At 55.3% G+C, this 114337-nt stretch carries 111 protein-coding genes, 1 tRNA gene and 1 pseudogene (1 of these 113 cut by a window edge); 59 read left to right on the plus strand and 54 right to left on the minus strand.

Features of this window, described 5'->3' with window-relative positions:
* Window positions 1-438, minus strand: partial view of a quorum sensing response regulator transcription factor QseB gene (gene qseB / locus KO1_RS13675; RefSeq protein ID WP_004105839.1) — the 5' portion only. 222 nt of this gene lie to the left of the window's left edge; only the first 438 of its 660 coding nucleotides appear in the window; its start codon is at window positions 436-438; its stop codon lies off the left edge, out of view.
* A gap of 151 nt (window positions 439-589) precedes the next feature.
* Here qseB and KO1_RS13680 point away from each other — a divergent pair, with 151 nt between their 5' ends.
* The 5 genes from KO1_RS13680 (at window position 590) to KO1_RS13700 (ending at window position 8131) form a co-directional block, all read left to right on the plus strand.
* Window positions 590-997, plus strand: a complete 408-nt coding sequence (locus KO1_RS13680) for a YgiW/YdeI family stress tolerance OB fold protein (protein ID WP_004105835.1) — start codon at window positions 590-592, stop codon at window positions 995-997.
* Window positions 998-1147: 150 nt separating this feature from the next.
* Complete coding sequence (gene parC, locus KO1_RS13685; RefSeq protein WP_004105833.1) at window positions 1148-3406, plus strand: DNA topoisomerase IV subunit A; 2259 nt, start codon at window positions 1148-1150, stop codon at window positions 3404-3406.
* A 184-nt stretch (window positions 3407-3590) separates the two neighbouring features.
* The gene (gene plsC, locus KO1_RS13690; protein ID WP_004115619.1) at window positions 3591-4328 is read left to right on the plus strand and encodes a 1-acylglycerol-3-phosphate O-acyltransferase; all 738 of its coding nucleotides are present in this window, start codon (window positions 3591-3593) and stop codon (window positions 4326-4328) included.
* Between the two features lie 84 nt (window positions 4329-4412).
* Complete coding sequence (gene ftsP / locus KO1_RS13695) at window positions 4413-5825, plus strand: cell division protein FtsP (RefSeq protein ID WP_004105829.1); 1413 nt, start codon at window positions 4413-4415, stop codon at window positions 5823-5825.
* Between the two features lie 122 nt (window positions 5826-5947).
* Window positions 5948-8131, plus strand: a complete 2184-nt coding sequence (locus KO1_RS13700) for a YgiQ family radical SAM protein (RefSeq protein ID WP_024274731.1) — start codon at window positions 5948-5950, stop codon at window positions 8129-8131.
* Window positions 8132-8224: 93 nt separating this feature from the next.
* Here the strand turns inward: KO1_RS13700 and KO1_RS13705 are convergent, their stop codons facing one another.
* The 3 genes from KO1_RS13705 to yqhD all read right to left on the minus strand — a co-directional run bounded on the left by KO1_RS13705 (window position 8225) and on the right by yqhD (window position 10902).
* Window positions 8225-8680 (minus strand): HIT family protein, encoded by a 456-nt coding sequence (locus tag KO1_RS13705; protein ID WP_004105825.1) that lies wholly within the window; start codon window positions 8678-8680, stop codon window positions 8225-8227.
* A 98-nt stretch (window positions 8681-8778) separates the two neighbouring features.
* Window positions 8779-9606 (minus strand): 2,5-didehydrogluconate reductase DkgA, encoded by an 828-nt coding sequence (gene dkgA / locus KO1_RS13710; RefSeq protein ID WP_004105823.1) that lies wholly within the window; start codon window positions 9604-9606, stop codon window positions 8779-8781.
* Between the two features lie 132 nt (window positions 9607-9738).
* On the minus strand, window positions 9739-10902 hold the full coding sequence (gene yqhD / locus KO1_RS13715; protein ID WP_004105822.1) for an alcohol dehydrogenase: 1164 nt from the start codon (window positions 10900-10902) through the stop codon (window positions 9739-9741).
* 196 nt (window positions 10903-11098) lie between these two features.
* On the opposite strand from yqhD, the gene KO1_RS13720 reads away from it, so the two are divergent.
* The gene (locus KO1_RS13720; RefSeq protein WP_004105819.1) at window positions 11099-11998 is read left to right on the plus strand and encodes an AraC family transcriptional regulator; all 900 of its coding nucleotides are present in this window, start codon (window positions 11099-11101) and stop codon (window positions 11996-11998) included.
* Window positions 11999-12041: 43 nt separating this feature from the next.
* On the opposite strand, the gene yghB is transcribed toward KO1_RS13720, so the two are convergent.
* Window positions 12042-12701, minus strand: coding sequence for a DedA family general envelope maintenance protein YghB (gene yghB, locus KO1_RS13725; RefSeq protein ID WP_004105816.1), 660 nt, complete (start codon window positions 12699-12701; stop codon window positions 12042-12044).
* Between the two features lie 132 nt (window positions 12702-12833).
* Window positions 12834-14021, minus strand: a complete 1188-nt coding sequence (metC, locus tag KO1_RS13730; RefSeq protein WP_004105814.1) for a cystathionine beta-lyase — start codon at window positions 14019-14021, stop codon at window positions 12834-12836.
* A 251-nt stretch (window positions 14022-14272) separates the two neighbouring features.
* Between metC and exbB the strand changes: the two genes are divergently transcribed.
* From exbB to KO1_RS13765, 7 genes are all read left to right on the plus strand, one after another.
* Entirely contained in the window at window positions 14273-15004 is a 732-nt protein-coding gene (gene exbB / locus KO1_RS13735; RefSeq protein WP_004105812.1) for a tol-pal system-associated acyl-CoA thioesterase, read from the plus strand.
* Window positions 15005-15010: 6 nt separating this feature from the next.
* On the plus strand, window positions 15011-15436 hold the full coding sequence (exbD, locus tag KO1_RS13740; protein ID WP_004105810.1) for a TonB system transport protein ExbD: 426 nt from the start codon (window positions 15011-15013) through the stop codon (window positions 15434-15436).
* 204 nt (window positions 15437-15640) lie between these two features.
* Window positions 15641-17059, plus strand: a complete 1419-nt coding sequence (locus tag KO1_RS13745) for a glycoside-pentoside-hexuronide (GPH):cation symporter (protein WP_004105808.1) — start codon at window positions 15641-15643, stop codon at window positions 17057-17059.
* Window positions 17060-17072: 13 nt separating this feature from the next.
* On the plus strand, window positions 17073-18599 hold the full coding sequence (locus tag KO1_RS13750) for a glycoside hydrolase family 43 protein (RefSeq protein ID WP_004115611.1): 1527 nt from the start codon (window positions 17073-17075) through the stop codon (window positions 18597-18599).
* A 107-nt stretch (window positions 18600-18706) separates the two neighbouring features.
* On the plus strand, window positions 18707-19201 hold the full coding sequence (locus KO1_RS13755; protein ID WP_004105804.1) for a TIGR00645 family protein: 495 nt from the start codon (window positions 18707-18709) through the stop codon (window positions 19199-19201).
* Between the two features lie 121 nt (window positions 19202-19322).
* Complete coding sequence (gene yghX, locus KO1_RS13760; RefSeq protein WP_032729235.1) at window positions 19323-20210, plus strand: YghX family hydrolase; 888 nt, start codon at window positions 19323-19325, stop codon at window positions 20208-20210.
* A gap of 78 nt (window positions 20211-20288) precedes the next feature.
* Window positions 20289-20576: a DUF2623 family protein gene (locus KO1_RS13765; protein WP_032729236.1), complete on the plus strand. Its 288-nt coding sequence runs from the start codon at window positions 20289-20291 to the stop codon at window positions 20574-20576.
* Between the two features lie 35 nt (window positions 20577-20611).
* On the opposite strand, the gene yghU is transcribed toward KO1_RS13765, so the two are convergent.
* Window positions 20612-21478, minus strand: coding sequence for a glutathione-dependent disulfide-bond oxidoreductase (gene yghU, locus KO1_RS13770; RefSeq protein WP_004105799.1), 867 nt, complete (start codon window positions 21476-21478; stop codon window positions 20612-20614).
* 60 nt (window positions 21479-21538) lie between these two features.
* On the minus strand, window positions 21539-22099 hold the full coding sequence (locus tag KO1_RS13775) for a DsbA family protein (RefSeq protein ID WP_004115608.1): 561 nt from the start codon (window positions 22097-22099) through the stop codon (window positions 21539-21541).
* Here KO1_RS13775 and KO1_RS28925 point away from each other — a divergent pair.
* The 3 genes from KO1_RS28925 (at window position 22099) to KO1_RS13785 (ending at window position 25626) form a co-directional block, all read left to right on the plus strand.
* Entirely contained in the window at window positions 22099-22230 is a 132-nt protein-coding gene (locus tag KO1_RS28925) for a hypothetical protein (RefSeq protein WP_306344562.1), read from the plus strand. The two genes, KO1_RS13775 and KO1_RS28925, sit on opposite strands and share 1 nt — an antisense overlap.
* Before the next feature lie 76 nt (window positions 22231-22306).
* Window positions 22307-24178 carry a bifunctional glutathionylspermidine amidase/synthase gene (gss, locus tag KO1_RS13780; protein ID WP_032729237.1) on the plus strand — a complete coding sequence of 624 codons (1872 nt, stop codon included), beginning with the start codon at window positions 22307-22309 and terminating at the stop codon, window positions 24176-24178.
* Between the two features lie 266 nt (window positions 24179-24444).
* A complete protein-coding gene (locus tag KO1_RS13785; protein ID WP_004105794.1) occupies window positions 24445-25626 on the plus strand; it encodes an aminotransferase-like domain-containing protein in 1182 nt (393 codons plus the stop codon).
* A 329-nt stretch (window positions 25627-25955) separates the two neighbouring features.
* Here KO1_RS13785 and KO1_RS13790 read toward each other — a convergent pair whose 3' ends face one another.
* The 3 genes from KO1_RS13790 to KO1_RS13800 all read right to left on the minus strand — a co-directional run bounded on the left by KO1_RS13790 (window position 25956) and on the right by KO1_RS13800 (window position 27372).
* Window positions 25956-26144, minus strand: a complete 189-nt coding sequence (locus KO1_RS13790) for a hypothetical protein (protein ID WP_004105789.1) — start codon at window positions 26142-26144, stop codon at window positions 25956-25958.
* Between the two features lie 180 nt (window positions 26145-26324).
* Window positions 26325-26663, minus strand: coding sequence for a hypothetical protein (locus KO1_RS13795; RefSeq protein ID WP_004105787.1), 339 nt, complete (start codon window positions 26661-26663; stop codon window positions 26325-26327).
* 106 nt (window positions 26664-26769) lie between these two features.
* A complete protein-coding gene (locus KO1_RS13800) occupies window positions 26770-27372 on the minus strand; it encodes a short chain dehydrogenase (protein WP_024274728.1) in 603 nt (200 codons plus the stop codon).
* 98 nt (window positions 27373-27470) lie between these two features.
* Here KO1_RS13800 and KO1_RS13805 point away from each other — a divergent pair, with 98 nt between their 5' ends.
* On the plus strand, window positions 27471-28370 hold the full coding sequence (locus KO1_RS13805) for a LysR substrate-binding domain-containing protein (RefSeq protein WP_004115604.1): 900 nt from the start codon (window positions 27471-27473) through the stop codon (window positions 28368-28370).
* Between the two features lie 78 nt (window positions 28371-28448).
* Here KO1_RS13805 and KO1_RS13810 read toward each other — a convergent pair whose 3' ends face one another.
* Entirely contained in the window at window positions 28449-29594 is a 1146-nt protein-coding gene (locus tag KO1_RS13810; protein WP_004115602.1) for a trans-sulfuration enzyme family protein, read from the minus strand.
* 10 nt (window positions 29595-29604) lie between these two features.
* A complete protein-coding gene (locus KO1_RS13815) occupies window positions 29605-30975 on the minus strand; it encodes a pyridoxal-phosphate dependent enzyme (RefSeq protein ID WP_032729238.1) in 1371 nt (456 codons plus the stop codon).
* A 33-nt stretch (window positions 30976-31008) separates the two neighbouring features.
* Here KO1_RS13815 and KO1_RS27265 point away from each other — a divergent pair, with 33 nt between their 5' ends.
* Together KO1_RS27265 and KO1_RS13820 are read left to right on the plus strand one after the other, a co-directional pair.
* Entirely contained in the window at window positions 31009-31356 is a 348-nt protein-coding gene (locus KO1_RS27265; RefSeq protein ID WP_224226964.1) for a hypothetical protein, read from the plus strand.
* A 163-nt stretch (window positions 31357-31519) separates the two neighbouring features.
* Window positions 31520-32907, plus strand: a pseudogene (locus KO1_RS13820) (SLC13 family permease).
* A 121-nt stretch (window positions 32908-33028) separates the two neighbouring features.
* Here the strand turns inward: KO1_RS13820 and KO1_RS28570 are convergent.
* The 4 genes from KO1_RS28570 to KO1_RS13840 are packed head-to-tail and all read right to left on the minus strand — an operon-like array spanning window position 33029 to window position 38075.
* Window positions 33029-34201 (minus strand): hypothetical protein, encoded by a 1173-nt coding sequence (locus KO1_RS28570; RefSeq protein WP_174545007.1) that lies wholly within the window; start codon window positions 34199-34201, stop codon window positions 33029-33031.
* A 50-nt stretch (window positions 34202-34251) separates the two neighbouring features.
* Complete coding sequence (locus KO1_RS13830; RefSeq protein ID WP_224226863.1) at window positions 34252-36801, minus strand: fimbria/pilus outer membrane usher protein; 2550 nt, start codon at window positions 36799-36801, stop codon at window positions 34252-34254.
* A gap of 9 nt (window positions 36802-36810) precedes the next feature.
* Entirely contained in the window at window positions 36811-37509 is a 699-nt protein-coding gene (locus KO1_RS13835; RefSeq protein WP_004105771.1) for a fimbrial biogenesis chaperone, read from the minus strand.
* Between the two features lie 47 nt (window positions 37510-37556).
* Window positions 37557-38075 (minus strand): fimbrial protein, encoded by a 519-nt coding sequence (locus KO1_RS13840; protein WP_004105769.1) that lies wholly within the window; start codon window positions 38073-38075, stop codon window positions 37557-37559.
* A gap of 790 nt (window positions 38076-38865) precedes the next feature.
* Between KO1_RS13840 and KO1_RS13845 the strand changes: the two genes are divergently transcribed.
* Window positions 38866-39231 carry a RidA family protein gene (locus KO1_RS13845; protein WP_224226463.1) on the plus strand — a complete coding sequence of 122 codons (366 nt, stop codon included), beginning with the start codon at window positions 38866-38868 and terminating at the stop codon, window positions 39229-39231.
* Between the two features lie 143 nt (window positions 39232-39374).
* On the opposite strand, the gene KO1_RS13850 is transcribed toward KO1_RS13845, so the two are convergent.
* Complete coding sequence (locus KO1_RS13850) at window positions 39375-39779, minus strand: VOC family protein (RefSeq protein ID WP_004105765.1); 405 nt, start codon at window positions 39777-39779, stop codon at window positions 39375-39377.
* Between the two features lie 637 nt (window positions 39780-40416).
* Between KO1_RS13850 and KO1_RS13855 the strand changes: the two genes are divergently transcribed.
* Both KO1_RS13855 and KO1_RS13860 read left to right on the plus strand, forming a co-directional pair.
* Window positions 40417-41241, plus strand: coding sequence for a winged helix-turn-helix domain-containing protein (locus tag KO1_RS13855; RefSeq protein ID WP_004105763.1), 825 nt, complete (start codon window positions 40417-40419; stop codon window positions 41239-41241).
* Window positions 41234-41707 carry a YqeJ family protein gene (locus tag KO1_RS13860; RefSeq protein WP_047720684.1) on the plus strand — a complete coding sequence of 158 codons (474 nt, stop codon included), beginning with the start codon at window positions 41234-41236 and terminating at the stop codon, window positions 41705-41707. Before KO1_RS13855 ends, KO1_RS13860 begins: the two co-directional genes overlap by 8 nt.
* A 39-nt stretch (window positions 41708-41746) precedes the next feature.
* Here KO1_RS13860 and KO1_RS13865 read toward each other — a convergent pair whose 3' ends face one another.
* Window positions 41747-42295 (minus strand): LuxR C-terminal-related transcriptional regulator, encoded by a 549-nt coding sequence (locus KO1_RS13865; RefSeq protein ID WP_004105759.1) that lies wholly within the window; start codon window positions 42293-42295, stop codon window positions 41747-41749.
* A 389-nt stretch (window positions 42296-42684) separates the two neighbouring features.
* Between KO1_RS13865 and KO1_RS13870 the strand changes: the two genes are divergently transcribed.
* Complete coding sequence (locus KO1_RS13870) at window positions 42685-43551, plus strand: nucleoside deaminase (RefSeq protein ID WP_047721128.1); 867 nt, start codon at window positions 42685-42687, stop codon at window positions 43549-43551.
* A 154-nt stretch (window positions 43552-43705) separates the two neighbouring features.
* Entirely contained in the window at window positions 43706-44599 is an 894-nt protein-coding gene (locus KO1_RS13875; protein ID WP_024274718.1) for a PHP domain-containing protein, read from the plus strand.
* 212 nt (window positions 44600-44811) lie between these two features.
* Here the strand turns inward: KO1_RS13875 and KO1_RS13880 are convergent, their stop codons facing one another.
* The 3 genes from KO1_RS13880 to KO1_RS13890 form a co-directional block, all read right to left on the minus strand.
* Window positions 44812-45723, minus strand: a complete 912-nt coding sequence (locus KO1_RS13880; RefSeq protein WP_004115583.1) for an alpha/beta hydrolase — start codon at window positions 45721-45723, stop codon at window positions 44812-44814.
* A 710-nt stretch (window positions 45724-46433) separates the two neighbouring features.
* Window positions 46434-46509: transfer RNA gene (locus tag KO1_RS13885), tRNA-Phe, on the minus strand.
* A gap of 105 nt (window positions 46510-46614) precedes the next feature.
* Window positions 46615-47331: a DUF554 domain-containing protein gene (locus KO1_RS13890; protein WP_064406944.1), complete on the minus strand. Its 717-nt coding sequence runs from the start codon at window positions 47329-47331 to the stop codon at window positions 46615-46617.
* Between the two features lie 437 nt (window positions 47332-47768).
* Here KO1_RS13890 and KO1_RS13895 point away from each other — a divergent pair, with 437 nt between their 5' ends.
* A complete protein-coding gene (locus KO1_RS13895) occupies window positions 47769-49907 on the plus strand; it encodes an ornithine decarboxylase (protein ID WP_032729240.1) in 2139 nt (712 codons plus the stop codon).
* Between the two features lie 67 nt (window positions 49908-49974).
* Here the strand turns inward: KO1_RS13895 and KO1_RS13900 are convergent, their stop codons facing one another.
* The 4 genes from KO1_RS13900 to mutY all read right to left on the minus strand — a co-directional run bounded on the left by KO1_RS13900 (window position 49975) and on the right by mutY (window position 53919).
* Complete coding sequence (locus KO1_RS13900) at window positions 49975-51231, minus strand: nucleoside permease (protein WP_016807921.1); 1257 nt, start codon at window positions 51229-51231, stop codon at window positions 49975-49977.
* A gap of 193 nt (window positions 51232-51424) precedes the next feature.
* Window positions 51425-52510: a membrane-bound lytic murein transglycosylase MltC gene (gene mltC, locus KO1_RS13905; RefSeq protein ID WP_004105745.1), complete on the minus strand. Its 1086-nt coding sequence runs from the start codon at window positions 52508-52510 to the stop codon at window positions 51425-51427.
* A gap of 47 nt (window positions 52511-52557) precedes the next feature.
* A complete protein-coding gene (locus KO1_RS13910; protein ID WP_004105744.1) occupies window positions 52558-52833 on the minus strand; it encodes an oxidative damage protection protein in 276 nt (91 codons plus the stop codon).
* 27 nt (window positions 52834-52860) lie between these two features.
* Window positions 52861-53919, minus strand: coding sequence for an A/G-specific adenine glycosylase (gene mutY, locus KO1_RS13915; RefSeq protein WP_064406945.1), 1059 nt, complete (start codon window positions 53917-53919; stop codon window positions 52861-52863).
* A gap of 136 nt (window positions 53920-54055) precedes the next feature.
* On the opposite strand from mutY, the gene trmB reads away from it, so the two are divergent.
* The 4 genes from trmB (at window position 54056) to KO1_RS13935 (ending at window position 56989) form a co-directional block, all read left to right on the plus strand.
* The gene (gene trmB, locus KO1_RS13920) at window positions 54056-54775 is read left to right on the plus strand and encodes a tRNA (guanosine(46)-N7)-methyltransferase TrmB (RefSeq protein WP_004115399.1); all 720 of its coding nucleotides are present in this window, start codon (window positions 54056-54058) and stop codon (window positions 54773-54775) included.
* A complete protein-coding gene (locus tag KO1_RS13925; RefSeq protein ID WP_004105731.1) occupies window positions 54775-55101 on the plus strand; it encodes a YggL family protein in 327 nt (108 codons plus the stop codon). The genes trmB and KO1_RS13925 overlap by 1 nt, the downstream gene beginning before the upstream one ends.
* Before the next feature lie 50 nt (window positions 55102-55151).
* Window positions 55152-55871, plus strand: a complete 720-nt coding sequence (locus tag KO1_RS13930) for a YggN family protein (protein WP_017145429.1) — start codon at window positions 55152-55154, stop codon at window positions 55869-55871.
* 110 nt (window positions 55872-55981) lie between these two features.
* Window positions 55982-56989 (plus strand): DUF1202 family protein, encoded by a 1008-nt coding sequence (locus KO1_RS13935; RefSeq protein ID WP_064406946.1) that lies wholly within the window; start codon window positions 55982-55984, stop codon window positions 56987-56989.
* Between the two features lie 188 nt (window positions 56990-57177).
* On the opposite strand, the gene KO1_RS13940 is transcribed toward KO1_RS13935, so the two are convergent.
* From KO1_RS13940 to KO1_RS13975, 8 genes are all read right to left on the minus strand, one after another.
* On the minus strand, window positions 57178-58479 hold the full coding sequence (locus tag KO1_RS13940) for a TRAP transporter large permease (RefSeq protein WP_004105725.1): 1302 nt from the start codon (window positions 58477-58479) through the stop codon (window positions 57178-57180).
* The gene (locus KO1_RS13945) at window positions 58479-58982 is read right to left on the minus strand and encodes a TRAP transporter small permease (protein ID WP_064406947.1); all 504 of its coding nucleotides are present in this window, start codon (window positions 58980-58982) and stop codon (window positions 58479-58481) included. The genes KO1_RS13940 and KO1_RS13945 overlap by 1 nt, the downstream gene beginning before the upstream one ends.
* Window positions 58983-59027: 45 nt before the next feature.
* Window positions 59028-60014 (minus strand): TRAP transporter substrate-binding protein, encoded by a 987-nt coding sequence (locus KO1_RS13950; RefSeq protein WP_004115390.1) that lies wholly within the window; start codon window positions 60012-60014, stop codon window positions 59028-59030.
* Window positions 60015-60318: 304 nt separating this feature from the next.
* A complete protein-coding gene (gene hemW, locus KO1_RS13955) occupies window positions 60319-61455 on the minus strand; it encodes a radical SAM family heme chaperone HemW (RefSeq protein ID WP_004105720.1) in 1137 nt (378 codons plus the stop codon).
* Window positions 61448-62041, minus strand: a complete 594-nt coding sequence (locus tag KO1_RS13960; RefSeq protein WP_049095271.1) for an XTP/dITP diphosphatase — start codon at window positions 62039-62041, stop codon at window positions 61448-61450. The genes hemW and KO1_RS13960 overlap by 8 nt, the downstream gene beginning before the upstream one ends.
* 12 nt (window positions 62042-62053) lie before the next feature.
* Entirely contained in the window at window positions 62054-62344 is a 291-nt protein-coding gene (yggU, locus tag KO1_RS13965; RefSeq protein WP_004105716.1) for a DUF167 family protein YggU, read from the minus strand.
* The gene (locus KO1_RS13970) at window positions 62341-62907 is read right to left on the minus strand and encodes a YggT family protein (RefSeq protein ID WP_004105714.1); all 567 of its coding nucleotides are present in this window, start codon (window positions 62905-62907) and stop codon (window positions 62341-62343) included. Before KO1_RS13970 ends, yggU begins: the two co-directional genes overlap by 4 nt.
* Before the next feature lie 17 nt (window positions 62908-62924).
* A complete protein-coding gene (locus KO1_RS13975) occupies window positions 62925-63629 on the minus strand; it encodes a YggS family pyridoxal phosphate-dependent enzyme (RefSeq protein WP_017145431.1) in 705 nt (234 codons plus the stop codon).
* 16 nt (window positions 63630-63645) lie between these two features.
* On the opposite strand from KO1_RS13975, the gene KO1_RS13980 reads away from it, so the two are divergent.
* Window positions 63646-64626, plus strand: a complete 981-nt coding sequence (locus KO1_RS13980; RefSeq protein ID WP_032729242.1) for a type IV pilus twitching motility protein PilT — start codon at window positions 63646-63648, stop codon at window positions 64624-64626.
* Window positions 64627-64974: 348 nt separating this feature from the next.
* The gene (locus tag KO1_RS13985; RefSeq protein ID WP_004105708.1) at window positions 64975-65628 is read left to right on the plus strand and encodes a LuxR C-terminal-related transcriptional regulator; all 654 of its coding nucleotides are present in this window, start codon (window positions 64975-64977) and stop codon (window positions 65626-65628) included.
* A 55-nt stretch (window positions 65629-65683) separates the two neighbouring features.
* Here KO1_RS13985 and ruvX read toward each other — a convergent pair whose 3' ends face one another.
* The 8 genes from ruvX to metK form a co-directional block, all read right to left on the minus strand.
* Window positions 65684-66100 carry a Holliday junction resolvase RuvX gene (gene ruvX / locus KO1_RS13990; RefSeq protein ID WP_004105707.1) on the minus strand — a complete coding sequence of 139 codons (417 nt, stop codon included), beginning with the start codon at window positions 66098-66100 and terminating at the stop codon, window positions 65684-65686.
* The gene (locus KO1_RS13995) at window positions 66100-66663 is read right to left on the minus strand and encodes a YqgE/AlgH family protein (protein ID WP_004105705.1); all 564 of its coding nucleotides are present in this window, start codon (window positions 66661-66663) and stop codon (window positions 66100-66102) included. Before KO1_RS13995 ends, ruvX begins: the two co-directional genes overlap by 1 nt.
* Before the next feature lie 176 nt (window positions 66664-66839).
* Complete coding sequence (gene gshB, locus KO1_RS14000; protein WP_004105704.1) at window positions 66840-67787, minus strand: glutathione synthase; 948 nt, start codon at window positions 67785-67787, stop codon at window positions 66840-66842.
* A 20-nt stretch (window positions 67788-67807) separates the two neighbouring features.
* Entirely contained in the window at window positions 67808-68539 is a 732-nt protein-coding gene (rsmE, locus tag KO1_RS14005; protein WP_004105702.1) for a 16S rRNA (uracil(1498)-N(3))-methyltransferase, read from the minus strand.
* A 91-nt stretch (window positions 68540-68630) separates the two neighbouring features.
* The gene (gene endA, locus KO1_RS14010) at window positions 68631-69338 is read right to left on the minus strand and encodes a deoxyribonuclease I (RefSeq protein WP_004115375.1); all 708 of its coding nucleotides are present in this window, start codon (window positions 69336-69338) and stop codon (window positions 68631-68633) included.
* A gap of 94 nt (window positions 69339-69432) precedes the next feature.
* The gene (locus tag KO1_RS14015; RefSeq protein WP_024274713.1) at window positions 69433-69933 is read right to left on the minus strand and encodes a SprT family zinc-dependent metalloprotease; all 501 of its coding nucleotides are present in this window, start codon (window positions 69931-69933) and stop codon (window positions 69433-69435) included.
* A 77-nt stretch (window positions 69934-70010) separates the two neighbouring features.
* Window positions 70011-71405, minus strand: a complete 1395-nt coding sequence (locus KO1_RS14020) for a sugar porter family MFS transporter (protein ID WP_004105696.1) — start codon at window positions 71403-71405, stop codon at window positions 70011-70013.
* A 383-nt stretch (window positions 71406-71788) separates the two neighbouring features.
* Window positions 71789-72943 carry a methionine adenosyltransferase gene (gene metK, locus KO1_RS14025; RefSeq protein WP_004105695.1) on the minus strand — a complete coding sequence of 385 codons (1155 nt, stop codon included), beginning with the start codon at window positions 72941-72943 and terminating at the stop codon, window positions 71789-71791.
* Between the two features lie 467 nt (window positions 72944-73410).
* On the opposite strand from metK, the gene yqgG reads away from it, so the two are divergent.
* The 4 genes from yqgG (at window position 73411) to speB (ending at window position 76894) form a co-directional block, all read left to right on the plus strand.
* Complete coding sequence (yqgG, locus tag KO1_RS28985) at window positions 73411-73560, plus strand: small protein YqgG (RefSeq protein ID WP_418268721.1); 150 nt, start codon at window positions 73411-73413, stop codon at window positions 73558-73560.
* Between the two features lie 85 nt (window positions 73561-73645).
* Window positions 73646-73777, plus strand: coding sequence for an acid stress response protein YqgB (gene yqgB, locus KO1_RS27290; protein WP_127472328.1), 132 nt, complete (start codon window positions 73646-73648; stop codon window positions 73775-73777).
* A gap of 8 nt (window positions 73778-73785) precedes the next feature.
* Complete coding sequence (gene speA, locus KO1_RS14030; protein ID WP_004105692.1) at window positions 73786-75762, plus strand: biosynthetic arginine decarboxylase; 1977 nt, start codon at window positions 73786-73788, stop codon at window positions 75760-75762.
* 211 nt (window positions 75763-75973) lie between these two features.
* Window positions 75974-76894: an agmatinase gene (gene speB / locus KO1_RS14035; RefSeq protein WP_004105690.1), complete on the plus strand. Its 921-nt coding sequence runs from the start codon at window positions 75974-75976 to the stop codon at window positions 76892-76894.
* 3 nt (window positions 76895-76897) lie between these two features.
* On the opposite strand, the gene KO1_RS14040 is transcribed toward speB, so the two are convergent.
* A complete protein-coding gene (locus tag KO1_RS14040) occupies window positions 76898-78109 on the minus strand; it encodes an MFS transporter (RefSeq protein WP_029496781.1) in 1212 nt (403 codons plus the stop codon).
* Window positions 78110-78534: 425 nt separating this feature from the next.
* Between KO1_RS14040 and KO1_RS14045 the strand changes: the two genes are divergently transcribed.
* The 14 genes from KO1_RS14045 (at window position 78535) to KO1_RS14110 (ending at window position 91242) form a co-directional block, all read left to right on the plus strand.
* A complete protein-coding gene (locus tag KO1_RS14045; RefSeq protein WP_004105687.1) occupies window positions 78535-78858 on the plus strand; it encodes a Rieske (2Fe-2S) protein in 324 nt (107 codons plus the stop codon).
* The gene (locus tag KO1_RS14050) at window positions 78855-79163 is read left to right on the plus strand and encodes a recombinase-like helix-turn-helix domain-containing protein (protein ID WP_017145434.1); all 309 of its coding nucleotides are present in this window, start codon (window positions 78855-78857) and stop codon (window positions 79161-79163) included. Before KO1_RS14045 ends, KO1_RS14050 begins: the two co-directional genes overlap by 4 nt.
* A 10-nt stretch (window positions 79164-79173) precedes the next feature.
* A complete protein-coding gene (locus KO1_RS14055; RefSeq protein ID WP_004115357.1) occupies window positions 79174-80196 on the plus strand; it encodes a Rieske 2Fe-2S domain-containing protein in 1023 nt (340 codons plus the stop codon).
* Complete coding sequence (locus tag KO1_RS14060) at window positions 80196-80945, plus strand: SDR family oxidoreductase (RefSeq protein ID WP_016807911.1); 750 nt, start codon at window positions 80196-80198, stop codon at window positions 80943-80945. Before KO1_RS14055 ends, KO1_RS14060 begins: the two co-directional genes overlap by 1 nt.
* 13 nt (window positions 80946-80958) lie before the next feature.
* Window positions 80959-81747, plus strand: coding sequence for an IclR family transcriptional regulator (locus KO1_RS14065; RefSeq protein WP_004105673.1), 789 nt, complete (start codon window positions 80959-80961; stop codon window positions 81745-81747).
* 88 nt (window positions 81748-81835) lie between these two features.
* Window positions 81836-82762 carry a VOC family protein gene (locus KO1_RS14070; protein ID WP_016807910.1) on the plus strand — a complete coding sequence of 309 codons (927 nt, stop codon included), beginning with the start codon at window positions 81836-81838 and terminating at the stop codon, window positions 82760-82762.
* Window positions 82759-83946, plus strand: a complete 1188-nt coding sequence (locus KO1_RS14075) for an NAD(P)/FAD-dependent oxidoreductase (RefSeq protein WP_016807909.1) — start codon at window positions 82759-82761, stop codon at window positions 83944-83946. The genes KO1_RS14070 and KO1_RS14075 overlap by 4 nt, the downstream gene beginning before the upstream one ends.
* Window positions 83947-83972: 26 nt before the next feature.
* Window positions 83973-85229, plus strand: coding sequence for an MFS transporter (locus KO1_RS14080; RefSeq protein WP_016807908.1), 1257 nt, complete (start codon window positions 83973-83975; stop codon window positions 85227-85229).
* 10 nt (window positions 85230-85239) lie between these two features.
* Window positions 85240-85770, plus strand: coding sequence for a cupin domain-containing protein (locus tag KO1_RS14085; protein WP_024274710.1), 531 nt, complete (start codon window positions 85240-85242; stop codon window positions 85768-85770).
* A gap of 9 nt (window positions 85771-85779) precedes the next feature.
* Window positions 85780-86550 (plus strand): alpha/beta fold hydrolase, encoded by a 771-nt coding sequence (locus KO1_RS14090; protein WP_004105657.1) that lies wholly within the window; start codon window positions 85780-85782, stop codon window positions 86548-86550.
* Window positions 86534-87328, plus strand: a complete 795-nt coding sequence (locus KO1_RS14095) for an SDR family oxidoreductase (RefSeq protein WP_023321627.1) — start codon at window positions 86534-86536, stop codon at window positions 87326-87328. Before KO1_RS14090 ends, KO1_RS14095 begins: the two co-directional genes overlap by 17 nt.
* Window positions 87329-87337: 9 nt before the next feature.
* Window positions 87338-88102 (plus strand): aspartate dehydrogenase, encoded by a 765-nt coding sequence (locus tag KO1_RS14100; RefSeq protein WP_004115341.1) that lies wholly within the window; start codon window positions 87338-87340, stop codon window positions 88100-88102.
* A 15-nt stretch (window positions 88103-88117) separates the two neighbouring features.
* Window positions 88118-89587 carry an aldehyde dehydrogenase gene (locus tag KO1_RS14105; protein ID WP_023321626.1) on the plus strand — a complete coding sequence of 490 codons (1470 nt, stop codon included), beginning with the start codon at window positions 88118-88120 and terminating at the stop codon, window positions 89585-89587.
* Window positions 89588-89601: 14 nt separating this feature from the next.
* Window positions 89602-91242 carry a thiamine pyrophosphate-binding protein gene (locus KO1_RS14110; RefSeq protein WP_017145437.1) on the plus strand — a complete coding sequence of 547 codons (1641 nt, stop codon included), beginning with the start codon at window positions 89602-89604 and terminating at the stop codon, window positions 91240-91242.
* Window positions 91243-91374: 132 nt separating this feature from the next.
* Here KO1_RS14110 and loiP read toward each other — a convergent pair whose 3' ends face one another.
* On the minus strand, window positions 91375-92133 hold the full coding sequence (loiP, locus tag KO1_RS14115; protein WP_017145438.1) for a metalloprotease LoiP: 759 nt from the start codon (window positions 92131-92133) through the stop codon (window positions 91375-91377).
* Window positions 92134-92413: 280 nt separating this feature from the next.
* Here loiP and tkt point away from each other — a divergent pair, with 280 nt between their 5' ends.
* Window positions 92414-94405, plus strand: coding sequence for a transketolase (gene tkt, locus KO1_RS14120; protein WP_023321623.1), 1992 nt, complete (start codon window positions 92414-92416; stop codon window positions 94403-94405).
* Between the two features lie 211 nt (window positions 94406-94616).
* Here tkt and KO1_RS14125 read toward each other — a convergent pair whose 3' ends face one another.
* From KO1_RS14125 to KO1_RS14145, 5 genes are read right to left on the minus strand one after another with little or no spacing between them, the layout of a single operon-like run.
* Window positions 94617-95273, minus strand: a complete 657-nt coding sequence (locus tag KO1_RS14125; RefSeq protein WP_024274709.1) for an ABC transporter ATP-binding protein — start codon at window positions 95271-95273, stop codon at window positions 94617-94619.
* Entirely contained in the window at window positions 95267-95944 is a 678-nt protein-coding gene (locus KO1_RS14130) for an ABC transporter ATP-binding protein (RefSeq protein WP_004115322.1), read from the minus strand. Before KO1_RS14130 ends, KO1_RS14125 begins: the two co-directional genes overlap by 7 nt.
* Window positions 95932-96639 carry an energy-coupling factor transporter transmembrane component T gene (locus KO1_RS14135; protein WP_004115319.1) on the minus strand — a complete coding sequence of 236 codons (708 nt, stop codon included), beginning with the start codon at window positions 96637-96639 and terminating at the stop codon, window positions 95932-95934. Before KO1_RS14135 ends, KO1_RS14130 begins: the two co-directional genes overlap by 13 nt.
* A complete protein-coding gene (locus KO1_RS14140; RefSeq protein WP_004115317.1) occupies window positions 96640-97218 on the minus strand; it encodes an ECF transporter S component in 579 nt (192 codons plus the stop codon). It lies immediately after the preceding gene.
* 22 nt (window positions 97219-97240) lie between these two features.
* Window positions 97241-97666 carry a PPC domain-containing DNA-binding protein gene (locus KO1_RS14145; protein ID WP_004105632.1) on the minus strand — a complete coding sequence of 142 codons (426 nt, stop codon included), beginning with the start codon at window positions 97664-97666 and terminating at the stop codon, window positions 97241-97243.
* A 377-nt stretch (window positions 97667-98043) separates the two neighbouring features.
* Between KO1_RS14145 and epd the strand changes: the two genes are divergently transcribed.
* From epd to srsR, 7 genes are all read left to right on the plus strand, one after another.
* Entirely contained in the window at window positions 98044-99063 is a 1020-nt protein-coding gene (gene epd, locus KO1_RS14150; protein WP_016809857.1) for an erythrose-4-phosphate dehydrogenase, read from the plus strand.
* Between the two features lie 51 nt (window positions 99064-99114).
* Complete coding sequence (pgk, locus tag KO1_RS14155) at window positions 99115-100278, plus strand: phosphoglycerate kinase (protein ID WP_004105627.1); 1164 nt, start codon at window positions 99115-99117, stop codon at window positions 100276-100278.
* A gap of 97 nt (window positions 100279-100375) precedes the next feature.
* Window positions 100376-101455: a class II fructose-bisphosphate aldolase gene (gene fbaA, locus KO1_RS14160; RefSeq protein ID WP_004105626.1), complete on the plus strand. Its 1080-nt coding sequence runs from the start codon at window positions 100376-100378 to the stop codon at window positions 101453-101455.
* Window positions 101456-101644: 189 nt separating this feature from the next.
* Complete coding sequence (locus KO1_RS14165) at window positions 101645-102502, plus strand: small-conductance mechanosensitive channel MscS (RefSeq protein ID WP_004115311.1); 858 nt, start codon at window positions 101645-101647, stop codon at window positions 102500-102502.
* Window positions 102503-102650: 148 nt separating this feature from the next.
* On the plus strand, window positions 102651-103286 hold the full coding sequence (argO, locus tag KO1_RS14170; protein ID WP_024274708.1) for an arginine exporter ArgO: 636 nt from the start codon (window positions 102651-102653) through the stop codon (window positions 103284-103286).
* 90 nt (window positions 103287-103376) lie between these two features.
* Window positions 103377-104132: an oxidative stress defense protein gene (locus tag KO1_RS14175; protein WP_004105619.1), complete on the plus strand. Its 756-nt coding sequence runs from the start codon at window positions 103377-103379 to the stop codon at window positions 104130-104132.
* Between the two features lie 120 nt (window positions 104133-104252).
* A complete protein-coding gene (gene srsR / locus KO1_RS14180; RefSeq protein WP_024274707.1) occupies window positions 104253-105149 on the plus strand; it encodes a LysR family transcriptional regulator SrsR in 897 nt (298 codons plus the stop codon).
* Here the strand turns inward: srsR and scpC are convergent.
* The 5 genes from scpC to argP form a co-directional block, all read right to left on the minus strand.
* Window positions 105146-106612, minus strand: a complete 1467-nt coding sequence (gene scpC / locus KO1_RS14185) for a succinyl-CoA:acetate CoA-transferase ScpC (protein WP_126468290.1) — start codon at window positions 106610-106612, stop codon at window positions 105146-105148. The two genes, srsR and scpC, sit on opposite strands and share 4 nt — an antisense overlap.
* A gap of 23 nt (window positions 106613-106635) precedes the next feature.
* Entirely contained in the window at window positions 106636-107421 is a 786-nt protein-coding gene (gene scpB / locus KO1_RS14190; RefSeq protein WP_004105613.1) for a methylmalonyl-CoA decarboxylase, read from the minus strand.
* A 10-nt stretch (window positions 107422-107431) separates the two neighbouring features.
* Window positions 107432-108427: a methylmalonyl Co-A mutase-associated GTPase MeaB gene (gene meaB / locus KO1_RS14195; RefSeq protein ID WP_024274705.1), complete on the minus strand. Its 996-nt coding sequence runs from the start codon at window positions 108425-108427 to the stop codon at window positions 107432-107434.
* Window positions 108420-110564 (minus strand): methylmalonyl-CoA mutase, encoded by a 2145-nt coding sequence (gene scpA, locus KO1_RS14200; protein WP_023321618.1) that lies wholly within the window; start codon window positions 110562-110564, stop codon window positions 108420-108422. The genes meaB and scpA overlap by 8 nt, the downstream gene beginning before the upstream one ends.
* Window positions 110565-110762: 198 nt before the next feature.
* Complete coding sequence (gene argP / locus KO1_RS14205) at window positions 110763-111656, minus strand: DNA-binding transcriptional regulator ArgP (protein ID WP_004105608.1); 894 nt, start codon at window positions 111654-111656, stop codon at window positions 110763-110765.
* A 169-nt stretch (window positions 111657-111825) separates the two neighbouring features.
* Here argP and rpiA point away from each other — a divergent pair, with 169 nt between their 5' ends.
* Together rpiA and serA are read left to right on the plus strand one after the other, a co-directional pair.
* On the plus strand, window positions 111826-112485 hold the full coding sequence (gene rpiA, locus KO1_RS14210; RefSeq protein ID WP_004105606.1) for a ribose-5-phosphate isomerase RpiA: 660 nt from the start codon (window positions 111826-111828) through the stop codon (window positions 112483-112485).
* Between the two features lie 269 nt (window positions 112486-112754).
* A complete protein-coding gene (serA, locus tag KO1_RS14215; RefSeq protein WP_004105602.1) occupies window positions 112755-113987 on the plus strand; it encodes a phosphoglycerate dehydrogenase in 1233 nt (410 codons plus the stop codon).
* Window positions 113988-114337: the final 350 nt, after the last annotated feature.

The following is a 114337-nucleotide window of genomic DNA, read 5'->3' on the forward strand; positions in this document are numbered from 1 at the left end:
TTCGCCGTTCAGGGTGGCCGTGAGCCGGCCCGGGTCGAGAACCACGCTGCCGTGCCGCAGCTCGCTGCTGCTCTGGCCGTGGGCGCGGCGCATCAGCGCTTCCAGACGGGCGGCGACTTCAATCAGCGCAAAGGGTTTGCATAGATAGTCATCGGCGCCGAGCCGAAGCCCTTCAACCCGCTGGCTGAGCGCGTCGCGGGCGGTAAGGATCAGTACCGGTTCATGGCGGCCTTTGTCGCGCCATTCGCGCAGGATATCCAGCCCATCAATGCCGGGAAGGGTCAGGTCCAGAATAATGGCGTCATAGGGGGCGTTGTACAATGCGGCTTTTCCTTCCTCACCGCGGGTAAACCAGTCGACGCTGAATCCCATTTTTGTCAGCCCTGCCTTGAGGCCGTCACCGATCAGTTTATCGTCTTCCACCAATAAAATACGCATTCTCCTGCTCCTGTATCCCTCGGCTATTCCAGCAGTAAAGCGCGTTGCGGCGCGCCCTGTACAGGAATAAAATTTATTTTTTCCGCTTAAGAAGTTGTTAAGTTTTGCCCGGTGTAATAGTGACGATATAAACACAAAGGGAGAACACATCATGAAGAAAATCGCCGCAATGACCGCCATCATCGCTTTAGTTTCCATGCCGGTACTGGCTGCTGAACAGGGCGGATTTTCCGGCCCTGGCTCCACGCAAACCAGCCAGACAACCTCGCAAAATGGCGGGTTTATTGGCCCGAACGGGAGCGTAACGACGGTTGCGAATGCGAAAAGCCTGCGTGACGATACCTGGGTGACCCTGCGCGGTAAAATCGTGGAGCGTATTTCCGATGATCTGTATAAATTCCAGGACAGCTCCGGCACCGTCAACGTCGATATCGATCACAAGCGCTGGAACGGCGTGACCGTTACACCGCAGGATACGGTAGAGATCCAGGGCGAAGTCGATAAAGACTGGAACTCAGTGGAGATCGATGTAAAGCAGATTCGTAAAATCACCCCCTAATTTGCGAATCGCCTTCAGCCATAACTGAAGGATGCTCACGGAATTCCTCAACCGGCCTAACGCCCTGTGACTCAGGGCGTCAGATAGGGTATTATCGCCGGTAGTTTTGCCGTCCGAACGGCCGGTACGCAGATTGAGGATTCACGATTAATGAGCGATATGGCAGAGCGCCTTGCGCTGCATGAATTTACGGAAAACGCCTACCTTAACTACTCCATGTACGTCATCATGGACAGGGCGCTGCCGTTTATTGGCGATGGCCTGAAGCCGGTCCAGCGTCGCATCGTCTATGCGATGTCTGAACTGGGTCTGAACGCCAGCGCGAAGTTCAAAAAGTCCGCCCGCACCGTCGGTGACGTGCTGGGTAAATACCATCCCCACGGCGACAGCGCGTGCTATGAAGCCATGGTGCTGATGGCTCAGCCCTTCTCCTACCGCTATCCGCTGGTTGACGGTCAGGGAAACTGGGGGGCGCCGGACGATCCTAAATCCTTCGCCGCAATGCGTTATACCGAATCCCGTTTGTCGAAGTATGCTGAACTGCTGCTGAGCGAACTGGGGCAAGGCACCGTTGACTGGGTACCAAACTTCGACGGCACTTTGCAGGAGCCGAAGATGCTGCCTGCGCGCCTGCCCAATATTCTGCTAAACGGTACTACCGGCATTGCCGTTGGGATGGCGACGGACATTCCGCCGCACAACCTGCGTGAAGTGGCCCGGGCGGCCATTACCCTGATTGAAAAGCCGCAAACTTCGCTGGATGACCTGCTGGATATCGTGCAGGGGCCGGATTATCCTACCGAAGCGGAAATCATTACCCCCCGTGCCGAAATCCGCAAAATCTACCAGAATGGCCGCGGTTCGGTGCGGATGCGCGCGGTATGGGCCAAAGAAGACGGCGCGGTGGTGATTAGCGCGCTGCCGCATCAGGTTTCCGGCGCCCGCGTGCTCGAGCAGATCGCCGCCCAGATGCGCAACAAAAAGCTGCCGATGGTGGATGATCTGCGCGACGAGTCGGATCACGAAAACCCGACTCGCCTGGTGATCGTCCCGCGCTCTAACCGCGTCGATATGGAGCAGGTGATGAACCACCTGTTCGCGACGACCGATCTGGAAAAGAGCTATCGTATCAACCTGAATATGATCGGGCTCGATAACCGTCCAGCGGTTAAAAACCTGCTGGAAATCCTCTCGGAATGGCTGACCTTCCGTCGCGATACCGTGCGCCGTCGTCTCAGCTACCGTCTGGAAAAGGTCCTCAAGCGCCTGCATATTCTTGAAGGTTTGCTGGTGGCGTTCCTGAATATCGATGAAGTTATCGAGATCATTCGTCACGAAGATGAGCCGAAACCGGCGCTGATGTCACGCTTCGGCCTCAGCGAGACCCAGGCGGAAGCGATTCTGGAGTTAAAACTGCGCCATCTCGCCAAACTGGAAGAGATGAAGATTCGCGGCGAGCAGAACGAGCTGGAAAAAGAGCGCGACAACCTGCAGGCCATCCTGGCCTCTGAACGCAAGATGAATAACCTGCTGAAGAAAGAACTGCAGGCCGACGCCGACGCCTTTGGCGACGATCGCCGTTCGCCGCTGCGCGAGCGCGAAGAAGCCAAGGCGATGAGCGAGCACGATATGCTGCCGTCTGAGCCGGTGACTATCGTTCTGTCGCAGAGCGGCTGGGTACGCAGCGCCAAAGGTCACGATATTGACGCGCCGGGGCTGAACTATAAAGCGGGCGACAGTTTTAAATCGGCCGTGAAAGGGAAGAGCAATCAGCCGGTGGTCTTTATTGACACTACCGGGCGCAGCTACGCGATTGACCCGATTACCCTGCCGTCCGCGCGCGGTCAGGGCGAGCCGCTCACCGGTAAGCTGACGCTGCCTCCGGGGGCGACGGTTGAACATATGCTGATGGAAGCCGATGATCAAAAACTGCTGCTGGCTTCCGACGCAGGCTACGGATTTATCTGTACTTTCAACGATCTGGTGGCGCGCAACCGCGCCGGTAAGACGCTGATTAGCCTTCCGGATAACGCGCACGTGATGCCGCCGCTGGTAATAGAGGACGAATCTGACATGCTGCTGGCCATTACCGCTGCCGGCCGCATGCTGATGTTCCCGGTCAGTGACTTGCCGCAGCTGTCGAAAGGTAAGGGCAACAAGATTATTAATATTCCGTCGGCGGAAGCGGCTGCGGGCCAGGATGGCCTGGCGCATCTGTTTGTCCTGCCGCCGCAAAGTACGCTGACGATTCATGTCGGTAAGCGGAAAATTAAACTCCGTCCGGAAGAGCTGCAAAAAGTGACCGGCGAGCGCGGCCGCCGCGGCTCTCTGATGCGCGGATTGCAGAAAATCGATCGGATAGAGATTGATTCTCCGCGTCGCGCCTCTGCGGGCGGTAGCGAAGAGTAAGATGCACCTCCCTCGCGGTGAGGCGGGGGAGGTGAATATTTACCGCAAAAACGTTGTTTATTCAGGCATTGCGATTAACAATGTGCTCCCAGGGAACCTGTGCCCGGCCTGAATTGCGCTATGGCGTCAATCATTTGCTAAACAGCGAGTATAATTCTAAGCGGTTTGGGTTTTAGAGGTAGCTATGCTATTTATTTTTCGACTAATTATCGTTGTCATTTACTGTATTCTGGTGTGCATCTTCGGCTGTATCTATTGTCTGTTCAGTCCGCGTAATCCTAAGCACGTCGCCACCTTCGGTCACCTTTTTGGCAAGCTGTCGCCGGTCTTCGGTCTGAAGGTTGAACTCCGCAAGCCTGCCGATGCCGAAAGCTACGGCAACGCTATCTATATCGCTAACCACCAGAATAACTATGATATGGTGACGGCATCGAATATCGTACAGCCGCCGACCGTTACGGTAGGTAAAAAAAGCCTGGCGTGGATCCCTTTTTTCGGCCAGCTCTATTGGTTGACGGGGAATCTACTGATTGACCGCAATAACCGGACAAAAGCGCACGGCACCATTGCAGAAGTCGTGAACGCATTTAAAAAGCGCAAAATATCTTTTTGGATGTTTCCGGAAGGGACTCGCAGCCGCGGTCGCGGTTTGCTGCCTTTTAAAACCGGTGCCTTTCATGCGGCTATCGCGGCGGGCGTACCCATTATTCCGGTATGCGTGTCTAATACTTCGAATAAAATTAAGCTCAATCGCCTGAATAACGGTCTGGTGATTGTCGAAATGCTGCCGCCGGTCGACACCAGCCAGTACGGGAAAGAGGGCGTTCGCGCGCTGGCGACGCACTGTCGCGAGCTGATGTCCGCGAAAATTGCCGAGCTGGATAAAGAAGTTGCCGAACGCGAAGCGGCCGGCAAGAAATAACACAGGAAACGCCGCAAACGGCGCGCGTATTGCTGGCGGGAAACGAATTCCCTTATTCATTAGTCAGTGTCTCATGGAGTTAATATGTCACTCAGTCGGCGTCAGTTCATTAAGGCTACAGGCGTAGCGCTGTGCGCAGGCGCCGCGCCGCTGAAGGCACAGGCTGCTGGTCAGCAGCCCGCGCTGCCGATTCCTCCTTTGCTTGAGTCCCGCCGCGGGCAGCCGCTATTTTTGACGCTACAGCGTGCGCACTGGTCGTTTACGCCGGGCACCCGCGCATCGGTGTGGGGGATTAACGGCCGCTACATGGGGCCAACCATCCGCGTCTGGAACGGCGACGATGTGAAGCTGATCTACAGCAACCGCCTGACGGAAAACGTCGCGATGACGATACGCGGTCTGCAGGTTCCCGGTCCGCTGATTGGCGGCGCGGCGCGTATGATGTCCGCCAACGCCGACTGGGCTCCGGTGCTGCCGATCCGCCAAAGCGCGGCGACGCTGTGGTATCAGGCCAACACGCCAAACCATATGGCGAAACAGGTTTATAACGGTCTTGCCGGGATGTGGCTGGTAGAAGATGAGGTTAGCAAGAATTTGCCGATCCCTAACCACTACGGTGTGGATGATTTCCCGGTGATTATTCAGGACAAGCGCCTGGATAACTTCGGTACGCCTGAATATAGCGAACCCGGCAGCGGCGGCTTCGTTGGCGATACGCTGCTGGTGAACGGCGTGCAGGGGCCTTTTGTTGAAGTGTCGCGCGGCTGGGTGCGCCTGCGTCTGCTGAATGCGTCTAACTCCCGGCGCTACCAGCTGCAGATGAGCGATGGTCGGTTGCTGCACGTCATCTCCGGTGACCAGGGGCTGCTTCCAGCGCCGGTTTCGCTAAAGCAGCTGTCGTTGGCTCCGGGCGAACGGCGCGAAATCCTGGTCGACATGACCAACGGCGATGAGGTGTCGATAACCTGCGGGGAAGCGGCGAGTATCGTCGATCGTATTCGCGGTTTCTTCGAACCGTCGAGCATCCTGATTTCAACGCTGATTCTGACTTTGCGCCCGACGGGCCTGCTGCCGCTGGTGACCGATAGCCTGCCTGTGCGCTTGCTGCCTACGGAAATGCTGGCCGGCGCGCCGATCCGCAGCCGCGATATTACGCTTGGCGACGATCCGGGAATCAACGGCCAGCTGTGGGATCCGCAGCGTATTGATATTACGGCGCAGCAGGGAACCTGGGAGCGCTGGACGGTGCGCGCCGACCGTCCGCAGTCGTTCCATATTGAAGGCGTCATGTTCCAGGTGCGTAATGTGAACGGTTCTGCGCCGTTCCCGGAAGACCGCGGCTGGAAGGATACCGTCTGGATCGACGGGCAGGTTGAGCTGTTGGTCTATTACAACCAACCCTCCTGGCCGCACTTTCCGTTCCAGTACTTAAGCCAGACGCTGGAGCTTGCCGACCGCGGCTCCATTGGCCAGATTCTGGTGAATCCGGCGCCGTAATTTATTTTGTCCCGGCCTGCTGCCGGCCGGGATTGGAAAAACCTCCTTCATTTCTCCCATCGTTCCGGCTTATAATCGCCGCCCTTTTTGATTATTTTTTTATCATTTTCCCCGGAAGCAATATGAGCGCAATATCCCTGATCCAACCGGATCGTGACCTTTTCTCCTGGCCGCAGTACTGGGCCGCCTGTTTTGGCCCCGCGCCTTTTCTGCCAATGTCGCGAGAAGAGATGGATCAACTTGGCTGGGATAGCTGCGACATCATCCTCGTGACCGGCGATGCTTATGTCGATCACCCGAGCTTCGGGATGGCGATTTGCGGACGCATGCTGGAATCCCAGGGATTCCGCGTGGGAATTATTTCCCAGCCGGACTGGAACAACAAAGATGACTTCATGCGTCTGGGTAAACCGAACCTGTTCTTCGGCGTGACTGCCGGTAACATGGACTCGATGATCAACCGCTACACTGCCGACCGTAAGCTGCGCCATGACGATGCCTACACGGCGGGTAACGTGGCCGGTAAACGCCCGGATCGCGCTACGCTGGTCTACACTCAGCGCTGCAAAGAGGCATGGAAAGATGTCCCGGTGATCCTCGGGGGCATCGAAGCCAGTCTGCGCCGTACCGCGCACTATGACTACTGGTCCGATACCGTGCGCCGTTCGGTGCTGGTGGACTCTAAGGCCGATATGCTGATGTTCGGCAACGGCGAGCGTCCGCTGGTGGAAGTGGCGCACCGTCTGGCCGCCGGCGAGCCTATCGGGCAAATTCGCGATGTACGCAACACCGCCATCATGGTGAAGGAAGCGCTGCCTGGCTGGAGCGGGGTGGACTCCACGCGTCTGGACACGCCGGGGAAAATCGACCCGATCCCGCATCCGTACGGTGAAGATCTACCGTGCGCGGATAACAAAACCGTCGCGCCGCCAAAGCAGGAAGCGAAGCGCGTTACCGTCCAGCCGCCGCGTCCTAAGCCGTGGGAGAAGACCTACGTCCTGCTGCCTTCCTTTGAGAAAGTAAAAGGCGATAAAGTTCTCTACGCGCATGCCTCGCGCATTCTGCACCATGAAACTAACCCCGGCTGCGCCCGGGCGCTGATGCAGAAGCACGGCGAGCGCTATATCTGGATTAACCCGCCCGCCATTCCGCTCTCAACCGAAGAGATGGATAGCGTGTTTGCGCTGCCCTATAAGCGCGTTCCGCATCCTTCTTACGGCGATGCCCGCATTCCGGCCTATGAGATGATTCGCTTCTCCATTAACATCATGCGCGGCTGTTTTGGCGGCTGTTCGTTCTGCTCGATTACCGAGCATGAAGGTCGGATCATTCAGAGCCGTTCCGAAGATTCGATCATCAATGAAATCGAAGCGATTCGCGATACGGTGCCCGGCTTTACCGGTATTATTTCCGATCTTGGCGGCCCGACGGCCAATATGTATATGCTGCGCTGCAAGTCGCCGCGCGCCGAGCAGACCTGCCGCCGCCTGTCATGCGTTTATCCAGATATCTGCCCGCATATGGACACCAACCATGAGCCGACGATTAACCTTTACCGTCGCGCCCGCGATCTTAAAGGCATCAAAAAGATCCTCATCGCATCCGGCGTTCGTTACGACATTGCGGTTGAAGATCCGCGCTACATCAAAGAGCTGGCCACCCACCACGTCGGCGGTTATCTGAAGATTGCTCCTGAACATACCGAAGAGGGGCCACTGTCGAAGATGATGAAGCCGGGTATGGGCAGCTACGATCGCTTTAAGCAGTTGTTCGATACTTATTCGAAGCATGCGGGTAAAGAGCAGTATCTGATTCCATACTTTATTTCCGCCCACCCGGGGACGCGAGATGAAGATATGGTGAATCTCGCGCTGTGGCTGAAGCAGCATCGTTTCCGCCTGGATCAGGTGCAGAACTTCTATCCGTCGCCGCTGGCGAACTCGACCACCATGTATTACACCGGCAAGAACCCGCTGGGTAAGATTGGCTATAAGAGTGAGGATGTGGTGGTGCCGAAGGGCGACAAACAGCGCCGCCTGCACAAGGCGCTGCTGCGCTATCACGATCCGGCCAACTGGCCGCTGATCCGTCAGGCGCTGGAAACGATGGGTAAAAAGCACCTGATCGGCAGCCGTCGCGATTGCCTGGTACCGGCGCCGACGCTGGAAGAAATGCGCGAAGCGCGTCGCCAGAACCGCCATACCCGACCGGCGTTGACGAAGCATACGCCGATTGTGCACCAGCGTTCGAACGGCGGGGCGACGGCGAAGAAGCCCGTGAAACGCGGCAAGGTTGCCGGTCGTTAAGCCTGCAGTATTGCCCGGTGGTGCCTCGCTGACCGGGCCTGATCATCCCGGGCCCGGTCAGCCGCTTGCCAAACGGCAAAGCAAATTCTATGGCTATGCTTCTCTGATTCTGGCCGCCAGCGCTGCCAGCTTTTCATCATCCGCCCGCTCGTGATCGTGGGAGGAGAGATAGCCTTCATATTGCGCAAAAAACTTAGTCTGACGCGACTCGATCGGCCGCCATTGGGACATATCCCCGGTGCCGTGCATCGGACTGAGTTTGCTGTGGACATGGTCAACGCCATAGCCTTCAAAAAACATCCCCGTACGTCCCACGTCATCGAAGGATTTATCCAGAAGCTTTGCCACCTTCTGCGTCGCCAGCACCAGGTCGGCTAGCGCCTGCGGCGGCATATCAAACGCATAGCTGGGATAGTGCTTCTTCGGGATCACGACCGTAAAACCGTCGGTATTTGGATAAATGGAGAGAAAGGCGAGGTGATGCTCATCTTCCCACACCTTGTGGCAGGGGGCTTTCCCCTCAACAATTTGACAGAAAATACAGCTCATCAGCACGCATCCATTTGATTGCAATAAGCCATAAATGTACGTGGTTTTAGCCGGACTGCAAAGCGATGCTCCGCCGGGATCCGACGGAGCAGGAAGGATTAGCCGCCGAACTGATCCGGGTCAGGCCCGAGGCGTTTGTTTTTGTCCAGCTTAGTGATTTCACTCAATTCATCTTTATCGAGACGGAAGTCCCAGACGTTAAAATTCTCGGCGATGCGCGACGGCGTCACGGATTTCGGGATCACCACCAGGCCGCTATCGAGGTGCCAGCGGATAACGATTTGCGCCGGCGTTTTGCCGTATTTGTCCGCCAGTTGGTGAATAATTTTCTGATCGAAAACTCCTTCACCGCCCTGTGCCAGCGGGCTCCAGGACTCGGTCTGAATTTTATGCGTCGCATTCCAGGCATGAAGCTGACGCTGCTGCAGCAGAGGATGCAGTTCAATCTGGTTTATCACCGGGGCGACGCCGGTTTCATCAATGATTTTTTGCAGATGGTGGACCTGGAAATTACAGACGCCGATGCTTTTTGCCAGCCCTTGCTGCTGTAGCTCAATTAGGCTTTTCCAGGCATCAACATAATGGTTCGTAGCCGGCACCGGCCAGTGAATGAGGTATAAGTCGACGTAGTCGAGTTTGAGTTTTTTAAGGCTTTCCTGCAGCGCTTCACGGGGCTGCTTTTGATCGTCATTCCACAGCTTCGTGGTGACGAACAGCTCATCGCGGGCGACGCCTGCGCTGCTCAGTGCATTGCCGACGCCGGTTTCATTCTGGTATACGGCGGCGGTGTCAAATGAGCGATAACCGACTTCCAGCGCCTTATGAATGGCGGAGACGACTTCCTCGTTGCCTGCTTTCCACACGCCGAGCCCCAGCTGCGGCATCAGGTTGCCGTCGTGTAGTTTTATAACGGTTGGATGTGTCATGCCTTCCTCCTGTTAATGAACTCAGCGGGACAGAATCCGCTGAGGGGTAGCATTAAGTCTGGACGAAATAGCTAAAAACGGTAGTTAAACTCCTCTCCTTTGCGCGAGTTTACGCGTCGGAGAGGGCGTTGATTAGCGTGCAGCCTCGTAAATACGGCGGCTGACGTCCAGAGTAATATCCTGATTTTCACCCAGTTGGGTCATACCGTGCTCCTCCAGTTTCGCCAGCAGCGCCGGGATGGAGCTACCATCCAGACCGTAGGCGGAAAGGCGAGTCGGGACGCCCATGCGTTCGAAGAAATCACGCGTTGCGGCGATGGCGGCATCAATACGCTCTTCTTCAGAACCTTCGGTGATGTTCCAGACGCGAGCGGCGTACTGCAGCAGTTTAGCGCGTTTAGCCTCGCGTTTTTCATTCCACAGCGCCGGCAGAACGATGGCCAGCGTCTGCGCGTGATCGAGCCCGTGCATGGCGGTCAGTTCGTGGCCCAGCATGTGCGTCGCCCAGTCCTGCGGTACGCCTGCGCCGATCAGGCCGTTCAGCGCCTGGGTGGCGGCCCACATAATATTGGCGCGAACGTCGTAGTTTTCCGGCTCTTTCAGCGCCTTCGGACCGTCTTCCACCAGGGTCAGGAGAATGCCTTCGGCGAAACGGTCCTGGATTTTACCGTCGACCGGATAGGTGACGTACTGCTCAACGGTATGGACGAATGCGTCAACGACGCCGTTAGCCACCTGGCGCGGCGGCAGGGTGTAGGTGTAAACCGGATCCAGAATAGCGAACACCGGCTGGACGTGGGTGGACATAAACGCGCGTTTGTCGCCGGTGGTTTTACGCGAGATCACCGCGCCTTTATTAGATTCGGAACCGGTCGCAGGCAGCGTCAGCACGGAGCCCATCGGGATAGCGCTGGCCACTTTGCTGCCGTAAGTTTCGAGAATTTCCCACGGATCGATACTGGCATCGTAGTGGGCCGCCGCGGCGATGAATTTAGTGCCGTCGAGAACGGAGCCGCCGCCCACCGCCAACAGGAAAGTGATCTTTTCATCACGCGCGATTTTCACCGCGTTCATCAGCGTTTCGTAGGACGGGTTTGGCTCGATGCCGCCAAATTCCCGAACGTCAATGCCGTTCAGCGCGCTGAGAACCTGATCAAGCACGCCGGTTTTCTTCACGCTACCGCCGCCGTAGGTGACAAGCACACGTGCATCCGCCGGGATTTGATCGCGCAGATTTTCAATCGCGCCTTTGCCGAACTGAATGCGGGTTGGGGTATGTAGGTCGAAATTGTTCATGGCTGGTGCCCTCAAATAGATAAAACCGCCAGCAGAGACAATACCTCTGCCAGATGACGGACATTGTGTTCCCGCGGACCGTTCCCCTCAATGCACATTCCTGCCGTTGTCTTGCCCATTTCTCTTTGTAGCTGGAGAAATTCGCCGGAAGTGCGCACAATGCGAAGGTATAAAAACGTTCGGAGAAGCACGATAAATGAACCGCGCTGAGATATGCCAGCTATTAACGTATAAGGTTAATCAGCTGAAAGATAAAGAAGAAATGCTTAATGGTCTGCTGCCGGATATCCGCCTGCTGTACGGCACTCAGCCGGGGACGCGTACGCCGGTCATGTACCAGCCGGGGATCGTTTTTCTCTTTTCCGGGCATAAAATTGGCTATATCAATGAGCGTACCTTCCGCTATGACACCAATGAGTATCTGCTGCTGACGGTTCCGCTGCCGTTTGAGTGCGAAACTTTTGCCACCCCGGAAGTACCGCTGGCGGGAATAAGGCTGAATGTCGATATTCTTCAACTGCAAGAACTGCTGATGGATATCGGGGAGGATGAGCAGTTTCAGCCGTCCATGGCGTCAAGCGGAATCAACTCTGCGGTGCTGTCCGAAGAGATTCTGTGCGCGGCGGAGCGGCTGCTGGATGTGATGGAACGCCCGCTTGACGCGCGCATTCTTGGCAAACAGATCATCCGCGAAATTCTCTATCACGTGCTGACCGGGCCGTGCGGGGGAGCGCTGCTGGCGCTGGTCAGCCGTCAAACCCACTTCAGCCTGATCAGCCGCGTGCTGAAGCGCATCGAAAGCCAGTACACTGAGAACCTCAGCGTCGATCAGCTGGCGGCTGAGGCCAATATGAGCGTCTCGGCGTTCCACCATAACTTTAAATCGGTTACCAGCACCTCCCCGCTACAGTATCTGAAGACTTATCGCCTGCATAAAGCGCGCATGCTGATGATCCACGACGGCATGAAAGCCAGCGCGGCGGCGATGCGGGTAGGGTATGAGAGCGCATCGCAGTTCAGCCGCGAGTTTAAGCGTTATTTCGGCATGACGCCGGGAGAAGATGCGGCACGCATCAGGACAATACAGGGGATGTAATAACGATCTCAGGGCGGCAAATCCTCGCCGCCCTGGCACCCTATCAGGCGTTGCAGTATTTCTTTTTAATCACCACGATAACTGTACCGAGCAGCCCGGCTATCAGCAGCGCGATAGGCAGAATCATCAGGCAGGTCATGACCTGATCTTCATGACGTTTTACGAAGGGAATCATACTCAACGCATAGCCCAGACCGGTAACTACCCCAACCCACAGCAGCGCGCTCAGCCAGTTGAAAAACTGGAAGCGGCGGTTCGGCAGCCCGGAAATGCCCGCCATGGTTGGCAGAAGGGTGCGAACAAACGCCAGGAAGCGTCCGGCCAGCAGCGCCAGCAGGCCGTGCTTGTCAAACATGCAGGTTGCCCGCTGATGGTATTTATGCGGCAGATGCCCAAGCCAGCGCTTAACCGTGGCGGTATTACCCAGCCAGCGCCCCTGAATATAGCTCAGCCAGCAGCCGAGGCTGGCTGCAGCGGTTAAGATAGCGACAGTCGGTACAAAGTCCATCACGCCTTTGGCGATTAGCGCGCCGGCGAGCAGCAGCAGGCTATCGCCCGGTAAAAACGAGGCGGGCAGCAGACCGTTTTCCAGAAACAGGGTTGCGAACATGACCAGATATACAACGCCCACAACGTGGGGGTTTGCCAACGCGGCAAAATCATGCTGCCACAGAGCGGCGACGATTTCTTGAATGACAACCATGGACTTTCCTAAGTGGTACCGTGTTTTTTATTTAGTGTACTCCTGAAGAGGCCCGAGCACCTTGATCCCGGGCGCAACTAAAGCGGCCGCTTTTCTTAAAAACGTCCGCTATTGTTGCCACTGACTGTCACTTTACACGATACGCGCGAAGCCCGCCGCTAAATCATCCAGCAGATCGGTAACATTTTCTAACCCGATATGTACCCGAATTAGCGTGCCGCTGAAGTCAACTTCAGCATCAGGACGGATTGCGGCAATGTGTTCCGGCTGATTGGCTAAAATCAGCGATTCAAAGCCGCCCCAGGAGTAGGCCATGCTGAACAAGCTGAAGTGGTCGAGGTAGGCGGACAGCTCGGCATCGCTCAGGCGTTTGTTCAGCACGAAAGAGAACAGACCGCTGCTACCGGTGAAGTCCCGCTTCCAGTACTCATGGCCTTTGCTGCCGGGCAGGGCGGGATGATTCACGCGCGCTACCTGCGGATGCTGTGCCAGCCATTCGGCAATCTGCAGGCTACTCTCATGATGCTGACGCAGGCGGACGGCAAGGGTGCGCAGGCCGCGGCTGGTCATGTAGGCGGTATCGGCATCCACCATTTGCCCCATCAGGTAGGCATTTTCCCGCAGCTGCGCCCAACAGCGCTCATTGGACACCGCAGTGCCGACCATCGCATCGGAATGGCCGATCAGGTACTTGGTTCCGGCCTGAATAGAGATATCGATACCAAACTCCAGCGCTTTGAACAGTACTCCCGCCGCCCAGGTGTTATCGATCATAATGATAGCTTGCGGAGCGACGCTGCGCACCGCCGCGACGATCGCCGGGACATCATGAACTTCCATGGTGATGGAGCCGGGCGATTCGAGGAATACCACTCGGGTATTCGGCTGTACCAGACGGGCAATATCGCCGCCGATAAGCGGGTCGAACCAGCCGGTGGTTACGCCGAGTTTGGCGAGGATTTTAGTGCAGAAATCCTGGGTCGGCTCGTAGGCGGTATTGGTCACCAGAATATGGTCGCCCTGCTCGACGAACGCCAGGATAGTATTTGCGACCGCCGCTGCGCCGCAGGGGAAGAGGGCGCAGCCGGCGCCGCCTTCCAGTTCGCACATCGCTTCCTGCAGGGAGAAGTGGGTTAGCGTCCCGCGACGACCGTAGAACAGTTCGCCTTTGGCGCGGTTGCGGGTGGCGTGCTTTTTCGCTTCGACGGTGTCGAAAACCAGCGATGACGCGCGCTGAATCACGCTGTTGACCGAGCCCTGAGTATATTTTTTGCTGCGCCCGGCATGAACCAGCGCAGTATCAAGATGTTTATCAGCCATGTTCAGATAACCTGTTTTTATACGTCTGGACGTCTAAACTATCATGAATGCCCGTTGATGTACCGGGTCACGGCGGATACAGGTAAAAATTTTACTAACCGCGGGGTCAGCAACTTTTTTACTGCGTAAGCGCAAGGAAAATAAACGTGATTTGCTGCACAGTGTAAATACTAATGAGAACCACTATCAATTCGATGTCGTTTTGATATTATTGTGCGCAGATTTTGTGATTTACGTCCTGGAGATACAGTGTGGGTAATAATTTGATGCAGGCGGATCTCTCCGTTTGGGGTATGTATCATCATGCCGATATTGTCGTTAAGGTAGTGATGATCGGCCTGATTCTGGCGTCGGTCGTTACATGGGCTATCTTTTTCGGCAAAGGCGCAGAAATCCTGGCCAGCAAGCGCCGCCTCAAGCGCGAACAGCAGCTGGTTGCTGAAGCACGCTCTCTCGACCAGGCCAGCGATATCGCTAACGGTTTCGATGCGAAAAGCCTGACCTCGCAGCTGATCAACGAAGCGCAAAATGAGCTTGAGCTTTCTGCGGGTTCTGAAGATAACGAAGGCATTAAAGAGCGTACCGGTTTCCGACTGGAGCGTCGCGTCGCGGCGGTAGGTCGTTACATGGGACGCGGCAACGGTTATCTGGCGACCATCGGCGCGATTTCCCCGTTCGTCGGCCTGTTTGGTACCGTCTGGGGCATCATGAACAGCTTTATCGGGATTGCCCAGACCCAGACCACTAACCTGGCGGTTGTTGCTCCGGGCATCGCGGAAGCGCTGCTGGCCACGGCAATCGGCCTGTTCGCTGCGATTCCGGCGGTCGTCATCTATAACATTTTCGCCCGAATGATTGCCAGCTACAAAGCGTCCCTTGGCGATGTCGCCGCCCAGGTTCTGCTGCTGCAAAGCCGCGATCTGGACCTGAGCGCCAGCGGCGTTAAGCCGGTACGTACCGCCCAGAAATTACGCGTAGGTTGATGCTCTATGGCGATGCATTTTAACGAAAACCTCGATGATAACGGCGAAATGCACGATATCAACGTGACGCCGTTTATCGACGTCATGCTGGTGCTGCTGATCATCTTTATGGTGGCGGCGCCGCTGGCGACCGTTGACGTGAAGGTCAATCTGCCTGCGTCCTCCAGCCAGCCGCAGCCGCGTCCGGAAAAACCGATCTATCTCTCGGTGAAGGCGGATAAAACCATGTTCCTCGGCAATGACCCCATTACTGACGAGAACATGATTGCGTCTCTGGATGCGTTGACCGAAGGTAAGAAAGACACCACGGTCTTCTTCCGTGCGGATAAAACCGTGGACTACGAGACGATGATGAAAGTTATGGATACCCTGCATCAGGCGGGTTATCTGAAGATTGGTCTGGTGGGCGAAGAAACCGTCAAAGCGAAGTAATCTCCCCTTTCCACGCATCTCCTCAGGCTGGCCTTGCGCCAGCCTTTCTTATAGTTGAAGCAAAAACTTGTAAGACCAATCGTGTAGATGTGTGACAACTTTCTCAGTTAACAGAAAACATAAACCCGATGCGAAAAATGACAATAGGATAGTTTTTATCCTCCCTCTAGAGTGAATACCACTTCATCTGAGAGGGATTATATTGTGAATCACGATAATAAACTGTCATTTGCGGAGAAGCTGGGATACGGCATGGGAGATGCAGCCTGCGGTATCGTCTACTCTTCGGTAACCATGTTTCTGACATGGTTTTATACGGATATTTACGGACTCTCCGCTGCCGCAGTCGGAGTGATGTTCCTGGTGACGCGGGTTCTGGATGCGATTACCGATCCGCTAACCGGCATCGTTGCAGACCGTGTGAAGACCCGCTGGGGCCATTTTCGCCCGTGGCTTATCTGGTTTGCCGTCCCTTATGCCGTGCTGGCGGTAATGACCTTCACTACTCCGGAATTTGGCGCATCGGGTAAACTGGTTTACGCCTACCTGACTTACACCTTACTCATGCTGTGTTACACCTTTATCAATATTCCCTACTGCGCGCTGGGCGGAGTCATCACGCGCGATGAGAAGGATCGCCTATCAGCCCAGTCATATCGTTTTACGATCTCTTCTCTGGCCGGTCTGATGGTTTCTGTCGCAACCCTGTTTCTGGTGGATTTTTTAGGTAAAGAAAATAAGCAGTTTGGTTTTCAGGCGACAATGGGAATCATGGGCGCGATCGCTATTGTAATGCTGGCTTTCTGCTTCTTCTCTACTAAAGAACGCGTGGCTCCAGCGGTTGAACAGCAGGGGAGCATACGCGAAGATCTCCGTCAGCTTCTGGCGAATGACCAGTGGCGTATTGTGGCGATAATCACTTTTTTCTCGAGTATGGCCGGGGTTATGCGCAGCGCCGCCACGCTCTATTATGCAACCTACCTGATGTTAGGCGGCGTGGAGTCCGCGGCGGGAACAGCCATGAAATCAGCATTTGTTTCCACCAGCGTCGTTGGCACGATTATCGGCAGCATCGCCGCCGGATGGCTGGCCAAGCGCTATCGCGCGGTCTCGCTGTTTAAAAATATCAACCTCCTGCTGGTTCTGGTTGGCGTCGTAATGTTCTTTGTGCCGCCGACCTGGCTGCCGGTGGTGTTCCCTTTATACTTTCTGGTCGGCTTCTTCCATCAGATGTACCAGCCGTTTAAATGGAACATGATGGCCAACGCCGCCGATTATGGCGAATGGAAGTTTGGTCGTCGCATCACGGGATTATCTTATTCCGGTAATCTGTTTGCTTTGAAAATGGGCATGGCGGTTGCTGGTGCCGCCGTAGGTTTTTCGCTTGGGCTATTTGGCTATCAGGCGGGCGTAACGGCGCAGACTCCGCTGGCGACAATGGGAATTGTTGGGCTGTTAACGCTCGGTCCATCACTATCTTACCTGCTTCTGTGGTGGCTGGCGCGTTTCTATAAGCTGGATGACAAAATGATGCAGACAATTCAGCGAGAGCTGTCCATGCGCCAGCAACAGGCGCATTCAGAGACGCAATTGCCGCTAAACGCCGTTCCGGAAAAGGCCTGAGGAGATGCGAAATATGACTCCTTCTGAATACCAGAATCCTATTTTATGCGCCGATTATTCCGACCCGGATATCGTGCGCGTAAGGGATGATTTCTTTATGGTCTCTTCCAGTTTTAACCATGTGCCCGCTTTACCGATCCTGCATTCAACGGACCTGGTTAACTGGACTATTATCAACCACGTTCTGGATGAACTGCCGCTACCGGGTTATGACCGGTATCAGCCGGGTAAGGGCGTATGGGCGCCATCGATTCGCTGGCACGATGGCAAGCTGTGGGTCTGCTTCAGCACCCCAGATGAAGGTATTTTTATCTGCCATACCGAGGACCCGTGGGGGAAATGGAGCGCTCCGCACTGCCTGCGTCAGGCCAGAGGGTGGATAGATCCCTGCCCGTTCTGGGACGACAATGGTCAGGCCTGGTTGGTACATGCTTTCGCCCATAGCCGCAGCGGCATTAAGCATAAACTGCAGTTGTTTGCGATGGCGCCGGACGCCAGCGAATTACTGGGCGAAGGGCAGATTATCTATGACGGCTGCTGCGATTTACCCACCCTTGAGGGGCCAAAGGTTTATCAACGCGCCGGTTGGTACTACATCTTTGCTCCTGCGGGCGGGGTAGAAAATGGCTGGCAGACGGTGCTGCGCGCGCGCCAGATGACGGGGCCCTGGGAAGCCAAAAACGTGCTTTTCCAGGGAAACACATCGATAAATGGACCACATCAGGGCGGCTGGGTGGAGGGCGAGAAGGGCGAATGCTGGTTTGTTCATTTCCAGGACTTACATCTCTATGGCCGCGTGGTTCACCTCCAGCCGATGTTCTGGGGTGACGACGGCTGGCCGCGTATCGGTGAGCAGATTGGCAGTTGCGGCGTCGGACAGCCGGTTTTACGTTGGCCGCGTCCGAAAGGGTTAACGCCTTCACCGGCGTTGGCGCCGCAAACCAGCGACTATTTTGCGCAAGGCCAACCGGGAATACAGTGGCAGTGGCAGGCTAACCCCAGCCCTGAGTGGCTGCTGCCGGCGGAAGGCGAACTCCGATTACGCTGCACCCCATTATCCCAAGTCGATGGACAGAGAGCGTTATACTGGGCGCCGCAGCTGTTGCTGCAGAAATTCCCGGCGCTAACTTTTAGCGCGAAAACAAGCGTAACGTTATATGCCGCTCAGGACGGTGATGCCGGAGGCCTGATCGTATACGGCGAACGCTACGCCGCTTTGCTGGTGGAGTTTGGGCAAGGGAGTTGCCGGCTCGTGTGGCGACACGGTTGGATGAGCGATGCGGGCGTTGTGCGCGAAACTCGTCAGGTTCTTGCTGAGCTTAAGCGCGGCAAGTGTCAGCTGCAGGTTGCCGTAGGCGAAGGCGGCTTGTGTCAATTTTCCTGGCGAGCTGAGGAGGAGGAGTGGCAGGGGGTTCCCCTTTGTTTTGCTGCCGGGAAGGGGAAATGGGTCGGTGCGAAATTTGGCCTGCTGGCTGCTTCAATGGATGGCCTGCAAAGCGAGGGCTACTGCTCTTTGCAGGACTTTGAGGTCATCCTATAAAGAAACCGTTTCTGGCCGTCTGCAGATAATGCGGGCGGCTGGATGTTGCATAAACGTTACCCTGTTGCGATATAATGGCGGCCGTTTATGTTAACTGACAGGATCTTATGGAACGCTTTCTGGAAAATGCTATGTACGCCTCGCGCTGGCTGCTGGCGCCGGTTTATTTTGGCCTCTCGCTCGGTCTGATTGCGCTGACCATCAAATTTTTTCAGGAGATCTTCCACATACTGCCGCATATTTTTAGCGTCAGTGAGTCGGATATGATTCTGACCCTGCTGTCGCTGGTGGATATGACCCTGGTGGGCGGTTTGCTGGTGATGGTGATGTTCTCCGGGTATGAAAATTTTGTCTCGCAGCTGGATATTAACGAGGGTAAAGAAAAACTCAGCTGGCTGGGAAAAATGGACGCGACGTCGCTGAAAAATAAGGTTGCCGCCTCCATCGTGGCGATCTCCTCTATTCACCTGCTGCGGGTGTTTATGGATGCGAAAAACGTCCCGGACAATAAGCTGATGTGGTACGTCATCATCCACCTGACCTTTGTGCTCTCGGCCTTTGTTATGGGCTACCTCGATCGTCTGACCAAAGTGAAACACTGATCCCTTCTCTCCCGGCGGCGTTAGCCGCTGGGCTTTTTTCTCCCCGTTTCTGCTTTTCTGCGCTGGCGTATGTCCGGGCTTCTGCTTTGCTTAAAGGGCGCTTAACAACGGAGGCAGGGTGATGACGCGATTAACGGCCAAAGATTTTCCGCAGCAGCTGCTCGAGTATTATGACTACTATGCCCACGGCAAAATTAGCAAACGCGAGTTTCTCCAGCTGGCGGGGAAATATACCGTCGGCGGGATGACCGCGCTGGCGCTGTTTAATCTGCTGAAGCCCGACTATGCCCTGGCAGAGCAGGTATCGTTCACCGACCCGGATATCCGCCCGGAGTATATTCATTATCCCTCTCCTGATGGCCACGGCGAAGTGCGGGCTTACCTGGTGACGCCGACGAAAATAGCCGACAAAGCGCCCGCCGTGGTGGTGGTTCATGAGAACCGCGGCCTGAACCCCTATATTGAAGACGTAGCCCGGCGGGTAGCGAAAGCGGGGTATATCGCGCTGGCGCCGGATGGCCTGAGCTCCGTCGGCGGCTATCCGGGGAATGATGATGAAGGCCGCGCGCTACAGCAGAAAGTCGATCCCGTGAAGCTGATGAATGACTTTTTTGCGGCGGTCGAATTTGTGGCGAAGCATCCGCAGGCGACGGGGAAGGTCGGTATCACCGGTTTTTGCTACGGCGGCGGCGTCAGCAACGCGGCGGCGGTGGCGATCCCGGAGCTGGCCTGCGCGGTGCCGTTTTACGGCCGCCAGCCGCCGTTGAAGGAGGTCGATAAAATTAAAACGCCGCTGCTGCTGCATTACGCCGAACTCGATAGCGGCATTAATGAAGGCTGGCCCGCCTATGAACAGGCGCTGAAGGCGCATAATAAAGTCTACGAGGCCTATCTCTATCAGGGCGTGAATCACGGCTTTCATAATGATTCCACGCCGCGCTACGATCGGGCTGCGGCTGACCTGGCCTGGCAACGTACGCTGGCGTGGTTTGAAAAGTATTTACGCTAGCGCAAACGCCATAAATAGCGCTACCGCTCGCTTAAAAAATCGCTATATAATTTATTATATAACGATTGGGAGAGCGCGATGGAAAATCATTTTGGAAAAGGCTTAATGGCGGGGCTACAGGCATCCCATGCTGACACCGCCGCGCATGCGGCGAATTTTTGCACCGACTATAAACGCGGGTTTGTGCTCGGCTACTCGCACCGCATGTTTGAAAAAACCGGCGACCGCCAGCTCAGCGCCTGGGAAGCGGGGATCCTCACTCGTCGCTATGGCCTGGAAAGAGACATGGTGATGGACTTCTTCAAAGAGGGCAGTTCTTCGACCGCGATGCGCTACTTTATGGCGGGCTATCGGCTGGAAAGCTAAAAACCGGAGGCGGGCGCCTCCGGTGGGCCAGAGCGTTACGCCTGGCGCTTATCTTCGGTTTGCGTTTCGAAGTCGCTGGCGGCATGGCGCTCATGAAGCTGCTCATTGAGCGGGCCAGAGGTACGGTTAACCATGCGTCCACGCTGTACGGCGGGGCGATTGCCAACATCCTGCGCCCAACGCAGCACGTTTTTATAGCTTCCGGCATCAAGGAATTCGGCGGCATTATAGACATTCCCCAGCACCACGTTGCCGTACCACGGCCAGATGGCCATATCGGCGATGGTGTACTCTTCTCCCGCCACAAAACGACCGCGGGCAAGCTGCTTGTCCAGCACGTCAAGCTGGCGTTTGGCTTCCATCGTAAAGCGGTCTATCGCGTATTCGATTTTCACCGGCGCATAGCTAAAGAAGTGGCCAAAGCCGCCGCCGAGGAACGGGGCCGCGCCCTGCAGCCAGAACAGCCAGTTGAGGGTTTCAGTGCGGCCTGCCGGATCTTTTGGCAGGAAGAAACCGAACTTTTCCGCCAGATAGAGCAGGATGCTGCCGGATTCAAAAACGCGGGTCGGCGGAGTGGTGGAATGGTCGCGGAGCGCCGGGATTTTTGAGTTTGGATTAACCTCGACAAAGCCGCTGGAGAACTGATCGCCTTCACCGATGCGAATCAGCCAGGCGTCATATTCCGCGCCGCTAACGCCTAACGCCAGCAGCTCTTCCAGCATGATGGTCACCTTCTGGCCGTTGGGCGTCCCCAGCGAATAGAGCTGAAGCGGATGCGCGCCCACCGGCAGCTCCCGCTCGTGCGTTGCGCCGGAGACCGGGCGGTTGATATTGGCGAATGCGCCGCCGTTGTTTTGCTTCCATTCCCACACTTTAGGTGGCTGGTAGTTATTCTCTGACATGCTGATCTGCCTTTTTAGTGAGGTGTTGAAGTCGTGACGTTACCGTGCCGGAGCGCCGGTCTAAGCCAGAATCCGCGCGGCCCATACGCTGACGTCGTCGCCGCTGCCGAGATCCGCCTGCACCAGGCCATTAACCATAAAGGTCGGCGACACGTGGATGCCGTTCTGGCGGGCGTATTTGCTATGCCATTTGATCTCGTTTTGCAGCTCGGGGCGGGCAAACGCTGCGGCCAGCGAGACGCGGCTGTAGCGTTCGAGACGTTCAATAATCTGCTGCGGCGTGGCGTCCATATTCGGCCCGCTACAGTGGTCGGTAAACTCAAACTCTTCGCGGTGGTCGGCGACGGCTTTAAGCACCTTATGCGCCTGCTCGCGGCCGTGCGGGAGGGTTGACGCGGCGAGAATACAGCGGACGATGACGCCGGAAAACAGATGCCACGGTTGAGACTGCAAACGTATTTTGATCGTCACGTTATCTGCGCCAACTTCATCCAGCAGGTCATCAAGCTTATTAAAGGCGCGAACGGAATAGGGGCAGGTGGGTTCAAGGAACACCTCAAAGGTGCGTGGCCCATGACCCCAGACCAGCGGTTGGGCGGTCAGATGCGAAGGTGTGCTCATTGTCGGCTCCTGATAATTTTTTTATCTCAAATAACGATATCACTTTTGCCCGGGGGCGCAGGCTTATTTTCCTTAAGGGCACGATTAGCGAATCGAATGAGTGGTATCATCACTTCACCTCTGTCTGGTAAGTGCCTGCGGCAGGATAAGAAGAGGGAGTTTTGTTTCGCCAACTGCCCGGGCTGCATTAATTTGAGGTCAGGCTAAATGAGCAAAGGTTCGACAAGCAGTGACGCCCCGTTTGGTACACTATTAGGCTACGCACCGGGCGGCGTGGCGATTTATTCATCTAATTACAGTAGCTTAAATCCGCAAGATTATCCGGATGACGCCACGTTCCGCAGCTATATCGGTAATGAGTATATGGGGCATAAATGGCAGTGCGTGGAGTTCGCGCGCCGCTTTCTGTTCCTCACCTACGGTTTTGTTTTCACCGATGTCGGCATGGCCTACGAGATTTTCTCCCTGCGTTTTTTACGCGAGGTGGTCAACGACAATATTCTGCCGCTGCAGGCGTTCGCCAACGGCTCTCGTCGTCCGCCGATCGCCGGCTCGCTGCTGATCTGGCAGAAAGGCGGCGAGTTCAAGCACACGGGCCACGTGGCGGTCATTACTCAGCTGGTAGGGAACAAGGTGAGGATCGCCGAACAGAACGTGATTCACTCGCCGCTACCGCAGGGGCAGCAGTGGACCCGCGAGCTGACGCTGGAAGTGAAAAATGGCCTCTACACGATTAAAGACACCTTTGCCAATACCGAAATCCTTGGCTGGATGATCCAAACCGCCGATACCGAATTCAGCCTGCCGCAGCCGGTGCTGCCGGGTGAGGCGATGGCGATTAAAGGCGCGCGGTTGCCGAACAAAGGCCAGTTTCGCGGCAACTGGCTCAACGAGAAAGATTCCCTGCAAAAAGCCTATGTCGAAGCCAACGGCCACGTCATCAATAAAGACCCATACCAGTATTTCACTATTACCGAAAGCGCCGAGCAGGAGCTCATCAAAGCCACCAACGAGCTGCATCTGATGTACCTGCACGCTACCGACAAGGTGATGAAGGACGATAGCCTGCTGGCGCTGTTCGATATTCCGAAAATTCTCTGGCCGCGCCTGCGCCTCTCGTGGCAGCGCCGACGCCATCATATGATTACCGGTCGTATGGATTTCTGTATGGATGAGCGCGGGCTCAAGGTGTATGAGTACAACGCCGACTCCGCGTCCTGTCATACCGAAGGCGGGCTGATCCTCGAACAGTGGCTGAAGCAGGGCTACTGCGGCACCGGCCATAACCCGGCGGAAAACCTGCTCGATGAGCTTGCCGGGGCGTGGAAGCACAGCCGGGCGCGCCCATTCGTGCACATCATGCAGGATAAGGATCTGGAGGAGAACTACCACGCGCAGTTTATCCAGCGTTCGCTGACGCAGGCCGGTTTCGAGAGCAAAATTCTTTACGGCCTTGATGAGCTGTGCTGGGATGCCGCCGGGCAGTTAATTGATGCCGATGGACGCCTGGTTAACTGCGTCTGGAAAACCTGGGCATGGGAGACCGCCATTGAGCAGGTGCGCGAAGTCAGCGCCGACGAGTACGCGGCGGTGCCGATCCGTACCGGGCACCCTGATAATGAAGTGCGTCTGATTGACGTCCTGCTGCGCCCGGAAGTGCTAGTCTTCGAGCCGCTGTGGACGGTTATCCCCGGCAACAAGGCGATTTTGCCGGTGCTTTGGTCGCTGTTCCCTAATCATCGCTATCTCCTGGATACCGATTTTGTGGTCAACGAGCAGCTGGCGGAAAGCGGCTATGCGGTTAAGCCAATCTCAGGCCGCTGCGGCAGCAATATCGATCTGATTGGCCCGCAGGATGAAGTGCTGGATAAAACCAGCGGCCAGTTTTTCGATCGCAAAAATATTTACCAGCAGCTGTGGTGCCTGCCGAAGGTGGATGGCAAATACATCCAGGTTTGCACCTTTACGGTTGGCGGTAACTATGGCGGTACCTGCCTGCGCGGAGACGATTCTCTGGTGGTCAAAAAAGAGAGCGATATTGAGCCGCTAATCGTGCTAAAAGACAACGATAGCCGTTAAATTTTATCCCGGATTACGGCGGTGAGCGCCTTATCCGGGCTGCGGTTCTCGTCACCAGCGGCATTTGTAGCCCGGGCAAGGCGCATCGCGCCGCCCCCGGGGGAAGGCCGCAGGATGCTGAAGAATATCCCGGAGGCGATGCTGCGCATCTGTCCGGGCTACCGAACATACGAACCCGTAGCCCCAGTGAGCATAGTGCGACCGGGGGAGTTATCGGTAAAAAACAGATAAAACATCACAACAACAAGACAGAAAAGGAAAATAGTATGCACGATCGGCGACTCGCCGCCCGCGCGGGTGAACTTAAGCCCTCCGCCGTCCGCGAACTCCTCAAGCACAGTAAACTGCCCGGCGTGATCTCCCTGGGCGGCGGCATTCCGGCTCCGGAGCTTTTTGATACCGAAGGCCTGAACCTGGCGGTGCAGCAGGTGATGAACGGGCGCTTTAACGATGCGTTCCAGTACGGTTTGACCGAAGGTTATCCGCCGCTGCGTCAGGCCGTCAGCGAACTGTGTCAGGCGCGCGGCGTGGACTGCCCGGCAAGCCACGTTTATATCACTTCCGGTTCGCAGCAGTCGCTGGATATCGTCGCCCGCACGCTCCTCGATCCGGGCGATGCGATTGTCGTTGAGCGCCCGACCTATCTGGCGGCGCTGCAGGTCTTCCAGCTGGCGCAGGCCAATATTCTCAGCGTGGATACCGATGATGACGGCATGCTGGTGGAACAGCTGGCCGATCTGCTGGAAACCACGCGCGTGAAAGCCGTTTACCTGGTGCCGACGTTTGGCAACCCAGGCGGGAAGACCCTCAGCGAAGCGCGCCGTCGTCGCCTGGTTGAGCTGGCGAAAAAGCACGACTTCGTGATCATTGAAGACGATCCGTACGGTGAAATCAGCTTCACCGATGAAGTGCGCCGTCCGCTGTATCAGCACGCGGTTGAACTGGGCTGTGTCGATCAGGTGGTGTATACCTCCACCTTCTCCAAGATCCTCGCGCCGGGGATGCGTATTGGCTGGATCGTGATGCCGGACTGGCTGGCGCAGCAGACGGTGATCGTCAAGCAGGCGGCGGATCTGCACACCAACATGCTATCGCAGGTCATCACTGCGGAATACCTGAGCATGAACCGTCTGGAAAAGCAGATTGCCCTGATCCGCGAAGATTACCGCAAGAAGTGCGTGGCGCTGGCCGACGCGCTGGAATCGCAGCTTGGCGAGCATCTGGAGTTCAGCCGTCCTAAAGGCGGTATGTTCCTGTGGGCTCGCTTCCGCTATCCGTTCGATACCATGGAATGGATGAAGAAAACGCTGGAAAACGGCGTGGTCTACGTGCCTGGGGAAGCGTTCTATAACGACAACCCGGATACCCGCACGCTGCGTCTCTCCTACTCTACGGTGTCGGCTGACGGTCTGATGACCGCCGTCGAGCGCCTGGCGAAATCGCTGTAATCGCCTTGCTTCGCGCCGCTGGTCGGCGCGGAGCGCTCTCCGCCCACGTTTCTTCTATTAATGGCCTGAATTCAGGCTAATCCTTGCCTGTCCGGCGAGCGCAATGAGGGGAGCTGAAGTTGAATGGCGTGAGCGGTTTTGGCATCGCCCGTCATCGCTGACGACGGGCGAGAGAAACGTAGTGCTGGGGTTCTGGCGGCTTATCGCCAGCCCGGGGTTTAATCCTGGTCGGCAATGCGATCGTCAAGCCAGATCAGCATCAATGAGGAGAGAAAAGCGACAGCGATGGTACCAATAGCTAACAACATAAGAAGCCTCAGGGGTTTTTATTATTTTTCTGCTTTTACCGATGAGCGATTGTTTCTGTCCGTAATGGTCACTTTTGTGGCTGATTGTGAGGTGGCGAGGGTGAAGAAATCGTCAGCATCAATATCGAAATTGAGAACGATTTCTCTGTATTTGCCACAGTTCATTAACTCTTTTGCTTCTTTCATACTACTGGCGGTAATAGTAGGCATCAGTTTCATCTCGTTTAAAAACTGAGAAGCAAAATAAGAGCTAGTCGCTACCAGATCAACTACTTTTTCTGGTAAAGGCAACCGCAGTCGTCATGAGGGCTGCGGCTGTCCATCACCTTGTGAAACATCATTTCTGTTTTACCTTTCCTTTCAGCGCTGCGTTTTACGCCGCGCGCCTGTTTAGCGTGAACGCTGTTTTTCGCTCATCAGCTGGCGGCAGCGCTGCTGATCCTGGCCGAGGCTTTTCTGCTCTTCCGGAGTGAGCTGCTGCCAGGTGTCCAGCATCCGCTGGCCCAGCGCGGGAACGTAATGGGCTTTATGCAGCGCATAATCTGAATTGCCGCCTTCAATGATATTTTCCATATCGCGGAGAAATGTCTGGCTATCCTGGTGGTCGATCACGCAGAAAACGGAGCGGTAGTACGCTTCGTCCTCTGCGGAGTAGCGCGGCGTGAACCACCAGATAAGCAGGGCGATAAGCGCGATAAGCGGGATAATAAAAGCGAGTTTCTTCAGCATGAGTGATTCAAAAAAGCAAATTGAAGAACCAGTGTAACCGCTGCAGGCACAGGATGTAAGCGCCGTCGCGGGCCGGCAGCCTGACTCCAGCCCGCTGCGGTGTCGGTCAATAGCCGACCCGATAGATCCGCCCGCTCTGAACGCCTTCCACGCTGCGACGGTAGGCCTGAGCCACGCTGGCGGCAGGGACGCTGGCAAAGCCGGGGAAGAAACCGTCGTAGACTGCCGCCGATTCCGTTAATACAGTGGGGCTAATCAGGTTAATACGGATCCCGCGCGGCAGTTCACAAGCGGCGGCGCGAACAAACCCCTCCAGCCCGGCGTTCACGGTGGTGGCATTGACGCCCTGAGCGATAGGCTCATGCGCCACGATCCCGCTAATCAGCGTAATCGAGCCGCCATCGTTAAGATAATGCTGGCCGGTCAGCGCCAGGCGAATCTGCCCCAGGAGCTTATCCTGTAAGCCCTGGTTGAAATCGCGATCGGTCATGGTCGCCAGCGGGCCAAAGAACAGATTACCGGTGGCGGAAACAATCGCGTCTACCTGACCGATTTTCTCAAACAGGCTCTGCACGCTCTGCTGTGAGGTGATATCAACCTGATAGTCGCCCTGAGTGCGGCCGACGCGAATAACTTCATGACGCTGATTTAATTCTTGCGCAACCGCGCGGCCAACGGTACCGCTGGCGCCAATAACGATGATTTTCATAGCAGGTTCCTCTCTCGGATGAGAGGCTATTCTTTAATAAAACAGATAGCGGATAAACTGGCTGAAAGTTAAATGATTACTAACCTGAGGTTTGTAATATGGATAAGCTACGGGCGATGGAGACCTTTATTGCGGTCGTGGAGTGCGGCAGCTTTACCGACGCCGCGGCGCGGCTCGAGATGTCGGCGGTGATGGTCGGGAGATATATCGCGCTGATCGAACGGCAGCTTAATACCCGTCTTCTTGAGCGCAATACCCGCCGCCAGAGCCTCACCGACGCCGGGCGGGTCTATTTTGACGAGGCGAAACGCGTCCTGGAGCAGGTTTCAATCGCCGAGAGCGCGGTGGAGAGGCTGCGGATCGCGCCCGCGGGCACGCTGCGGGTAAGCGCGCCGACGTCGTTTGGCGCCTGCGTCATTGCTCCGCTGACCGCCACGTTTCTGCAGGCATGGCCCGACGTGCGCGTGGAGCTGGATCTGACTAACCGGATGGTCGATCTGGTGGATGAGGGGTTCGATTTGGCGATCCGCATCGGCGAGATCCGCAATAGCGATCTGGTGGCAAAATATCTCGCGCCCTACCGGATGACGATCTGCGCCGCGCCCGGGTATTTAGCCCGCTACGGTACGCCGACGACGCCTGCTGACCTGGCCGATCACCTCTGTTTGTCGCATACGGTGTGGACCGCGCGCAATGAGTGGAAGCTGCCTGGCGCCGAGGAGGGCGTCCGCTGGAAGCGCGATGCCGTCCTGCGCTGCAATGACGGCTATGCCCTGCGAACGGCGGCGATCGCCGGGGCCGGACTGGTGTTGCAGCCGGAAGTCCTGCTGGCCGATGCGCTGGAGAGCGGTAAACTGGTGCGCGTGCTGGAGGCGTATACCCCGCAGCCGAGGCCGGTTCACCTGCTCTGGCGGCAGGATCTGCGGCCGCTGCCGAAGCTGACGCGCTTTGTTGAGCATCTTCTGCAGGGGCAACGCCAGAACGGGCGGACCGCTTAATTCTCTGCCGGGCGGCGGCCTGACGCTATGGGGGTCTTGTTGGCCCGGCAAGGCGTCAGGCACCGCCGGGCAATCTGCTTAGTCGCGCAGCGCGTGGCGCCAGTCGGCGATCAGATCCTGCGGATCTTCTATCCCTACCGACAGACGAATCAGCTGGGGAGTAATGCCGTTGGCTAAACGCTGCTCCAGCGGGATCGATGCGTGGGTCATGCTAAACGGCTGGCTCACCAGGCTTTCCACGCCGCCGAGGCTCTCTGCGAGCGTAAACAGCTTCAGCTTGCGTATGATCCGCTCGGCGTAGCCATCGTCGCCTTTGACCACCACGGAAATCATCCCGCCGGGAAGGGCCATCTGCCTGCGCGCCAGCTGATGATGCGGATGCGAGGCCAGCCACGGGAACCAGACCCTTTCGACCTGCGGCTGCTGCTCCAGCCACTCGGCAAGCAGCAGCGCATTGCTGCTGTGGCGCTCCATACGCAGCGCTAGGGTACGAATACCGCGCAGCGTCAGGAAACTGCTGAACGGATCGAGCACGCCGCCAACCGCGTTTTGTAGATAGCCCAGCTTTTCCGCCAGCGCGGCGTTGTCGCCGACCACCGCCAGTCCGGCGACGACATCTGAGTGGCCGTTAAGGTACTTGGTCGCCGAATGCACCACGATATCAAAGCCCAGCTCAAGCGGACGATGGATGGCCGGCGAGGCGAAGGTGTTGTCGGTAACGCTGATAATATTGTGCCGCCGCGCAATGGCGGCGATGGCGCTAAGGTCGGCCAGCTTAAGCAGCGGGTTGGTCGGCGTTTCAACCCAAATCATGCGCGTATCGGGTTGAATAGCCGCTTCGATGGCCGCCAGATCGTCGGGCTTCACCCAGCTCACCCGCAGGCCGGCGCTGCGGCGGCGAACGTTTTCAATCAGCCGGTATGTGCCGCCGTAAACATCGTCGACGGCGACCAGGTGGCTGTCTTTATCCAGCAGCTCCAGCACGGTTGAGATGGCCGCAAGGCCGGAAGCAAAGGCGTAGCCGCGCGTGCCGCTTTCCAGATCGGCAATCGCCGTCTCCAGCGCGTGGCGCGTCGGGTTGCCGCTGCGCGAATATTCGTACCCGGTATGCTGGCCCGGCGCGGGCTGGGCAAAGGTGGAGGTGGCATAAATAGGCGGCATCACCGCGCCGTGTTCATCGGTAAATGTGCCGCTATGTACGCTCAGGGTATGCAAATTTGTCATTGAGAAGTCCTTACTGTTCGAGTCGGTTACGCCAGGTGGTCAGCACATCGCTGCGGGTAATGAGGCCAAGAAAATGATCCTTGTCGGCGATAACGGCCACCAGGCCGCGATCGAAAATGGCCTTCAGCGCGCTTTCAGGCGCGTGCTTATCCAGGGTCTCCACGTTACGGGTCATCGCTTCCCTGACCGGCAGAGAAAAGCGCTGACTGTCACCCTGGACGTGGCTAATCAGATCCCATTCGTCGACGATGCCGACGACGCGGCCGTTTTCCAGCACCGGTAGTTGTGAGATGTCGTAGAGACGCATACGCGCGAGGATGGCCGCCAGGGTATCGTCCGGCGCGGCGGTAACGGTTGCCCCTTCGTCGTGGCGCAGAGCGATAAAATCGCTGAGATCGCCGCGCGAAGGGCGGCTTAAAAAGCCCTGCTGGCGCATCCAGTCATCGTTAAACATCTTTGATAAATATTTATTGCCGCTGTCGCAGGCGAAAGTCACCACGCGTTTAGGGGATGTCTGCGACCGGCAGTAGCGCAGGGCGGCGGTGAGCAGCGTTCCGGTAGAGGAGCCTGCCAGAATGCCTTCAACCTGCAGCAGCTGGCGGGCAGTGGCGAAAGCTTCGCTATCGGTGACGCGGTATGCGCTGCGGACGCTCTCAAGATGGGCCAGCGGCGGAATAAAGTCTTCGCCGATCCCTTCAACCAGCCAGGAGCCGGTTTCACCGTAGCGCCCGGTTTCGACCTGGTCCGCCAGAATGGAGCCCGCCGGATCGGCGAGGATAAATTCCGTTTTCGGGGAGTGTTCAGCAAACCAGGCCTGTAGCCCACCGAGGGTTCCGCCGGAGCCGACGCCGACGACAATCGCGTCGATATCGCCCTCCAGCTGCCGGAAGATTTCCGGGGCAGTGGTGGTGGCATGCGCCAGCGGGTTAGCCTCGTTATTAAACTGGTCGATATAAAAGGCGCCTGGCGTTTCGTCGGCAAGACGTCGGGCGTAGTCCTGATAGTAGGCGGGATGGCCTTTGTTAACGTCCGAGCGGGTAAGCTGTACCTGTGCTCCCAGCGCGCGCAGGTGGAAAATCTTCTCGCGGCTCATTTTGTCCGGCACCACCAGGATCAGGCGATAATTTTTCTGCGCGGCGATCAGCGCCAGCCCGAGGCCGGTATTGCCGGCGGTGGCTTCGATAATCGTGCCGCCGGGTTTTAATTTTCCTTCGCGCTCTGCCTGCGTAATCATGGATAGCGCGACGCGGTCTTTTATCGAGCCGCCGGGATTTTGATTTTCCAGTTTCAGAAACAGGCTGCAGGGGCCGGTATCCAGCTTATGAAGCTGCAGCAGGGGAGTATGACCAATCAGGTCGCTAACGGAATGAAAAACTGTCATAACATTTTGCCCATTCGTATCGAGATGATTTGAATGGTAGGGCTGCAAAATTGGCATTTTAAAGAACTTTTGTCTGCCGCTAAGAGCAAAAAGGAATATAAGATGCTTTTTAGCCGTCCGGAGGGAAAGGTTGTTAGCCGCCTGGGCGTGTCGATTTCCAGAATAGCGCGCTTTTGCCCGGTTTTTCGCCGAATTATCCGTTTTTACGCGCTGCTTTATCTCTATTTCGGAAAAGGATTGCCAAAAATATTCGATAGTTTCCAGCGGCAATTTTCAGGTGCCAGCGAAAATATCAGCGCCGGTATACCGGGACATTGTTCAACGGAACAAATTCAGATGGATGAATTATTCCTGATAAGACGCTCCTTCTCGTTTCAATAAAAAATATATATCAGGAACCCTTTTCCAAAAATATCCTGCCCTGCAGGTTAATCAGCCAGGAAATTGTCTGGTACGATCCAGTTAACAGAACAGGAACATAATTTATACCTGAAAGACATATACATGTAATGATTCAGTCGTAACCAGTTACAAGGAAGCTACTATGAATAAAAACGACATGAGTCCTTTACCTACCAATACCCATGAGTGGTTTTTTAATCGTAACAGCATCATCATTTTGCTCGATATTGTTCTGTTTATCGTTCTCTACAACACGCTACCCTATGAGCCGAAGGTGGTCATGGGACTGAGTATGCTCGCTTTTATCGCCGTATTATGGTTAACGGAAGCGCTGCACGTGACCGTTACGGCAATAATGGTTCCCGTTATGGCTGTGCTGTTGGGGGTATTTAATACCCAGGCGGCGCTAAACAGTTTCGCTAACTCTACGATATTCCTTTTCCTGGGCGGCTTTGCTCTGGCGGCGGCGATGCATGTGCAGGGGCTGGATAAAGTCATTGCCGATAAAGTATTAGCGATGGCGAGGGGCAAAATGAGCCTCGCGGTCTTTATGCTGTTTGGCGTGACGGCTCTGCTGTCAATGTGGATCAGTAATACGGCGACGGCCGCAATGATGATGCCGCTGGTATTGGGGATCCTGAGTAAAGTCGATGGCAAAAACAGCCATTCGACCTATGTGTTTGTGCTCCTGGGGATTGCCTATAGCGCCAGCATTGGCGGGATGGCGACGATCGTCGGCAGTCCACCGAATGCGATTGCCGCCGCCGAGGTGGGGCTCTCCTTCTTTGACTGGATGAAGTTCGGTTTCCCGGCAATGATCGTCTTACTGCCTGTCGCTATTGCGATTCTTTACCTCGTGTTCAGGCCGGAACTTAAGGGGACCTTTGAAACGAATACTGAGCAGGTCGATTGGGATAAAGGCAAAGTTGTCACCCTGGCTATTTTTGGCCTTACCGTATTCTTCTGGATTTTCAGCGGACCCATTAACGACCTGCTGGGCGGTTTTAAATCCTTTGATACCATTGTGCATTAGGCGCCATTATATTAGTCAATTTCGCCCGGGTGGTTCACTGGAAGGATATAGAAAAAACGGCTGACTGGGGCGTGCTGTTATTATTCGGCGGCGGTATCTGCTTAAGTAATGTGTTGAAAGAGACGGGCACCAGTCTGTTCCTGGCAAACCAGATTAGCGGGATGGTGGCTCATATGGGGATATTTATTATTATCCTGGTGATTGCAACATTCGTGGTGTTTCTGACCGAGTTTGCCAGTAATACGGCCAGCGCCGCTTTGCTTATTCCCGTATTTGCCTCAGTGGCCGAAGCGTTCGGCATGTCGCCTGTGATTCTGTCGGTATTGATTGCCATTGCGGCTTCATGCGCTTTTATGCTGCCCGTGGCGACGCCGCCAAACGCTATCGTTTTCGCCACCGGCCATATCAAGCAGCAGGAGATGATGCGCGCCGGCCTGTTTTTGAATATTGCCTGTATCGTCGTTTTGACCGGATTTAGCATGTTATTTTGGATGTAACTTAAACGCAGCGCGGCGGTCATTGCTGGCCGCCGTGTCGGGATTACTCTCTTTGAGCGACAGGCGGGGCGCGCTCTTGCAATCGGCGGCATCGCCAGTATAAAGCGATGCCGGGCATGATCTAGGGCAGCGTAAAAGTGACCGTTGCCGCCGCGCTCCATGCGCCTGATGAGGTCTGATTTAACGCTTTCCACTGTGCCGTCAACGACTGTGGCGTTTGCACGGTATGGGTATAGGTTGCCCCTGAACAGACATTGGTGTTGGTATTGTCGCGCATTATTCGAAAATCGATTTGCCCTGTTGTCGCGCAGGTCCAGGATTCAATAACGTTAAAGTTTTCTGATGCGCCAAACTTGCGGGTTAAATTGCCCTGCCCGGTTACGGTAAGCGGCTGTTCCATATAGGTGGTGCGCCACGCGGAGATAGTTCCGGTGTTGAATACCGTGCTGGGGAGAATTTCTATCGCAGCAATATTGCGTATATTAACGGCGATAGTATTGGTGATAGGTAAGGCCGGTGAATAACTGATCGTCGGGGCGTAGGCGGGTCGTTTGCCTGAAGGCACCAGTATAAAAGAATGGCTGATTGTCGATCCACTGGCCAAAGATGTAAGGGCGCCTTGCGTTACAGTGCAGTAAAGAAAGACACTTGGTGGCGTTGCGGCAGAAAGTGTAGCCTGCAGATTTGTATCGTAGGAGGATGATGATGGCATTGTCGTGAAAGTCTGACGTGGGTAAGTAAGCGTTGTTACACCGACATTTGCTGAATCTGGACGGGTCAAGGATCGAGTGCTTTGTGACCCATTATTATTAGATTTCAATTGAACGAAAGTACCAAACGAACTTATAACGTATGGTTCATTCCCCGAACCGAAAAAAGATTTACATGTGGCACCTTTGCCCATGCGTATATCGTAATTGACCTTAAAGGTGAAGCAGCCGTTTATGGTAAGAGATGCACCGCTGGCGGTTGCAGTACAGGTTCCCCTGGCATTAATTGAGGCGGCGGCAGCTGTGGCGACAGTGTTACTTGTCATGCTATAAGTATGCGATCCCCAGTAAATCAGCCCATTTTCTTGAACATAATTACCACTACCGATGGCGGGTGCCCAAAAAACTTTTTCACCGTCAGGGATTACCGACGCGCTGGCCGTAACGGTCTTTGGCGTCAGCGTGACGGTTATCGGATCGGTAGTATAAGCGCCGGTTACTGGATCAAACGATCCGCTTTTAACCTCGGGGGTGACGGTGAGTGCCGTTACGGTAGTAACGAACATAAAAACAAACCACTTCATTCTATTCTTCCTCGTAAGGCGTGCTATTTACTTCGCCCAAGGGCGCAGAATTATTGACAGACGCTCGTCGCGCTCCATAGACCGGATGCGCCAGAGGGTTTACGGGCGATATAATCAGCCTGACAGGTGGTTTCCTGCCCCTGACCGTTGCCCCACTGCACAAGCAGAGTTCCTTTTTGCGGTAAACCGCTCAGGAATACTTCCCCACCGTCACCGACAATAGAGGTGTTTCCCTCTGTTTTAAGCAGCGATACCACCGCCCCAAAGGGGATTGGTTTGCCGCCGGGCAGCGTTAACGTCATCAGGACGCGGTGGCCAATGGCCGTTTTATACTCTGCTCTGACGAGTGCCCCGCGGGTGGGGACAACTTTACTGGTCATATAGGTGATATCGGTATCGTCCCGCAGGGTCTTGCTATTCAGGCTAATATCATTGCGGCGGTACGGGGTCAGGTAAGGAACAACCGCATAGCCGCGGCTGTCCGTAGTGATGCCGCTATAGTTATTGATACCGACGCCTTCGGCATCCGGTGCTTTTACCAAGCCAATGGTTTCACCTAAGGGTTGTGACAGGGTGATACCATTTTCATGAACGACGAGCCCGCCGGCGATGCCGTACCCCAATTGCCGGGTATCACGGCTGTGGCTGTAAGAACCATTTACCGTTCCATAGCTTGTCTGCCAGTTGGCATTTGCTCCTACCAGTTGTTCGTTATGGCTGGAGTGAGTGGCGTTGATGCCCCAGTCAAGGCTGCCATCATCAAATGCCGAGCCGTTGAGCCTCAGGTTATGGCTGGTCCCGTTTCCACTCGTCCGGGTTGTGCCATAGGAGGCGTAAGTCTGGGGCAGAAACTTATCCAGAGGCACATTAATTTCAAAAGAGACAACATTATCCTGATCGGCATGGCCATACAGGCCGGTGTTGCGGTTCCAGGAGTAGTTCAAACTGATGCCAATGGCGTTGAAGTTTTTGTAGTACCCCAGGTTCGCCGACAGGCTGTTACGTTTGTTATGCCAGTAATCCTCACTGATCAAGGAGGCATTAAACGCGCCAAAATTGGCGCCAAGATCCTGATTCACCGACAGCTCAGCCCGGTTACGACGGCGGTCAGTAACATATGATGGAATGTTACTATCGCTTCTGTAGGTGCCGAGCGTCTCCTCCAGCGAGCGAAATCCGGAGGTTGAATAGCGATAACCGGCGATGGTGAAGTTTGTTCCCGTTTGCAGGAAATTTTTGCTATAGCGCACCCGTAGCGACTGACCCTGTTGCCTGCCCGTATCCGTCGGCGCTGACACCGAGTGGATGACATCGGCTGAAAAAGCGCCCCATGCGCCGATGTTCTTGCCCACGCCCAGAGCGTAAGACTGGTATTTGCTGCCTGCGTTTTGCACCCCACCGTACAGCGTAAAACCGAGCGGGAGACCATAAATACCGGTTCCCTGCACAAACAGATTTTTTTCCGTTTGCGGATCATAGGCGCGAAACTGACCGCCCGTTACGCTATAACGAAATTTCCCTTCGCGCTGCAGCACAGGCAAAGAGGCATAGGGGATAATCAAATGTTGTTCGCTTCCATCCGCTTCTTTAATCGTGACGTCAAGATCGCCTGCCCCGCCTGTAGAGGCGAGATCCGTTATTTCAAATGCTCCCGGCGCCACTTTGGTTTCATAAACCACGTATCCGTTCTGGCGTATGGTGACAAGGGCATTACTGCGGGCAATCCCCCGCACTACAGGCGCATAGTTGCGTACGCTGGAAGGCAGCATGTCATCATCTGAGGCTAGTTGAACACCGCGGAACGGTACGCTATCGAAGACATCAGAAGGGGCGGAACTGTCACCTAACGTCAGTTGGCTTCGCAAAGAGATAATATTCCGCTGAAGATAGCTGTAGACGTTGTCCCATTTACTTCCACTCTGATTACTATGCTCAAAGGTGGTGTAGTTGCGCAGACGCCACGGCCCGATGTTTATTCCCGGCCGCAGGTTGAGGTACGTACTTTTATAGGTATCAGCACCGTTATACTGGCTCTGATAACTGTTCATGCTGTAATTGAGTAACACGGCAGGAATCCCCTCATCCCAAAGCTCGACGGGCACTTCATCCTGACTGCGTGCCTTTAATGCCGCGTGGGGAATGCTCAGGTTTAGCCGCTGTCGGTTAAACTGAAAGTCAGTAAACGCGTCTGGAATAGCGTCCAGCTTAATGCATTCGCTGTTACTGTCCTGCAGCTCTGGAAACGGGGCGGTATTAATCCCCCACTGGGTGAGTTCCTCCAGGGTAACGCAGGGTTCCAGCTTGCCATCAGCAGTTTTCGAGAACATCACGTCACGGGCCTCGGCGGTCACCATCTCATTATTCACTGAGATATCGACCCGGTATTTTCCCGCAGGCTGACCATTGGCGACTTCAAAGACCGAGAGGTCGGTTGTACGCTCTGAAACACCATCCCGAACCTCAAGCAAGGCAGGATTAAAATACTCATCCGCAAAAGATTTATCAGGAACATTCAGAAGCGTAATGATAATCAAAAGGGATGTATATTTCGCAGTGAAATTTATCTGTCGCAAAATTCCATACCTGTTATACAAAAACATCGGTGAGAATTAATATGTGGCGTGAAACTCTTTGCCACTCGTTCCGTAGTCATTAATTATTTTCCAGTCAACACTATTGCTGGCCGCACCGGATGGAATAGTAATTAACAGCTCTGATTTGGGCGCTACATAGGTTTGTTCAGGGAGCACAGGCTTAAACATCTGACCTCCTACCTTGATCATCCCAAAGTTCATATAAAACGGCGTTGGGTTAGTAACCTGAATCTGATTACCTACTCTTTTCCAGCTAAGCAGGCTGGCGCTTTCTTCCGGTATACTCTTAATTGATGCGGGGCGGTAAATAAATTTCAGCCTTTTTTTAATCGCCAGCTGTAAAGTGTTTTCGCGCATGTCCTCTTTTTTAATTGACGGGATGCTTTTAATATTGAGCCAGAATAAAGATTCGCGATCATCCGGGAGTCGTTCGCCGCTGTAAATAGCGCGTAAGGTATTATCCTGCCCTGGTTCCAGGCGAAACAATGGTGGCGTGATCGTAAATGGAGCTTTAGATTTGTCATGCTCCCCCCGGTCTACCCAGGACTGAATAAGTACCGGAATCCCTTTGTTTGAGTTACTGACAGTAATGGAAGCCTCTTTTTCATTGCCGTTAAAAACCAGACGAGTGCCCCCGACAGAAACAGCTGCAACGCTGCTAGTGCTAACTGAGACTGAAGCCAAAAATAAAGATAAAAAAAGGAACGCTTTCATGAATACTCCACTAACGGGGGCGCTGGCACCCCCGCCATATTACATATTTACATATAAGAGATATTTACCTGGGCTACGGCGTTAGCCTGGCCCGCGGTGACAGCGGCTGAGGTACTGATATAATTAGCCGTAAAGTTGAGCTGCTGCGTAGCGGCAGATGTCAACGCAATACCAGAATCGGCGGAGTTAATATCGATATTGGTGCCGTCAGCCTTTTTGATATTAATCGATACACCGGTTGCGCCACCGCCGGTCAGTGCCAGGTCGCCTGCCGCATCCGCTGCGCCTGAAAAGGTAACCAGCGCGGCAGTCGGACCACCTGATGCCGGACAACCCGTTAAGTTAATGGAAAAAGGAACCGGGAGGGTCGTCGTTCCCACAGTCGGGAATTGCGCGATACCGAATGTGCCGAGCTGAACGTTTACAGTATTATTCGAGGTAGCTACGCTACAGGCTTCCTGAAGAATGGTTCCGCTGAAGTTAACGGTGGCATCTGCAGCCAGTGCCTGAGATGCAGACACAGATAACAGACCAAATGCAAACGCAACTGCTGATAATTTTTTCATACATCATTATCCTTAATATAAGCAACCGAAGTCATTCGGCGCATATTGCTATAAAGTTTCACAGAGCCATATCACATGAATGGCCTTGGGTAACAACATAACGATCCCGTTATTTCTATGCACCTGAAAACGTCTTATTAAGAATGTTTGATCGTTCATAATTTACGCCTGGAAAAATCCCTCTCCTGGCATATAAAAGTTGCAGCATGACTTTTTGCTGCCGGCTAAAAACGGCACAAAGCGTACTTATCAAAATGCTTAATAACATTACCTCTTCATTTATCTGGTTTTTTATTATCGAACCACAGGGGGGGCGGTTGAGGGCGGGCTTTATTACAGGTTAATGTCCTGGGTTTTATGTTGTAATTTTGTTTAAAAATCTCGCTTAATTTAAATAGATATTAACAAGGTGCCTTGCCTTGACTGTTTATTAATATTTCATAATACCTGTTGTTATTATTTTAATAGCGAGGGATGAAATCGATAATGTTATTTATAATCAATCGGTTGTGATGTTCTATTTTGGGGCTTTAAATGTATTTAAGAACCTTTAAGGTTTTTTAAGGGCATTTCATGTGGCAGCACGTGACAGTTTTTAGCATTAAATGAGATGATTTCCTTGAGAAAACTGTATTTTACCTTCACGTCCCGGGTTTATCCCTGACACAGGGAAACCAGGATATTACGCTATGGCTTTTTTATGATACGTCACGGGACGCGCGTTTTTGCCATGCACTCACAAATCGTGACCTGATTTTGGCTTTCAGTCATATAAAATTTAAAAGGATCAATGATGAGTAAGATTATAAGGCACGAAATTAATGAAAGCTGGGCAATATCCGGAGTGGTCGAATCCTGTGGTTTGGTCTTTGTGAGTTACTGTATTGGTAACATCGGGAAGCCCATCGAGGAACAGATAAATGGCGCTTTCGATAATTTGAGCGAAAGGCTTAACACTATCGGCCTGACGCTGGAGTCAGTCGTAAAAATTGATGCTCTGTTTCGCGACGTATGGAATATCCCATTAATGGAAAAAGTCATGCGTCAGCGATTCAACGGCCATTATCCCGCCAGAAAATCAATTCAAACCGAGTTTGCCCATGCTGGCGGGGCCACAGGTATGCTCTTTCAGCTTGATGCGATTGCCTGTCGTTAATCGATGTCGCCTCTTCTGTAATTGACAGGGGCGCGCCGTTTCGCTGTTCAACCGGGAAGCCATTGCATCGACCTCCCGGCTTGCTGACCCGCTAAAATAAATCGCTATCACACGAATAGGCATTTTATTCGGATGAACTGATTTTAAACCATCGCTTTTTTTGCCGGGTCGTAAAAAACAAAAGCGATTTTGTTTTTGTCAGGATCGCGAACGTAGGCACTATAAAAATCAGCGCCGTAGTGCGGACGAAAAGCCGGTGGGCCTTCATCTTCGCCACCATTCTCAATCGCTAATCTATAAAGTTCCTGGATCATTTCAACGGATACCGCATTCAATGCAACCATGACGCCATTACCTCGGGTGGCGGGGAGATTATCAAACGGCATTCCAACGCATAATCCGGTAGTATGATTATCTTTGAACGTTCCCCATGCGGCGCCTTTTTCGCTACGCCCATCGAGAGGATGGCCAAGCACGCGCATCAAAGGCGCATAAAATTTATAGGAAGCTTGAGGGTCATTGGTTCCCAGCATAATATAAGAAAACATAGCATCTCCTTTTTAAAAATAGAGCATAACATAGCTAAGATATAACGAATATTTACCGGGTGTGAATTCAGATATTACATGAAAAATTCCCGGATAAGGTTGGCGATAATGAATAAAGAAGAGGTAAGGATCGTGCTTAACTTATGCTGTGCTGACGCTTCCCCTCAGCGTGGCAGGCTGGAATGATAAATATTTGTTATATCCAGTCAGAAGGGAACCACGGGCTCCCGACAGTAAAAAACAATAGACTTAACGGGGATAAAAAAGATCGACGCCCGGGCGCTATGTTCTTTTGACGCTAAGGATAGCGTTGACCATTAGCGCTAACACGCCGACGGGACTGATAAAAAACACCTTCGTTGGGCAATAACTGATTGTAGTTTCAGGGTTTATTCGTTTTAAACCTACATTTTTAATCACGACGTTTCGTAAATTTTTAACCATTAACCGGCTAATACGTTTATGGGCGCGGACGTTTTTGGTGAAGTTTGACAGCCGAAAAGACTCAGCATTAAAAATTAAAACGTCACATATGTTTTTTCAATCATATAATTAGCTATAATGCATGTAATTCCAGCTACACTGATCACCTCCTTACCCTTTTAACCTCTTTTAACATATCAACCGCGAATAGCATATGTATTGGATCATAAACAAAAATATAGAATTTTGGCCTGAAAATAAGCGGTTAATCTCGTTGAAAAACCCGGCGCTGAGCGTCACATTGACGGCTCCGGCAAGCCACTGTCTTGTTCTTTTACTGGAAGCCTCACCGGAGCTGGTCAGCCAGCAAACTTTTTTTAAAAAAGTTTGGGAAGATGAGGGGATCCTGGTTCCTGCAAATACCTTGTATCAAAACATATCGATTGTCAGGCGCGGACTGCGCGATGTCGGAGAAACGGATAACTCATTAGTCGTGACGGTGCCGCGTAAAGGTTTTCATATCAATGCCAACGTTAACATTGAAAAACGTGAAAAAATATCTTTAGATTCAGTAGGTTCTGCTGATGCATCTCTCGCGGTGCAGGATAGCGTTGCGGGAAAAAAAGCAACCACTGAATCTGTGGCTACCGTGCATACGGCTGATAAGAAAAACGCCCGCTCAAAGGCTGTCACACTCTTGATTATGGCATTGAGTTTACTGGCGGGCTTTTTTTCTCTGCATTACCTCTGGCACTTTAATGATGAAAAGCCCTTTTTTAGCAGCTATACATTAGTTGAAAGCGATCGCGGTTGTCATTTTTATACCATAGATGATAATCATGCCAGCATTGATAAATTTAATAGTTATAAGTCTTTGATTTTCAAATCCGGACTGGACTGTAAGAAGTATCCCTTTGTTTATTTTTCCATGTCGCAGATGACTCCAGGTTTTATAGTGTTTATTTGCAGGAAAAGCTACACCGCGAAGGCTTCTGCCGGATGTGTTACTCTCTCTTTTCGTGGAATTGTACATGAATAGAATAAAAATTGTGATTGGCTTTTTTATTTCTAGCGCTCTGGCAGGGGGGATCTATAATTTTGTGAACGATAAAATACATCATAAGGAAGAGTGTACGGCATCGCTCGTGGTCTTCAAGGATAATACACAAACTAATTTGACCTTAAATTTCATGTATTCACTTGCTGAAGGTAAGGGTACCGTTGCGGTCAGCGGTAGCTATCTGGATGGCGGGAAACTGCAGGGCCATATCAGAAGAGATGTCATCTATGATATGGTCAAAAATCATGAAACTCACCATTTCCACTCCAGAGAAATAAACCGATACGGTAACATTGACTCTGTGTCGGATGAGTTCCTGGCCAGCATCCTGCCTGACTTTTACGTTTATCCAAATGAAAAAATAAGCTATATTATTTCAAAGCAAAATGAGCATAGCTTTCTGATAAAAATTGGGTCACGACCGCTACTGTATTGTGCTAATTAACGGTACGGATGATGAGTCAGGCTTGCTTATCATCCACAATTATCTGGCATAATCGTCCTTTAAATGGTCTTTTATAATGAGTAAATCAGTTAGCTTCCCTGCGCCAATTTTTCGACAGGCCACATATCTGTAATTGCTGACGATCTTACTGGTGAGCGATAGAGATTCAGCGATAACATGCGTATCTTTACCTTCAAGGCTTTTGTTGAGAATGATTTTTTCAATTTTGCTTAAGCGCTGGTTTTTGGTCGGTTTACACTTAACCCGTCTGATCAGGCAGCGGAGCGCTTTCATTATAACTTCCGGCGGCGCTTTAGCATTTATCACGGTATCTGCATCACAGATGAGTGCATGCTGCGACGAACTCAGAATCAGTAATACTTTGCATCGCTGGTTTAACGAGGAAAGTTTGCTGGCGTTGCATTTGTTTTCTAAACTCAGATGCAGGATAACAATATCTTCATAGTTTAAACGATCGAGTTGCGGGTCGTCACACTGACAGCTTTTGATTTCCATCGCGTTATATTGTCCGACACAGATAATGCCATCTCGAAGATACTGGTTATTGCTGATGATGAAGATAGCCATGATAACTCCCGTAAGCATTTCACTCATGATGTGTCGTATTCAATGACTATATCTGATTGTTCAGAAATTCAAACTTATCTCGTCTTAAATTTCCTTATTTACTCATATTAAATGGTAAAACTTAGAGTAAACAAGGAGTTGTATGATTTTCTTGAGGTGTCTGATAAGATATAAATAACATTTAGAAAATTCCTTATTAAATAATAATCGTCTTTTAATGTGCTTGGAATAATCTTAACGTTGATTTGCGTCATTATATCGTGGTTGTGATTAGTGCTTTACTAATCTCATGCGTATTAATCATCTTATCTATTTGCGCAGCGTATAGCACTTGTCACCAGGTGCTATAAATAAATTCACTTGCGGGATGTGGTTTTATGAATGGGGTTATGGAACTTGAATTCTGGATGCGTGTTGCCATTGGTGAAGCTGAAGAGAGTTTGCGTGAGGGGAATAAAGGTTTTGGCGCCGTTATCATCAAGGATGGTGAGATGGTTGCGGCGGCGCATGACTATGAGGAAACAGAGGGAGACGCAACCTCACATGCTGAAATTAACGCGATTAAGATTGCCAGCCAAAAAATTGGCAAAAATTTAAACGGGTGCATACTGATATCCACCAGTGAGCCTTGTCCTATGTGCGCATTTGCCATCGCCTGGTCCGGGATAAGCGAAATAGCTTTTGGTTTTTCTATTCAGGATGCACTTGCTCAAGGGCGGCGGCGAATTGCATTTCAGTGCGTCGAGGCTTTTGATAAGGCGAGCACAGAGGTTATTGTTCATAAAGGTATTCTGCGGCGGGAATGCGCAATTCTCTATCGTGCTGACGTTCGCCGCGAAATTAATCATCTGCGCAACGCAACCGATGAAGACCTTAAGGCGCTGAACGCGGATTCCATTGCCCGCCGTACTGCATGGTTCTGCCAAAATAAAGCCGGGTTGAATATTGGCGATAGCCATTTATTAGACACCGCACACCGCTTACTTATAATGCGATTCCACGCTGCAGAGGTCGAAATGCCCGTGGTGAACAGAACAGAGAAGCAAATTACTTTCCACTCTATGAATTTCTGCCCAACGCTTGAGGCATGCAGAATTCTGCGCCTTGATACCCGGCACGTTTGCAAACTCCTGAATGAAGAGTCCACCGATATGTTAGTGAAAAAGATAGATAGCCGACTTCGCTTCTCTCGAAATTATAATAACCTCAGACCATATTCCTCTTTTTGCGAAGAATCTATTTCTATTGAGGATTGAACGTGTGTTGCCATAAGCGATGTGCGTGATTGTTCCAGGGCCGTTAACGGACTTTAGCTTCCTGAAAAGCAAAGCTATCCGTTAACCATCGGCGATTCAACAGGGCTAAGCAGGCGATCAGCGGCGTAATGTTAAAACTTTTAAAGGAGAAGTCATGAAATTAATCGACTTGCACATGCATTCGGCATATAGCAACGATGCCGATTTCCCGGTCAGCGATCTGCTTACCATGGCTAAAGCGGCGAATCTTGCGGCCCTGGCGATAACCGATCACAACTCGGCGCGATCCGTTGAGGAGTCTATTCGCTATGGCAGAGCAAATAACGTAAGCGTGATGACCGGGATTGAAATCGACTGCGCGTTTGCGGGCAATAATTATCATCTGCTGGGCTACGGTTTTCGTCGAGACAGCCGGGATTTTGACGCCGTCGAACACAACTTCCATCGTCTGGAAACTGCCGCGACGCCGCTAAAGCTGGAGAAACTGCGGGCGCTGGGGTTCCAGCTTGATGAAGAGCGCCTGTATGCTATGGCCGGAGATCGGGTCCCGCAGGAAGAGGAGATGGCAGAACTTATTTTAGAGGATGCGCGCAACCTGAATCATGATCTGCTGCTGCCTTACCGCGCGGGGAATGCGCGCAGCGATATGCCGTTAATTAACTTTTTTTGGGACTTTTTTGGCCGAGGCAAACCCTGCCAGGTGACGGTGGAATTGCCGCCGATGGCGGAGATGGCGGCGCTGATAATCGACAACGGCGGCATTCCGGTCATTGCGCATATCGGCGCTAACGTGAAGGAAAAGCCGCTGGCGGTGATTGACCAGATGTTGCCGCTTGGCGTACGCGGCGTGGAAGTGTTCTCCAGCTATCATGATGAGGAGCTATGTCGCGAACTTTATCACTACACGCTGGATAAATCGCTGCTGGCGACCTGCGGCAGTGACTTTCATGGTAAAAACAAACCCAACATTAAGCCTGGCGACTGTAGACCATGGCGTGACGCGCTACCGAAAACCCTGGAAATCCTCGAGCAGGCTGATCTTTATTGACGCCTGAAATCTACCGGCTCTAGGCGAGTTATTAAATAACAAGGACAAATGATTATGCGTAGAGGTATTATCAAGCAGGAAAAGAGGCACAGGAAGAGGTATCTGTTGTCAGTCAGAGAAAGAGATGGACCACCTTCGTTGTGCCTCTAAATAGAGAGTCACAAAATCGCGTATATTTTATGGGGGCGCATAGTATTGTTGAGAGCCACGTTTCACGGCAATGACTCTCTGCTTCGGATAAATTTAGCTACGGCTTGTAACGCCTCATCCGCTTCAGGTACCTTTCCTACCGATGACTGAAATACATGCCAGAGCCCGTCCCATATCTCAAGCTCAACTTGCATCCCAGCCTTTTTAGCATATCGGGAGAGGCGTAATGCATCATCGCGCAATAACTCCTCGCTTCCCACCTGAATAAATACGGGAGGAAGTCCAGACAAATCACCAAACAGGGGAGAGACAAGAGGATCGCTTCGTTCACTGTCCGAACAGTAGTATTTCACGGTCATTATCAGGTCTTCTATGCAAAGCAGCGGATCGAGATCCTTACACAGCGTTATGCTCTTACCAGAAAGTGTGAAATCTAACATGGGAGACAGCAGAACAGACGAGTCCGGCAAAGGATCTTGATGCTGTTTTAACAGGAGTAAAAGCGACATGACCAGTCCACCACCGCTGGAGTCTCCCGCGAGGATAATGTCCTCTGCTGAATAACCATTAGCAAGCAGCCATAAATAGGCCTGATGACAATTTAATAAGGCCGCAGGAAATCGATTTTCTGGCGCCAGAGGATATTCCAGTACCAGAGTTCGGCAACCAGAATATTGTGCGAGACAGGCAGCGAGTTTTCTGTGAGTCAGACACGATCCCTGAGAATTTCCACCGCCGTGGAAATAGAGAATAATCCTGGTATTTATCGAATCGGGATATGAAATCCATTCCGCAGTTATCTCTGTATCGTTAACCGTTTCGATGCATACACCCGCAGGTAGTGTTGCCTTTATGGCTGCAGACTCCCAGACCTGGCGCTGAAGGGAGAGTGGGGTATTCAAAAGAAAATGAATATTTTCATCATGATTTTCAAATAGCTTAGCTTTATAATCTTTTGCTCCGTTACTCAGCATCTTCATTCCTTTTGCTGCTTACGCCAGAAATAATAATTGTCGGTAGTGCTTTTTTTGCATTTTAATAGGCATTAATTTATTTACTCATTCATAAACAATCTGAGAAATACGCCACATTATAAGTTTATTAAAATTCTTCGGCTTTTTTTTATCTTTCCCTACTAACCGACAAATAGCTTATTTTTTCAACGACGCTGGTGATAAGGCTTTTCCCGCAAAACAAGCGGACCTACGCTCAGGCAATTGATGCGAGAGAGCGTGGGGCAGGCAAAATCCCTGGTAATGAATTTTTTCTGGCAGAGGGGGGGGAGGGGACTTTGACGGGAAGCTAGTGCTGGCTCCCCAAAAGCAAAAAACCGCCTTGTGGGCAGGTTCTTTAAATAGTGGTGCCCGGGCTCGGACTAACGCCGCAGGCGTTGAACAGCGCGCTGGCCGCGCTGGCCCCGAAGGGGTGAGCCGCGGTGCGGCGAATAATCGAACGGAGTTCGATGGAGAGTCCGCTCGCAGAAAAGCAAAAACCCAGCCATAGGCTGGGTTCTCTGAATAGTGGTGCCCGGACTCGGACTAACGCCGCAGGCGTTGAACAGCGCGCTTGTCGCGCTGGCCCCGAAGGGGTGAGCCGCGGTGCGGCGAATAATCGAACGGAGTTCGATGGAGAGTCCGCTCGCAGAAAAGCAAAAACCCAGCCATAGGCTGGGTTCTCTGAATAGTGGTGCCCGGACTCGGAATCGAACCAAGGACACGGGGATTTTCAATCCCCTGCTCTACCGACTGAGCTATCCGGGCAACGGGGCGCATTAAACCTGATTCGCCGCACCTCGTCAACGAAATTTATCTGTTTCGCAGCAGACTGGACAATCTATCACCACATTGCGTCAAAAGCACGCATCTTCAGGCGAAAAACGCCGTCCAGGCTACCGAAATCGGCATCGCCAGCACCAGGGCCGGCAGCATATTCACCACGGCGAACATTTTAATTCCGCAGATGCGCAAACCGGTGGCAACCAGCAGCATCCCGCCGACAGCGCTGAAATCCGCCATCATCATCGGCGTGGTTAACGGCATAATCAACGATGCGCAGGCCGCCAGTGCCAGCTGGATGGCCAGCATCGGCACGCTAATGGCCGAGACCGCCAGCCCCAGGGTGCAGGCGAAAATGATGGCGGTAAAGAAGTCGAGAAACGCTTTGGCAATGAGAATGCTGGCGTCACCGGTCATTCCTTCGCGCATCGCGCCGAATATCCCGGTTCCGCTGGCGCAGAACAGGACGATAATCGCGACGTAGCTTTGAATATACGACTCATGCGCCGAACTCTTTATCTGGCCCTTTTTTGGCGAAAGCAGCTGCTGAAGCTTACTCACCAGCGTATTAATGCCTTTCTCCATATTACATACTTCGCCGAACAGCGCGCCCACCAGCGTTGAAAGCACCATCACCGGCAGGTTGGCGCATTTGATCACCAGTAGAATACCGATGCCTAGCGACGCCAGCCCAAAAATAGAGGTCATTGATGTACGAATCCGTTCCGGCAATCTTTGACTTAAGAGTGCGCCAAGTACGCCGCCCAGAAGGACCGCACCGGCGTTAATAAATGGCCCTGTAACCAAAGTATGACTCCTGTTAATTATCCCTAACGACTGCATTATTATGGCGCGAAGCTGGCCAAAAGGCTTGCGCATCCGTGGGGTCGCTGCATACGTAATTCATCTTGCACGGTACATTTAAAGGTGACATGATTGCGCGAATTTTCTCCTCCCCTGAATGAGGCCGCCGGGATGACGACATCGCCACTACATCACCAGTGCCGCTGCGTACAGATGCGCAGGCTGCCTCGTCTTGCTACCCTTACTCTGCAACTTCTGCCCGTCATGCGGTGAGCGTAACGCAGGCTCACTGCAGGACAACAGTAAGATCGGACGCGGTCTGCTTTTACTGATGTCTGGCGGTCGGAGCTGGGATCCAGCCAGACCCTGACAGTTCGTTGGCCAGAGCAGAGATGCCTTGGCCTAAGCCTTTTACTCTCCGGAAACGGGTATCCGCGCTCATGAAATCAATGCACATTGCCGCCAGCCGCGAGCTGGTATCCCACCTGTCCACCCACCGTCGCGTGGTGGCCCTGGACAGTACTGATTTTACCGATGTGGCGGCAGTCGTCATTACCGTGGCGGACAGCCGCAGCGGCATCCTTGCGTTGCTGAAACGCACGGGCTTTAACCTGCCGGTCTATCTGTTCAGCGAAGCTGAGCACGAAAAACCAGAAGGCGTGACGGCCATCGTTAGCGGCAAAGAGCAGGAGTGGCTCGAACTGGAAGCCGCCGCCTGCGACTATGAAGAGAACCTGCTGCCGCCGTTCTTCGATACGCTGACTCAGTACGTAGAGATGGATAACAGCACCTTCGCGTGCCCTGGCCATCAGCACGGCGCCTTCTTTAAGAAGCATCCAGCGGGGAGGCAGTTCTTCGACTTCTTTGGTGAGAACGTCTTTCGCGCCGACATGTGCAACGCCGACGTTAAGCTTGGCGATCTGTTGATTCATGAAGGGTCTGCGAAACACGCGCAGAAGTTCGCGGCGAAGGTCTTCAACGCCGATAAAACCTATTTTGTCCTTAACGGTACCTCGGCGGCGAACAAAGTGGTGACTAACGCGCTGCTGACCCGCGGCGATCTGGTGCTGTTTGATCGCAATAACCATAAATCCAATCATCATGGGGCGCTGATTCAGGCAGGCGCGACGCCGGTCTATCTCGAAGCATCGCGCAACCCGTTCGGTTTTATCGGCGGGATTGACGATCGCTGCTTCGATGAAAAATACCTGCGCGATCTGATTCGCGAGACGGCGCCGGAAAAAGCTGATATGCCGCGCCCGTTCCGCCTTGCGGTGATCCAGCTCGGAACCTATGACGGGACGGTATATAACGCCCGCCAGGTGGTCGATAAAATCGGCAGCCTGTGCGACTACATCCTGTTTGACTCGGCCTGGGTCGGCTACGAGCAGTTTATCCCGATGATGGCCGACTGTTCGCCGCTGCTGCTGGACCTGACGCCGAATGACCCGGGCATTTTTGTTACTCAGTCGGTGCATAAACAGCAGGCCGGTTTTTCGCAAACTTCGCAGATCCATAAAAAGGATAACCATCTGCGAGGGCAGGCGCGTTTTTGCCCGCATAAGCGGTTGAATAACGCCTTTATGCTGCATGCCTCGACCAGCCCGTTTTATCCGCTGTTCGCGGCTCTCGACGTGAATGCCAAAATCCATGAAGGGGAGAGCGGGCGCCGCCTGTGGGCCGAATGCGTAGCGCTGGGTATTGACGCGCGCAAAGCGATTATCGCTAACTGCAAAATGATCCAGCCGTTTATTCCGCCAATGGTCGCGGGACGCCCGTGGCAGGATCACCCCACCGAAACCATCGCCCGCGAGCGGCGCTTCTTTAGCTTTGAACCGGGCGCGCGCTGGCACGGCTTTGAGGGCTATGCCAGCGAACAGTACTTCGTTGACCCCTGTAAGCTGCTGCTGACGACGCCAGGAATCGATGCGCAGAGCGGGGAATATACTGATTTTGGCATCCCGGCGACCATTCTGGCCCACTATCTGCGCGAAAACGGCATCGTGCCGGAGAAGTGCGATCTGAACTCTATTCTGTTTCTGCTGACCCCCGCCGAAAGCGAGGAGAAGCTGGCGCAGCTGGTGGCGATGCTTGCCCAGTTTGAGCAGCATATCGAATCGGATACGCCGCTGGCCGAGGTTCTGCCGAGCATCGTTAACAAATACCCGGTGCGCTATCGGGACTACACCATCCGCGAGCTGTGTCAGGAGATGCACAACCTGTACGTTAGCTTTGAGGTGAAGGATCTGCAAAAAGAGATGTTCCGCAAGCAGAGCTTCCCGCGGGCGGTCATGAACCCGCAGGACGCCAACCGCGAGTTTATTCGCGGTAACGTCGAACTGGTGCGCTTAAGCGAAGCGGAAGGGCGCATTGCGGCGGAGGGCGCGCTACCGTATCCACCGGGCGTGCTGTGCGTCGTGCCTGGCGAAATCTGGGGCGGGGCGGTGCTGCGCTATTTTCTGGCGCTGGAGGAGGGCGTCAATATGCTGCCGGGCTTCTCGCCGGAGCTCCAGGGGGTCTATAGCGAAACGGACTCTGACGGCATTAAGCGTCTGTATGGCTATGTGCTGAAAGCATAAAAAAGCGCCCCGTTGATATCACCGGGGCGCTTTTTTTTATTCGTACATCTCGGGTGAAGCCGTTTATTTAATGTACGACGGTCTGCGCACCGGCTGGTACGCGAACGTGCTTGTATTTAAACAGCGCGACGAAAGCAAACGCCAGAACCAGCGAATAGCCGGCGAAAATCAGCCATACGGTTTGCCAGTCGGTAATCCCTTCGACGGTAAAGTGCTCCACCACTTTGCCGCTCACCATCCCGCCAAGTATGCAGCCGAAACCGTTGGTCATCATCAGGAACATTCCCTGGGCGCTGGCGCGGATTTCCGGGCGAACCTCTTTTTCCACAAACACCGACCCCGAGATATTGAAGAAGTCGAAGGCGCAGCCATAAACGATCATCGACAGCACCAGCAGCACGGTGCCGAACGGAGTCGGGTCGCCGTAAGCGAACAGGCCGAAGCGCAGCATCCACGCCACGATACTAATCAGCATCACGTTCTTGATGCCGTAGCGGCTGAGGAAGAACGGGATGGTCAGAATGAACAGGGTTTCCGAGATCTGCGAAATCGACATCATCACCGAGGCGTGCTGCACGATAAAGCTGCTGGCGAACAGCGGATCTTTATCAAAGCTGTGCAGGAAGGTGTTGCCGAACATATTGGTGATTTGCAGTTCGGCGCCAAGCATCATCGAGAAAATAAAGAAGATCGCCATACGTTTGTTTTTAAACAGCGCGAAGGCATCAAGGCCCAGCATGGCGGTCCAGCTCTGGTTTTTCTGCTGATTGGCCACCGGAATATGCGGCAGCGTCAGAGTGAAGAGCACCAGCAGCAAGGAGAGCGCCGCGCCGATATAGAGCTGCATATGGCTCAGCTCAAAGCCGGAGAAGCTGACGCCCCACATGGCGAGGATAAAACCGATGGTGCCCCAGATGCGAATCGGCGGGAAATCGGTCACGATATCCATGTTCGCAGACTGCAGGCGGTAGTAGGAAATGGTGTTAATCAGCCCCAGCGTCGGCATATAGGCCAGCGAGTTAAGCAGGATGACGAGGAACATCTCGCCCGGCGTAGTGACCTGGGCGGCGAGCCACAGCGTCAGCGCGCCGACCAGATGGCAAATGGCGTAAACCCATTTGGCGCTGATCCATTTATCGGCAACGATACCAAGCAGCGTCGGCATAAATACCGCAGCGATACCGAGCGAGCTATAAACCGCTCCGATGGCCGCACCGTCAAACTTCAGGGTAACGAACATATATGAGCCGAGCGTGGTCAGCCAGCTTCCCCAGAGGCAGAACTGCAGGAACGACAGTATTTTGAGCTGCAGCTTAAGATTCATGTTTTGATCCTCACGGATATAGAATTGTTTTGTGTTTTAAATAACATTTGTAGCGTTATTTTGGTTGGATTCTATCATTCATGGGGTGGATACTTTTGTTAACTGCCGCAGAAAATCGCAAAACAGTTGCGCAACTCTATTGTGTATAGCAGAAGGAAGGCGCCCTTGAGGAAACAAGGGCGTTGGCAGAGGATTACTTGCGGCGGTAGCCTTTTTGCGCGGTGTTTACCTTGTAGAGATAACGGCGCGATTCGGCGGACGGGTGACGGCTGGTGATGGTCTGATAAACGTCGCCCGGCGTCATGTTATTGATGATATTCGCGGCCTGAATCTTATCGCTGGAGAAGACCCGCAGCACGCTGCCCGCGCCGCCGTTATAGGCGGTAATCACCGCATAGCGACGCGAGGTGGGGTTAGCAATACCGGCCAGATAGACGTTGTTCAGCATGGCCAGATAGGCGGTCCCGGTATCGATATTATTGGCCGGATCGAACAGATAGCTGCGGCTCGGCAGGCCGGATTTCCCCTGCGAGCGGAACACATCCTTCCCGGCACTGTGCTGCACCACCTGCATCAGCCCCAGCGCGTCGGCATGGCTGACTGCATAGGGGTTAAAGGACGATTCGGTTTGCATAATCGCCAGGATCAGCGACTCATCAACGCCATATTTGCGCGACGCCTGACGGACCATGCCAATGTATTTATGCGCACGTTTGTCGAGATGGTTCGGCACCAGGTTGATGGTGATGCTGTAGATCATGCGCGGACCGTTGCTGCGGCTTTTCAGACGCGTTTGCAGCAGGTAGTCCGCAAAGCGTGAGGCGCGCCACTCCCAGCGAATCGACTCACCGGTGTTATCCACGACCTGACCATACAGGAACGGTTCTTTTGAGATCTGAATGTCATCGACGTCGGAATAGAGGTCGATGGAGTTAGGGTCGTCGCCCATCAGCAGGGTTTTAATAATCGCCTGGCGCAGACGCCCGGCCGGGTCAGTGCCGGCGATAGTTTCGACGGTAATTGTCCCGGCGTCAAAGTTGATGTGGCTGCGGGTTTGATACTGGTCGGTGTATTTGACGTAGTCCTTCGGCCCGGCGAGCAGAACTTCGTTATAACCCCAAATGTTCTCGATGTTATGGGCGAACTGGCCCATCAGAATATCAAAGCCGTTGGTGTCCTTCACCCACGCCTCGTTATACTCGGCGCCTTTTTTGGTTGAGCTGGAACACGAAACGAGCAAAGGCGCAATCAGCGCTAGCGCTAAGTATTTTTTCATCATTCCGGGAGTGCGTGTTGTGTTTGTTGTGGTAAAGGGCCGTCAGGCCCTTACTGTTTTTCTGGCGGCGTATAGCCTTCGATGTGTACGTCTTTACCTTCAAACAGGAACTGAACCATCTCCTGCTCCAGCAGTTTGCGATGCTCGGGGTTCATCATGCTGAGTTTTTTCTCATTGATCAGCATCGTCTGTTTGTGCTGCCACTGGGCCCAGGCTTCTTTAGAGATTTCGTTATAGATACGTTTGCCCAGTTCGCCCGGATACAGCTGAAAATCCTGGCCATCGGCTTCACGCTGCAGGAAAGTACAAAAAATCGTTCTGCTCATTCTTAATCCTCTTTAATCGCCAGAAAGCTAAACCGGTGCTCCGGCTTTTAACTGTTGCAACAAGCGCTCCACGGGGGCCGCCAGACCGACGGACGGCGGCTGCGCTAAGTTATACCAGAGTGCGCCCCCTTCATCCATGCATGCGCCGGATGAGTGCACTGTAAGCCACATCGGCACAATATCCAGATGGAAATGGCTGAAAGTGTGGCGAAACGCGGTTAATTGCGTCAGATTATCGGCCTTAATCTGGCGCTGCGCCAGCCACTGCCGCAGCGCATCTTCATCTTCAAACTGCGGGAAGCAGAACAATCCGCCCCATAAACCCACCGGCGGGCGCTGGCAGAGAAATACCTCATCGCCGTGCTGCATCAGCAGGAAATAGCCGGTACGTTCCGGGATCGTCTGTTTCGGTTTTTTGCCTGGATATTGAGCCCATGAATGACTGGCGTAGGCCACGCAGCCGTTATTCAGCGGACAGAGCTCGCATTTGGGCTTAGAGCGGGTACACACCATCGCCCCGAGGTCCATCATGGCCTGGTTAAAACGCTCAACCCCTTTCGCTGGCGTCACGTCCTCACTAATATCCCACAGGCGTTTCTCAACCTCTTTTTTCCCCGGCCAACCGCTGACAGCATAGCAGCGCGCGAGCACGCGCTTCACGTTGCCGTCGAGAATCGGATAATGCTGACCGAGAGAAAGGGATAAAATCGCCCCAGCGGTGGAACGACCCACGCCCGGCAGCGCGGCGACTTCATCAAAAGTTAGCGGGAAGTTTCCGCCGTGCAGGGTGGCCACCTGCTGCGCCGCTTTATGCAGATTGCGCGCGCGGGCGTAATAGCCCAGCCCGGTCCACAGATGGAGGACTTCATCGAGTGGCGCATTGGCCAGATCGGTAATTGTTGGGAAACGCGCCATAAAGCGCTCAAAATAGGGGATAACCGTCGCCACCTGCGTTTGTTGCAACATCACCTCGGAGAGCCATACTTTGTAGGGCGTCTTGCCGATTTGCCAGGGCAGGGTTTTACGTCCGTATTTGTCGTACCAGTCCAGTACCTGGGCTGAAAATTGCGCGGCGAGAAAAGTCAAAGCTACGGCTCCGGGATAGCGATTATAAGGTGGCAGATTGCAGCACAAGGGCGAGAGGCTGTAAACCCTTGCATCCGCCGGGTAACTTTGGATAATGCCCGTTTTCCGAACACTCTCACAAGCAGACTTAACTTTTATGAAAAACGACGTCATATCTCCGGAATTCGATGAAAACGGCCGTCCGCTGCGCCGTATTCGCAGCTTCGTCCGTCGTCAGGGCCGCCTGACTAAAGGTCAGCAGCACGCGCTGGACACCATTTGGCCGGTGATGGGCGTTGAATTTAACGATGCGCCGCTCGATTTTGCCGCGCTGTTTGGCCGTGAAGCGCCCATCACGCTGGAGATTGGTTTTGGTATGGGCGCTTCGCTGGTGGCGATGGCGAAAGAGAAGCCGCAGCAGAATTTCCTCGGCATTGAAGTGCACTCTCCTGGCGTCGGCGCCTGTCTGGCGTCTGCTGAAGAAGAGGGCGTGCAAAATCTGCGCGTTATGTGCCACGATGCGGTAGAAGTGCTGCACGCGATGATCCCCGATAACTCCCTGAGCATGGTGCAGCTATTTTTCCCTGACCCGTGGCACAAAGCGCGTCATAATAAGCGCCGGATCGTTCAGCCGCCTTTTGCCGAACTGGTGAAAAGTAAACTGAAGCTGGGCGGCGTTTTCCATATGGCGACCGACTGGGAGCCCTATGCCGAGCATATGCTGGAAGTGATGTCCTCGCTTGAAGGATATCGCAACCGGTCAGAAAGCAACGACTATGTGCCGCGCCCGGAATCGCGCCCGGTAACCAAATTTGAACAGCGTGGCCATCGTCTTGGCCACGGCGTATGGGACTTAATGTTCGAGAGGGTGAAATAATGGCAACGAATCGTAGCCGTCGTCTGCGTAAAAAAATGCATATCGACGAATTTCAGGAAGTGGGTTTTTCCGTCGCGTGGCGTTTCGCGGAAGGAACCAGCGAAGAGCAGATCGACCAGACCGTTAACGATCTGATTGATGAGGTGATTGAGCCTAATAAGCTGGCCTTTGACGGCAGCGGCTATCTCTCCTGGGAAGGCCTGATCTGCCTGCAGGAAATCGGTAAATGCACCGAGGAGCACCAGGCCATTGTGCGTAAATGGCTGGAAGACCGCGGGCTGGCCGATGTACGCACCAGCGAACTTTTTGATATCTGGTGGGACTAAGTTTGACAAGGGTCGGCAACTGCCGGCCCGTTTTGTCTGAAGGGAGTTAAATGATGCGCAAAACGCTGTTAGCTGTGGCGCTTTCCGTCACCGCTTTGTCCGCGCATGCGGACTACCAGTGTAGCGTCACGCCGCGTGACGATGTCATCCTCAGCCCGCAGCAGGTGCAGGTGAAAGGCGAAAATGGCGATCTGGTGATTAAGCCGGACGGCAGCCTGAGCTTTAACGGGAAAGCGTATTCTCTGAACGCCGCTCAGCGCGAACAGGCTCAGGACTATCAGGCCAGCCTGCGCAGCAGCCTGCCGTGGATTGATGAAGGCGCACGCTCGCGGGTAGAAAAAGGCCGCGCCGCGCTGGATAAAATTATTACCGAACAGGTAGGGGCCAGCAGCAGCATGCATAGCCGCCTGACCAAGCTTGATGCGCAGCTGAAAGCGCAAATGAGCCGCATAATTGAACATCGTAACGATGGCCTGACGTTCCACTATAAAGCTATCGATCAGGTGCGCGCCGACGGCCAGCAGCTGGTAAACCAGGCGATGGGCGGCATCCTGCAGGACAGCATCAACGAGATGGGCGCGAAGGCGGTTCTCAAAGGCGGCGGTAACCCGCTGCAGGGGATCCTCGGCAGCCTTGGCGGCCTGCAAACCGCCATTCAGGATGAATGGAAAAATCAGGAAGCCGATTTCCAGCAGTTTGGTAAGGATGTCTGCAGCCGCGTGGTTTCCCTTGAGGATAGCCGCAAAGCGCTGGTGGGGTCCTTAAAGTAAGCTTTATTCCGCTACCTGCGTCCGCAGGTAGCAAAATCAGATTTCATTTATCCTGCCTGCGGTGGCGAACTCCTTATGATGCCTGCTGTATTCATAAAAGGAATTTGCTGATGAAATATGCATGGAAAACGCTCACCGTCCTGATGATCGCTTCCCCTTGTCACGTGCTGGCGGATGCCAACACGCCAACAGACGACGTGGTAAAACAGCAGTTTGCTGAACAGACTGGCGGGATTATGCGCTTGCAAAACGTGACGCTGAAGCAGCTAGACGCCAGGGGAAATCAGGCGACCTATATGCTGGAAGGCGATATGGCCGCCGCGGAAGATCTCTATATTCGCGTCGGCGTCGCGGGAGATTACTTTTTTTATGAGCGAGTCTGGACCAGGGGGCGGCCGGTAAAGTTCTCCGCCATGATGACCGCGGTAGGGACCAAAGACTCCGGCTGGCAGACCGAATTCTTTTCTCTGCAGATGGCGGCGAAGAGGGGCGGGAGAACCTTTAAGGAAATCGGAGGGGATGAAAGTAAAACCCTGATCGTCAATGACCACAAATTTATGGCGCAATTTGCCAAAATTGACGCCAGCTTTGCCGCCAGCAAAGCCACGATGAAGACGCTGCAAGGGCAACAGGATGCGCTGAAAACCGAGATCGCCGCGTTAGAGAAGCAGATTAACCGTTCATGGGGTACGGATGCGAACGGCAAGCCGCTCGATCGCAGCGACGTGCAGCAGGCGATGCTGGAAAAAATGTATGAAGTAGACCGGCAAAACGATCCGCTGAAGTTCGAGAATCATTACTACAAAACTCTCTATGAACCCGCACTGGCCGCCTGTCAGAAAAAAGCGGTTTGCGATGCTGCGCCGCTGCGCGCCGAGCGCGATGCCGTGCTGAATGAGCAGAAGCGTAACTACTATCGCCAGCATAAAGAGATGAGTGAAAATATCAAAGCGGAGATGGCCGCGCGCGATAAAAAGATAGCGCCGCTGCAGAAGCAAAAAGGCGAACTGAACGCGCAGCTGATGGCGCTGGAGATCCGCTACCGGGAGTTGGCTCGCGACGAAAAATACTGGCAGGAGGGGCTGGAGAAGATGCGCCGCAACGGGGTTCTAAAGTAGCCGGGTCAGGTTCGGAATGGCCAGGCTGCGCCTGGCGCGTATGAGCTTGTCGGATGACAGAATATTTTGCTATTGAAGCTTTTGTCGGCCGGGCACGGCGCTAGCCGCCGCCCGGCAGAAGCGTTAGCTCAAGGTCTAACGCCCATTCTTCCTCAGGAATGCGTCCCCTCCTTTCCAGGGCAATAACGCTACATCAGCCCTAGCAGCTGCGGAATAAACAGCGAAATCTGCGGGATATAGACAATCATCATCAGCGCGATCAGCAGGGCAGCGTAGAACGGCAGCAGCGGTTTGATCAACTGCTGAATTTTGACGCCAGAAATAGAACAGCCAACGAACAGCGCGCTGCCAACCGGTGGGGTGAGCAGCCCGATACACAGATTGGCGACCATCATAATACCGAAGTGCACCGGATCCATCCCCAGGTCCTGCGCGATTGGCAGGAATATTGGAGTGAAAATCAGCACCGCTGGGGTCATATCCATAAAGATCCCGACGATTAACAGCACGATATTTATCAGCAGCAGAATCACCACCGGGTTTTCAGAAACGCCCATTAGCGCGTCGCTTATCATGTAGGGAATGTCGGCGTTGGTCATCGCCCACGACATGCCCACGGAAAAGCCAATCAGCAGCAGCACAATAGAGGTCATGACTACCGATTCCAGTATCAGCTTCGGCAGATCGCGCCACTTCACTTCCCGATATATCAGTACCGACAGGATAAAGGTGTAGACCACGGCGATGGCAGAGGCTTCCGTCGCGGTAAAAATGCCGCCAAGGATCCCGCCCATCACAATGATGACCAGCAGCAGGCTGGGCAGAGCATCGAAAAACGCTTTTGCCGCCTGGGCGCAGGTCGGACGCTCGGAAACCGGATAGCCGCGACGTTTAGCAATGACGGCACAGACCACCATAATAGCCAGGCCCATCAGGATGCCCGGCAAATAGCCGGCCATAAACAGCGAGGCCACCGAGACGCCGCCTGCGGTCAGGGAAAAGACGATCAGTACGTTTGACGGCGGAATAAGCAGACCCGTGATGCAGGATGAGACGTTCACCGCCGTAGAGAAGGCCGGATCGTAGCCTTTCTGCGTCTGTATGGGGTTGAGCGTGCCGCCGACCGCGGCGGCGGCGGCGACCGCTGAGCCTGAAATCGAGCCGAACATCATATTGGCCAGCACGTTGACGTGGCCCAGAGAGCCCGGCACGCGTCCGACCATCACCTGGGCCAGATTGATTAAACGTATGGCAATCCCGCCGCTGTTCATCAGGGTTCCGGCAAAGATAAAGAATGGAATCGCCAGCAGCGCGAAGTTATCGAGGCCGTTTGCCAGGCGCTGAGAAACGGTAATCACTGCGATATCCCAGGGGAACATCAGCAGCATCGAACCGACGGTAGCGATGCCAATGGAGAAGGAGATAGGTACGCCAATAAAAACCAGAATAAAGAAAGAGCCAAATAGCATCAGTGCGATATAGCTGTCCATCAATTTGCCCCCGCTGCAGAGTGCTTCATGTTTTTCAGTCCGGTGCTGATAAAACACAACGCGTAGAACATCATAATGATCCCGGTTAGCGGCAGGATCAGATACACGTAGCCCATGGGGATTTGCATCGCCGCTGAGACCTGGGACGTCGATAGCGTTTTCTCAATCAGCTTCACGCCGCCGGTCACAATTACTGAACCAGCAAAAATAAAGATCAGCAGATTAATGATGACGCTGAGAAGCGCCTGCCTGCGAGGAGGGAGCGTCATCGCCAGTAAATCGATAGCCAGATGACGCTGGGCGCCGACGGTATATGCCGCACCCAGCAGCCCGACCCAAATCATTAAAAAGCGCGCCAGTTCGTCGGTCAGGGTGCTTGGCTGGTTTAGCACGTAGCGGCTAAATACCTGCCAGACGACGCAGATCACCAGCGCAATCATAACGGCGACGGAGAATGCGGCGATCGTGCGGTCCACCGCCAGCTTTATGCGGTTAAGTATCATCTTTGAGTTCCCGGTGAAAGGGGCCAGCGGCTGGCCCGCTAAGTGTTATTCAGCAGCAGCTTCAAATTTGGCCAGCAGAGCCGCCTGCTTCGGATCTTTTTTGAAGTCATCAAAGAGCGGTTGAACGGCGGCGCGGAACGGTGCTTTATCAACTTTGATAATTTCGCCGCCCATGGCTTTGGCCTGCGCGCGGGTGTCGGCGTCAATTTTGTCCCACAGTTTTTGCTGATAGGCCTCTGAGGCTTTCGCCGCCTCGTTCAGGATTTGTTGCTGCTCCGGCGTCAGCTTGTCCCAGGTTTTGCTGGAGATAACGAGGAAATCCGGGATGGAGGCATGTTCATCTTCTGAGAAAACCTTAGCGATTTCGATATGGCGCGTTTGCACCCAGGAAGGTACGTTATTTTCCGCGCCGTCCACTACGCCCTGCTGCATCGCGGTATAGACTTCACCAAACGAAATTGGCGTTGGCGAACCGCCCATTAATTCGATCATTTTCAACGTTGTCGGACTGGCCTGGACGCGGATTTTCAGCCCTTTTAAATCTTCCGGTTTAGTAATGGGTTTTTTAGCATAAAAACTTCGGGTCCCGGCAACATAAGCGGAAAGGGCAAAGAATCCTTTATCTTTCGTGGACTCCATTATTTCTTTACCCACTTCACCGAAGACGACTTTATTGAAGTGATTCTGATCCTTGAACAGGAACGGTAAATTATATATCGCGTAGACGTTATCAAATGACTCCAGGTCGCTGGCGGAACCTTTCGTCATATCCAGTGCGCCGTTTTGTAATAACTCCATCGTTTCACGCGCGCTGCCCATCTGGCTACTCGGATAAATGCGAATTTTCATATTGCCGTTGGAAAGTTGGTTAACCTCTTTCGCCATCTGCTCAAACGCCTGATGAACAACGTGGCTGCGTTCAAGGTTATGTGCCAGTTTTAACGTAACTTTTTCAGCTGCGCTGGCCCCCGCTGAGAGCAGGGCAAGCAAAGAAACACACACCAGAGAACGAGAAAACGAGAGTTTTTTCATGAGTCGGCTCCATGCACTTAGGTTAATTGGTCAATATCTAAAGAGTCATTCTTTGTTTCTGTATGACATATTATCCTGGTTGTCGTACACCTTTAAGCTGTCTGACTCACACTTTTTCCCAATGAGACGATGAAATGCGTATTTTTGTGCGTTAGGTTATATTTATTTTCTATAAATGAATGTGAATTAATTTTTATTAAGAATGCTGAACTGAGATTCTTCGGGAATTACGATATTAATATTTCGGGAAAAACGAACAATTAATTATCCCGCTATTTATATAACGGGATAATCAGGGAGAGGTTTATTCGCTGAGGAATAATTCGAGAAGGGAGTTCAAAAATAGCTTGCCGTGCTCGGTAATCTGCCAGCAGCCTTCATCTTCCGTCAGATAGCCCTGGGCAATAGCGGCATCGATTTGCGGGCGGATCGTCCGCTCGTCGAGGCCGGTAAAGCGGCTGAATTCATCCCGTGGCGCCGCTTCGAGCAGGCGGAAACGGTTCATAAAGAACTCAAACGGTTTATCTGCGTTCTCAACATCATGCTGGCGCTCCAGGTAACGGCCTTCCATATAGCCGCGCGGGTGGCGGGTTTTCGCCGTCCGCAGAATGCGTCCGTCCGCAAACGTCACTTTACCGTGCGCGCCGCAGCCAATGCCCAGGTAGTCGCCAAAGCGCCAGTAGTTCAGATTATGCTGGCACTGATATCCCGGTTTTGCATAGGCGGAAGTTTCATATTGCCGGTAGCCCGCGGCGCTAAGCAGGCTATGCCCCTGCTCATAAATATCCCACAGCGCATCGTCGTCAGGCAGGACCGGCGGTCGCGAACCAAACAGGGTATTTGGTTCAATGGTCAACTGATACCAGGAGAGATGCGGCGGATTGAGCGCAATCGCCTGGCGCAGGTCGTCCAGCGCCTCTTCCAGAGACTGGTCCGGCAGACCATGCATTAAATCGAGGTTAAAGCTGCGCAGTCCCAGACCGCTTGCCAGGTTTGCCGCGCGTTTGGCTTCCTGTGGCCCATGAATGCGCCCCAGACGCTGCAGCTTTTGCTCGCTAAAGCTCTGTACGCCGATGGAGATGCGATTAATGCCGGCGCGCTGATACTCCACGAAGCGATCCGCTTCCACGGTGCCGGGGTTGGCTTCCATCGTGATTTCGGCTCCGGCCGCCAGCGGAAGAGCCGCGCGTACGCCATCGAGTAGGGTTTGCATCGCCGGGCCGGAGAGCAGGCTCGGCGTACCGCCGCCAATAAAAATCGTCCCGATTTCACGTCCCTGCGCATAGTGGGCGTCGGCGCGCAGATCGTTCAGCAGATGCTGGACATAGTCATCATGCGGCACTTCGCCCTTCAACGCATGCGAGTTGAAATCGCAGTACGGGCATTTCTGCACGCACCACGGGATGTGAATGTAGAGGCTCAGGGGCGGCAAATTAGCCATTACGTAAGGCTTCCAGTAACAGTTTCAGCGCTCGTCCGCGGTGGGAAATGACGCTCTTCTCTTCACGGCTCAGCTCCGCTGCGGTTTTACCTTCCGTCGGAACAAAGAAAATCGGATCGTAACCAAAGCCGCCGCTGCCGGCGGCCTGGCGAGCGATGATGCCTGGCCAACTGCCGTGGCACACCAGCGGCGTGGGATCTTCCGCATGGCGCAGATAGACCAGCACGCAGTGGAACTGCGCCTGGCGCTTATCGTCCGGCACGTCGCGTAGCGCGTCGAGCAGTTTTTCCAGATTGCGCTGGTCGGTCGCATCTTCACCGGAATAGCGGGCAGAATAGATGCCAGGCGCGCCGCCTAACGCATCGACGGCCAGACCTGAGTCATCGGCGATAGCCGGAAGGCCGGTAATCTGCGCGGCGTGGCGCGCTTTAAGAATGGCGTTTTCGATAAACGTGAGGCCGGTTTCCTCTGCGGAATCCACGCCCAGTTCGGTTTGCGCCACGATATCGAGGCCAAAATCTGCCAGCAGCGAGGCCAGCTCGCGCACTTTACCGGGATTGCCGGTGGCGAGAACAACTTTTTGCATAAGAGATCCTGTCTATTCTGTCAGCGCAGCGACCCCGTCGGGGATCTGCTGCGGATGAATGATTTTTATCTGTTTGTGGCGACCCAGTTCGCCCTTCTCAATAAGCACCTGGCTTTTTGCTACGCGAAACTGTTTGGCGAGAAATTTTACCAGATGGGCGTTGGCCTGGCCGTCAACGGGTGGCGCGGTAATGGCGACTTTGAGCTCGTCGCCATGTAAACCAACGATGCTGTCGCGGCTGGCCTTAGGCTGAATATACAGCCTTAAGACCAGACCGTCAGCGCAGGCCTGGACAGCACTCATAGCGCCATCCACAGCCCCGGAAGCAGAACGTTACCGGTAGCCTGCAACAGTTCGGCGATACCCATATTGATCACGTACAGCAGCAGAACCAGCACCATCGGCGAGAAATCAATTCCGCCCATTGAGGGCAGCAGCCTGCGGATAGGGCGCAGCAGCGGGTCTGCCAGCTGCATCAGAACATATTCCACCGGGCTACGGCCCTGGCTTACCCAGCTCATGATCGCCATTAACAGAAGAACCCAGAAGATCAGCGAGCCGACGGTTTTGATAAGGATCAGCAGCGCGGAGATCCAGATAATCGGCTGGAAGGTGACGACCATAAACAGGACGATAGCTTTCACGACGCAGAGAATAAAGGCGACCAGCAGGGAGGCGCTGTCGAGCGGCCCCATCGCCGGGATAATGCGGCGCAGCGGCCCAACGACAGGCTGCGTAGCCTTGACCACGAACTGCGAAAACGGGTTATAAAAGTCGCAGCGCGCCCACTGCATCCAGACGCGTAACAACACGACCATTGTATAAAGCTCAATGACCGTTGAGAGCAGGAAAGTCAACGTCTTCATGGCGTTCCTCAGATTCCTTATTTTTTGCTGTAGTCGCGCGCGCCGAAAATTGCGGTTCCGATGCGCACCATAGTGCTTCCCGCCTCGATGGCGGCTTCCATATCATCCGACATTCCCAGCGACAACGTATCGACGGTAGGGTAGTGCGTTTTTAGCCGCGCAAATGCTACCGCCATTTGTTGGGCGACGGCAAACTGCCTTACATATTCTGACTCAGGCGCGGGGATGGCCATTAAACCGCGCAGCTGCAGATTCGGCAATTTAGCGATCTCTGCCGCCAGCGCGTCCAGCTCTGCAGGCGGAATACCCGACTTGCTCTGCTCATCGCTAATGTTGATTTGAATCAGCACGTTGAGCGGCGGCATGTCGGCAGGGCGCTGTTCACTGAGGCGAGCGGCGATTTTGAGTCGATCGACGGTATGACACCAGTCAAAATGTTCGGCCACGAGGCGGCTTTTGTTGGACTGCAGCGGACCAATAAAGTGCCACTGCAGCCCGCTTGCCCCGGTCTCCTGAAAGTAGCGGATTTTCTCCACCCCTTCCTGAACATAGTTTTCGCCAAACGCGACCTGGCCTGCGGCCATCGCTTCTTCGATAGCGCTCGCAGGTTTCGTTTTACTGACTGCTAGCAGCGTAACTTCTTCTGGAGCACGGCCGCAGCGTGCGGCAGCGGCTGAGATTTTGTCCCGGACCTGTGCCAGGTTATGCGCAATATCGTTCATATACCGAGGATGAGTTATGGAACTGGAAGAAATAGTGGCCCTTAGTGTAAAGCATAACGTCTCCGATCTACACCTGTGCAATGCTTCAGCGCCGCGCTGGCGTCGCCAGGGAAAGCTGGAGCCTGCGCCTTTTACCTCCCCTGATATCAGCAAAATACTCCATGACTGGCTCAACGCCGAGCAGCTCGCGCAATGGCAGGCCAGCGGGCAGGTCGATTTCGCTTTAGCGCCGGCTGGCGGGCCACGCCTTCGCGCCAGCGCATTTGCCCACAGCCGCGGCCTGTCGCTGGCGCTGCGTCTGCTGGCGGAAACCTGCCCGCAGCTGGAGGCGCTCGGTGTACCAGCCGCCTTAAGCGAGCTGCTCAATGAGGAGAGCGGGCTTATCCTCGTCACGGGCGCCACCGGCAGCGGGAAATCAACTACCCTGGCGGCGATGGTGGGCTATCTTAATCAGCGCCTCAATGGTCATATCCTGACGCTGGAAGATCCGGTCGAATTTATTCACCACAGCGAGCGTTGCCTGATCCAGCAGCGGGAAATCGGCCGCCACTGCCCCTCCTTTGCCGCGGCGTTACGCGCTGCGCTGCGCCAGGATCCGGACGTCATTCTGTTAGGGGAACTGCGCGATAGCGAAACTATCCGCCTGGCACTTACGGCGGCGGAGACCGGACATCTGGTTATGGCGACGCTGCATACGCGCGGCGCGGCGCAGGCGGTTGAAAGGCTGGTGGATGTTTTTCCCGCCCAGGAGAAAGAGCAGGTTCGCAGCCAGCTGGCGGGAAATTTGTGCGCGGTACTGGCACAAAAATTGTTTCCGGATGCTGCAGGCGGCAGAGTTGCGCTATACGAGCTTTTAGTTAATACCCCAGCAGTGGCGAATTTGATCCGGGAGGGAAAAACGCATCAGCTGCCCGGCGTGATGCAAACCGGGCAGCAATCTGGCATGCAAACATTTACGCAAAGCTTTCAGCAACGTACGGCAGCGGGTCTTTTATAGCTGCATTTTTTATATTCAGACATCTTACCAATGGCTTGTTATGATAATGTTTTATTAATGTTCGGTATTATTATTTTATATTACAAAGAACCATATGGAATTAAGCCGAATAATGTAGGCTATGAAAAACGAATTGACATAAACCTCCCATAACCAGGAAAAAAGTTTGATAATCTTTTGACTCTCTCAAGGTATTCGATTTATGCTGTTTACAGGGATAGGAAAATTCCCATGGAATATTGTTTCAAAGTGTAAATTTGGTTTTTATTTATAAATACACCGGCGATGGTATTCTTGTTAATTCATTTAACCGCTATGAAGGCGGGTATCAACTAAGGAGAGTTTTAAGTGATTAATTTTTCTGAGGATTCAGTTCTTTCTCATCAGGTTACCTTTATTACTCACCCCTCAATTCAAAGCAAGGCATTTGCAACCTGGCTGGCTGACAGGTTATCTGCTACAGTGATCCTGCAAAATATTAACAAACCCCTCGCGCAACGACTTGTGAAAGATTCTGTAATATTATTTGATATTGCGGTTTCAAATAAAAAGTTGAATAGCGTGTGGCGTGATATTATTCGCCTGCAGGTAGATAACCCCCGTTTATTGATTATCAACAGCGCACAAAAGTATGAGCTCTACGAAATGGCACAGTGGCCAGCGCTTTATGGCGTTTTCCGTCACGACGATGATGAATTGCGCTTAATTGAGGGCGTTAAAGCTGTGCTTAACGGCGAACAGACGGCTGAATTGAGCGTAATGCACCCGGCTATGTACGCAGCGGATCATCAATCGGCGCCTGTGGAAAGTTCGCCGCTGACCGAGCGCGAATGTGAAATCCTTAATGAACTTCGCTGCGGGGCGACCAATATGGATATTGCTCGCGCGCTGTTTATCAGCGAAAACACGGTGCGTACCCATCTGTACAACGTGTTCCGTAAGCTAAGCGTGAAGAACCGAACCCAGGCGGTCAGCTGGGCGAATGAGCATCTGCGTCACTAAAAACTGAATCAGGATGATGGCGCCTGTCGCTGCGATGTGGCGCCAGCATTCAGGATCAGAAGCCCTGCTCGAAGTAGCTTTCCAGAATAATGACAGCGGACGCTGAATCAATGCTGCCTTTATTGAGCGCACGGAATCCACCGTGTTCAAATAACCCGGCTCTGGCTTCCACCGTGCTCAGACGCTCATCGTGCAGGATTATCTGCACGCCGAAACGGCCATGGATTTTATTCGCGAAGTTGCGCGCGCGCGCGGTCAGAGGTTGCTCCGTACCGTCCATATTCAGCGGCAGGCCGACAACCACCTTTTCGGGCTGCCACTCTTTGAGCAGCTTCTCGATAATATTCCAGTCAGGTTTGCCGTCCTGCGCCTTCAATGCGGGCAGGGGGCGGGCAGTGCCGGTGATGCGCTGCCCTACGGCGACGCCGATGCTTTTGGTACCAAAATCAAAGCCTAAAAACGTTCCGCTCATCAGGCATGCCCCGCTGCGGCCGGCATGGTGACGATATCGATGCCGATCAGCTTCGCAGCCTCGCGCCAGCGGTCGGCTATTGGCGTATTGAACAAAATGTTCCGATCCGCCGGTGCGGTGAGCCAGGCGTTATCCAGTATCTCTTGCTCTAACTGACCTTTCTCCCAGGAGGCATAGCCCAGCGCAACCAGCACGTTGTCCGGCTGTTTATCCGTGCCCAGCGTTTCGAGCACGTCGCGGGAGGTGGTGATCACCGTATTATCGGAAATACGAATGCTGGAAGAAAAGTCAGAGGGCGGCGAGTGCAGTATAAAACCCCGGTCCTCGGCCAGCGGGCCGCCAACCATCACCGGTTTATCCAGGCGGATCTCGGGATTGCGCGGCTCAGGCGTGATTTTTAACTTCTCCAGGATCCCTTCAACCTGCAGATTTTCCATCGGCTTATTGATGATGATGCCCATGGCGCCGTCATCGTTATACTCGCAGATATAGACTACGGAGCGACGGAACATCGGGTCCTGGAGAGCAGGCATGGCAATCAGAAAGTGATGCTGTAAATTCATTGTCAGAGGTTCTGTTCCTGGTTCAAAAAAGCAGCACCCAGTATGCGGGTAAAGCAAGAGAGTGTCGATTCACTTTATCTTGCAGGCGTCACGGCCATTGCCTGTCTGAGCCTGAAAGTGAATCTCTGAAGCGAGCTTCAGGCTACAGGCGTTGGCCCATAGCCTGAATGAGCGCGTTATTTATTGAGGCGCTTTTCGATGGCGTCCATCAGCATCCCGGTGATGGAAATCGGGAAGGCGGCTTCGATTTCACGTACGCAGGTTGGGCTGGTGACGTTAATTTCCGTCAGGCGATCGCCGATGATATCCAGGCCGACGAAGATTAAGCCTTTGGCCTTCAGCGTCGGGCCTACGCGGCGGGCGATAGCCCAGTCGCTTTCGGTCAGGGGGCGCGCTTCGCCACGGCCGCCGGCGGCGAGGTTGCCGCGAGTTTCGCCACCCTGCGGAATACGGGCCAGGCAGTAAGGAACCGGCTCGCCGTCCACGACCAGCACGCGCTTATCGCCGTCTTTAATGGCCGGTAGATAGTTCTGCGCCATGCAGTAGCGGCTGCCCAGCTCGGTCAGGGTCTCGGTAATCACGCCGAGGTTAGGGTCACCCTCTTTCACGCGGAAAATGGAGGTACCGCCCATGCCGTCCAGCGGCTTGAGGATGACATCGCCGTGCTTTTCCCAGAAGGCTTTCAGCTGAGCTTTATTGCGAGTGACCAGCGTTTCCGGCGTCAGCTCGGAGAACCAGGCGGTAAACAGCTTTTCGTTACAGTCGCGCAGGCTCTGCGGCTTATTGACGATAAGCGTGCCTTTCTCTTCGGCGCGTTCGAGGATGTAGGTCGCATAGATAAACTCGGTATCAAACGGCGGATCTTTACGCATCAGAATGACGTCCAGGTCCGCCAGAGGCAGATCCTGCTCGCCGTTGAACTCGTACCATTTGTCGTAGTTCTGCTCGACGCTCAGCTTGCGCGTACGGGCGCGGGCTTCACCGTTGATTAAGTACAGATCGTTCATCTCCATATAGTGGAGTTCATAGCCGCGACGCTGCCCTTCCAGCAACATAGCGAAGCTGGTGTCTTTCTTGATGTTGATGGTTGCGATGGGGTCCATCACGATGCCGAGCTTAATCATTGTTCTTCTCCGTTAACGCTTCAACCTAAGTCGCCAAAACGCACCTGCAGGGCGGTAATGGCAGTGAGCGCAGTTGTCTCTGTACGCAGAACGCGCGGTCCCAACAGGATATCAGTAAACTGGTAGCGAGCGGTCATCGCTATCTCTTCTGCCGAAAGCCCGCCTTCCGGACCGATCAGCAGTCGGACGCGTTCGACCGGCAGCGGCAGCGTATTGATGCTGGCGCTGGCGCGAGGGTGTAAATTGAGCTTCAGGCCCTCGTCCTGCTCCGCGCACCAGGCTTCGAGCTGCATTGCCGGGCGGATCTCCGGCACCACGTTGCGGCCGCTTTGCTCGCAGGCGGCAATGGCGATTTTCTGCCACTGCTGAATCTTCTTGTGCAAACGTTCGGCGTCCAGTTTAACGCCACAGCGTTCGGAAAACAGTGGCGTTATGAGGCTTACGCCAAGTTCGATCGATTTCTGGATGGTGAATTCCATTTTTTCGCCGCGTGACATCACCTGGCCTAAATGGATATGCAGAGGGGATTCGCGGTTATCGATTTTGCCGCTCTGTACTTCAACCAGCACATGTTTCTTACCTGCCTCGACAATGACCGCCTCGAAGACCTGATTGCTGCCGTCAAAAAGCTCGATTGCCTGGCCTTTACCCATCCGTAAAACGCGACCGACATGGTTGGCCGCGTCGTCGGAGAGGGCTATCTGGCTACCCGTAGTGATGCGTTCCGGGTGATGGATGCGAGGGATGCGCATGCTTGATATTCCGTTCTTCGCGCAGATATTGTCTTCCCTCATTAAAGAGGGAAGCGTGAAGCTGCAAATTAACAATTGCCGCTAGTGTAGGTTAGCTCTTTTGCGCCTGGCAAGCCTGCAGGACGTAAGGATTATGGTTGCCCTGAACTTTTGCAATACGCGCGTCGCGTTCGCATTCCCAGCGTGTTACCGGGTACAGCTTATTCCAGGCGGTAAACAGCTGGGTTTGCTGGCGGGAAAGATTAAGCTGGTAGCGGTCGCGCATATAGAAGTAGGTGCGGGCAATCGCGCCCCGGGCGCGAGCCGGCGGCTCGGCAACTTTATCTTTAAAATCAACCTTCATCGCGCACTGGCCGTACTGGCCTTCGCCACCGTTCCACTGGCTGTACATAAAGTTGGCGCGATCGCCGTTGACCTCGCCAACCGCCGGCTGCAGGTTATGCATGTCGCTTTCCATCTTGCGATAGACCGGGTCTTTGGCGCAGTTTTTCCGCCCGCCGTCCTGCCAGCATTGAAGCTGGTGACCAAACTGCCAGGCCGGAACCACGTGTTCCCACTCTACCCGGCTGGCGCGGTTCTCATTTTTACGCACTTTATAGCCGCATGATTCCAGATCGATAACGCCCTTTTTCCCCTGCCAGTTGATTTTACAGCCGCAGTAGAAATCGCCGGGGACGTCGGCGTTGACCTTGACGCCAGCGGCTTTGGCCTGAGAAAAACTGTTGATTCCCTCCGCAGCAAGCGGGGCACACGCCGCCGCGCTAAGAAACGCGGCAGCAAAAATATAAATACGGGACATCGTTAACTCCGTGTCAAAACGAGCCCGCAACGTAACGAATGTGATTGTCTGATGCAATCAGTCAGATCAGAAAATTTCCAGTTATTTCCGGAGATTACTTTTCCGCCACCAGCACGTCGCCGCAGCGCACGCAGCGATAGGTGGCCTCACCGCGCATCACGCGGTTGTGGCGGCGAACGGTAAGCTGATGCTGCTGACACTGGCAGCGGTAGGGGAAGGTATTTTTACGGACAGAATCGAGTTCGAAACGATGAGTACGCAGCGCCGGTACGCCCAGTACGCTCTCCATCATCCATTTCCACTCTTTTCCGTGCGGTGCCACGCGGCCAAAGTGTTTCCATACCAGCAGATGGGCCAGCTCGTGCGGCACGACTTCGTCGATAAAAGCCTGCTGGTTTTCCAGCAGCAGCACCGGGTTAAGGCGAATTTCGTTTTTCTCCAGCCAGGCGGTACCGGCGGAGGTTCCCCGCTGCTGATAAACCAGCACCGGTTCAGGGTAATGTCGTCCCAGCTTGAGGTTCGCTTTGGCAAGATTTTCCCGCAGGCTGCGCATAACGGCCTGTTGAAGGGCAATGGGAATTCGGGGCGTTTTCATAGCGCCAGAGGATAGTGCGGCGGGATGAGGAGAGCAAGAAGAAGCTTCCTCCCGGAGGGGAGGAAGCGTGTATCGTACTAGTCGCGCGCGCCGATTTCGCGCAGTTTACGGCCTTTCATCAGATTACGTTCAATATGTTCCAGCGAAACGTTTTTGGTTTCCGGGATCAACCACAGAGTCAGGAAGATGAACAGGATGTTAAGGCCGCCATAGACCCAGAAGGTATTGGCGCTGCCCAGCGAGTTCAGCATCGTCAGGAAGGTCGCGCCGACGATCATGTTGGCAATCCAGTTGGTCGCCGTTGAGCAGGTGATACCGAAATCACGCCCTTTCAGCGGCTGGATTTCGGAGCACAGCACCCAAATCAGCGGGCCGGCGCTCATCGCAAAACCCACGATGAACATCAGCAGCATCAGGACGGCAAAGTACTGCGCCGTGGCGGAGTGGATGCCGATATGCATCATGCTGCCCAGCACGCCCATGCCGAGCGCCATGACGATAAAGCCGAGGATCAGCGTCGGTTTACGGCCCCAGCGGTCAACCAGTCCGATGGCGATAAAGGTCGCCAGAACGTTGGTCAGACCGACGATGACGGTCCCCCACATCTGTTCGGTGGTGTTGGCATAGCCCGCCAGTTCAAAAATCTTCGGCGCATAGTACATGATGACGTTCATACCGGTGAACTGTTGCATCACCTGCAGCAGGACGCCGAGGAACACCGCGCGGCGGAAGTTGCTGTTTTCTTTGAACAGCGACCAGCCGGACTGTTTTACCTTCAGGCTTTCGCGGATCTCATCCAGCTCGCGTTTCGCTTCAGCGCTGGTGTCGCGCAGGCGCAGCAGGACGCGTTCGGCATCGACAAAGCGGCGCTTAGCGGCAAACCAGCGCGGGCTGTCCGGCAGGAAAACCACGCCAATCAGCAGCAGCACCGCCGGGATAATGATCACCCCGAGCATCCAGCGCCAGGCGCCGCTGTAGCTGAAAGCGGTATCCGAAAGATACGCCCCGAGAATACCAATGGTGATCATCAGCTGGTACATCGAAATCATGCTGCCGCGGATTTTTTCCGGCGCAATTTCCGACAAATACAGCGGGGCCGTGTAGGAAGCGACGCCAACGGCGAGGCCGAGCAGCACGCGGGAAATGAGCAGGACTTCCACATTCGGGGCGGCGGCGGAGAACAGGGAACCGGCAACGAACAGGATGGCGCCAATCATCAGGCTTTTTTTACGCCCGAGTTTGAAGGAGAGCCAGCCGCTGCCGACCGCGCCGACCGCGGCGCCGAACATCATGGAGCTTACTACCCATTCCTGCGTATGAGCGCTTATCTGGAACTCGTTGGCAATAAAGGGTAAGGCACCCGCAATAACACCAATATCCAGGCCAAATAGCAGGCCTGCCAGTGCGGCGAGGAAGCAGACAAAGAACGTCATCGTCTTGTTTGAACGCCCTTGTTTTTTGTTGTCAGGCATAACGCCCTCCGGTTGAGTTATTGATTCTGTCGAGGCATAGGGTAGGTAAATGCGTAGTAAAAAAATGTGATAATAATCACGCTGGTGTAATCGGTTACACTATCGTAAAGAAAGGTAATCACATTTAATTTATTTAAATCAGCATTTTAATAAAGTTTAGCTCAAGAAATTTAAAGCGCTAATCAGAGTTTGCTGAAATATTGTGTAACAAAACCAAGGGTTATTACATTTTTCGCGCACGTCGGGGAAAAGGATGTTGCACATGGGATGTAATCGCTTCCATAGGAAGCTTTGCAAAGGGCTGGATGCAGAGGCTGCGGTTATACGGTTGAAAATAAAAAGGCCAGCGCGAGGCTGGCCTTAAGAGCGAGAAGAGCAGGGGCTTATTTCAGGCCGGCCGCTTCGCGCAGCTGAGCTGCTTTGTCGGTTTTTTCCCAAGGGAAATGTTCGCGACCAAAGTGACCGTAAGCCGCTGTCTCTTTGTAGATCGGGTGCAGCAGGTCAAGCATCTGGATCAGGCCATACGGACGCAGGTCGAAGAACTCACGAACCAGTAGCGTCAGCTGCTCGGACGATACTTTTTCGGTACCGAAGGTTTCAACCATAATCGAGGTCGGCTCTGCGACGCCGATGGCGTAGGAAACCTGAATTTCGCAACGATCGGCCAGACCGGCGGCAACGATGTTTTTCGCCACATAGCGCGCCGCGTAGGCCGCAGAACGGTCGACTTTAGACGGATCTTTACCGGAGAACGCGCCGCCGCCGTGGCGAGCCATGCCGCCGTAGGTATCAACGATGATTTTACGCCCGGTCAGGCCGCAGTCGCCCATCGGGCCGCCGATAACAAAACGGCCGGTTGGGTTGATAAAGAATTTGGTCGCGCTGTTCAGCCACTCGGTCGGCAGCACCGGTTTGATGATCTCTTCCATTACCGCTTCCTGCAGCGATTTCTGATCGATGCTTTCGGCGTGCTGTGTGGAGAGAACGACTGCATCAATACCGACAACTTTGCCGTCGTCGTACTGGAACGTCACCTGGCTTTTTGCGTCCGGGCGCAGCCACGGCAGGGTGCCGTTTTTGCGTACTTCAGCCTGACGCTGCACCAGACGGTGAGCGTAGGTGATCGGCGCAGGCATCAGCACATCGGTTTCGTTAGTCGCATAGCCAAACATCAGGCCCTGGTCGCCCGCGCCCTGCTCCAGCGGATCGGCGCGGTCAACGCCCTGGTTGATGTCCGGAGACTGTTTACCGATAGCGCTCAGCACCGCGCAGGAGTTGGCGTCAAAGCCCATATCGGAATGCACGTAGCCAATTTCACGGACCGTATTGCGGGTGATCTCTTCGATATCAACCCAGGCGCTGGTAGTGATTTCGCCACCCACCAGAACCATGCCGGTTTTGACGTAGGTTTCACATGCTACGCGCGCTTTTGGATCCTGTTCAAGGATCGCATCCAGCACGGCGTCGGAGATTTGGTCAGCAATTTTGTCGGGATGCCCTTCGGATACGGACTCTGACGTAAAGAGGTGTTTTGCCATGTTTTATTTCACCTGTGGACGATTCGGGTAGCTCATACTGTTGTGTAGAATGGCTTTGACGGATGACTCTACCAAAGCTTGCAGGTAGTGACACGAGCAGTCTGAGTGTTAATCAGTATAGATGGATTAACTTCTGGACGGCTATTTTAGGGCAGTTCTTGACCCCATTTCCAGCCTTTTTTGATATTCGTCGCATTTATAGAAAAAGGGCGGTGGCAATTTTTCCTGACAATGCCCGGCAACGCGCATATTTTTATTTTGCTTTTTACCCCGCTTATCGGTATAAAACGCCGCGCGCGGCTCATTAAAACAGCGCACGAGCACTCACCTCGTGACGCCACTTCCAGCCGGGTTAAGCAGTCTGTATTGACAGAGTCCCGCAGCGGCTTTTTTGCTGGCTGTCCGGATCCTATAGCTTTGGCTTGTCGCTGGCCCGTACCGGGGCAGTGTGGAGGTGATACCAGATAATGAACCCACGTTTTTCGCCTGACTCGTCGCGTCGTTCCGTCGCGCGTCACTATTCCTCAATCCGCATCTCTCTCATGCAAACCAGCCGATGTTCTACCCATCTCGGCGCTTCTCAGGATTCCAGGGCCGGCAGGCTACAGGAAAACTGAACAAGGGCGCTCTTGCGATAGCAAGGGTTTTCTCGTGGTTTCTCCGGACTGTCATACTCCGTTCGGGTACGTGTTTTACGATGATATGAATAAGAAACCGGTCGCTCAGCCGCAAGTCCAGCACTATCTACTGGGATTTCGGACTGTTTATGGGTTGTTATCGCTTCTTCGGATTGCGATAGTAGTCAACTGTTTTACACTTGTTACTAAAATTTGAGGTTCGCTATGTCTGACGACATGTCTTTATCTTCGCCTTCGTCAGCAGGCGATCACGGTGTACTACGTTCCATGCAGGAGGTTGCGATGAGCTCCCAGGAAGCCAGCAAGATGCTACGTACTTACAATATTGCCTGGTGGGGTAATAACTACTACGACGTTAACGAACTGGGCCATATCAGCGTCTGCCCGGATCCTGACGTTCCGGAAGCGCGCGTTGACCTTGCCGAGCTGGTGAAAGCGCGTGAAGCTCAGGGGCAGCGCCTGCCTGCACTGTTCTGCTTCCCGCAGATTTTGCAGCACCGCCTGCGTTCGATTAACGCCGCCTTTAAACGGGCGCGTGAGTCTTATGGCTATAACGGTGACTACTTTCTGGTTTATCCCATCAAGGTTAACCAGCATCGCCGCGTGATTGAATCGCTGATCCACTCCGGCGAACCGCTGGGTCTGGAAGCCGGCTCGAAGGCCGAGCTGATGGCGGTACTGGCGCACGCCGGCATGACCCGCAGCGTGATTGTTTGTAACGGTTATAAAGACCGTGAATATATCCGCCTGGCGCTGGTGGGTGAAAAGATGGGCCATAAGGTCTATCTGGTCATTGAGAAAATGTCGGAAATCGCCATCGTGCTGGAAGAAGCCGAACGGCTGAACGTGGTGCCGCGTCTTGGCGTGCGTGCGCGTCTGGCTTCGCAGGGCTCTGGCAAGTGGCAGTCCTCCGGCGGCGAAAAATCCAAATTCGGCCTCGCGGCGACCCAAGTTCTGCAGCTGGTTGAAATTCTGCGCGCTGCAGGGCATCTCGACAGCCTGCAGCTGCTGCACTTCCACCTTGGCTCGCAGATGGCCAATATTCGCGATATCGCCACCGGCGTGCGTGAATCGGCGCGTTTCTACGTCGAGCTGCATAAGCTGGGCGTGAATATTCAGTGCTTCGACGTTGGCGGCGGTCTCGGCGTTGACTATGAAGGGACCCGTTCGCAGTCCGACTGCTCGGTGAACTATGGCCTGAACGAATACGCCAACAACATTATCTGGGCAATTGGCGATGCCTGTGAAGAGAACGGTCTGCCGCATCCGACGGTGATTACCGAATCCGGCCGTGCGGTCACCGCGCACCACACCGTACTGGTATCCAACATCATCGGCGTTGAGCGTAACGAATATACCGAGGCGACCCCGCCCGCGGAAGATGCCGCGCGTCCGCTGCAAAGCATGTGGGAAACCTGGCTGGAGATGCAGGAAACCGGCAACCGCCGCTCGCTGCGCGAATGGCTGCACGATAGCCAGATGGATCTGCACGATATTCATATCGGCTACTCCTCCGGCACCTTTAATCTTCAGGAACGCGCCTGGGCCGAGCAGCTGTATCTGAATATGTGCCATGAAGTGCAGAAACAGCTCGATCCCAGCAACCGCGCGCATCGCCCGATAATCGATGAGCTGCAGGAGCGTATGGCGGATAAGATTTACGTCAACTTCTCTCTGTTCCAGTCGATGCCGGATGCATGGGGTATCGATCAGCTATTCCCGGTGATGCCGCTGGAAGGGTTGAACAAGGTACCGGAACGCCGCGCGGTGCTGCTGGATATCACCTGCGACTCCGACGGCGCAATTGACCACTACGTCGATGGCGATGGCATTGCGACCACCATGCCGATGCCGGAATACGATCCGGAAAATCCGCCGATGCTGGGCTTCTTCATGGTAGGCGCCTACCAGGAGATTCTGGGCAATATGCACAACCTGTTCGGCGATACGGAAGCCGTAGACGTGTTTGTCTTCCCTGACGGCAGCGTCGAAGTGGAGCTGTCGGATGAGGGGGACACCGTCGCGGATATGCTGCAGTACGTCCAGCTGGATCCGAACACGCTGCTGACGCAGTTCCGCGATCAGGTGAAAAAGACCGATCTCGACGCTGACCTGCAGCAGCAGTTCCTTGAAGAGTTCGAAGCGGGTTTATACGGCTACACTTATCTGGAAGACGAGTGATATACGTCCTCTCCGTAGCGGAGAGGGAAGAGAGAGGGGAAGGCTCATTACGCCATTCGCCAGACTCACTTGAACACGTAGACATTTGCGGCGATAATTCGCCCAATTAAGCAGCAAACTTATTCAAACCCTTCCTCGTCGGGCCTAACGACGCGGAGGGGTTTTTTTATATTTGTATTTCAATACAACGACTGTAAAAGAGGTCATAACCATGAGCACCTTAGGTCATCAATACGATAACTCCCTGGTATCCAACGCATTTGGCTTTCTGCGTCTACCGATGAATTTTATGCCGTACGACAGCGATGCGGACTGGGTCATCACCGGCGTACCGTTTGATATGGCGACCTCCGGACGCGCGGGCGGGCGTCATGGCCCGGCGGCGATCCGTCAGGTGTCGACTAACCTTGCGTGGGAGCATAACCGTTTCCCGTGGAACTTTGATATGCGCGAGCGGCTGAACGTCGTGGACTGCGGCGATCTGGTTTACGCTTTCGGCGATGCGCGTGAAATGAGTGAAAAGCTGCAGGCGCACGCGGAAAAACTGCTGGCGGCAGGTAAGCGCATGCTTTCATTCGGCGGCGACCACTTTGTGACGCTACCGCTGCTGCGCGCTCATGCTAAGCACTTCGGCAAAATGGCGCTGGTGCATTTCGATGCCCACACCGATACCTACGCCAACGGCTGCGAATTTGACCACGGCACCATGTTCTATACCGCGCCGAACGAAGGCCTGATCGACCCGCACCATTCAGTGCAGATCGGCATTCGCACCGAGTTTGATAAGGACAACGGGTTTACCGTGCTGGATGCGGGTCAGGTTAACGACCGCAGCGTCGACGACGTGATCGCTCAGGTGAAACAGATCGTCGGCGATATGCCGGTATACCTGACCTTTGATATCGACTGCCTGGATCCGGCGTTTGCGCCGGGCACCGGTACACCGGTGATCGGCGGACTGACCTCCGATCGCGCGATCAAACTGGTGCGCGGCCTCAAGGATCTGAACATCGTCGGTATGGACGTGGTGGAAGTCGCTCCGGCCTATGACCAGTCCGAAATCACCGCCCTGGCGGCGGCGACGCTGGCGCTGGAAATGCTCTACATTCAGGCGGCGAAAAAAGGCGAATAAGCCTCAGACGCTGACTGCTGCTGCGCGACGCATGCGCAGCAGCAGCATGCCTCCGGCGCAAAGCGTTATCAGCTGCGATACTACCAGCACCGAGAATCCTGAGCTTACCGATCCCGCCGATTTCATGACCATTCCCATCAGCAGCGGGATAAACGCCGCGCAGATATTACCGATGCCATTAATAATGCCATAGGCGCTGCCTACCGCTTCGCGCGGCGCATGATGCTGCACGACCGCCGGGATCGCCGCGCCCTGCAGCCCCCAGAAAACGTTCGCCGCCAGCATAAACAGCGCCAGCATCGCCTGCTGGTGGCTGAGCATCAGCGCCAGTACCGACAGAGCGGTCAGCAGGCCGCCGATAATAAACAGCACCGGCGCCTGCTCCGGGCGCATTTTATCGAGAAGTACCCCTCCGAGAAATTTTGAACCCAGGCTCAGCAGAAACGGAACCGCCGCCAGCAGGCCGGTAGCCTGTAGCGAGAAGTGATGCTCGTCGCGCAGCCAGGCCGGCAGCCAGGCGCTGCTGCCCCATAGATAGCTGAGGGTGGCGATCTCCACCAGCAGGATCCAGCCCAGCAGCGGCGTGCGCCAGGCGAGGGTCAAGGTTGTAATCATACCGGGCCTGGCGCGGCGTTCATTGACGACTGGAGCAGGTAAAAAGCGCCAGACTAAGCCGCCGCCGAGCAGCAGGTTGAGCAGCGCCAGGGCGTAAAACGATCCCATCCAGCCGACGTGCGCCATCAGCCAGGTGACCAGCGGAAAGCCAGCCGCCAGCCCGAGCGAAACGCCGAGAGCGGTCACGGCGTTAGGTTTACCGACCTCATCGGCGGCGAAGCTATCGCTGATAAAGCGGGTTTTCAGCGAGAATAACGGCCCCTCGGCAACGCCGAGAACGATGCGCGCGATTAACATGCCCAGCAGGGAGCCCAGCAGCGGAGAAACCGCGCAAACCAGCGCCCATATCGCTACGCCGCTTAACAGCCCCTGGCGATAGTTGAGCTTACTTTCTATAAGGGGAGTTAATATTAAAGCCGATAAACCATAACCAAGAAGAAAGCATGTCATCAGCATGCCTTGTAACATTCTGTTTTCATTTAAATGAAAGTGAGCGGCAAATTCGGGGTTCAGAATCATCACTGAGATATTTACCCGATCGACGTAAGAAATAATTATTAACAAAAGTAATGCGATAGTACCTTGCCATCTTGCCGCCATGATTTACCTCTTTTTAAATTTAATACATTTTGGTTATTATTTTTTTGACGCCAGAAATAATCACTTAACTAAAATGGTTCACCTATGAAACTCATTGTTTATTAAGGTTTAATTTTCTTTTTGTTTCATATGTGAAACACCGCAAGCTCCCTTCCTGTTCATTTTTAACGATCTTCATGAAAAGAAGTCAATAGCGCATTTTGTTTCTGAAGAGATAGCGTTTTTTATAATGAAAGGGCGCTTTAAATATCATCATTTCATCTGGCTGCTTTTTTTCGTGATCAATTCCACAGTTAGCTAATTAAAAAGCCATTCATTAACAATTTGGTCACATTGCTGCTTGACGAAAGATACATCGCTTTTATATTGACCGTATTAAATAAGAAACAGAGTTTCATATATGAAACAAAGCCCGGAGGAATGCGATGAGCTGGATTGGCGTGTGTGACGCGGAGCAAGTACAGGAAGATTTCCCCTATAGCGGCAGTATCGACGGTAAAGAAATCGGTATCTATCTGATTGATGGCGAATATTACGCGCTGGAAGACGTTTGTCCCCATGCGTATGCGCTGCTGAGCCAGGGCTTTGTCGAAGATGGCAAGGTGGAGTGCCCGCTGCATGAAGCGGTATTCGACGTCAAAACCGGCCAGTGTCTGCACGGCCCCGGCGGGCGCAACCTGCATCGCTACCCGGTGCGGGTATACGACAAGCAGATCCAGATTTCTTTTATCGAGGAGAACGTGGCATGAGCGAAACCCTGGACTTTAACCCGGCGCTGCCGGAAAGCCGTCAGTTTACGCCGCCGGTGGAAGGCGGAAACGGCAACATTCACAAACCCGGCGACTACACCAATCTGATCTGGCAAACCCGCAGCCGGGTGCCGGAAAGCTGGGAGCTACAGCTTATCGCCACCCTCGAGACGCTCTTTGAACAGGGCGCAGAAAGCCTCGGTGAGCTGGTGAACGGCCTGAACGGCGTCAGAATGCACGACCAGCAGGGGGAACCGTGGAGCGAGAGCAGCTTCCAGGCATTTCTGCAGGTAAACGGATACTGAGGACACAGCGATGACAACAACGGTACAAAACTATCTTGATAAAGGATTACGCGGCCTGTGGTATCCGGTGCTGGCGAGCTGGGAAGTGCAGTCGGCGCCGGTGGGGATTACCCGCCTCGGCGAACAGATTGTGGTCTGGCGCAATAAAGATGGCCAGGTGCAGGCGCTGGAAGACCGCTGCCCGCATCGCGGCGCGCGCCTGTCGATGGGCTGGAACCTGGGCGATCGCATTGCCTGCTGGTATCACGGCGTGGAAGTGGCCGGTAACGGCGAAGTGAAAGACGTCCCGGCGGTTGACCGCTGCCCGCTGGTGGGTCAGCAGTGCGTTCGCAGCTACAGCGTTCAGGAAGCGCATGGCGCCATTTTCCTGTGGTTTGGCGTCACCGCCGACCAGCAGCCTGATGAGCTGAGCTTTCCGGAAGAGCTGGCCAATAGCGACAAATTTAGCCACTTCCTGTGTACCGCAGCGTGGAAATGCAACTACCAGTACGCGCTGGAAAACGTGATGGACCCGATGCACGGCACCTATCTTCACTCCTCCTCGCACTCGATGGCGGAAGGCGATCGCAAAGCCGACATGGTGCTGCAGCCGACGAAAACCGGGTTTATTTTTGAGAAGAAAGGGCAGGTTGGCGTTAACTTCGACTGGGTCGAACTGGGCAGCAGCGGGGCCTACTGGATGCGCCTCTCTATTCCGTACAAAAAGCGCTTCGGGCCGGGCGGCCACTTCTGGATTGTCGGCATGGTGGTGCCGGAAGATAACGACAACTGCCGCGTCTTCTTCTGGCGCATCCGCGGCGTACAGGGCTGGCAGCGCGATCTATGGCGATTTATGTACCGCAACCGCCTGGAAAAACTGCACTGGGAAGTGCTCGAACAGGATCGCGTGGTGCTGGAAAGCCTGGCGCCGAATGCCCGCGATCGCGAATATCTTTATCAGCACGACGTCGGCCTTTCCCGCCTGCGCCGCATGATGCAGAAAGCGGCAAAAGAGCAGTTGGCGGCCCTGGAAGAGCAGCAGGGAGCCGCCTGATGAACGGTCTGTTGAACGGAAAACGTATCGTCGTCACCGGCGCGGCGCGCGGCCTGGGCTATCACTTCGCCGAAGCCTGTGCCGGGCAGGGCGCGGCGGTAGTGATGTGCGACATTCTTCGGGGCGAACTGGCGGAAAGCGCTCATCGTCTGCAGGAAAAGGGCTACTGCATTGAATCCCATGAGATCGATCTCGCCGATAGCGAGTCGATCGACCGGGTATTCAGCGCTATCGGCGAGCGGGGGGCGATCGACGGGTTAGTGAATAATGCGGCGATGGCCACCGGCGTCGGCGGGAAAAACATGCTCGATTACGATCCGGATCTGTGGGATCGGGTGATGACGGTTAACGTCAAAGGCACCTGGCTGGTGACCCGCGCGGCGGTGCCGCTGCTGCGTGAAGGGGCCGGGATCGTCAATGTCGCTTCGGATACCGCTCTGTGGGGAGCGCCGCGGCTGATGGCCTACGTGGCCAGTAAAGGTGCGGTGATCGCGATGACCCGCTCGATGGCCCGCGAACTGGGGGAGAAACGGATCCGCATAAACGCCATCGCGCCGGGGCTGACCCGCGTTGAGGCGACGGAATACGTGCCCGCGGAACGCCATCAGCTGTATGAAAACGGTCGCGCGCTCAGCGGCGCGCAGCAGCCGGAAGACGTCACCGGCAGCGTAGTCTGGCTGCTCAGCGATCTGTCGCGGTTTATCACCGGCCAGCTGATCCCGGTCAACGGCGGTTTTGTTTTTAACTAATAAGTGAGGCGGTATGGCGAACGAGCAGGAAGTGAAGTATCTGGTGCCGGGGCTTGAGCGCGGCCTGCAGCTGCTGCTGGCTTTTGGCGAACAGCATCGCGATCTGACCTTCGCCGAGCTGCACCGGCTGGTGGATATGCCGAAAGCGACCGCCTATCGCGTGGTGCAAACGCTGGAGTATATGGGCTTTCTCGAACGCAACGCGCGCACCAATACCTTTTCGCTGGGGATGAACGTGCTGCGGCTGGGCTTTGAATATATTGCCTCGCTGGATATCGCCCAGGTAGGTCAGCCGGTTATCGAGCAGTTGCGTGATGTCAGCCAGTGCAGCAGCCATCTGGCAATCCGCGATGGCCGGGACATCATCTACATCGCTCGCGTCAGCGCGGCCGGTTCGCGGATAAACCAGGTCAGCGTCGGCACCCGGCTGCCGGTGCACTGCACCTCGCTGGGCCGCATGCTGCTGACCGATGTTTCACGCAGCGAGTTTGAACAGCTGTTCCCCAACGAGCGGCTGCCGGGCAACACCCCGGGCCAGCTGCACGATCGCGAAGCGCTGTGGCAGATGGTGCAGCAGGATAAAGCCCGCGGCTATGTGATTGGCGAGTCTTTCTTTCGCCACGGCATTTCGTCGATTGTCTACCCGGTGTATGACCGCAGCGGCCGGGTGGCGGGAGTCGTTAGTATCCTGGTGCCCTCCGATGAGATCCCGCAAAGCGATCGCGAGCGGCTGCAGAACGACGTCAGCCTGGCGGCGGACAAAATTTCCGGTTTCCTGGGATATTTGTCTCAGGCAAGTTAAATCAAACACTTAACGGCAGGCGCTTGAGTGCGTCGGGCATGTTTTACGCCCAAATTCGGGCGACTGAACGGTAAAGAGGCGACGAAAAATGAGTATTACCGGAATTGAAAAGCTGGAATTTGGCGTAGATGACCTGAACCATAGCGCCAAATTTATGCACGATTTTGGCCTGGCTGGCGACGCCAGCGGCCGCGTGTTCACCACCCTCAGCGGCGCGCGCATTGAGCTTAACCCTTTGGAGGCTGCCGACCTGCCGCCGGCTTTTGAAACCGGCAATACGCTGCGCCGTATGACCTGGGGCGTAGCGGACCAGGCGGCGCTGGAAGCGCTGCGTCCAAAGCTGGAACGTCAGCCTGGCTTCCGCAGGGTCGACGGCGCGCTGGAGTGCCTCGACCCGAACGGCATGACGCTGCGAGTGCAGGTCAGCCAGCAAAAGGCGGTGGAGCTGAACGTCGAGCCAATTAATCAGTGGGGCGATATTCGTCGTATCGACACGCCGAGTCCGGTTTACGACCACGCGCAGCCGATCAACGTCGGCCACGTGGTGTTCTTCGTTGAAGAGCTGGCGGCGGTCGAAAGCTTCTATCGCGAGGTGCTCGGCTTCCAGGTGTCAGACCGCTACATTAACCGCGCGGTCTTCCTGCGCTGCGGCGCGCGCGGTGGCCATCACAACCTCTTCCTGCTGCAGCTGCCGAACCGTAAGCGCGGGCTGAATCATGTTGCTTTCACCGTCCGCGATATTCACGAGGTGATCGGCGGCGGCATCGCGATGAACAAAAATGCCTGGAGCACTTTCATCGGCCCCGGTCGCCACCCGGTCTCCTCGGCCTACTTCTGGTACGTCAACAGCCCCACCGGCGGCGCCTTCGAGTACTACACCAACGATGATTATCTGACGGAAAACTGGCAGCCGCGCGAACTGGAGCACTCGTTGGTCTCCTTTACCGAGTGGGCGGTGGAAGGCGGAATCGACCACGATACCCGCCGCCAGCAGAAAAAAACGGAGGCGGTATGACGGCGCGGATCGTGATAGTCGGCGGCGGCCAGGCGGGCGGCTGGGCGGCGAAAACGCTGCGCGACCAGGGCTTCGGGGGCGAGATTTGCGTAGTGGCGGAAGAGGAATGGGATTTCTATGAACGGCCGCCGCTGTCCAAAGCCGCGTTGCTGGATACCGATGCGCAGCTACCGCGCTTGTTTTCGCACGAGGCGCAGCAGGCGCTGAACCTGACCTGGTACCGTCCGCTGCGTGCAGAGCGGATTGACCGACTAGCTAAAACGGTGATTTTAAGCAACGGCGAACGCCTGAGTTACAACGTCCTTTTAATCGCCACCGGGGGGCGAGCGCGTCTACCGGACGAGTCGTGGGCGGCGCATCCCCAGGTTTATACCCTGCGTCACTGGCAGGATGCGCAGCGTCTGAAAAGTCGTCTGGCGGCAAGTCAAAAACTGGCGATAGTCGGCGGCGGCTGGATTGGCCTTGAGATTGCCGCTTCGGCGCGCAAATGCGGCGTGGCCGTAACCCTTTATGAGCAGCAGCCAGCATTGTGCATGCGTTCGGTGAGCGCGGAAGTTTCGCAGGCGCTGGCGCAGATGCACCGCGAGCAGGGTGTCGATATTCGCTGCGGCTGCGGCGCGCTGGAGCTGGAAGAGGATAACGCTCTGCCAACGCTGCACTGCGACGGCCGGCGGGAAACCTTCGATGCGGTGGTGGTGGGGATCGGGGTCGATCTTAATCTCGAACTGGCGCGCGACGCGGGGCTGAAAACCGAGCGCGGGATCGTTGTGGATAGCCAGGGGCGAACGTCGGATCCGTTCATCTTTGCTGCCGGGGATGTGGCGCAGCATCATCACTACGGCCTGTGCATCCAGTCCTGGGCCTTCGCCCAGAATCAGGCGGTGGCGACGGCAAAAGCGATGCTCAACCCCGATGCGCCAGGCTACGACGACGCGCCGTGGCTGTGGTCGGATCAATATCAGCACAATATCCAGATCCTCGGTATTCCGCAGCCGGGCAGCAGAACGATAGCGCGTGAAGATTCGCTGTACTTCTCGCTGGACGAAAACGGGCGGCTGACGCAGCTGGTGGCGTTTAATGATGCGCGCACCGTCAAGCTGGCGAAGCGCTGGATGGCGGCGGGGAGGGATCTTTCCGATGTCCCGCTCGCCGACCCGGCTTTTTCACTGATGTCGTTGCGATAGCTAACCCGCACCCTTAAGGGGGAGAAATGACCACATTAGAGACTAACGCCGCGCCTGCTGAGGCGAGCGGCGAGGGCATCCGCACGCCTGAAAAAGCGGTTCGCTGGGCCATTCCGCTGTCGCTGCTGGCCTGCGTACTGCTGGCGTTCTTCGACAAAATCAGCATCGCCGCGCTGTTTTCCGATAGCCACTTCCAGCAGGCGATGGGGATCGATTTCGACACCACCCGTCTGGGCATACTGATGAGCGCTTTCCTGCTGAGCTATGGATTCTCTTCGGTGCTGCTAAGCGGCCTGGGCGACCGTATTGCGCCGCTGCGCCTGCTTACCGGAATGATGGCGGTGTGGTGCGTTTTGATGCTGGTGATGGGCTTTACCCATAACTATACGCTGATGGTGACGCTGCGAATTTTGCTGGGTATCGCCGAAGGGCCGCTGTTCCCGCTGGCGTTTGCTATCGTGCGCCATACCTTTCCCCAGCATTTGCAGGCGCGCGCCACCATGCTCTGGCTGCTCGGGACGCCGGTCGGCGCGGCGATTGGCTTCCCGCTATCGATTTGGCTGCTCAACACCTTCGGCTGGCAGAGCACCTTCTTTGTAATGGCGATGCTGACGGTACCGGTACTGATTTTTGTGCGCATCGGGCTGCGCGGCATCACGCTGGAGGCAAAAGCCAGCGGCGGGCAAACGTCGCAGGAGGCACGCCGCAGCGCGCGCCGCGAGCTGTTTGTCAGCCCGCACTTCTGGATGATCTGCATCTTCAACATCGCCTTTCTCGCCTATCTGTGGGGCATCAACGGCTGGCTGCCCGGCTACCTGATTAAGGGTAAAGGCATTCATCTCGAACACGCCGGCTGGCTGTCGTCGATGCCGTTTATCGCCATGCTGCTCGGCGAAATCATCGGCGCCTGGCTGTCTGACCGCGTCGATAAGCGCGCCGCCGCCTGCTTTATTTCCCTGGCGGGCGCAGGCATTGGCCTGGCGGCGGTGATGCATTTCACCACCCCGCTGCCGGTGATTGCGGCGATGAGCTTTAGCACCTTTATGTGGGGGACCGGCGCGCCGAATATCTTTGCGCTGCTGGCCAAGGCAACCCATCCGCGAGTCAGCGCCACGGCGGGCGGGATTTTCAACGGGCTGGGAAACTTTGCCGGGGCGCTATCGCCGGCGGTGATGGGCGCGCTGATCGCCTTCACCCACAGCATGGATTCCGGGCTGATTTTTCTGGCGGTGATGGCGGCGGTGGGCTGCGTCCTGTTACTGCCGCTGCTAAGACGTTACTGAGGATAAAACGATGACTGATTCAACCGTAACTGCAAAACCGAGTCTCAAACCTGAACATCTGACGATGGAAGAGTGGGTCGAGTCGCGTATCGCGCGCTTTGAAGGCCGTAAATACGACTGGAATGCGCTGAAGTTCCAGGCAGATTTTGACCCGAAATATCGTCGCGCGCAGATGCGCTACATTGGCACCGGCGCGACCGGCGTCGCCAGCGATAGCAATACCGTCCAGGCGGAACACTTTACCTTCTCCACCATGGTACTGCCGTCCAAGTGCGAAGGCCCCCTGCACCTGCATGATGATGTGGAAGAGGTGTTCTTCATGCTCAAAGGGCAGATCACCCTGATGATTCAGGATGGCGACAACTACACCGAGACCGTTCTGCGCGAACGCGATCTGATTTCTGTTCCTGCCGGGATTTATCGCGGGCTATTCAACCACGGCGAGGAAGAAGCGCTGATGTGCGTGATGCTCGGTACGCCAAAGCCGCATATTCCGACCTACCCGGAAGATCATCCGCTGTCGAAAGTGAAGCGTAGCTAAGGGGGGATGATGACGGGTTTTCGTGAACAAGGAAGCGGTACGCCGCTGACGCTGCTGCACGGCATCAGTTCCGGCGCGGCCTCCTGGCATAAACAGATGGCGCTTCCCGGCTACCGCGTGCTGGCCTGGGATATGCCCGGTTATGGCGAAAGCCCGATGCTTGCGACGGCGAGGGCGGATGCCGGCGCCTACGCCGATGCGCTGGCGCGGATGCTTGACCGCGCCGGGGTGCAGAAAACCGTTCTGCTCGGCCATTCGCTGGGCGCGCTGGTCGCCGCCGCTTTCGCCGCCAGATATCCCCAGCGCGTGCGGTATCTGGTGCTGGCCGACGTCGCCCAGGGCTACGGCCAGGCGGAGGCCGCGCAGCGGGAAAAAATCTGGCAGGGACGTCAGCAGCAAATGGCTCTGGGCGGCGAGGCGATGGCCGAGGGGCGGGCGGCGAAGCTGCTGCGCGCCGGCGCGCGCGAAGCCGATGTGGCGACGGTCGCGGCAGGCATGCGCAGGCTGCGCAGTGAAGGCTATCTCGCCGCCGCCTGGATGCTGGCGCACGACGACATCCACCGCTGGCTTGCCGGGTATCGCGGCCGCTTCGCCGTGTGGTGCGGCGAGCAGGATGCCATCACCCAGCCCGAGCTGGTGCAAGGGGTGGCGCTACGCTACGGCATGCCGTATCTCGCCATCCCGCAGGCCGGGCACGCCAGCTATCTCGATAACGCTACGTTTTTTAACCAACAGCTTTTACGCATAGGGGAAGAGGTGCGCGATGAATGCACAAATTGAAGGACGCGTCGCGGTGGTCACCGGCGGCTCGTCAGGGATTGGCTTCGAAACGCTGCGCCTGCTATTGGGCGAAGGGGCGAAAGTCGCCTTTTGCGGCCGCAACCCGGACCGGCTGGCCAGCGCTCACGCGGCGCTGTTAAACGAATATCCCGCAGGAGACGTGTTTTCCTGGCGCTGCGACGTTCTGAACGAACAAGAGGTTCAGGCCTTTGCAGATGCGGTCGGGGCCCACTTTGGCGGCGCTGACATGCTGATAAACAATGCTGGCCAGGGCTATGTCGCCCATTTCGCCGATACGCCGCGCGAGGCCTGGCTGCACGAAGCCGAACTGAAGCTGTTCGGGGTGATTAATCCGGTCAGGGCGTTCCAGCCGCAGCTTGAACGGTCGGACATCGCTTCAATTACCTGCGTGAACTCGCTGCTGGCGCTGCAGCCGGAAGAGCACATGATCGCCACCTCAGCCGCCCGCGCCGCGCTGCTTAATATGACGCTGACCCTGTCGAAGGATCTGATTGGCAAAGGGATTCGCGTCAATTCCATTCTGCTGGGCATGGTCGAATCCGGGCAGTGGCAGCGCCGTTTTGCAGACCGCAGCGATAAGAGCCAGAGCTGGTCAGAGTGGACCGCCGACATCGCCCGTAAGCGCGGGATCCCGATGGCGCGGCTTGGCAAACCACAGGAACCGGCGCAGGCGCTGCTGTTTCTCGCTTCGCCGCTGGCTTCGTTTACCACCGGCGCGGCGCTGGATGTGTCCGGCGGCTTTTGCCGTCACCTGTAAGGAAAGATGATGAAAAAGGTGATGTTAATCGGCTATGGCGCGATGGCGCAGGCGGTCATTGAGCGGTTACCGCCGCAGGTGTCGCTGGGCTGGATCGTGGCTCGCGAGCCGCATCATGCGGCGATCCGCCAGCAGTTTGCCGGGGCGGTTACGCCGCTGAGCGATCCGCAGCAGTGCGATCGGACGCCGGATCTGGTGCTTGAATGCGCCAGCCAGCAGGCGGTAGCGCAGTACGCCGAGGCGGTGCTGGCCCGCGGCTGGCATCTGGCGGTGATCTCCACCGGCGCGCTGGCGGATAGCGAACTGGAACAGCGCCTTCGCCAGGCGGGCGGCAAGCTCACGCTGCTGGCGGGCGCGATAGCCGGTATTGATGGCCTGGCGGCGGCGAAAGAGGGCGGCCTTGAGCGCGTGACCTATCAGTCGCGTAAAAGCCCGGCCAGCTGGCGCGGCAGCTACGCTGAGCAGCTTATCGATCTCAGCGCGGTACATGAAACGCGCATTTTCTTTGAAGGCAGCGCCCGCGAAGCGGCGCGGCTGTTTCCGGCGAATGCCAACGTGGCGGCGACCGTGGCGCTGGGCGGTATTGGTCTCGATGCCACCCGGGTGCAGCTGATGGTGGATCCGACGACCCAACGCAACACCCATACGCTGCACGCCGAAGGACTGTTCGGCGAGTTTCACCTGGAGCTGAGCGGTCTGCCGCTCGCCAGCAATCCCAAAACGTCGACCCTGGCGGCACTGAGCGCGGTACGCGCCTGCTGCGAACTGACATAACGCAGAGAGGCTGAGATGGACGAGTTAGACATTTTTATCGGCGGCCAGTGGCGGCGCGGCGGCGGCAACCTGATGCACAGCCGCTTTCCGGCGGATGGATCGCTTAACGCTTCATTATATGCGGCCAGCCTGGACGACCTGCAGGAGGCGATCGACTGCGCCGATCGCGCATGGCGGGAACCGACGTGGCGGACCATGCTGCCGCATCAGCGGGCAAAGATCCTGCATAACGTCGCCGATCTGATTGAAGCGCAAATTGACGAGTTAACCCGTAAACAGAGCCGCGACAACGGTAAACCGCTGGCGGAAGCGCGGGGCCTGGTCATGAGCGCGGCGGGCACCGCGCGCTATTTTGCCGCCGCCTGCGAACTGCTGGAAGGCGAGCTGCCGACGCCGCGTCAGGCGGATCTGCTGACCTTGAGCCGCTATGAACCGCTGGGCGTAGTGGCGGCGATTACGCCGTGGAACTCGCCCATCGCCAGCGAAATGCAGAAGGTGGCTCCGGCCATCGCCGCCGGTAACGCGGTGATCCTCAAGCCGGCGGAAGCGACGCCGCTGATGGCGCTGGAGCTGGCGAAGATTTTTGCACAGGCCGGATTACCTCCCGGGCTGCTGAGCGTTCTGCCCGGAAAAGGCTCGGTCATTGGCGATGCGCTGGCTCGCCATCCTAAGGTGCGCAAAATTTCCTTTACCGGCGGTACCGCTACCGGGCGGCATCTGGCGCACGTGGCGGCGGAAAAGCTGATCCCGGCGTCGCTGGAGCTGGGCGGAAAATCGCCAACTATTGTGCTGGAAGATGCCGACATCGAACAGGCGGCGCGGGGCATCTGCTACGGCATATTCAGCTCCGGCGGCCAGGCCTGTATCGCCGGATCGCGTCTGTTCATTGATGAAAAAGTCTATCCGCAATTAATGGCCCGCCTGCTGGAATTAACCCGAGGGCTGCGGGTGGGCCACCCGTTTAGCGGGGATACCCACGTCGGACCGCTGATTAACGATAAGCATCGTCAGAGCGTGCTGGAGTATGTCGAGCTGGCGAAGCGCGAAGGCGGTAGCGTGCTGTGCGGCGGCGAGATCCCGGCGGATCCGGCGCTGGCGGCGGGCAGCTACTTCCTGCCGACGATCGTCGAGGGACTCAACAACCGGGCTCGCGTCTGTCAGGAAGAGATCTTTGGGCCGGTACTGGTGGCGATGCGCTTTCGCGACGAAGCGGCGCTGATCCGCGAGGCCAATGATTCGGTGTTCGGGCTGGCCGCGGGGATCTGGACGCGCGATACCGGCCGCGCCCTGCGCCTGAGCGAACAGCTGGAGGCCGGTACGGTGTGGATCAACACCTACAAGGTTTTCTCTATTTCCACCCCGTTTGGGGGATTTAAAGAGAGCGGTCTGGGCCGCGAAAAAGGTATCCAGGGCCTGAAGGCCTGGATGCAGCAGAAGAGTATTTATCTGGCGACGGGTAATAGCGTCAACCACTGGTGTGATTGAGAGAAGGGTGAGCAATGAGTGAAATGATAACCGTCGGCGACGCCATCGCCAGAACGCTGGAGCAGTATCACGTTGAAGCCATATATGGCGTCATTTCTATTCACAATCTGCCGATCGCCGATGCCGTCGGCCAGCGGGAAAAAATCCGCTTCGTCCCGGCGCGCGGGGAGGCGGGATCGGTGACCATGGCCGACGCCCACGGGCGTTTTTCCGGGCTCGGCGTGGCGCTGACCAGCACCGGCGCCGGGGCGGGCAACGCCGTCGGCGCGTTGGTTGAGGCAATGAACGCCGGCACGCCGCTGCTGCACCTGACCGGTCAGGTCGAAAAGGCCTGGCTGGATGCCGACACCGGGTTTATTCACGAAACCCGCGATCAGCTGACCTTCCTGAAAGCCAGCTCAAAGCGCGCATACCGTATCAGTAACGCCAATCAGGCGGTAGCGCTCCTGCATAAAGCGATTCAGGATGCGCAAACGCCGCCGTGCGGTCCGGTCTCGGTTGAAATTCCGATCGATATTCAAAGCGTGAAAATTCCGCTTTCGCTGCTGACCGCGCCGCTGAAAACGCCACCGGTGGCGGAAGCTGAAGAGGCAATGGTTGATGCGCTGTGGGCGCAGCTTAAGCAGGCGAAGCGGCCGCTGCTGTGGCTCGGCGGCGGCGCTTTAGAGAGCTGCGAGGCGGTGAAGACGCTGGCCGATGCCGGGATGACGGTGATTTCCAGCACCCATGGCCGCGGTATTCTGCCGGATAGCCACCGCGCCAGCCTGCGCGCATTTCACAATTCCCCATCGGTTGAAGCGTTGATTTCACAATGTGATTTCACACTTGTCGCTGGTTCACGTCTGCGCAGTAACGAAACGCGCTCATGGACGCTGGAACTGCCCGCGCCGCGGGTACAGATTGATATCGACCCGGCGGCGGCCAGCCGTAACTATCTGATGGACAATACGCTGGTGGCGGACTGCAGCGCGTTTTTAGACGCGCTGGCGGAACGAGCGCAGGGGCGAATATGGGGCGACGCGCGCTGGGATAGCCAAATAAAAGAAGCGGTGGCGATGGCGGAGCAGGGGCTGCGCGAACAGTGCGGTGATTACGCCAGATTAAATGACGCTATCGCGCAGGCGCTGCCGGAGAACGGTATCCTGGTTCGCGATATTACCGTGTCCGGCAGCCTGTGGGGGAGCCGCCTGTTTCGCGCCCACGGTCCGCTGATGAATATTCATTCTCTGGCCGGTGCTATCGGTATGGGGCTGCCGATGGCGATCGGCACCGCAATTGCTAATCCGCAGCGTAAAGTGGTGGGGCTGGTCGGCGACGGCGGACTGAGCCTGAACCTCGGCGAGCTGGCGACGTTGGCACAGGAGAAGGCTAACGTGACGCTGCTGATTATGAATGACGGCGGCTACGGCGTGATGCGCGGTATTCAGGATAAGTACTTTGGCGGCCGCCAGTATTATAACGAGCTGCATACGCCGGACTTTACGCTGCTGGCGCAGGCCATCGGTCTGCAGGCCTGGAGCGTCGATCGGGCGGATGATTTCCAGGCGGTGATGACTGAAGCGCTGGCGATGCCGGGGCCGTCGGTGGTGGAAGTGAAGATGGGCCAGATCGGCGCGCTGCGTTTTGCCGGGCCGCCGCAAAAGACGCTGTACTAATCTGCCGGCGAGCCCGCATGCCGCCTCCGGGGAAAACGCCCGGCTAGAGGGCCCAAACCCTCTCCTTACCGGGAGAGGGGGGACTCCGCAAGGCGTTCCTCTTCACTATAAACAGTGAGAGTCCGCCGGGGCTTACTTAATCCCGTCGGCCTTCATGCGATCGCGGATATGCTGAGCGCGTTCTTCCGATGCCGGGTGGTCATCAAACATTGAGCTTTGGCGTCCGGCTTCCAGCTTCGCCAGTTTTTCGAAGCTGGTCGCGAGGCCCGCAGGATTAATTCCGCGTTTGCGCAGCAGATCGTACGAGTAGTCATCCGCCTCGGACTCCTGACGCTGGGAGAACTGTGAGTTCACCAGCTTCTCGCCAAGATCGCCCAGCTGCGACTGCGACAGGCTGCCGACGATACCGCCAGCGGAGGCCGCCGCCGCGCGTACCGCGTTGGTGCCTAATGCCACCTGCATGCCTTTCTTCACATGGCCCAGCGCGACGTGACCCATTTCGTGGCCGATAACCGCTTCGACTTCATTATCATTCATCAAATCCATCAGTCCGCTGTAAACGCGGATACAGCCGTTAGCCATGGCGAAGGCGTTAACGTCCTTGGTCTGGTACACTTTATAGTTCACCGGCTGGCCGTTGATGTTGTCCCCCAGCGCGGCGGCGATTTTACTCAGACGTTTGCTGTATTCACTGCTGGCAGGCGCGATAGTCGCTTTCGCATCCATCTCCTGACAGGCTTTGTCGCTTAGGGCTTTGACCTGCTCATCGCTGAGTGAATAAGCCTGGAAAGCTTCTGCGCCGGAGCTAAGCAGACCATTGGAGTCCATGTTCTGACATCCGGTAAGCGTTGCTGCGATCCCAAGGGCAAGAAGAGCTGAGCGAATTTTCATTTTTTTATCATCCACAATCTTATGGTTCTTTATCCGAAAAAACGGCGATGGCTGACCTGCCGTATCCTGTGCAAATTATAAATACTATATGAGAATGCGGGCGAGAGGATTACGCCGTAGCACAACGTGTTCCAGAGATTTCTTAAACGGTAAAAGGATGCTCCATGTACATGCTTTGCCGCTTAGGTTACATTGTTCACACTTTTTTCCGGCGTAGCCCAAAACGCGCTGTCGTCAAGTCGCTGCGGGCATGGCCTTCATTATCCGATCTGGAGTCAAAATGTCCTCACGTAAAGAGCTTGCTAACGCTATTCGTGCGCTGAGCATGGACGCAGTACAGAAAGCCAAATCCGGCCACCCGGGTGCCCCGATGGGTATGGCTGACATTGCCGAAGTCCTGTGGCGTGATTTCCTGAACCATAATCCGCAGAACCCGTCCTGGGCCGATCGCGACCGCTTCGTGCTGTCCAACGGTCACGGCTCGATGCTGATCTACAGCCTGCTGCACCTCACCGGCTACGATCTGCCAATCGAAGAGCTGAAGAACTTCCGTCAGCTGCACTCCAGAACCCCGGGCCACCCGGAAGTGGGCTACACCGCGGGCGTGGAAACCACTACCGGACCGCTGGGGCAGGGCATTGCGAATGCGGTGGGGATGGCGATTGCGGAGAAAACCCTGGCGGCGCAGTTCAACCGCCCGGGCCACGACATTGTTGACCACTTCACTTATGCGTTCATGGGCGACGGCTGCATGATGGAAGGTATCTCTCACGAGGTATGCTCCCTGGCCGGTACCCTGAAACTGGGCAAGCTGGTGGCGTTCTATGACGACAACGGCATCTCCATCGACGGTCACGTCGAAGGCTGGTTCACCGATGACACCGCGAAGCGCTTTGAAGCCTACGGCTGGCACGTGGTGCGCGGCGTTGACGGTCACGATGCTGACTCGATTAAACGCGCGGTGGAAGAAGCGCGTGCGGTCACCGACAAACCGTCCCTGCTGATGTGCAAAACCATCATCGGTTTCGGTTCGCCGAACAAAGCTGGTACCCACGACTCCCACGGCGCGCCGCTGGGCGACGCGGAAATCGCGCTGACCCGCGAAGCGCTCGGCTGGAAACACCCGGCGTTTGAAATTCCGTCTGAAATCTATGCCCAGTGGGATGCGAAAGAAGCCGGTCAGGCGAAAGAGTCCGCGTGGAACGAGAAATTCGCCGCCTACGCCAGAGCCTTCCCGCAGGAAGCAGCAGAATTCACCCGCCGTATGAAAGGCGAGATGCCGGCTGATTTCGACGCGAAAGCGAACGAATTCATCGCGAAGCTGCAGGCTAACCCGGCGAAAATCGCCAGCCGTAAAGCGTCGCAGAACGCCATTGAAGCCTTCGGCCCGCTGCTGCCTGAGTTCCTCGGCGGCTCCGCTGACCTGGCGCCAAGTAACCTGACCCTGTGGTCCGGCTCTAAGGCCATCAACGAAGACGCTGCCGGTAACTATATCCACTACGGCGTGCGTGAATTCGGCATGACCGCGATTGCCAACGGTATCGCCCTGCACGGCGGCTTCCTGCCGTACACCTCCACCTTCCTGATGTTCGTGGAATATGCGCGTAACGCGGTACGTATGGCGGCGCTGATGAAGCAGCGTCAGGTGATGGTCTACACCCACGACTCCATCGGTCTGGGCGAAGACGGCCCGACGCACCAGCCGGTTGAGCAGGTGGCTTCCCTGCGCGTCACCCCGAACATGTCCACATGGCGTCCGTGCGACCAGGTGGAATCCGCCATCGCGTGGAAATACGGCGTAGAGCGTCAGGACGGCCCGACCGCGCTGATCCTCTCCCGTCAGAACCTGGCGCAGCAGGAGCGCACCGAAGAGCAGCTGGCGAACGTCGCCCGCGGCGGCTACGTGCTGAAAGACTGCGCGGGCCAGCCGGAGCTGATCTTCATCGCCACCGGCTCTGAAGTGGAGCTGGCGGTTGCCGCTTACGAAAAACTGACTGCCGAAGGCGTGAAGGCGCGCGTGGTTTCCATGCCGTCCACCGATGCGTTCGACAAGCAGGATGCGGCTTACCGTGAAGCGGTGCTGCCGAAAGCGGTCTCTGCGCGCGTGGCCATCGAAGCGGGTATCGCCGACTACTGGTTCAAATACGTGGGCCTGAACGGCGCGATCGTTGGCATGACCACCTTCGGTGAGTCAGCGCCGGCGGAGCAGCTGTTTGAAGAGTTTGGCTTCACCGTGGACAACGTTGTCGCGAAAGCGAAAGCGCTGCTGTAGTCCTTTCCCCCTTCCCGGGGGCGGCGCGGTAAAGCCGCGCCTTGCCCGGGCTACGCGGCCAGCGCGGTCGGGTAGTCCGGACCGGTGCGCGGCACCGCCAGCGGGAAAAGCATCTGGTATCACCGTGAAAAACGCGGTTGCCAGAGCGGAAGCGCAGCTGTGATTATTCTCACAGCCTGATAAAACGGGTCGCTCAGGCGGCCCGTTTTTTTTAAACCACTCGCAGCAGTCTGCCTTTTTCCAGGCGCACCTGGCGGGAAAAGTACCGCTGTGTAAAAGCCGCGTCATGGCTGATAGCCACTACGCTGGTTCCTCTTTTGCGGCAAACCGTCAGCCACGCTTCAAATATTGCCAGCCAGTGCCGATCAAAATCGCGGCTGGGTTCGTCGAGCAGCAGGATCTCTGGCGCCATGGCTTCCAGACAGGCGACGGCGACCATACGGCGCTGGGCGGTATGCAAATCCAGCGGATGCGCATCAGCTACGCTCTCCAGACTGCATAAACGCAGCGCCGCCGCGGTGCGTTGCGCAACTTCCACTGCCGGTAATTTCTGTAACCGCAGCCCATAGGCGACCTCTTCAGAGACTTTGCTGTGGAAGAGCTGGTTTTCGGCCTCCTGAAACAGGACGCCGATAATTTTGGCGCGCTGACGATTTTTATACTGCGCCATCGGCTTATTCAACAGATTGACGCTACCGGACGTTGCCGACAGCAGCCCGGCCATTACCCGCAGCAGGGTGGATTTTCCCGCGCCGTTATCGCCGGTAAGCGCCAGCCATTCGCCCTGGCCGAGCGTCAGGGAGATGTTTTGCAAACAATCATCCGCCGCGCCGGGCCAGCGCCAGGTTACCTGATTCAACGTCAACATAGCGGGGAAAGCGCTCCATCATGTAGTCGCCATCCCTGCTGACACCAGGCAAGAAAAGGCGAAGGGGTGCGTTCAAAAAGGATGATCAGTGAATGCTGCTCCAGCGCCCAGTCCCGCAGACGTGTCAGAAGCATGGCGGTAGCTTGCGCCGTCAGGCGGCTAAAGGCTTCATCAAGGATCAGTAGCGTTGGCTGCATAGCCAGCGCGCAGGCGATCGCCACGCGCTGGGTTTCTCCACCGGAGAGCGTGGACGGATGGCGGTGACGTAACTCCTGGCACTCCATCAGCGAGAGCGCCGCGTCAACACGACGCATAATCTCGTCTTCGTGAAGGCAAAGATTTTCAGGGCCAAAAGCGACCTCTTCTTCGACGCTGAAGGTACAACCGGAAAGCTGGAGATAGGGGGATTGCTGGACCAGCTGGATGGTCTGCGCCCGTTCGACCAGCGATTGCTGTCCAATAGGGATGCCAAGCAGAGTACCATGACCTTCGATATCGCCGGGCAGAAAATCCGGATACCAGCCCGCCATGATCTGCGCCAGAGTGCTTTTCCCGCTGCCGTTATCGCCAAAAATCGCCACCATGCCGGGCTGCGAATAATGGAAATCAAAGCATGATGAAGGACCCGTTGCCCGGGTCGGGTGATAACGGAACTGCTCTAACGTAACCATAGCCAGGCTCCCGCTTCAGCGACCATCGCCAGCAGCATGCCGCAACGCGCCAGACGTTGTAAGGTGCTGTCTTTCGGCGCCCAAAGCGTAGTGCGCCGACGATGTAAACGAAATGCCCGCATATCCAGCGCCGCCCCGCGTATCGCCAGATCGTTAAGCGCGTTATGGGTCAGAGGGATAATGAGCGCAGGCATTGCGCGCAGCCGCTGATATCCATTCTCGTCCAGCGGTACGCCGCGGGCGCGTTGGGCTTCGTGGATAATCGTCAACTGGCGCTTTAGCTGTTCGACAACCAGCAGCGGGCCAGCGAACAGATAAGCGACGCCCGGCGGCAGGCGTGAGGCAAACAGGGCGCGAATAAAGCGCTGTACCGGTACGTACTCCATCCAGAGCTGTGACGTGGAAACAATCGCCAAAATTCTCAGCCACAGCGTGATGGCGTTCGCCCAGCGCTGCGGGTCGCGGGGCTGGCCGCTCAGCCACTGGGTAAACCAGCCGCCGTGGACCAGCCACAGGCCAACGCCCAGCGAGAGTAGTAGCCAGGCGACATATTTTGCCCGCCGTCGCGTCGCTTTTAGCAGCACTAAACTAAGAAACGCCGCGGTGCTATACACCGGCAGCACCGTATCCGTCGGTAGCAGCAGCGTGGTCACTGCCGCCAGCGCCCAGAGCGTTAAGGAGGTAAAAGGGTGCATTTAGCGTACGGCGGACATAGCAGGAAAATGGCGCAACGTACGCAGCGGCAGCTGGCGCAACAGGGTCCAGACGATAATCGCGGTAAGAATTTTATCCACCAGATTGGCGCCTAAGACGGTAATCGCCACCGACTCCAGCAGATTCTGACCTACCGAATGCATCCAGGCGACGAACAGATCCGCACCGCTTCCCGTCACGCCGCCAAACAGCGCCGTCCGCAGCGGCACGGCAACCACGGTCACGGCGAGGGTAATGACAACCCCGCTAACGATCACCTTAGGTAAAGTGCGGAACCATCCCGCTCTCGCCAGCCATCCGGCAACCAGGCCAATCACCATAGCCACTGGCGCGAAGGCGGCGGCAATCGGATCGGTCAGCAGACCCCACAGAAGATTGGTCAGTAAACCGGTCAACATGCCAATGACCGGTCCGAGTAGAACCGCGCTGATTAAGGTGCCGATTGAATCGAGAAAAATGGGAAGTTTTAACATACTGATGAGCTGTCCGCCGATCATGTTGATGGCGACGGCGATCGCAATCAGCACCAGGGACTGGCTGGTAAATTGGCGACGAGCCATAGAAACCTCTTTAAGGGAAAAGTTATCGGGATGAGATGACCAGTTCGTCATAGCCGGAAAGCGCGCAAGGCTGACGGCTAAATGCCAGGGAGGTCAGTTCGCCTATCACCAGCTCAAGGGTGGTGCGGACGGTACAGCCGGGCATCATATGGCCGCCGAGCATCGCGCCTTGCGGATCGGATATCGCTAAATGAAGATGTTCTCCTTTCAATTCCAGCGTGCCATTCAGCGAGATAACCTCGTAGGTTCCGTTCAGTAAGGTGGTCTCATCCTGGCCGGCAAAACGTAGTGCCGCATTGCTTAAGCTACCGGTACAGCCGGCGATCCAGGCTGCCTGAATATGGTGCAGTTGCAGGAAGGCGCGCAGGCGTGAAAAAACCTCCTCGCCCGGAAGTAAGCGAAGCGCATAGTAACGTGCCGCAGAGGGCTGCAAGTGGGGAATGGTCATCTTTTTCGAGGGACTCCGAGACTCGGACGTAGCGGCAATAATATCGCCGCTGTTCAGTATGGTTTCTGATATAAATCAGTAATTGCGGCACGACAACGAAAAGATCTTGCTACGCTTATTCGTAATTCTGGAATATGGAATAAATGCCGCCCCAGAAGGGGTAAAAGTGTGATGTAAGTCAGATAAATGGTTTCTCCAGCTGGACAATCATTCCTTTTATTCCTCGTTTGGCTTATTCTAGCTGAAGCGTTTCAGTCGTCTAAATGTTCGACAATTAATCAATCAGTCGCAGTTTGCGACAGGTAAGGTTCCCCTTAGAGCGTCGCTGCATTACTCTGTCAGCCACCTCATATCATGGATAGCCTTGCAGGAGACCTATGACCATACGCATTGCGATTAATGGCTTCGGTCGCATCGGGCGTAACGTGGTTCGTGCTTTGTATGAATCCGGACGTCGTGCGGAAATCACCGTGGTGGCAATCAATGAACTGGCGGATGCTGCCGGCATCGCGCATTTATTGAAATATGACACCAGCCATGGACGCTTTGCCTGGGATGTGCGCCAGGAGAGAGAGCAGCTGTTTGTCGGCGATGACGCCATCCGTCTGCTGCATGAATCTTCCCTTGAGGCGTTGCCCTGGCGGGAACTGGCGGTTGATGTGGTGCTTGACTGCACCGGCGCTTATGGCAGCCGCGAGCATGGCGAAGCCCATCTGCGGGCCGGCGCGAAGAAAGTGCTCTTTTCACATCCTGGCGGCAACGATCTCGACGCGACGATCGTGTTTGGCGTCAACCATGATGAGCTGCGCGCTGAGCACCGTATCGTCTCCAACGCCTCCTGCACCACCAACTGCATTATTCCGGTCATTAAGCTGTTAGATGATGCCTACGGCATAGAGTCAGGAACGGTAACCACGATTCACTCCGCGATGCACGATCAGCAGGTTATCGATGCTTACCATCCGGATTTGCGCCGGACGCGAGCGGCCAGTCAGTCGATCATCCCGGTTGATACTAAGCTTGCTGCGGGGATCACGCGTATTTTCCCTCAGTTTAACGATCGCTTTGAAGCTATCGCGGTCCGTGTACCGACGATTAATGTGACGGCGATCGACCTTAGCGTCACGGTGAAAAAACCGGTAAAAGCGAGTGAAGTCAACCAGTTGCTGCAAAAAGCAGCACAGGGTGCATTTCATGGTATAGTTGACTATACGGAATTGCCGTTAGTCTCGATAGATTTCAACCACGATCCGCATAGCGCCATCGTCGATGGCACGCAAACGCGGGTAAGTGGCGCGCATTTGATCAAAACGCTGGTCTGGTGCGATAACGAATGGGGCTTTGCTAACCGGATGCTCGACACCACGTTAGCGATGGCCGCACAAGGTTTCAGGTAAGGCGCTCAGGCGCCTGCAAAACTTTATCAAGAATCAACGAGAGGATTCACCATGTCTGTAATTAAGATGACCGATCTGGATCTGGCTGGTAAACGCGTTTTTATCCGTGCGGATCTGAACGTACCGGTTAAAGAAGGGAAAGTAACCAGCGATGCGCGTATCCGTGCTTCTCTGCCGACCATCGAACTGGCCCTGAAACAGGGTGCGAAAGTGATGGTCACTTCCCACCTGGGTCGTCCTACCGAAGGCGAGTACAACGAAGAATTCTCTCTGCTGCCGGTTGTTAACTACCTGAAAGACAAACTGTCTAACCCGGTACGTCTGGTTAAAGATTACCTGGACGGCGTTGAAGTCGCTGCCGGCGAGCTGGTGGTTCTGGAAAACGTTCGCTTTAACAAAGGCGAGAAAAAAGATGACGAAGCGCTGTCGAAAAAATACGCTGCGCTGTGCGATGTCTTCGTTATGGATGCGTTCGGTACTGCTCACCGCGCGCAGGCTTCTACTCACGGTATCGGCAAATTCGCTGACGTCGCTTGTGCAGGTCCGCTGCTGGCCGCTGAGCTGGACGCCCTGGGTAAAGCGCTGAAAGAACCGGCTCGTCCGATGGTGGCTATCGTCGGTGGTTCTAAAGTTTCCACTAAACTGACCGTTCTGGACTCCCTGTCTAAAATCGCTGACCAGCTGATCGTCGGCGGCGGCATCGCCAACACCTTCGTTGCCGCTCAGGGCCACAACGTGGGTAAATCCCTGTACGAAGCCGATCTGGTTGACGAAGCTAAACGCCTCCTGACGACCTGCGATATCCCGGTTCCGACTGACGTTCGCGTAGCGACCGAGTTCTCTGAAACCGCAACCGCTACCCTGAAATCTGTTAACGACATTAAAGATGACGAGCAGATTCTGGACCTGGGCGATGCTTCCGCAGAGAAACTGGCTGAAATCCTGAAAAACGCCAAAACCATCCTGTGGAATGGCCCGGTCGGCGTGTTCGAATTCCCGAACTTCCGCAAAGGGACTGAAATCGTGGCTAACGCCATCGCAGATAGCGAAGCGTTCTCCATCGCAGGCGGCGGCGACACCCTGGCAGCAATCGACCTGTTCGGCATTGCTGACAAAATCTCCTACATCTCCACCGGCGGCGGCGCATTCCTCGAATTCGTGGAAGGTAAAGTTCTGCCGGCAGTAGCCATGCTCGAAGAGCGCGCTAAGCAGTAATTCAGTTCAGGCGGGGAGACCCGCCTGTTTTTCAGCGCGCGTAAAAGCTCGCGAACCTTCTTCAACGGTCGAAGATACAGATACAGGACTACGTAACATGTCTAAAATTTTTGATTTCGTAAAACCGGGCGTCATCACTGGCGACGACGTTCAGAAAGTGTTCCAGGTAGCTAAAGAAAACAACTTTGCTCTGCCAGCGGTAAACTGCGTGGGTACTGATTCCATCAACGCCGTTCTGGAAGCAGCTGCAAAAGTTCGTTCTCCGGTTATCGTTCAGTTCTCTAACGGCGGCGCAGCGTTCATCGCGGGCAAAGGCGTGAAAACTGACGTTCCTCAGGGCGCAGCCATCCTGGGCGCTATCTCTGGCGCGCATCACGTTCATCAGATGGCTGAACACTACGGTGTTCCGGTTATCCTGCACACTGACCACTGCGCTAAGAAACTGCTGCCGTGGATCGACGGTCTGCTGGACGCGGGTGAAAAACACTTCGCCGCGACCGGTAAACCGCTGTTCTCTTCTCACATGATTGACCTGTCTGAAGAGTCCCTGCACGAAAACATCGAGATCTGTTCTAAGTACCTGGCGCGTATGGCCAAAATGGACATGACTCTGGAAATCGAACTGGGCTGCACCGGCGGCGAAGAAGACGGCGTGGACAACAGCCACATGGACGCTTCCGCTCTGTATACCCAGCCGGAAGACGTTGATTACGCCTACACTGAGCTGAGCAAAATCAGCCCGCGTTTCACCATCGCCGCTTCCTTCGGTAACGTACACGGTGTTTACAAGCCGGGCAACGTGGTGCTGACCCCGACTATCCTGCGCGACTCTCAGGAATACGTTTCTAAGAAACATAACCTGCCGCACAACAGCCTGAACTTCGTCTTCCACGGCGGTTCCGGTTCTTCCGCTCAGGAAATCAAAGACTCCGTAAGCTACGGCGTGATCAAAATGAACATCGATACCGATACCCAATGGGCAACCTGGGACGGTATCCTGCAGTACTACAAAGCTAACGAAGCTTACCTGCAGGGTCAGCTGGGCAACCCGAAAGGCGAAGACCAGCCGAACAAGAAATACTACGATCCGCGCGTATGGCTGCGCGCTGCACAGACGTCCATGGTGACTCGTCTGGAGCAGGCATTTAAAGAGCTGAACGCGATCGACGTTCTGTAAGAAAGTTTCGTTTCTTACCCGGAAGCCCGCAGAAATGCGGGCTTTTTTATTATCTCAACGACATGAAATGTTGCTAAATAAATGTGATCAATTTGGCAAAACGGACTCTTTTTGTTTACCCTTAACCTGTTTGCAATTATCAGGTTTGGTTATTTTATTTCCCGTCCGGGTATCCATAAGGAAAGTTGAATGGAAGATTTGAACGTTGTCGATAGCATAAATAACGCCGGTTCATGGCTGGTGCGCAATCAGGCATTACTGCTGAGCTATGCCGTCAACATTGTCGCGGCCATCGCGATTATTATTGTTGGTTTGATCGTGGCGCGGATTGTTTCCAACACCGTCAATCGCCTGATGCGGGCTCGACATATTGATGCCACCGTTGCCGATTTTCTTTCTGCGCTGGTACGCTACGCCGTCATTGCTTTCACGCTGATCGCCGCCCTCGGCCGCGTGGGTGTGCAAACCGCTTCGGTTATCGCGGTACTTGGCGCCGCGGGCTTAGCCGTCGGTCTGGCGCTGCAGGGGTCGCTGTCTAACCTTGCCGCTGGGGTCCTGCTGGTCGTTTTCCGCCCATTCCGCGCTGGTGAATACGTTGACCTTGGCGGTATCGCGGGTACCGTGCTGAACGTGCAGATTTTCTCCACGACCCTGCGCAGCGCAGATGGCAAAATTGTGGTGGTACCGAACGGTAAAATCATTGCCGGGAATATCATCAACTTCTCTCGCGAGCCGGTACGTCGCAACGAGTTTATTATCGGCGTGGCCTACGATGCGGACATCGACCAAGTGAAGCAGCTGCTCACCAACATCATCGAATCGGATGAACGTATTCTCAAAGATCGTGAAATGACCGTTCGCCTGAATGAACTGGGCGCTTCATCTGTGAACTACGTGGTGCGCGTATGGAGTAAGAGCAGCGATCTGCAAAGCGTGTACTGGGACGTCCTGGAGCGTATTAAGCGCGATTTTGACGCCAACGGCATCAGCTTCCCGTATCCGCAGATGGACGTTCATGTCATTCGTCCGCAGGAAAAAGCAGAATAATTTCCCTTTTAATACAGGCCGGTATATCCGGCCTTTTTTGTACCCAGTATTAGTCGTCCTTATTAGCGATTAAAATTTTCAATTTCCTCTAATGATTTCCGCACGCTATATTCCCCAGCATTGACTCTTTCAGTGGAAATTCCTCTCGATGTTATCGTATTACTTTCAGGGCCTTGCCCTGGGAGCGGCTATGATTTTGCCGCTCGGTCCGCAAAACGCTTTTGTGATGAATCAGGGTATTCGTCGTCAGTACCATCTGATGATTGCTTTGCTATGCGCCATCAGCGATCTGCTGCTTATCTGCGCCGGAATTTTTGGCGGCAGCGCGCTGCTGATGCAGTCCCCGTGGCTGCTGGCGCTGGTGACCTGGGGCGGCGTCGCTTTTTTATTGTGGTACGGTTTTGGCGCGCTGAAAACGGCCTTTAGCAGCAATCTGGAGCTGGCCAGCGCGGAGGTGATGAAGCAGGGGCGCTGGAAAATCATCGTCACCATGCTGGCGGTGACCTGGCTGAATCCTCACGTTTATCTGGATACGTTTGTGGTGCTTGGAAGCCTCGGCGGACAGCTGGAGATGGAGCCAAAGCGCTGGTTTGCCCTGGGCACCATCAGCGCCTCATTCTTATGGTTCTTTGGTCTGGCCCTGCTGGCCGCCTGGCTGGCCCCGCGCCTGCGCACGGCAAAAGCGCAGCGAATTATCAACGTGCTGGTCGGTCTGGTCATGTGGATCATCGCGCTGAAGCTGGCGAAAGACGGCTTCGCTCATGTGCAGGCGCTGCTTAACTAAGCCTTGTCCGATGGACTTTCTCCGCGTAAGCGCTAAGCTTGCAGGCATGCGTCTGCGTATAGACGACCAATGTAAGATGGAGAAACGACAGTGAAGTTAAAAGTCATGGCCCTGGCGGCGGCACTCGGATTTAGCGCAATGGCAGTTCAGGCCAATGAATTGCCAAACGGCCCACATATTGTTACTTCAGGTACCGCCAGCGTCGCTGCGGTTCCTGATATCGCCACGCTGGCGATTGAAGTTAACGTCTCCGCGAAAGATGCGGCATCCGCTAAAAAACAGGCAGATGAACGCGTGGCCCAGTATCTCTCCTTCCTGGAGAAGAGCGGCATTGCGAAGAAAGACATTAACTCTGCCAACCTGCGTACCCAGCCTGATTATGATTATCAGAACGGCAAAAGCATTCTTAAGGGCTATCGCGCGGTGCGTAGCGTTGAAGTCACGCTGCGCCAGCTGGATAAGCTCAACGGGTTGTTAGATGGGGCATTAAAAGCCGGTCTGAACGAGATCCGTTCGGTCTCACTGGGCGTGGCGCAGCCGGACGCTTACAAAGATAAGGCGCGAAAAGCGGCGATTGACGATGCGATTCATCAGGCTCAGGAGCTGGCTAGCGGATTCCACGGCAAACTGGGGCCGGTTTATAGCGTTCGCTATCATGTCTCCAACTACCAGCCGAGCCCGATGGTGCGGATGATGAAAGCCGATGCGGCGCCGGTATCTGCTCAGGAAAGCTACGAGCAGGCGACCATTCAGTTTGATGACCAGGTGGACGTGGTGTTTGAGCTGCAGCCGACCCAGCCTGCGTCGCCAGCGAAACCGGCTGAAGAGCCAAAAGCAGCGCAGTAATCCTCCCGCCCGGCCTTCGCGCCGGGCTTTTTCTGTGACTATCTGTAAAAATGAGAGCGCAGCACAAGTCTTTTCCCTGAATGAGGTAAGGATAGATCCCTGTTTTCCTGTGAGGTGAGCATGGATATCTTTATTTCTAAAAAGATGCGCAATTTCATTCTGTTGGCGCAGACCAATAACATCGCCAGAGCGGCGGAAAAAATCCATATGACCGCATCGCCCTTTGGCAAAAGCATTGCTGCGCTTGAGGATCAGATCGGCTATACGTTATTTACCCGCAAAGATAACAGCATCAGTCTCAATAAAGCGGGGCAGGAGCTCTATCAGAAGCTGTTTCCTATTTACCAGCGCTTATCGGCCATCGATAACGAAATACACTATTCCGCGCGCCGCTCGCGCAACGTTGTTATCGGCATCGACAACACCTATCCGACGATAATTTTCGACCAGCTCATCAGCCTGGGCGATAAATACGATGGCGTGACCACCCAAGCCGTGGAGTTCAGCGAGAATGGCGTGATTGATAATCTTTTCGACCGTCAGCTGGATTTTATTATTTCGCCGCAGCATGTTTCGCCCCGCGTGCAGGAGCTGGAAAATCTGACCATCAGCGAGCTGGCGCCGCTGCGTCTGGGGTTTCTTGTTTCCCGCCGTTATGAAGATAAGCCGTCGCAGGATCTGTTACGTGAACTGCCCTGGCTGCAGATGCGTTTCCAGAATCGGGCCAATTTTGAGGCGATGCTGGACGCCTATATGCGCCCCTGCGGAATCAACCCGACGGTTATCTATCGCCCCTATAGCTTTATGGCGAAAATTAGCGCCGTAGAGCGGGGGCAGTTTTTAACGGTTATTCCTTACTTCGCCTGGCGTCTGGTAAATCCGGCGAAGCTGAAGTACTTCGACGCGCCCGGTAGCGCCATGTATATGCAGGAGTATCTCTATTCGCTGAAAAACCATCGCTATACCGCCACGATGCTTCAGCACATAACTGAAGATCGCGACGGTACGGAGGGCTAACCGAGCATTGAACCGTGCTCAAGCAGATTACGATGCAGGTCGAAGGCGTGGGTGAGGTCGTGGTGAATATGCCCGCCGGGAGCGCTCTGTAGATAGCGATGTAAATAGTCCCGGTAGAGCGGATGCGCGCAGTTATCAATGATAGCGCGGGCGCGCTGCAGCGGCGACAGCCCGCGCAGATCGGCGATACCCTGCTCGGTAACGATCGCCTTCACGCTGTGCTCGCTGTGATCGACATGGCTGCACATCGGCACGATAGTGGAGATCTTCCCGTCTTTGGCGATGGACGGCGCCATAAAGATAGAGAGCCAGGCGTTGCGTTCAAAATCGCCGCTACCGCCGATGCCGTTCATCAGATTCACCCCGGCTACGTGCGTGGAATTGGCGTGTCCGTAGATGTCAAACTCCAGCCCCACGTTGAGGGCGATAACCCCCAGACGGCGGATAATTTCCGGATGATTGGAGATCTCCTGCGGGCGCAGGACAATGCGGCTGGCGAAGAAATCCATATTGGCGTAAATCTTGCGCAACGAATCGGCGGATATTGTCAGGCTGGAGGCGCTGACGCCGGTGACTTTCCCTGTTTCCAGTAGATGGACTACCGACTCCTGTAAGACCTCGGAGTACATCATAAAAGAGGGAATATCCGGATTCTCACCCAGCCGCGCCATGACCGCGTTATTGATATTACCCACGCCGCTTTGCAGCGGCAAAAATTCAGGCGGGATGCGCCCGTGAGCCATCTCTTCCAGCAGAAAGGTGACCACGTTATCGGCAATTTTCTGACAAACCGGATTATTTTTATCGAGCAGGTTTCCGGCGTCGGGCAGTTCGGTCTCCACGACCGCGACAATTTTTTTCGGATCGATTTGCACGTACCGGCTACCCACGCGATCCATCGCATGAAAGATGGCGATGCTGTTGCGCCGCGGCGGGGCGCCGGGGAGCACGATATCGGCCAGCTCGGCAACCCGAGGGCTGTGATAATGATTGAGTTCGATGATCACTTTCTTCGCCCGTAGCAGCCAGGTGGGCGCGTTGCCGATACCGCTGGTGAGCCAGACCCGCCCGTCCGGCGCGATAGCCGAGGCTTCGATCACCGCGACATCAATCTCACCAAAGAAGCCGTAGTTAACCATTTGCGCCACTTCGCTCAGGTGCAGATCGACAAACTTCACTTTCCCCTGATTGATTTTTTGCCGCAGGCCCGACGCGGTCTGATACGGCGCGCGCCACGAGACGGCATCGGCTGCCGATAATGCATCATCGGCGGCGGCGCTAATTGACGCGCCGGTCAGCAGGCGGATCTGGAAAGGCTTCTGCGCCCGATGTAACTCACCGGCGCGGCGAGCGATAGCCGCGGGCAGCGCTTTGGGCGAACCGGCGGGAGTGAAGCCGCTGAACGCCACCATCTGGTCGTGCTGGATAATCTCCGCCGCTTCATCGGCGCTCATCCGTTTCATTTTGCACTCCTTAACCGGGATGATTAATGGCCGACGAATTCAGGTTTACGCTTTTCCATAAACGCGCTCATGCCTTCCCGATAATCCTCACTGTCGTAGACGGCGCGGCGCATTCCCTGAATACGTTCGAACTCATCGGAATTCATGGTGTGCGCCTCGCCAAGCACGCGCAGCTCTTCCTTAATGACCGCTATCGCCAGCGGCGCTTTCTCGGCAATGTGGTGCGCCATCTGTAAGGTAAAATCTTCCAGTTCGCCAGCGTCCACCACGTGATTGAGAATACCGACCGCCAGCGCGCGCTGGGCGGTAATCGGCAGGGCGGTGAAAATCAGCTCTTTCACGATATGAAAGCCAGCGTCACGGGTCAGATTGTGAATGCCGACCAGGTTGTAGGGCACGCCGAGATTCACCGGCGTCATGGAGAACGTTGACGTACTGGCGGCGATGATCAGATCGGAGCTCATGATCATCTCAAACGCGCCGCCCCAGACGCTCCCTTCGACCATGGAGATCACCGGTTTCGGATATTTTTGGATCATGCGGGTAATCTGGCGCAGCGGATCGTCATACGAAAGCGGATCGCGGCGTCCGCCGGGTAATTCGTGGATGTCATGGCCGGCGGAGAAAACTTTTGATCCGCCAGGCGCGCGTAAAATGACGCAGCGAATTTCCGGCCTGTTGAGGTCGCTCAACGCCTGCATCAGGTCGTCGATAAACACCTTGCTTAAGGCGTTAAGCTTGCGGCTATAGTTGAACTCAATCACCGCAACCTTCTGGATAATTTCGACGTTAACATATTGATAAGACATAACTATCCCTTTATGCAAAGTAATGATTCTGGAGGAATTCGCTAATCTGCCGCAGGCCGGTGCGCGGCGAGAGGCCATTGTTTTTCACCGCCTGTAGCGTTTGCTGGAAGTAGCGATCAAAGTCCGCTCGGGCAAACAGCAGATGCAGCGCCTCGGTTTCGGTCTGCTTTTGCAGCCACTCCAGCGCCTGACGCTGGCGCAGCTTTTCAAGATCGCCGCTGTCGGTGAGGGTGGTTTTGAAGTCAAGGATAGCGAGCCAGACGGCTTCGATACCGCGCTGCTCCAGCGCGCTACAGCTCAAAACGCGCGGCTGCCACGCGGCGTGCTTGCGGCGCAGAATATGCAGGGCGGATTCATACATATGGCGGGTGATAGCCACGCTGGCGCGGTTCTCGCCATCATCTTTATTGATAACCACGATATCCGCCATCTCCATGATCCCTTTTTTAATGCCCTGCAGATCGTCACCGCCGCCGGCGATCTGCAGTGAGATGAAGCAGTCCACCAGGCGGGAGACCTCCGTTTCCGACTGGCCGACGCCGACGGTTTCGACAATGACCACGTCATAGCCCGCTGCTTCGCACAGCAGTATCAGCTCCCGCGTGCGCAGGCTGGCGCCGCCCAGATGGCCGCTCGAGGGCACCGGGCGGATAAATGCCGAGTCCGAGCGCGCCAGTTCGATCATGCGCGTCTTGTCGCCAAGAATGCTGCCGCCGCCGATTGGGCTGCTTGGATCGACCGCTATCACCGCGACCCGCAGGCCATGGCGAATCAGCAGCATGCCGAAGGCTTCCAGAAAGGTACTCTTTCCGGCTCCCGGCGTGCCGGTGACGCCGAGGCGCAGGGCGTTGCCGGTGAAGGGCATAATCGCATCGACCAGCTGGGCGCTCAGCGCCTGGTGGCGGGGATGCTGACTCTCTACCAGCGTCATGGCCTGGGCGAGCGTGGCCCGCTCGCCCAAACGTAATCGCCGAATGGCGTCGCTCAGGGTGGATGAGTTAATCATGATGCTGGCTAATCCTCATCAGGACGTCGCGTACGCTCTCCAGCATCGGCGTGCCGGGGCCATAAATAGCGGCCACGCCGCGCGCCTGCAGAAACGCGTAATCCTGCGGCGGAATGACGCCGCCGGCGATGACGCAGATATCTTCCCGTCCCCATTTTTTCAACGCATCGACCAGCTCGGGGATCAGCGTTTTGTGGCCTGCCGCCAGCGATGAGGCGCCAACCACGTGTACGTCGTTCTCCACGGCGAGGCGGGCGATCTCCTCCGGGGTAGAAAACATCGGGCTCAGGTCAACATCGAAGCCAAGATCGGAATAGGCGCTGGCGATCACTTTGGCGCCGCGATCGTGACCGTCCTGACCCATTTTGGCGATCAGAATGCGCGGGCGACGGCCGCGATCCGCGAGGAATTTTTCGGTTTGCGCAACAATGGCGTCAAACTCGCAGGCGGCTTTATCTGACTGATGGTAGCTTTGCGCAATCACGCCGGTGACGCACTGGCTGGGCACCAGATAGCGGTCAAAAGCCACCTCCAGTGCGTCGGAGATTTCGCCCAGCGTGGCGCGCACGCGGGCGGCGTTGATGGCGGCGGCCAGCAGATTTTCATCATGCTGCGCGGCGTGGGTGAGGGCGTTCAGCGCGGCTTTTACCGTCACATCGTCCCTACTGGCCCGTATTTTTTTCAGCGAGGCGATCTGCTCGTTGCGTACCTTGACGTTGTCGATCTCCAGCACTGCCGTTTCATCTTCTTTTTCCAGCTTGTACTTATTGACGCCGACGATGACGCGCTTGCCCTGGTCGATCAGCGATTGCTCGCGGGCAGAGGCCTCTTCGATCATCCGTTTCGGCAGTCCGGCTTCGATCGCCTTCGCCATCCCTCCCGCTTCGTCGATCTGCTGCATAATGGATCGCGCCTGCTTAACGATTTGATCGGTCAGCGACTCGACGTAATACGATCCCCCCAGCGGATCCACGGTGCGGCAGATCTCCGACTCCTCCTGAATGATGATCTGCGTATTACGCGCGATACGTGCGGAAAAGTCGGTGGGCAGACCGAGCGCCTCATCAAAGGCGTTAGTATGCAGCGACTGGGTGCCGCCGAGCGTGGCGCCGAGCGCTTCGATGGTGGTACGGATCACGTTGTTATAGGGATCCTGCTCGGTGAGGCTCCAGCCGGAAGTCTGGCAGTGGGTGCGCAGGGCTAACGATTTTGGATTGGTGGCGCCGAAGCCGCTGACCGCTTCGCTCCACAGATAGCGTGCGGCGCGCAGCATCGCGACGTTCATAAACAGATCCATGCCGATGCCGAAGAAGAACGACAGGCGCGGGGCGAAGTCATCGATTTTCAGGCCGGCGGAGAGCGCGGCCTTAATGTATTCGATGCCGTCGGCCAGGGTAAAGGCCACCTGCTGCACGCAGTTGGCTCCGGCTTCGCCCATGTGATAGCCGCTGATGCTGATGGTATTAAAGCGCGGCATATTGCCCGAACACCAGGCGATGATGTCGGCAATAATGCGCATTGAGGGCTTCGGCGGGTAAATATAGGTATTCCGGCACAGATACTCTTTCAGAATATCGTTCTGGATCGTGCCGGTGAGCCGTTCCGGCGCAACGCCTTGCTCTTCCGCCGCGACGATATAAAACGCCATTACCGGCAGCACCGCGCCGTTCATGGTCATCGACACGGACATTTCATCCAGCGGGATGCGATCGAACAGAATCTTCATATCTTCGACGGTATCGATCGCTACCCCCGCTTTCCCCACGTCGCCCGCCACGCGAGGATTGTCGGAGTCATAGCCCCGATGGGTCGCGAGATCGAAGGCGACGGAAAGCCCTTTCTGCCCGGCAGCGAGGTTGCGGCGATAGAAGGCGTTGGACTCTTTCGCGGTTGAGAAACCAGCGTACTGGCGGATGGTCCACGGCTGGGCGGTATACATGGTGGCGCGGGGGCCGCGGACGTAAGGCGGCAGGCCGGGCAGGGTGCCGGTCACTTCCAGATTATCAATATCGGCTTCGGTATACAGCGGTTTAACGGCAATCCCTTCTGCCGTCTGTTTTACCAGAGCATCGACGGTTTTTCCCCGCCGGCTAAGCTCCTTGTTGGCGAGCGTTTGCCACTCTCGTAACTCTGACATTTTGTGCTCCGTATGCGCAATAAAATAGGGTGTTGCAAATACGGTGAGCTTTTTAAGACGCTCTGTCGCCAGCAAAAAATAGCCATCAGCGCGTCGTTTTTTGCCGCATGAAATGTTCTATTTTGTGATGAATTTCAAAGATATGAATAGAAGAAGGTGGGTCATGCAGGCCGGACGGCGCCGACCTGCCCGGGAGGCTTAATCTTGTCTCAACACTTTATGGCCATAATCGATCAGCGCATCGGTCACCCGGCGCATCATACGGCTTTCCGGCGCAAAACGGTGCCAGTAGAGCATCCGGCGCTGGAACAGGCCCGGCGTGAGATTAATAAGTTCGCCGCTGTTCAGCTCTCGCTCAATTTGCAGATGCGGAATCATACAGCAGGTTGTCCCCTGGCGGGCCAGCTGCACAAAGGCTTCCGAAGAGTTCACGATATGGCAGGGAACGCTGCCCGGCGGCAAATCGAAGTTCTGCTGTAAAAAGGCCTGGTGCATATCATCGAGATGATCGAATGCCACCACCGGCGCTTTGAGCAGCGCCGAGCGGGTCACCCCATTGGGGAAATAGCGCTGGGCAAACTCTTTTGAGGCGACGAACAGATAGTCGAGGGCGCCGAGCTGATCGACCAGGCAGCTTGGCAGCGCCTGCGGCTGGATACTGACCGCGCCGACGACTTCACCGCGGCGCAGGCGTTCCTGGGTTCGGGTCTCGTCCTCCACCTGTAGGTTCAGGCGAATAGGGGAGTCGGAAAGCACGCTGGAGAGCGCGGGCAATAGCCAGGTGGCGAGACTGTCGGCGTTGACCGCCAGCGACAGCAGCAGCGGCGTTGAGCCGGTTTGTTCATCGCCCAGCCACTCCTCTTCCAGCAGTTCAACCTGGCGCAGCAGGGCCAGCAGCTTTTGCCCCTGTTCGGTGGGACGCGGCGGTACGGTGCGTACCAGCAGCGGTTGTCCAAACATGTTTTCCAGCTGTTTGATGCGCTGAGAGACGGCGGACTGCGTAATACAAAGCTTCTGCGCGGCGCGCTCAAACCCTCGTTCCCTGATTACCGCGTCCAGCGCCTGTAGTGTTCTGTAGTCCGGTCGTTTCATTGCTCTGGCGTGCCCCCTAATACTTTTCGTTAACTCGCACTATGACATAAATTTGTTTTTGATGAAGATGAAAAAATGGCGACTGCGTTGTGTGATCGCCGTCGCAGGGACAATGACCCCCCTGATGTTCTATAATGCGCCACAGGAATTCACATCTCGGACCATAATCATGACGCAAGATGAACTGAAAAAAGCAGTAGGCTGGGCGGCATTGCAGTATGTACAACCGGGCACCATCGTTGGGGTCGGCACGGGCTCCACGGCGGCGCATTTTATTGATGCGCTGGGCACCATGAAAGGTCAGATTGAAGGCGCGGTTTCCAGCTCTGATGCCTCTACTGAAAAACTGAAAAGCCTCGGTATTACGGTTTTTGATCTTAACAGCGTTGACCGTCTTGGCATCTATGTCGACGGCGCTGATGAAATCAACGGCCATATGCAAATGATTAAAGGCGGCGGCGCGGCGCTGACGCGCGAGAAGATTATCGCTTCGGTCGCTGACAAATTTATCTGTATCGCTGATGCTTCCAAGCAGGTGGACATCCTGGGTAAATTCCCGCTGCCGGTGGAAGTGATCCCGATGGCGCGCAGCGCCGTGGCGCGTCAGCTGGTTAAGCTGGGCGGCCGTCCGGAGTACCGCCAGGGCGTCGTGACCGATAACGGCAACGTGATCCTCGATGTGTATGGTCTGGAAATCCTGGACGCTATTGCGCTGGAAAATACCATTAACGGTATTCCGGGCGTCGTGACCGTCGGCCTGTTTGCGAATCGCGGTGCGGACGTCGCGCTGATTGGCACCGCTGATGGTGTAAAAACTATCACTAAATAGTCTGAACCGAGGGAGCGAATGGCTCCCTCGCAAATATTTTTTCTCCAGGCCTATTTTGGTGACTTCTGTCACATTTATGCGCCTTGTCTTAGTAACAATCTACCTTTCTTTTACTTTCTGGTGTTTTGTCCTGCTATTTCCCGCTGATTGATATTTCTTCAGGTTGTCGACGCAAACGTTCATATTGCCGCAATAGTTTTTTTTGATATGTTGCTGAGAAGAACTTTCGTTCCGCACGACATCAGTTAAGACAAAAACAGGACGGGGAAATGGCTAAGGTATCACTGGAAAAAGACAAAATTAAATTTCTGCTGGTTGAAGGTGTGCATCAAAAAGCGGTGGACAGCCTCCGCGCAGCAGGCTACACCAATATCGAATTTCACAAAGGCGCGCTGGACAGCGAAGAGCTGAAAGCGTCCATTCGTGATGCCCATTTCATCGGCCTGCGTTCCCGTACTCATCTGACTGAAGAGATCTTCGCGGCGGCGGAAAAACTGGTTGCGGTTGGCTGCTTCTGTATCGGTACTAATCAGGTTGACTTAAATGCGGCGGCAAAACGCGGTATTCCGGTATTTAACGCCCCGTTCTCTAATACCCGTTCCGTTGCGGAGCTGGTGATCGGCGAGCTGCTGCTCATGCTACGCGGCGTGCCGGCGGCAAACGCCAAAGCGCACCGCGGCGTATGGAACAAGCTGGCGGTAGGCAGCTTTGAAGCACGCGGCAAAAAGCTGGGTATTATCGGCTATGGTCACATCGGTACGCAGCTGGGCATTCTTGCCGAATCGTTGGGGATGCACGTCTATTTCTACGATATTGAAAGCAAACTGCCGTTGGGTAACGCGACTCAGGTACAGCATCTCTCCGATCTGTTGAACATGAGCGATGTGGTAAGCCTGCACGTGCCGGAAAATGCCTCAACGAAGAATATGATTGGCGCGGAAGAGTTGGCGCTGATGAAACCGGGTGCGCTGCTGATCAACGCCTCCCGCGGTACCGTGGTAGATATTCCGGCGCTGTGCGATGCGCTGGCGAGCAAGCACCTGGCGGGCGCGGCGATCGACGTGTTCCCGACCGAACCGGCGACCAACAGCGATCCGTTCAACTCTCCGCTGTGTGAGTTCGACAACGTTATCCTGACCCCGCATATTGGCGGCTCAACTCAGGAAGCGCAGGAAAACATCGGTCTGGAAGTGGCGGGCAAGCTGGCGAAATACTCCGATAACGGTTCTACGCTCTCTGCGGTGAACTTCCCGGAAGTGTCGCTGCCGCTGCACGGCGGGCGCCGTCTGCTGCATATCCATGAAAACCGTCCGGGCGTTCTGACCGCGATTAACCAGATTTTCGCCGCGCAGGGCATTAACATTGCGGCGCAGTATCTGCAGACCACTCCGCAAATGGGCTACGTGGTCATTGATATTGAAGCCGAAGAAGATGTGGCGCAGGCTGCGCTGCAGGCGATGAAGGCTATTCCTGGTACCATCCGCGCCCGTCTGCTTTTCTAACTCCTTTTATGCCAGCGGGCAGGTCATCGACCTGCCCCTTTTCTCCTGCTAGACCCTTCTGCAATTTCCCGTCGCCACCCAAAGCTTGCGAGTCTTGCCGCAAACGGCGATTAAAACCGTCGGATGTCGTTGTGCCTGAAAGAAAGGGATTTACGATAAAGACTCAGCGTGGGGCTGAAACGGGAAAGCCCCTACCGAGGCAGGGGCTCTAAAAGGAAAGGGACGATGATGAGACTCTTCATCATGCTGCTTATCCTGTTAATCATCGCCTGGCCAGCATATTAACAGAGAGAATGCAGGAGGGAGGTTCGCCTCCCTCACCCTTTACCCAGGAATTTAGGTGAAAAAAA

This window comes from Klebsiella oxytoca NBRC 105695 (genome assembly GCF_001598695.1).
Lineage (GTDB): Bacteria > Pseudomonadota > Gammaproteobacteria > Enterobacterales > Enterobacteriaceae > Klebsiella > Klebsiella oxytoca.

Bases quoted from the DNA above. Each gene is read 5' to 3' on its own strand.
- KO1_RS13680 (WP_004105835.1), top strand. From the start codon at position 590: ATGAAGAAAATCGCCGCAATGACCGCCATCATCGCTTTAGTTTCCATG.
- parC (WP_004105833.1), top strand. From the start codon at position 1,148: ATGAGCGATATGGCAGAGCGCCTTGCGCTGCATGAATTTACGGAAAAC.
- plsC (WP_004115619.1), top strand. From the start codon at position 3,591: ATGCTATTTATTTTTCGACTAATTATCGTTGTCATTTACTGTATTCTG.
- ftsP (WP_004105829.1), top strand. From the start codon at position 4,413: ATGTCACTCAGTCGGCGTCAGTTCATTAAGGCTACAGGCGTAGCGCTG.
- KO1_RS13700 (WP_024274731.1), top strand. From the start codon at position 5,948: ATGAGCGCAATATCCCTGATCCAACCGGATCGTGACCTTTTCTCCTGG.
- KO1_RS13705 (WP_004105825.1), bottom strand. From the start codon at position 8,680: ATGAGCTGTATTTTCTGTCAAATTGTTGAGGGGAAAGCCCCCTGCCAC.
- dkgA (WP_004105823.1), bottom strand. From the start codon at position 9,606: ATGACACATCCAACCGTTATAAAACTACACGACGGCAACCTGATGCCG.
- yqhD (WP_004105822.1), bottom strand. From the start codon at position 10,902: ATGAACAATTTCGACCTACATACCCCAACCCGCATTCAGTTCGGCAAA.
- KO1_RS13720 (WP_004105819.1), top strand. From the start codon at position 11,099: ATGAACCGCGCTGAGATATGCCAGCTATTAACGTATAAGGTTAATCAG.
- yghB (WP_004105816.1), bottom strand. From the start codon at position 12,701: ATGGTTGTCATTCAAGAAATCGTCGCCGCTCTGTGGCAGCATGATTTT.
- metC (WP_004105814.1), bottom strand. From the start codon at position 14,021: ATGGCTGATAAACATCTTGATACTGCGCTGGTTCATGCCGGGCGCAGC.
- exbD (WP_004105810.1), top strand. From the start codon at position 15,011: ATGGCGATGCATTTTAACGAAAACCTCGATGATAACGGCGAAATGCAC.
- KO1_RS13750 (WP_004115611.1), top strand. From the start codon at position 17,073: ATGACTCCTTCTGAATACCAGAATCCTATTTTATGCGCCGATTATTCC.
- KO1_RS13755 (WP_004105804.1), top strand. From the start codon at position 18,707: ATGGAACGCTTTCTGGAAAATGCTATGTACGCCTCGCGCTGGCTGCTG.
- yghX (WP_032729235.1), top strand. From the start codon at position 19,323: ATGACGCGATTAACGGCCAAAGATTTTCCGCAGCAGCTGCTCGAGTAT.
- KO1_RS13765 (WP_032729236.1), top strand. From the start codon at position 20,289: ATGGAAAATCATTTTGGAAAAGGCTTAATGGCGGGGCTACAGGCATCC.
- yghU (WP_004105799.1), bottom strand. From the start codon at position 21,478: ATGTCAGAGAATAACTACCAGCCACCTAAAGTGTGGGAATGGAAGCAA.
- KO1_RS13775 (WP_004115608.1), bottom strand. From the start codon at position 22,099: ATGAGCACACCTTCGCATCTGACCGCCCAACCGCTGGTCTGGGGTCAT.
- gss (WP_032729237.1), top strand. From the start codon at position 22,307: ATGAGCAAAGGTTCGACAAGCAGTGACGCCCCGTTTGGTACACTATTA.
- KO1_RS13785 (WP_004105794.1), top strand. From the start codon at position 24,445: ATGCACGATCGGCGACTCGCCGCCCGCGCGGGTGAACTTAAGCCCTCC.
- KO1_RS13790 (WP_004105789.1), bottom strand. From the start codon at position 26,144: ATGCCTACTATTACCGCCAGTAGTATGAAAGAAGCAAAAGAGTTAATG.
- KO1_RS13795 (WP_004105787.1), bottom strand. From the start codon at position 26,663: ATGCTGAAGAAACTCGCTTTTATTATCCCGCTTATCGCGCTTATCGCC.
- KO1_RS13800 (WP_024274728.1), bottom strand. From the start codon at position 27,372: ATGAAAATCATCGTTATTGGCGCCAGCGGTACCGTTGGCCGCGCGGTT.
- KO1_RS13805 (WP_004115604.1), top strand. From the start codon at position 27,471: ATGGATAAGCTACGGGCGATGGAGACCTTTATTGCGGTCGTGGAGTGC.
- KO1_RS13810 (WP_004115602.1), bottom strand. From the start codon at position 29,594: ATGACAAATTTGCATACCCTGAGCGTACATAGCGGCACATTTACCGAT.
- KO1_RS13815 (WP_032729238.1), bottom strand. From the start codon at position 30,975: ATGACAGTTTTTCATTCCGTTAGCGACCTGATTGGTCATACTCCCCTG.
- KO1_RS27265 (WP_224226964.1), top strand. From the start codon at position 31,009: ATGGTAGGGCTGCAAAATTGGCATTTTAAAGAACTTTTGTCTGCCGCT.
- KO1_RS28570 (WP_174545007.1), bottom strand. From the start codon at position 34,201: ATGAAGTGGTTTGTTTTTATGTTCGTTACTACCGTAACGGCACTCACC.
- KO1_RS13830 (WP_224226863.1), bottom strand. From the start codon at position 36,801: ATGTTTTTGTATAACAGGTATGGAATTTTGCGACAGATAAATTTCACT.
- KO1_RS13835 (WP_004105771.1), bottom strand. From the start codon at position 37,509: ATGAAAGCGTTCCTTTTTTTATCTTTATTTTTGGCTTCAGTCTCAGTT.
- KO1_RS13840 (WP_004105769.1), bottom strand. From the start codon at position 38,075: ATGAAAAAATTATCAGCAGTTGCGTTTGCATTTGGTCTGTTATCTGTG.
- KO1_RS13845 (WP_224226463.1), top strand. From the start codon at position 38,866: ATGATGAGTAAGATTATAAGGCACGAAATTAATGAAAGCTGGGCAATA.
- KO1_RS13850 (WP_004105765.1), bottom strand. From the start codon at position 39,779: ATGTTTTCTTATATTATGCTGGGAACCAATGACCCTCAAGCTTCCTAT.
- KO1_RS13855 (WP_004105763.1), top strand. From the start codon at position 40,417: ATGTATTGGATCATAAACAAAAATATAGAATTTTGGCCTGAAAATAAG.
- KO1_RS13860 (WP_047720684.1), top strand. From the start codon at position 41,234: ATGAATAGAATAAAAATTGTGATTGGCTTTTTTATTTCTAGCGCTCTG.
- KO1_RS13865 (WP_004105759.1), bottom strand. From the start codon at position 42,295: ATGGCTATCTTCATCATCAGCAATAACCAGTATCTTCGAGATGGCATT.
- KO1_RS13870 (WP_047721128.1), top strand. From the start codon at position 42,685: ATGGAACTTGAATTCTGGATGCGTGTTGCCATTGGTGAAGCTGAAGAG.
- KO1_RS13875 (WP_024274718.1), top strand. From the start codon at position 43,706: ATGAAATTAATCGACTTGCACATGCATTCGGCATATAGCAACGATGCC.
- KO1_RS13880 (WP_004115583.1), bottom strand. From the start codon at position 45,723: ATGCTGAGTAACGGAGCAAAAGATTATAAAGCTAAGCTATTTGAAAAT.
- KO1_RS13895 (WP_032729240.1), top strand. From the start codon at position 47,769: ATGAAATCAATGCACATTGCCGCCAGCCGCGAGCTGGTATCCCACCTG.
- KO1_RS13900 (WP_016807921.1), bottom strand. From the start codon at position 51,231: ATGAATCTTAAGCTGCAGCTCAAAATACTGTCGTTCCTGCAGTTCTGC.
- mltC (WP_004105745.1), bottom strand. From the start codon at position 52,510: ATGATGAAAAAATACTTAGCGCTAGCGCTGATTGCGCCTTTGCTCGTT.
- KO1_RS13910 (WP_004105744.1), bottom strand. From the start codon at position 52,833: ATGAGCAGAACGATTTTTTGTACTTTCCTGCAGCGTGAAGCCGATGGC.
- trmB (WP_004115399.1), top strand. From the start codon at position 54,056: ATGAAAAACGACGTCATATCTCCGGAATTCGATGAAAACGGCCGTCCG.
- KO1_RS13925 (WP_004105731.1), top strand. From the start codon at position 54,775: ATGGCAACGAATCGTAGCCGTCGTCTGCGTAAAAAAATGCATATCGAC.
- KO1_RS13930 (WP_017145429.1), top strand. From the start codon at position 55,152: ATGATGCGCAAAACGCTGTTAGCTGTGGCGCTTTCCGTCACCGCTTTG.
- KO1_RS13935 (WP_064406946.1), top strand. From the start codon at position 55,982: ATGAAATATGCATGGAAAACGCTCACCGTCCTGATGATCGCTTCCCCT.
- KO1_RS13940 (WP_004105725.1), bottom strand. From the start codon at position 58,479: ATGGACAGCTATATCGCACTGATGCTATTTGGCTCTTTCTTTATTCTG.
- KO1_RS13945 (WP_064406947.1), bottom strand. From the start codon at position 58,982: ATGATACTTAACCGCATAAAGCTGGCGGTGGACCGCACGATCGCCGCA.
- KO1_RS13950 (WP_004115390.1), bottom strand. From the start codon at position 60,014: ATGAAAAAACTCTCGTTTTCTCGTTCTCTGGTGTGTGTTTCTTTGCTT.
- hemW (WP_004105720.1), bottom strand. From the start codon at position 61,455: ATGGCTAATTTGCCGCCCCTGAGCCTCTACATTCACATCCCGTGGTGC.
- KO1_RS13960 (WP_049095271.1), bottom strand. From the start codon at position 62,041: ATGCAAAAAGTTGTTCTCGCCACCGGCAATCCCGGTAAAGTGCGCGAG.
- yggU (WP_004105716.1), bottom strand. From the start codon at position 62,344: ATGAGTGCTGTCCAGGCCTGCGCTGACGGTCTGGTCTTAAGGCTGTAT.
- KO1_RS13970 (WP_004105714.1), bottom strand. From the start codon at position 62,907: ATGAAGACGTTGACTTTCCTGCTCTCAACGGTCATTGAGCTTTATACA.
- KO1_RS13975 (WP_017145431.1), bottom strand. From the start codon at position 63,629: ATGAACGATATTGCGCATAACCTGGCACAGGTCCGGGACAAAATCTCA.
- KO1_RS13980 (WP_032729242.1), top strand. From the start codon at position 63,646: ATGGAACTGGAAGAAATAGTGGCCCTTAGTGTAAAGCATAACGTCTCC.
- ruvX (WP_004105707.1), bottom strand. From the start codon at position 66,100: ATGAGCGGAACGTTTTTAGGCTTTGATTTTGGTACCAAAAGCATCGGC.
- KO1_RS13995 (WP_004105705.1), bottom strand. From the start codon at position 66,663: ATGAATTTACAGCATCACTTTCTGATTGCCATGCCTGCTCTCCAGGAC.
- gshB (WP_004105704.1), bottom strand. From the start codon at position 67,787: ATGATTAAGCTCGGCATCGTGATGGACCCCATCGCAACCATCAACATC.
- rsmE (WP_004105702.1), bottom strand. From the start codon at position 68,539: ATGCGCATCCCTCGCATCCATCACCCGGAACGCATCACTACGGGTAGC.
- endA (WP_004115375.1), bottom strand. From the start codon at position 69,338: ATGTCCCGTATTTATATTTTTGCTGCCGCGTTTCTTAGCGCGGCGGCG.
- KO1_RS14015 (WP_024274713.1), bottom strand. From the start codon at position 69,933: ATGAAAACGCCCCGAATTCCCATTGCCCTTCAACAGGCCGTTATGCGC.
- KO1_RS14020 (WP_004105696.1), bottom strand. From the start codon at position 71,405: ATGCCTGACAACAAAAAACAAGGGCGTTCAAACAAGACGATGACGTTC.
- metK (WP_004105695.1), bottom strand. From the start codon at position 72,943: ATGGCAAAACACCTCTTTACGTCAGAGTCCGTATCCGAAGGGCATCCC.
- yqgG (WP_418268721.1), top strand. From the start codon at position 73,411: ATGAACCCACGTTTTTCGCCTGACTCGTCGCGTCGTTCCGTCGCGCGT.
- yqgB (WP_127472328.1), top strand. From the start codon at position 73,646: ATGAATAAGAAACCGGTCGCTCAGCCGCAAGTCCAGCACTATCTACTG.
- speA (WP_004105692.1), top strand. From the start codon at position 73,786: ATGTCTGACGACATGTCTTTATCTTCGCCTTCGTCAGCAGGCGATCAC.
- speB (WP_004105690.1), top strand. From the start codon at position 75,974: ATGAGCACCTTAGGTCATCAATACGATAACTCCCTGGTATCCAACGCA.
- KO1_RS14040 (WP_029496781.1), bottom strand. From the start codon at position 78,109: ATGGCGGCAAGATGGCAAGGTACTATCGCATTACTTTTGTTAATAATT.
- KO1_RS14045 (WP_004105687.1), top strand. From the start codon at position 78,535: ATGAGCTGGATTGGCGTGTGTGACGCGGAGCAAGTACAGGAAGATTTC.
- KO1_RS14050 (WP_017145434.1), top strand. From the start codon at position 78,855: ATGAGCGAAACCCTGGACTTTAACCCGGCGCTGCCGGAAAGCCGTCAG.
- KO1_RS14055 (WP_004115357.1), top strand. From the start codon at position 79,174: ATGACAACAACGGTACAAAACTATCTTGATAAAGGATTACGCGGCCTG.
- KO1_RS14060 (WP_016807911.1), top strand. From the start codon at position 80,196: ATGAACGGTCTGTTGAACGGAAAACGTATCGTCGTCACCGGCGCGGCG.
- KO1_RS14065 (WP_004105673.1), top strand. From the start codon at position 80,959: ATGGCGAACGAGCAGGAAGTGAAGTATCTGGTGCCGGGGCTTGAGCGC.
- KO1_RS14070 (WP_016807910.1), top strand. From the start codon at position 81,836: ATGAGTATTACCGGAATTGAAAAGCTGGAATTTGGCGTAGATGACCTG.
- KO1_RS14075 (WP_016807909.1), top strand. From the start codon at position 82,759: ATGACGGCGCGGATCGTGATAGTCGGCGGCGGCCAGGCGGGCGGCTGG.
- KO1_RS14080 (WP_016807908.1), top strand. From the start codon at position 83,973: ATGACCACATTAGAGACTAACGCCGCGCCTGCTGAGGCGAGCGGCGAG.
- KO1_RS14085 (WP_024274710.1), top strand. From the start codon at position 85,240: ATGACTGATTCAACCGTAACTGCAAAACCGAGTCTCAAACCTGAACAT.
- KO1_RS14090 (WP_004105657.1), top strand. From the start codon at position 85,780: ATGACGGGTTTTCGTGAACAAGGAAGCGGTACGCCGCTGACGCTGCTG.
- KO1_RS14095 (WP_023321627.1), top strand. From the start codon at position 86,534: ATGAATGCACAAATTGAAGGACGCGTCGCGGTGGTCACCGGCGGCTCG.
- KO1_RS14100 (WP_004115341.1), top strand. From the start codon at position 87,338: ATGAAAAAGGTGATGTTAATCGGCTATGGCGCGATGGCGCAGGCGGTC.
- KO1_RS14105 (WP_023321626.1), top strand. From the start codon at position 88,118: ATGGACGAGTTAGACATTTTTATCGGCGGCCAGTGGCGGCGCGGCGGC.
- KO1_RS14110 (WP_017145437.1), top strand. From the start codon at position 89,602: ATGAGTGAAATGATAACCGTCGGCGACGCCATCGCCAGAACGCTGGAG.
- loiP (WP_017145438.1), bottom strand. From the start codon at position 92,133: ATGAAAATTCGCTCAGCTCTTCTTGCCCTTGGGATCGCAGCAACGCTT.
- tkt (WP_023321623.1), top strand. From the start codon at position 92,414: ATGTCCTCACGTAAAGAGCTTGCTAACGCTATTCGTGCGCTGAGCATG.
- KO1_RS14125 (WP_024274709.1), bottom strand. From the start codon at position 95,273: ATGTTGACGTTGAATCAGGTAACCTGGCGCTGGCCCGGCGCGGCGGAT.
- KO1_RS14130 (WP_004115322.1), bottom strand. From the start codon at position 95,944: ATGGTTACGTTAGAGCAGTTCCGTTATCACCCGACCCGGGCAACGGGT.
- KO1_RS14135 (WP_004115319.1), bottom strand. From the start codon at position 96,639: ATGCACCCTTTTACCTCCTTAACGCTCTGGGCGCTGGCGGCAGTGACC.
- KO1_RS14140 (WP_004115317.1), bottom strand. From the start codon at position 97,218: ATGGCTCGTCGCCAATTTACCAGCCAGTCCCTGGTGCTGATTGCGATC.
- KO1_RS14145 (WP_004105632.1), bottom strand. From the start codon at position 97,666: ATGACCATTCCCCACTTGCAGCCCTCTGCGGCACGTTACTATGCGCTT.
- epd (WP_016809857.1), top strand. From the start codon at position 98,044: ATGACCATACGCATTGCGATTAATGGCTTCGGTCGCATCGGGCGTAAC.
- pgk (WP_004105627.1), top strand. From the start codon at position 99,115: ATGTCTGTAATTAAGATGACCGATCTGGATCTGGCTGGTAAACGCGTT.
- fbaA (WP_004105626.1), top strand. From the start codon at position 100,376: ATGTCTAAAATTTTTGATTTCGTAAAACCGGGCGTCATCACTGGCGAC.
- KO1_RS14165 (WP_004115311.1), top strand. From the start codon at position 101,645: ATGGAAGATTTGAACGTTGTCGATAGCATAAATAACGCCGGTTCATGG.
- argO (WP_024274708.1), top strand. From the start codon at position 102,651: ATGTTATCGTATTACTTTCAGGGCCTTGCCCTGGGAGCGGCTATGATT.
- srsR (WP_024274707.1), top strand. From the start codon at position 104,253: ATGGATATCTTTATTTCTAAAAAGATGCGCAATTTCATTCTGTTGGCG.
- scpC (WP_126468290.1), bottom strand. From the start codon at position 106,612: ATGAAACGGATGAGCGCCGATGAAGCGGCGGAGATTATCCAGCACGAC.
- scpB (WP_004105613.1), bottom strand. From the start codon at position 107,421: ATGTCTTATCAATATGTTAACGTCGAAATTATCCAGAAGGTTGCGGTG.
- meaB (WP_024274705.1), bottom strand. From the start codon at position 108,427: ATGATTAACTCATCCACCCTGAGCGACGCCATTCGGCGATTACGTTTG.
- scpA (WP_023321618.1), bottom strand. From the start codon at position 110,564: ATGTCAGAGTTACGAGAGTGGCAAACGCTCGCCAACAAGGAGCTTAGC.
- argP (WP_004105608.1), bottom strand. From the start codon at position 111,656: ATGAAACGACCGGACTACAGAACACTACAGGCGCTGGACGCGGTAATC.
- rpiA (WP_004105606.1), top strand. From the start codon at position 111,826: ATGACGCAAGATGAACTGAAAAAAGCAGTAGGCTGGGCGGCATTGCAG.
- serA (WP_004105602.1), top strand. From the start codon at position 112,755: ATGGCTAAGGTATCACTGGAAAAAGACAAAATTAAATTTCTGCTGGTT.